This is a genomic window from Paenibacillus pasadenensis (genome assembly GCF_023715725.1).
In the GTDB taxonomy this organism is placed as follows: Bacteria; Bacillota; Bacilli; order Paenibacillales; family Paenibacillaceae; genus Paenibacillus_O; species Paenibacillus_O pasadenensis_A.
In genome coordinates this window covers 1-97,654 of sequence record NZ_JAMBOT010000016.1, presented here as the reverse complement: position 1 = coordinate 97,654, position 97,654 = coordinate 1, and the positions used below count along the sequence as shown (strand labels likewise).

The 97,654-nt window shown below is 55.0% G+C and carries 91 protein-coding genes, 2 rRNA genes and 1 riboswitch; of the genes, 6 read left to right on the top strand and 87 right to left on the bottom strand.

Annotation, left to right across the window (positions count from 1 at the left end; translation table 11 throughout):
• Positions 1-339: 339 nt before the first annotated feature.
• From lysS to M3223_RS22135, 40 genes are all read right to left on the bottom strand, one after another.
• Positions 340-1,851, bottom strand: coding sequence for a lysine--tRNA ligase (gene lysS / locus M3223_RS22330; protein WP_251565768.1), 1,512 nt, complete (start codon positions 1,849-1,851; stop codon positions 340-342).
• 184 nt (positions 1,852-2,035) lie between these two features.
• Positions 2,036-2,512: a transcription elongation factor GreA gene (gene greA / locus M3223_RS22325; protein WP_251565766.1), complete on the bottom strand. Its 477-nt coding sequence runs from the start codon at positions 2,510-2,512 to the stop codon at positions 2,036-2,038.
• A 280-nt stretch (positions 2,513-2,792) separates the two neighbouring features.
• On the bottom strand, positions 2,793-3,788 hold the full coding sequence (gene dusB / locus M3223_RS22320) for a tRNA dihydrouridine synthase DusB (protein ID WP_251565764.1): 996 nt from the start codon (positions 3,786-3,788) through the stop codon (positions 2,793-2,795).
• 18 nt (positions 3,789-3,806) lie between these two features.
• A complete protein-coding gene (locus M3223_RS22315; protein ID WP_251565762.1) occupies positions 3,807-4,028 on the bottom strand; it encodes a helix-turn-helix domain-containing protein in 222 nt (73 codons plus the stop codon).
• On the bottom strand, positions 3,980-4,558 hold the full coding sequence (gene folK / locus M3223_RS22310) for a 2-amino-4-hydroxy-6-hydroxymethyldihydropteridine diphosphokinase (RefSeq protein WP_353057727.1): 579 nt from the start codon (positions 4,556-4,558) through the stop codon (positions 3,980-3,982). The genes M3223_RS22315 and folK overlap by 49 nt, the downstream gene beginning before the upstream one ends.
• Complete coding sequence (gene folB / locus M3223_RS22305; RefSeq protein ID WP_251565760.1) at positions 4,530-4,916, bottom strand: dihydroneopterin aldolase; 387 nt, start codon at positions 4,914-4,916, stop codon at positions 4,530-4,532. The genes folK and folB overlap by 29 nt, the downstream gene beginning before the upstream one ends.
• Complete coding sequence (gene folP, locus M3223_RS22300; RefSeq protein ID WP_251565759.1) at positions 4,904-5,788, bottom strand: dihydropteroate synthase; 885 nt, start codon at positions 5,786-5,788, stop codon at positions 4,904-4,906. Before folP ends, folB begins: the two co-directional genes overlap by 13 nt.
• A 36-nt stretch (positions 5,789-5,824) precedes the next feature.
• On the bottom strand, positions 5,825-6,715 hold the full coding sequence (locus M3223_RS22295) for an aminotransferase class IV (RefSeq protein WP_251565757.1): 891 nt from the start codon (positions 6,713-6,715) through the stop codon (positions 5,825-5,827).
• A complete protein-coding gene (gene pabA / locus M3223_RS22290) occupies positions 6,712-7,293 on the bottom strand; it encodes an aminodeoxychorismate/anthranilate synthase component II (protein ID WP_251565755.1) in 582 nt (193 codons plus the stop codon). The genes M3223_RS22295 and pabA overlap by 4 nt, the downstream gene beginning before the upstream one ends.
• The gene (locus tag M3223_RS22285) at positions 7,290-8,903 is read right to left on the bottom strand and encodes an anthranilate synthase component I family protein (protein WP_251565753.1); all 1,614 of its coding nucleotides are present in this window, start codon (positions 8,901-8,903) and stop codon (positions 7,290-7,292) included. The genes pabA and M3223_RS22285 overlap by 4 nt, the downstream gene beginning before the upstream one ends.
• Positions 8,904-9,140: 237 nt before the next feature.
• Positions 9,141-10,082, bottom strand: coding sequence for a cysteine synthase A (gene cysK, locus M3223_RS22280; protein WP_251565751.1), 942 nt, complete (start codon positions 10,080-10,082; stop codon positions 9,141-9,143).
• 139 nt (positions 10,083-10,221) lie between these two features.
• The gene (locus M3223_RS22275) at positions 10,222-11,199 is read right to left on the bottom strand and encodes a peptidylprolyl isomerase (protein WP_251565749.1); all 978 of its coding nucleotides are present in this window, start codon (positions 11,197-11,199) and stop codon (positions 10,222-10,224) included.
• A gap of 12 nt (positions 11,200-11,211) precedes the next feature.
• Complete coding sequence (gene hslO, locus M3223_RS22270) at positions 11,212-12,114, bottom strand: Hsp33 family molecular chaperone HslO (protein ID WP_251565747.1); 903 nt, start codon at positions 12,112-12,114, stop codon at positions 11,212-11,214.
• Between the two features lie 248 nt (positions 12,115-12,362).
• Positions 12,363-13,136 carry a type III pantothenate kinase gene (locus M3223_RS22265; protein WP_251565745.1) on the bottom strand — a complete coding sequence of 258 codons (774 nt, stop codon included), beginning with the start codon at positions 13,134-13,136 and terminating at the stop codon, positions 12,363-12,365.
• A gap of 3 nt (positions 13,137-13,139) precedes the next feature.
• Positions 13,140-14,033 (bottom strand): carboxylating nicotinate-nucleotide diphosphorylase, encoded by an 894-nt coding sequence (nadC, locus tag M3223_RS22260; RefSeq protein WP_251565742.1) that lies wholly within the window; start codon positions 14,031-14,033, stop codon positions 13,140-13,142.
• Entirely contained in the window at positions 14,017-15,642 is a 1,626-nt protein-coding gene (gene nadB / locus M3223_RS22255; protein ID WP_251565740.1) for an L-aspartate oxidase, read from the bottom strand. The genes nadC and nadB overlap by 17 nt, the downstream gene beginning before the upstream one ends.
• 35 nt (positions 15,643-15,677) lie before the next feature.
• On the bottom strand, positions 15,678-16,616 hold the full coding sequence (nadA, locus tag M3223_RS22250; RefSeq protein ID WP_251565738.1) for a quinolinate synthase NadA: 939 nt from the start codon (positions 16,614-16,616) through the stop codon (positions 15,678-15,680).
• Positions 16,617-17,019: 403 nt separating this feature from the next.
• Positions 17,020-17,976, bottom strand: coding sequence for an ABC transporter permease (locus tag M3223_RS22245; RefSeq protein WP_251565736.1), 957 nt, complete (start codon positions 17,974-17,976; stop codon positions 17,020-17,022).
• Positions 17,977-19,059 (bottom strand): ABC transporter permease, encoded by a 1,083-nt coding sequence (locus M3223_RS22240; RefSeq protein ID WP_251565734.1) that lies wholly within the window; start codon positions 19,057-19,059, stop codon positions 17,977-17,979. It abuts the gene before it with no gap.
• 16 nt (positions 19,060-19,075) lie between these two features.
• Entirely contained in the window at positions 19,076-20,617 is a 1,542-nt protein-coding gene (locus M3223_RS22235) for an ABC transporter ATP-binding protein (protein ID WP_251565732.1), read from the bottom strand.
• 77 nt (positions 20,618-20,694) lie between these two features.
• Positions 20,695-21,753, bottom strand: a complete 1,059-nt coding sequence (locus M3223_RS22230; protein ID WP_251565730.1) for a BMP family lipoprotein — start codon at positions 21,751-21,753, stop codon at positions 20,695-20,697.
• A 397-nt stretch (positions 21,754-22,150) separates the two neighbouring features.
• The gene (ftsH, locus tag M3223_RS22225) at positions 22,151-24,193 is read right to left on the bottom strand and encodes an ATP-dependent zinc metalloprotease FtsH (protein ID WP_251565728.1); all 2,043 of its coding nucleotides are present in this window, start codon (positions 24,191-24,193) and stop codon (positions 22,151-22,153) included.
• Between the two features lie 189 nt (positions 24,194-24,382).
• On the bottom strand, positions 24,383-24,922 hold the full coding sequence (gene hpt, locus M3223_RS22220; RefSeq protein WP_251565726.1) for a hypoxanthine phosphoribosyltransferase: 540 nt from the start codon (positions 24,920-24,922) through the stop codon (positions 24,383-24,385).
• Between the two features lie 68 nt (positions 24,923-24,990).
• Positions 24,991-26,478, bottom strand: a complete 1,488-nt coding sequence (gene tilS / locus M3223_RS22215) for a tRNA lysidine(34) synthetase TilS (protein WP_251565724.1) — start codon at positions 26,476-26,478, stop codon at positions 24,991-24,993.
• Positions 26,479-26,554: 76 nt separating this feature from the next.
• Positions 26,555-27,481 carry a protein kinase domain-containing protein gene (locus M3223_RS22210; protein ID WP_251565722.1) on the bottom strand — a complete coding sequence of 309 codons (927 nt, stop codon included), beginning with the start codon at positions 27,479-27,481 and terminating at the stop codon, positions 26,555-26,557.
• Positions 27,465-28,193: a VWA domain-containing protein gene (locus tag M3223_RS22205; protein WP_251565720.1), complete on the bottom strand. Its 729-nt coding sequence runs from the start codon at positions 28,191-28,193 to the stop codon at positions 27,465-27,467. Before M3223_RS22205 ends, M3223_RS22210 begins: the two co-directional genes overlap by 17 nt.
• Before the next feature lie 148 nt (positions 28,194-28,341).
• Positions 28,342-29,376 (bottom strand): NADH:flavin oxidoreductase/NADH oxidase, encoded by a 1,035-nt coding sequence (locus M3223_RS22200; RefSeq protein ID WP_251565719.1) that lies wholly within the window; start codon positions 29,374-29,376, stop codon positions 28,342-28,344.
• Positions 29,377-29,534: 158 nt separating this feature from the next.
• On the bottom strand, positions 29,535-30,227 hold the full coding sequence (locus M3223_RS22195; protein WP_251565717.1) for a hypothetical protein: 693 nt from the start codon (positions 30,225-30,227) through the stop codon (positions 29,535-29,537).
• Positions 30,224-31,129 carry an ABC transporter ATP-binding protein gene (locus tag M3223_RS22190; RefSeq protein WP_251565715.1) on the bottom strand — a complete coding sequence of 302 codons (906 nt, stop codon included), beginning with the start codon at positions 31,127-31,129 and terminating at the stop codon, positions 30,224-30,226. Before M3223_RS22190 ends, M3223_RS22195 begins: the two co-directional genes overlap by 4 nt.
• A gap of 44 nt (positions 31,130-31,173) precedes the next feature.
• Positions 31,174-31,542 carry a GntR family transcriptional regulator gene (locus M3223_RS22185; protein WP_251565713.1) on the bottom strand — a complete coding sequence of 123 codons (369 nt, stop codon included), beginning with the start codon at positions 31,540-31,542 and terminating at the stop codon, positions 31,174-31,176.
• A 583-nt stretch (positions 31,543-32,125) separates the two neighbouring features.
• Entirely contained in the window at positions 32,126-32,455 is a 330-nt protein-coding gene (locus tag M3223_RS22180) for a DUF2500 family protein (RefSeq protein WP_251565711.1), read from the bottom strand.
• Positions 32,456-32,710: 255 nt separating this feature from the next.
• Positions 32,711-33,532, bottom strand: a complete 822-nt coding sequence (locus M3223_RS22175) for a hypothetical protein (protein WP_251565709.1) — start codon at positions 33,530-33,532, stop codon at positions 32,711-32,713.
• 536 nt (positions 33,533-34,068) lie between these two features.
• Complete coding sequence (gene spoIIE, locus M3223_RS22170) at positions 34,069-36,564, bottom strand: stage II sporulation protein E (protein WP_251565707.1); 2,496 nt, start codon at positions 36,562-36,564, stop codon at positions 34,069-34,071.
• Between the two features lie 513 nt (positions 36,565-37,077).
• Entirely contained in the window at positions 37,078-37,833 is a 756-nt protein-coding gene (gene pilO, locus M3223_RS22165) for a type 4a pilus biogenesis protein PilO (protein WP_251565705.1), read from the bottom strand.
• Positions 37,817-39,328 carry a pilus assembly protein PilM gene (gene pilM / locus M3223_RS22160; protein ID WP_251565703.1) on the bottom strand — a complete coding sequence of 504 codons (1,512 nt, stop codon included), beginning with the start codon at positions 39,326-39,328 and terminating at the stop codon, positions 37,817-37,819. Before pilM ends, pilO begins: the two co-directional genes overlap by 17 nt.
• A 16-nt stretch (positions 39,329-39,344) precedes the next feature.
• A complete protein-coding gene (locus M3223_RS22155; protein WP_251565701.1) occupies positions 39,345-40,103 on the bottom strand; it encodes a prepilin peptidase in 759 nt (252 codons plus the stop codon).
• A 10-nt stretch (positions 40,104-40,113) separates the two neighbouring features.
• Positions 40,114-40,581, bottom strand: coding sequence for a prepilin-type N-terminal cleavage/methylation domain-containing protein (locus M3223_RS24370; RefSeq protein WP_285891409.1), 468 nt, complete (start codon positions 40,579-40,581; stop codon positions 40,114-40,116).
• Positions 40,582-41,238: 657 nt separating this feature from the next.
• On the bottom strand, positions 41,239-42,447 hold the full coding sequence (locus M3223_RS22145; RefSeq protein ID WP_251565699.1) for a type II secretion system F family protein: 1,209 nt from the start codon (positions 42,445-42,447) through the stop codon (positions 41,239-41,241).
• Between the two features lie 3 nt (positions 42,448-42,450).
• Entirely contained in the window at positions 42,451-43,494 is a 1,044-nt protein-coding gene (locus M3223_RS22140; RefSeq protein ID WP_251565697.1) for a type IV pilus twitching motility protein PilT, read from the bottom strand.
• 101 nt (positions 43,495-43,595) lie between these two features.
• Entirely contained in the window at positions 43,596-45,260 is a 1,665-nt protein-coding gene (locus tag M3223_RS22135) for a GspE/PulE family protein (protein ID WP_251565695.1), read from the bottom strand.
• 320 nt (positions 45,261-45,580) lie between these two features.
• Between M3223_RS22135 and M3223_RS22130 the strand changes: the two genes are divergently transcribed.
• On the top strand, positions 45,581-49,801 hold the full coding sequence (locus M3223_RS22130) for a DUF5057 domain-containing protein (RefSeq protein ID WP_251565693.1): 4,221 nt from the start codon (positions 45,581-45,583) through the stop codon (positions 49,799-49,801).
• An 87-nt stretch (positions 49,802-49,888) separates the two neighbouring features.
• Here M3223_RS22130 and M3223_RS22125 read toward each other — a convergent pair whose 3' ends face one another.
• The 11 genes from M3223_RS22125 to M3223_RS22075 all read right to left on the bottom strand — a co-directional run bounded on the left by M3223_RS22125 (position 49,889) and on the right by M3223_RS22075 (position 60,546).
• Positions 49,889-51,964 carry a hypothetical protein gene (locus M3223_RS22125; protein ID WP_251565691.1) on the bottom strand — a complete coding sequence of 692 codons (2,076 nt, stop codon included), beginning with the start codon at positions 51,962-51,964 and terminating at the stop codon, positions 49,889-49,891.
• Positions 51,939-52,487 (bottom strand): PulJ/GspJ family protein, encoded by a 549-nt coding sequence (locus M3223_RS22120; RefSeq protein ID WP_251565689.1) that lies wholly within the window; start codon positions 52,485-52,487, stop codon positions 51,939-51,941. The genes M3223_RS22125 and M3223_RS22120 overlap by 26 nt, the downstream gene beginning before the upstream one ends.
• Entirely contained in the window at positions 52,471-53,088 is a 618-nt protein-coding gene (locus M3223_RS22115) for a type IV pilus modification PilV family protein (RefSeq protein ID WP_251565687.1), read from the bottom strand. The genes M3223_RS22120 and M3223_RS22115 overlap by 17 nt, the downstream gene beginning before the upstream one ends.
• 221 nt (positions 53,089-53,309) lie before the next feature.
• The gene (locus M3223_RS22110; protein ID WP_251565685.1) at positions 53,310-53,885 is read right to left on the bottom strand and encodes a S1 domain-containing RNA-binding protein; all 576 of its coding nucleotides are present in this window, start codon (positions 53,883-53,885) and stop codon (positions 53,310-53,312) included.
• 155 nt (positions 53,886-54,040) lie between these two features.
• Entirely contained in the window at positions 54,041-54,334 is a 294-nt protein-coding gene (locus M3223_RS22105; RefSeq protein WP_251565683.1) for an FtsB family cell division protein, read from the bottom strand.
• Positions 54,335-54,393: 59 nt separating this feature from the next.
• On the bottom strand, positions 54,394-55,002 hold the full coding sequence (yabQ, locus tag M3223_RS22100; protein WP_251565681.1) for a spore cortex biosynthesis protein YabQ: 609 nt from the start codon (positions 55,000-55,002) through the stop codon (positions 54,394-54,396).
• Positions 54,999-55,283: a sporulation protein YabP gene (gene yabP / locus M3223_RS22095; protein WP_251565679.1), complete on the bottom strand. Its 285-nt coding sequence runs from the start codon at positions 55,281-55,283 to the stop codon at positions 54,999-55,001. Before yabP ends, yabQ begins: the two co-directional genes overlap by 4 nt.
• A 213-nt stretch (positions 55,284-55,496) precedes the next feature.
• Complete coding sequence (locus M3223_RS22090; protein ID WP_251565677.1) at positions 55,497-55,778, bottom strand: RNA-binding S4 domain-containing protein; 282 nt, start codon at positions 55,776-55,778, stop codon at positions 55,497-55,499.
• Positions 55,779-56,051, bottom strand: a complete 273-nt coding sequence (locus tag M3223_RS22085) for an HU family DNA-binding protein (RefSeq protein WP_251565675.1) — start codon at positions 56,049-56,051, stop codon at positions 55,779-55,781.
• Between the two features lie 427 nt (positions 56,052-56,478).
• A complete protein-coding gene (gene mazG / locus M3223_RS22080) occupies positions 56,479-58,014 on the bottom strand; it encodes a nucleoside triphosphate pyrophosphohydrolase (protein WP_251565673.1) in 1,536 nt (511 codons plus the stop codon).
• Positions 58,015-58,725: 711 nt separating this feature from the next.
• Complete coding sequence (locus M3223_RS22075; protein WP_251565671.1) at positions 58,726-60,546, bottom strand: oligosaccharide flippase family protein; 1,821 nt, start codon at positions 60,544-60,546, stop codon at positions 58,726-58,728.
• A gap of 212 nt (positions 60,547-60,758) precedes the next feature.
• Here M3223_RS22075 and M3223_RS22070 point away from each other — a divergent pair, with 212 nt between their 5' ends.
• Positions 60,759-62,084: a DUF4397 domain-containing protein gene (locus M3223_RS22070; RefSeq protein WP_251565669.1), complete on the top strand. Its 1,326-nt coding sequence runs from the start codon at positions 60,759-60,761 to the stop codon at positions 62,082-62,084.
• A 93-nt stretch (positions 62,085-62,177) separates the two neighbouring features.
• On the opposite strand, the gene spoVT is transcribed toward M3223_RS22070, so the two are convergent.
• From spoVT to pth, 10 genes are all read right to left on the bottom strand, one after another.
• Positions 62,178-62,714, bottom strand: coding sequence for a stage V sporulation protein T (gene spoVT, locus M3223_RS22065; RefSeq protein WP_285891413.1), 537 nt, complete (start codon positions 62,712-62,714; stop codon positions 62,178-62,180).
• 297 nt (positions 62,715-63,011) lie between these two features.
• Complete coding sequence (gene urtE, locus M3223_RS22060; protein ID WP_251565664.1) at positions 63,012-63,710, bottom strand: urea ABC transporter ATP-binding subunit UrtE; 699 nt, start codon at positions 63,708-63,710, stop codon at positions 63,012-63,014.
• Positions 63,704-64,465, bottom strand: coding sequence for an urea ABC transporter ATP-binding protein UrtD (gene urtD, locus M3223_RS22055; RefSeq protein ID WP_251565662.1), 762 nt, complete (start codon positions 64,463-64,465; stop codon positions 63,704-63,706). The genes urtE and urtD overlap by 7 nt, the downstream gene beginning before the upstream one ends.
• Positions 64,437-65,537 carry an urea ABC transporter permease subunit UrtC gene (gene urtC / locus M3223_RS22050; protein WP_251565781.1) on the bottom strand — a complete coding sequence of 367 codons (1,101 nt, stop codon included), beginning with the start codon at positions 65,535-65,537 and terminating at the stop codon, positions 64,437-64,439. The genes urtD and urtC overlap by 29 nt, the downstream gene beginning before the upstream one ends.
• A gap of 22 nt (positions 65,538-65,559) precedes the next feature.
• Entirely contained in the window at positions 65,560-66,465 is a 906-nt protein-coding gene (urtB, locus tag M3223_RS22045; RefSeq protein WP_251565660.1) for an urea ABC transporter permease subunit UrtB, read from the bottom strand.
• 184 nt (positions 66,466-66,649) lie between these two features.
• The gene (gene urtA, locus M3223_RS22040; RefSeq protein WP_251565658.1) at positions 66,650-67,927 is read right to left on the bottom strand and encodes an urea ABC transporter substrate-binding protein; all 1,278 of its coding nucleotides are present in this window, start codon (positions 67,925-67,927) and stop codon (positions 66,650-66,652) included.
• A gap of 455 nt (positions 67,928-68,382) precedes the next feature.
• Positions 68,383-69,426, bottom strand: coding sequence for a peptidylprolyl isomerase (locus tag M3223_RS22035; RefSeq protein ID WP_251565657.1), 1,044 nt, complete (start codon positions 69,424-69,426; stop codon positions 68,383-68,385).
• A gap of 100 nt (positions 69,427-69,526) precedes the next feature.
• Complete coding sequence (gene mfd, locus M3223_RS22030) at positions 69,527-73,069, bottom strand: transcription-repair coupling factor (RefSeq protein ID WP_251565654.1); 3,543 nt, start codon at positions 73,067-73,069, stop codon at positions 69,527-69,529.
• Positions 73,070-73,280: 211 nt separating this feature from the next.
• Entirely contained in the window at positions 73,281-73,514 is a 234-nt protein-coding gene (locus M3223_RS22025) for an anti-sigma-F factor Fin family protein (protein WP_251565652.1), read from the bottom strand.
• A 69-nt stretch (positions 73,515-73,583) separates the two neighbouring features.
• Positions 73,584-74,144: an aminoacyl-tRNA hydrolase gene (gene pth / locus M3223_RS22020; protein ID WP_251565650.1), complete on the bottom strand. Its 561-nt coding sequence runs from the start codon at positions 74,142-74,144 to the stop codon at positions 73,584-73,586.
• Between the two features lie 248 nt (positions 74,145-74,392).
• On the opposite strand from pth, the gene M3223_RS22015 reads away from it, so the two are divergent.
• The gene (locus M3223_RS22015; protein ID WP_251565648.1) at positions 74,393-74,833 is read left to right on the top strand and encodes a hypothetical protein; all 441 of its coding nucleotides are present in this window, start codon (positions 74,393-74,395) and stop codon (positions 74,831-74,833) included.
• A gap of 159 nt (positions 74,834-74,992) precedes the next feature.
• Here M3223_RS22015 and M3223_RS22010 read toward each other — a convergent pair whose 3' ends face one another.
• Positions 74,993-75,637 (bottom strand): 50S ribosomal protein L25/general stress protein Ctc, encoded by a 645-nt coding sequence (locus M3223_RS22010; RefSeq protein WP_251565646.1) that lies wholly within the window; start codon positions 75,635-75,637, stop codon positions 74,993-74,995.
• A 153-nt stretch (positions 75,638-75,790) separates the two neighbouring features.
• On the opposite strand from M3223_RS22010, the gene M3223_RS22005 reads away from it, so the two are divergent.
• Positions 75,791-76,696 (top strand): helix-turn-helix domain-containing protein, encoded by a 906-nt coding sequence (locus M3223_RS22005; RefSeq protein WP_435368035.1) that lies wholly within the window; start codon positions 75,791-75,793, stop codon positions 76,694-76,696.
• A 67-nt stretch (positions 76,697-76,763) separates the two neighbouring features.
• Here M3223_RS22005 and glmU read toward each other — a convergent pair whose 3' ends face one another.
• The 13 genes from glmU to M3223_RS21940 form a co-directional block, all read right to left on the bottom strand.
• Entirely contained in the window at positions 76,764-78,161 is a 1,398-nt protein-coding gene (gene glmU, locus M3223_RS22000; RefSeq protein ID WP_285891408.1) for a bifunctional UDP-N-acetylglucosamine diphosphorylase/glucosamine-1-phosphate N-acetyltransferase GlmU, read from the bottom strand.
• A gap of 141 nt (positions 78,162-78,302) precedes the next feature.
• The gene (gene spoVG, locus M3223_RS21995) at positions 78,303-78,590 is read right to left on the bottom strand and encodes a septation regulator SpoVG (RefSeq protein WP_020620824.1); all 288 of its coding nucleotides are present in this window, start codon (positions 78,588-78,590) and stop codon (positions 78,303-78,305) included.
• A 126-nt stretch (positions 78,591-78,716) separates the two neighbouring features.
• Entirely contained in the window at positions 78,717-79,109 is a 393-nt protein-coding gene (locus M3223_RS21990) for a RidA family protein (protein ID WP_251565644.1), read from the bottom strand.
• A 16-nt stretch (positions 79,110-79,125) separates the two neighbouring features.
• Entirely contained in the window at positions 79,126-79,953 is an 828-nt protein-coding gene (purR, locus tag M3223_RS21985) for a pur operon repressor (RefSeq protein WP_251565642.1), read from the bottom strand.
• Positions 79,954-80,036: 83 nt separating this feature from the next.
• A complete protein-coding gene (ispE, locus tag M3223_RS21980) occupies positions 80,037-80,891 on the bottom strand; it encodes a 4-(cytidine 5'-diphospho)-2-C-methyl-D-erythritol kinase (RefSeq protein ID WP_251565640.1) in 855 nt (284 codons plus the stop codon).
• Between the two features lie 110 nt (positions 80,892-81,001).
• Positions 81,002-81,184 (bottom strand): small, acid-soluble spore protein, alpha/beta type, encoded by a 183-nt coding sequence (locus M3223_RS21975; protein ID WP_251565639.1) that lies wholly within the window; start codon positions 81,182-81,184, stop codon positions 81,002-81,004.
• A 196-nt stretch (positions 81,185-81,380) separates the two neighbouring features.
• On the bottom strand, positions 81,381-81,653 hold the full coding sequence (gene veg, locus M3223_RS21970; RefSeq protein WP_251565638.1) for a biofilm formation stimulator Veg: 273 nt from the start codon (positions 81,651-81,653) through the stop codon (positions 81,381-81,383).
• A 136-nt stretch (positions 81,654-81,789) separates the two neighbouring features.
• A complete protein-coding gene (gene yabG, locus M3223_RS21965) occupies positions 81,790-82,689 on the bottom strand; it encodes a sporulation peptidase YabG (protein ID WP_251565637.1) in 900 nt (299 codons plus the stop codon).
• Positions 82,690-82,800: 111 nt separating this feature from the next.
• Entirely contained in the window at positions 82,801-83,676 is an 876-nt protein-coding gene (gene rsmA, locus M3223_RS21960) for a 16S rRNA (adenine(1518)-N(6)/adenine(1519)-N(6))-dimethyltransferase RsmA (protein WP_251565636.1), read from the bottom strand.
• Positions 83,673-84,221 carry a ribonuclease M5 gene (rnmV, locus tag M3223_RS21955; RefSeq protein ID WP_251565634.1) on the bottom strand — a complete coding sequence of 183 codons (549 nt, stop codon included), beginning with the start codon at positions 84,219-84,221 and terminating at the stop codon, positions 83,673-83,675. Before rnmV ends, rsmA begins: the two co-directional genes overlap by 4 nt.
• Positions 84,222-84,361: 140 nt before the next feature.
• Positions 84,362-85,504 (bottom strand): G5 domain-containing protein, encoded by a 1,143-nt coding sequence (locus tag M3223_RS21950; RefSeq protein WP_251565632.1) that lies wholly within the window; start codon positions 85,502-85,504, stop codon positions 84,362-84,364.
• 235 nt (positions 85,505-85,739) lie between these two features.
• Positions 85,740-85,960, bottom strand: a riboswitch (cyclic di-AMP (ydaO/yuaA leader).
• A gap of 179 nt (positions 85,961-86,139) precedes the next feature.
• Complete coding sequence (locus M3223_RS21945) at positions 86,140-86,913, bottom strand: TatD family hydrolase (RefSeq protein ID WP_251565630.1); 774 nt, start codon at positions 86,911-86,913, stop codon at positions 86,140-86,142.
• A gap of 19 nt (positions 86,914-86,932) precedes the next feature.
• Positions 86,933-88,237, bottom strand: a complete 1,305-nt coding sequence (locus tag M3223_RS21940) for an HD domain-containing protein (protein ID WP_251565628.1) — start codon at positions 88,235-88,237, stop codon at positions 86,933-86,935.
• Positions 88,238-88,504: 267 nt separating this feature from the next.
• Between M3223_RS21940 and M3223_RS21935 the strand changes: the two genes are divergently transcribed.
• Positions 88,505-88,759: an AbrB/MazE/SpoVT family DNA-binding domain-containing protein gene (locus M3223_RS21935; RefSeq protein WP_028598273.1), complete on the top strand. Its 255-nt coding sequence runs from the start codon at positions 88,505-88,507 to the stop codon at positions 88,757-88,759.
• Between the two features lie 123 nt (positions 88,760-88,882).
• On the opposite strand, the gene rsmI is transcribed toward M3223_RS21935, so the two are convergent.
• From rsmI to M3223_RS21885, 10 genes are all read right to left on the bottom strand, one after another.
• The gene (gene rsmI / locus M3223_RS21930; RefSeq protein WP_251565627.1) at positions 88,883-89,752 is read right to left on the bottom strand and encodes a 16S rRNA (cytidine(1402)-2'-O)-methyltransferase; all 870 of its coding nucleotides are present in this window, start codon (positions 89,750-89,752) and stop codon (positions 88,883-88,885) included.
• Positions 89,721-90,503, bottom strand: coding sequence for a tRNA1(Val) (adenine(37)-N6)-methyltransferase (locus tag M3223_RS21925; protein ID WP_251565772.1), 783 nt, complete (start codon positions 90,501-90,503; stop codon positions 89,721-89,723). Before M3223_RS21925 ends, rsmI begins: the two co-directional genes overlap by 32 nt.
• Positions 90,504-90,708: 205 nt before the next feature.
• Complete coding sequence (locus tag M3223_RS21920) at positions 90,709-91,107, bottom strand: initiation-control protein YabA (RefSeq protein WP_251565625.1); 399 nt, start codon at positions 91,105-91,107, stop codon at positions 90,709-90,711.
• Between the two features lie 55 nt (positions 91,108-91,162).
• A complete protein-coding gene (locus M3223_RS21915; protein WP_251565623.1) occupies positions 91,163-91,966 on the bottom strand; it encodes a PSP1 domain-containing protein in 804 nt (267 codons plus the stop codon).
• Positions 91,967-91,970: 4 nt separating this feature from the next.
• Positions 91,971-92,951, bottom strand: a complete 981-nt coding sequence (gene holB, locus M3223_RS21910; RefSeq protein ID WP_251565621.1) for a DNA polymerase III subunit delta' — start codon at positions 92,949-92,951, stop codon at positions 91,971-91,973.
• A gap of 11 nt (positions 92,952-92,962) precedes the next feature.
• The gene (locus tag M3223_RS21905; protein WP_251565620.1) at positions 92,963-93,406 is read right to left on the bottom strand and encodes a YaaR family protein; all 444 of its coding nucleotides are present in this window, start codon (positions 93,404-93,406) and stop codon (positions 92,963-92,965) included.
• A 16-nt stretch (positions 93,407-93,422) separates the two neighbouring features.
• On the bottom strand, positions 93,423-93,752 hold the full coding sequence (locus M3223_RS21900) for a cyclic-di-AMP receptor (RefSeq protein ID WP_089525346.1): 330 nt from the start codon (positions 93,750-93,752) through the stop codon (positions 93,423-93,425).
• Positions 93,753-93,857: 105 nt separating this feature from the next.
• Positions 93,858-94,490 (bottom strand): dTMP kinase, encoded by a 633-nt coding sequence (gene tmk / locus M3223_RS21895; protein ID WP_251565618.1) that lies wholly within the window; start codon positions 94,488-94,490, stop codon positions 93,858-93,860.
• Between the two features lie 78 nt (positions 94,491-94,568).
• Positions 94,569-96,158, bottom strand: a complete 1,590-nt coding sequence (locus tag M3223_RS21890; protein ID WP_435368036.1) for an aminotransferase class I/II-fold pyridoxal phosphate-dependent enzyme — start codon at positions 96,156-96,158, stop codon at positions 94,569-94,571.
• A gap of 121 nt (positions 96,159-96,279) precedes the next feature.
• Positions 96,280-96,471: a sigma factor G inhibitor Gin gene (locus M3223_RS21885; RefSeq protein WP_251565616.1), complete on the bottom strand. Its 192-nt coding sequence runs from the start codon at positions 96,469-96,471 to the stop codon at positions 96,280-96,282.
• A gap of 209 nt (positions 96,472-96,680) precedes the next feature.
• On the opposite strand from M3223_RS21885, the gene M3223_RS21880 reads away from it, so the two are divergent.
• Positions 96,681-97,223 carry a hypothetical protein gene (locus M3223_RS21880; RefSeq protein ID WP_251565614.1) on the top strand — a complete coding sequence of 181 codons (543 nt, stop codon included), beginning with the start codon at positions 96,681-96,683 and terminating at the stop codon, positions 97,221-97,223.
• Positions 97,224-97,327: 104 nt separating this feature from the next.
• Here the strand turns inward: M3223_RS21880 and rrf are convergent.
• Together rrf and M3223_RS21870 are read right to left on the bottom strand one after the other, a co-directional pair.
• Positions 97,328-97,444, bottom strand: a 5S ribosomal RNA gene (rrf, locus tag M3223_RS21875).
• 88 nt (positions 97,445-97,532) lie between these two features.
• Positions 97,533-97,654 (bottom strand): 23S ribosomal RNA (locus M3223_RS21870); the annotation flags it as partial.

The following is a 97,654-nucleotide window of genomic DNA, read 5'->3' as shown; positions in this document are numbered from 1 at the left end:
GGCACGCCGCCAGCGTTCGTCCTGAGCCAGGATCAAACTCTCCATAAAGGGTTGTTCGACTTGCTCATTTATAACGTTGACTTGCTTCACTCGTTGTTCAGTTTTCAAAGAACAAATTCGCTTTATTGCTTCACATCGTCGTGCCTCTCAGCGGCGACTTAGATAATATATCACGCCCGCCTATACAGATGCAAGTCTTTTTTTAAATTAATTTCACCTTTTTTATTTGATCTTTCTGGAGTGCATTTATTGTATAAACACGGCGCTCACGAACTGCCTTTTCATATCGTCCGATAAAACTAAAACCGCGCCAGCTCTAATGCTGGCGCGGTCATCAATCTATTCGTTTCTCATATGAGGGAAAAGCAGCACGTCGCGGATCGACGGCGAATCGGTCAGCAGCATGACAAGACGGTCGATACCGATGCCAAGTCCGCCGGTAGGCGGCATACCGTACTCCAGCGCGCGAATGAAATCTTCGTCCATTTCATGCGCTTCGTCGTTGCCCGCTTCTTTTTCTACGAGCTGAGCTTCAAAGCGTTGACGCTGGTCAATCGGATCATTGAGCTCCGTAAACGCATTGGCATGCTCACGAGATACGATGAACAGCTCAAAACGGTCCGTGAACCTTGGGTCCAGATCGTTCTTTTTTGCCAGCGGCGAGATGTCGACCGGATGTCCCGTTACAAATGTAGGCTGAACAAGCGTATGCTCGACGAACTGCTCAAAGAATGCATTGACGATATGTCCATAGGTCATGTGCGGCTCTACCGGCACTTTATGCTCTTTGGCGAGACGCTGCGCATCCTCCAAGGTAAGCTGTTCCGTAAAGTCGACTCCTGTTGCATCCTTAATAAGCTCCATCATAGAAACACGGCGCCAAGGAACAGTCAGATTGACCTCCTGGCCTTGGTATTGAACGACCGTGCTGCCGTGAACCTCTTGCGCGATATGAGCAATCAGATTCTCGGTGAGCGACATAATGTCCTTGTAGTCCGCATAAGCCTCGTACAGCTCGATCATCGTAAACTCAGGATTATGGCGCGTGCTCATTCCCTCATTGCGGTAAACGCGTCCAATCTCGTATACCTTCTCAAGGCCGCCTACTATTAGACGTTTCAAATGCAGCTCGATTGCGATCCGCATGTACAGCTGCATGTCCAGCGCATTATGATGCGTAATGAACGGACGAGCCGCCGCGCCGCCTGCAATCGCATGCAGTGTCGGCGTTTCTACTTCCAGGTAGCCGAGTGAATCCAGATAACGGCGCATCGATTGAATGATGCGGGAACGGAGAATGAACGTTTGCTGCACATCGGGATTCGTAATCAGGTCGACATAACGCTGGCGGTAGCGCTGCTCCACGTCCTTGAGGCCATGGAACTTGTCCGGCAGCGGTAGCAGAGACTTGCTAAGCACAGTTACTTCTTTGGCTTTTACGGAGATTTCGCCGGTTTTTGTCTTGAACACGGTGCCGGATACGCCGACGATATCGCCGATATCAAGCAAATCAAACGCCTGATATTGCGATGTTTCCACCGTGTCCTGGCGAACGTAGATCTGAATGCGGCCGGTAAGGTCCTGGATATGAGCGAAGGACGCCTTACCCATACCGCGCTTTTGCATAATGCGGCCCGCAATGCGCACCTCTGCGCTTTTCTCTTCCAGCTCTTCTTTACTGAATTCTCCGAACTCCGTAGAAATTGCGCCTGCCGTCGTACTGCGCTCGAACTTGGAGCCAAACGGATCAACGCCGAGATCGCGAAGCTCGTCGAGCTTAGCCCTTCTAATGCGCAGCAGTTCGCTTAAGTCTTGTTCCTGTGCTTCCAATGTGCCGTTTTCCTGATTCAATTCCCATTCATCTCCTTATTCGTTGCCCTTAGCCGCAAGGTGAAACGGCTGCTGCCGTCCTTACTGGCGCAGCACGTTTCATTCCGTGAATATAAGCTAAGCATGATACCCGCTTATATTTTAAAAAAGCTCCCTATAAAAGGAAGCTTCAAACTCGCCGTTTGGTTGTCGCGTTGCCTGTGCCCTACTTCTTAATGTCGACGATTCTGTATTGGATTGCTCCGGCAGGAACGCTGACTTCCACTGTCGTTCCTTTTTTCTTGCCAAGAATGGCTCGGCCGAGAGGGCTTTCGTTGGAGATTTTATTCTGCAGCGGATCGGACTCCGCGGTGCCGACGATGGTGTACTCCATCGTATCTCCAAGCTCAAGATCTTCTACCGTTACAATGGAGCCGACACTTACGGTGTCGACAGCGATATCGTCGTTATTAATAATGCGGGCGTTGCGAAGCATTTTTTCCAGGGTGATGATGCGCCCTTCAATGAAAGCCTGCTCATTTTTGGCATCCTCATACTCGGAGTTCTCACTGATGTCGCCATAACCGATGGCAACTTTAATCCGCTCGGCCACTTCACGGCGTTTGACCGATTTGAGATTCTCCAGTTCCTCTTCAAGCTTCTTGAGTCCGTCCTGAGTCAGAATCACTTCTTTGTCACTCATAGCCGATGTCTCCTGTCGTGGCATATTTGCTTGTACCCTGCTGAAGGATATTTCAGAAAATAAAGGGGTTGCCCGGCAGAAAGGCTCGGTAAGGCCGACCCCAGGAACAGTCGGTGCAGGATTATATTGCAAGATTATATGCAATTGAACCCGGTGTGTCAATGCGAGCCCATCGCTGCCCGTCCGACCGAAAAGAAAAGCGCCCGCCGTCCTCTTCACGGAAGAGGCTTGCGCGCGGGCGCCCTTGTTCTGACCGGTACTAGGATAGGAGCGGCGGCGTTTAAACGGCGGCTGTATGCTCGCCGCGGTTGAGGGAGTCGATGTAGTCGTTCAAAATATGAACCATAACATCGCGGCTTGTCTCTTCCATAATGTTGTCCTTAATCCGGGCGGCTCCAGGCAAACCCTTCAGATACCAGGCCAAATGTTTGCGCATCTCACGCACCGCTACGGCTTCGCCCTTAAGTGCAATCAGCCGGTCCATGTGGAGAATAGCGATTTCCATCTTCTCTTGGGCAGTTGGATCAGGCAGCAGCTCATCATGCGTCAAGTAGTGAATAGTACGGTACAGCATCCACGGATTGCCAAGTGCGGCTCGGCCAATCATCACACCGTCACACCCCGTTTCCGCCAGCATGCGCTTAGCATCCTCAGGAGACGATATATCGCCGTTGCCGATGACCGGGATTCCGACGGCTTCCTTTACTTGACGGATATAGTTCCAATCGGCGCGGCCCGTGTAAAGCTGCTCGCGGGTGCGGCCGTGCACGCTGACCGCTTTACCGCCGGCGCGTTCTACGGCAAGCGCGTTTTCTACAACAAAAATATGCTCGCTGTCCCAGCCGATCCGCATTTTCACCGTGACAGGCTTCTCTACCGCGTCAACGACGGAGCTGACCATGTCATAAATTTTGTTGGGGTCTAGCAGCCAGCGGGCGCCGGCGTCGCATTTTGTCACTTTTGGAACAGGGCAGCCCATGTTGATATCAATGATGTCGGCGTTAGTTTCTTTGTCGACAACTTTCGCCGCTTGCACGAGCGATTCCCGGTCACCGCCGAAAATCTGCAGGCTGAGCGGCTTTTCGCGCTCATCGACAAACAGCATTTCGCGCGTGCGCTTATTGCCGTGTACAATTGCTTTGTCGCTGACCATCTCGGCGCAGACGAGTCCGGTTCCGAACTCTTTGGCGATCAGGCGGAATGCCGGATTGCAAACGCCGGCCATCGGGGCGAGAACGACATTATTTTTCATTTCGATATTGCCGATCTTAAGCATACAAATGTTACCTCATTTCTATCGGAGACCGCCGCTGGCAGCGGCAGTCAATTCTTCGTAGTCAATGCCAAGCGTCTTGGCGATTCTCTCCAACAACTTCGACTCCGGTTTGCGCGTGCCTCTTTCCAGGGAGCCCAGCACGGCGACGGAAACCTCCAGCTTATCCGCCAGCTCCTGCTGCGTGTAACCCTTTAGCTTCCGAAAGGCGCGGACGCGCTGCGCCAATTGATCGTATTCCATAAAACAATGCCTTCCTTTCCATCCCGTAATGCGGCCCCGGCCATGGCCTTGGCTTGTTCGAGAAGAGGATGGCCCTTCTCCAGCACCTCGGACAGAGGCACCATGACAAATGCCCGGTCCAGCATTCTCGGATGAGGAAGCTCCAGCTCGGGCAAGCTCAGCGATACATCATCAACTAACAGCAGATCCAGATCGATGACCCGCGGACCGTTGCGAAACTCTCTGACGCGGCCAAGCTCCAGCTCCAGCTTCAGCAACAGCCGAAGCAGCTCAAGCGGTTCCAATGCGGTCGAAAGAGCAGCCGTCATGTTCAAAAAGGCCGGTTGGTCGGCGTAACCGACCGGGTCCGTCTCATAAACGGACGATACTTGCATCACTTCTACACCTTCAGCCCCATCCAATAGCTGCAAGGCGCTGGCCAGCATCATGCTTCGGTCTCCAATATTAGAGCCTAAAGCGATATAGGCAGTTGCAGTCTTCCGAACCGGCACAGCCGATTGTTCAGGCTGGAACGATTTGTCCATGCTCATCCCGCTTTCGCACCAATTCGACGACAACGCCGTCGAAAAACACTTCGAACGGAGGACTCGGCTTCGTCACACGAACGGTCAATTCATTAATGCCAGTATAAGTCTCAAGCAGAACGGTTGCAATACGGCCTGCCAGCGCCTCGATAAGCTTGAAGGGCGGCCCTTCCACGATTTGCTTGGTGAGCGCATGCAGCTCAGCATAGTTAATGGAATACTCCAGCTCGTCCGTGCGGGCGGCCTGTTCCAGATCCAGCCTGAGGCTAAGGTCGATCCGGAACTGCTGGCCGAGCTTGTTTTCCTCCGGAAATACGCCATGGTATCCAAAAAAGCGCATGCCATTAAGTGTCATTTTGTCCATCGGGAGTCTGTTCCATCCTTTCCATATATCATCGCATCCATCATCGTTGCCGTCCGTTTGATCTCAGCAACATCATGCACGCGGACAATTTGGCAGCCTTGGGCGATGCCAAGCGCAACGGTCGCTGCCGTCCCTTCCTTGAGCTGCTCGACGGGAAGGCCGAGCGTATCGCGAATGAACCGCTTGCGCGAGGTGCCGAGCAACACCGGATACCCAAGAGCGGAAAGCTCGGAAAGACGGGCCATCAGCTCCAGATTGTCGTCGTACGTTTTGGCAAAACCAATTCCCGGGTCGAGCCAAATGTTGTGGTCACGCACCCCTGCGGCAGCTGCGATCTCGATGCTGCGTTCCAGATCGGACAGCACATCCGGTACAAAATCTCCGTAATCCCGCTGCTCCCGATTGTGGCTGATAATAACCGGACAGCCGAATTCAGCCGCTACCCGAGCCATCTCGGGGTCATGCTTCAGCCCCCAAATATCATTGATGATGTGAGCTCCCGCCTCCAGAGCGGCGCGCGCTGTAGCAGGCTTGTACGTATCGATGGAAAGCGGTATGCCGGGCAGCTCCTCGCGCAGCCGGGCGATCAGCGGCACAACCCGCCGAATCTCTTCCTCCAGCGGCACTGGCGTGAAGCCGGGCCGGGTCGATTCTCCGCCGACGTCGATCAAATCAGCGCCATCGACCGCCATCTGACGGGCGTGTTCTGCAGCCGCATCCCCTTCATTGTGCCGGCCTCCGTCAGAAAAGGAATCCGGCGTTGCATTGAGGATGCCCATAATAAGCGTCCGACTGCCAAGCTCAAGCCTCACTCCGCCGGACAGCTCATAGCTGCGCGCCGGGACTTCCCAGCTCAGATTTCTCGTATACATAGCAGCCTCCTATTTCTCTTTCCCGAAAAAAAGCGGCTAAAAGCCCTGATTCCGTCCAGTTCCCGCACGATATAGCTGCAGCAGTTTCCGAAGCATCGGCCCTGCCGTGAAGCCTGCGGCCGGATGCTTTCCTCTGCCGGCCGCATCGGTCAACAGTGTTGCAGGCACAAGCTCTTGAATGGAGTTGGTCGTCCATACCTCATCGGCTTGGAGCAGCTGCTCCCAGGTATATAGCCCCTCCTGAACGCTAAAGCCAGCTTCTTGCGCCAGCTGCAGCACATGCTCCCGTGTAATGCCCGGCAAAATGCCCGTATCGAGCGACGGCGTATACACTACTTTGCCAGAGGCAAAAAACAGATTGCTGACGATGCCTTCGGCCAGCCAGCCTTCCTTTGTCAGCATGAACCCTTCAGCGCCGGGTGACGCCCCGCTGTCCGCCAATTCACGTTTGGCGGCGATGCTGTTCATATAATGGAGCGACTTCATGCGCAACCCGAGCTCCGGCGTATTGCGAGGCGTGGCGAGCAGACGCAGCTCGCGGCCATGCTCGTAGAGGCCCGGCGCCGGTTCGGGAAGCGCCTTTACGAGCACAATCTCCTGCGGCTCCTCGTAATCGCCGGCCGGAAGACCGAGGCCTCCTTCTCCGGCGGATACGGTAAGCCGCACGTACACATCGTCCGGCAATCCGTTTGCCTCGGCCGTCTGCCGAATCAGCTCCGTTAGGCGCTCCGCGTCCGGCTCATAACGGATATGGAGCCTGCGGCATCCTTCCGCAAGCCGCTCCAGATGCCGCTCCAGCAAAAAAGGCTGGTCGCCGTAGGTGCGGAACGTTTCAAACAAACCCATCCCATACAAAAAACCGTGGTCAAACACGGAGATGCGAACATCTCCGGCGCTCGCCACGGTTCCGTTATAACCAATCTTCATCTGACCGCCGGCGCCTTCTCCGCCAAGAAGTTGCGGAGCATGCTGAGGCCGTTCTCGGTAATGATGGATTCCGGATGGAATTGAACCCCTTCCACCTGATATTCCTTATGCCGAAGGCCCATAATTTCACCCTCGGCCGTTTCTGCCGTAATTTCCAGTTCATCCGGCAATGTCTCGCGGCGGACGATGAGGGAATGGTAACGCGTCGCCGTAAACGGAGAAGGCAATCCTTTGAACACGCCTTTGCCGGTATGATGGATAGGCGAAGTTTTGCCGTGCATTAAACGCTCCGCCCGGACGACCTCGCCGCCGAAAGCCTGTCCGATCGACTGGTGGCCAAGACAAACGCCAAGAATCGGGATGACGCCTTTAAAACGCTCTATCAGCGCCAGGCTGATGCCGGCTTCGTTCGGCGAGCACGGCCCTGGCGAGATCAGAATATGATCCGGAGCCAGCTCGGCAATTTCATCCAAGGTGATCTCGTCATTGCGCTTCACGATAATTTCTTCCTTCAGCTCGCCCAGATACTGAACCAGGTTGTACGTAAAGGAATCATAGTTGTCGATGACCAGAATCATAGAATTGGCCCCCTGTCGATTGATGTCGCACCGTGTGTGCGATGCAATTCAGCATATTGAAAAGCGCGCCATAACGCTCTCGCCTTGTTCAGCGACTCCCGGTATTCCCGCTCCGGTTCGGAATCGATGACGATTCCCGCTCCGGCCTGGATATGGACGGTGCGATTCCGTACCGCCATCGTGCGGATAATAATATTAAATTCCATATCCCCGCTATAGTCAATCCAGCCCATCGAACCCGTATAAGGCCCTCTGCGCACCGGCTCCAGCTCCTCGATGATTTCCATCGTCCGGATTTTCGGCGCTCCGGTAATCGTCCCGCCCGGAAAAACAGCGCGGATAACGTCATAAGCATCAAGTCCGTCCGCCAGCTCGCCGTTTACCTGCGACACCAGATGCATGACATGCGAGTATCGTTCCACGACCATCAGCTCTTCCACGCGCACGCTGCCGAAACGGGATACCCGGCCCAAATCGTTGCGCTCCAGATCGACGAGCATAATATGCTCGGCCGTCTCCTTCTCGTTCTGGCGCAGCTCATTCTCGAGAGCGGCATCCTCCTCCGGCGTGCGGCCCCGGCGCCGCGTCCCCGCAATAGGACGGGTATACAGACGGCCCTCTGACAATTCCACCAGCAGCTCCGGGGATGCCGACACGAGCTGAAAATCCGGCGCACGCAGCAGCCCCATATAAGGAGAGGGATTAATCAGCCTGAGCCATTCGTACAGCTCCTCCGGCGAGCTGTCCGTTTCCTTCTGCTGGCGCAGCGACAGATTCACCTGAAACACGTCTCCAGCTGCGATATAATCGCGAATGGCCGCTACTGCCGCCTGATACCGCTCCTGCAGAAACGGACTTGAAGCTCCCTCGGGCACATCAGGAAAAGGCAGCTCTCCCGCCGCTTCGCTCTGCTCCAGCAATGCCCGCCGCGAAGCCGTACGCTCGGCAGCAGCAGCCGTCTCCAGCCATTCGGTCCATTCCCGGAGCATGTCCCCGGCGCGTACAGCCGCTTTGTCGTACTGAGCCTGCATAGCCGGCTCTGCTCGCAGCTGCGAATCCAGCTCACAGTGAACCGCTGCGTACACACAACTCTCCTGCCGGTCGTATATCCATAGCTCGTCCAGCTTCAGGAACAAATAATCCGGCAGCTGCAGATCGTCCTCGGCCTGCTCAGGCAGCCGCTCAATAGAGCGGGCAACATCATAACTCCAAAAACCCGCGATGCCTCCCGTCCACTTCGGACCGCCGGCAATTCTCGGGCCCCGCCGGCCTTCCATCCAGTGGCGAACCGCCTCAAGCGGAGGCGCATCCAACCGGGATTCAAGCGAATAACCTCCCGCTGCATTCCGCTTCATCAGCTCGGCGATATTTCCTTTGCCCCGCAGCACGGCCGACGGACGACGGCCAAGGTACGTATACCGTCCGGTTTTGCCGCTTTCCATCAACATGGAATACGGCTCCTCCGCTTGCCATGCCGTCTCCCAGCTAATCGGAAGCCCCTGCCCTTCCGTGAGCTTTAATCGTGCAAGCACGGGCAAAGTTGTATACGCCTTTTCATCCTCCAGCCATTCCCGCCATTGCGCCCAAGAGGTGCAGACCGTTCCTATCATCGTTGCCGTACCGCCTTCCGTGCTCATCTGTTTCAGGCTGATGGAAAAGCTTCACCAGCTGCCGTACCGCTTCTGCGGGTCAGCTCGAGGCTCCGTTCCTTTTTCACCGCTCTTCTATCGCCTGATCGTATCTTTTCTTTGGCCTAAAATCAAGGTTGTTCATTCCGTTCTGCATTCAAAAAAAAAGACCGTCCCCCTCGCCAGGAGGGAAACGGCCGGTTGAACGTTAAGGCAGAATTAGTTCTCGAAGTTAAACAGCGCCGTGCTCAGGTAGCGCTCGCCGTTGCTTGGGACAACTGCGATGACGCGTTTGCCAGCGCCAAGCTTTTTGGCTACTTGCAGAGCAGCGGAGATAGCGGCACCGGAGCTGATGCCCACGAGCAATCCTTCTTCTTTAGCCGCGCGGCGGGCAAATTCGAACGCTTCCTCGTTCTCAATCGTGATTACTTCGTCGTAAATATCACGATTCAGAATTTCTGGAATGAAGTTGGCGCCGATGCCTTGAATCTTGTGGCCGCCCGGCTTGCCGCCAGACAGCAGCGGGGAAGCAGCAGGCTCAACCGCAACGATCTTGATGTCCGGGAAGCTGCTGCGCAGAACTTCACCGGTACCGCTGATCGTGCCGCCCGTGCCGATGCCGGCTACAAAAGCATCCAGCTTGCCGTCAAGCGAGTTGATCGCTTCAACGATTTCAGGTCCGGTCGTTTCACGGTGAACTTTCACATTCGCTTGGTTTTTGAACTGCTGAGGAATGAAATAGTTCTCGTTCTCTTCCGCAAGCTGTTCCGCTTTTTTAACCGCTCCGTTCATGCCTTCCGCTCCCGGCGTGAGCACCAGCTCAGCACCGTAAGCGCGCAGCAGGTTGCGGCGCTCCAAGCTCATCGTCTCCGGCATAACCAGGATGGCGCGGTATCCTTTGGCCGCTGCGACCATGGCCAGGCCGATACCCGTGTTGCCGCTGGTAGGTTCGACAATCGTCGACACGCCCGGCTTGATCAGACCTTGCTCTTCGGCTACGTTGATCATGCTAATCGCAATACGGTCTTTAACGCTGGAGCCCGGGTTTTGGTACTCCAGTTTCACATAAACCTCTGCACTGCCCTCTGGCACCAAACGGTTCAAACGGACAAGCGGCGTATCTCCGATCAGTTCTGTTACATTCTGCACAATTCTGGCCATGGTCCAACTGCCTCCTCATCTATATTCCGACTAAAATAGTAGGTTATAAGCTGGTTCTATCTTATCAAGGGCTTTCTGCCCTTGTCAATAGGCGTATGCGTGAACAAATACCGGATTGTCAGCGGCTATCGCCATCACATTAACCGCTCGCGGATGGAGAAGGAGCGGCTGGGGTTTTAACGGATCCGGAAGACACTCCATATTGCCTTAGCAAGCGTTGTTCGCCTTCCTTCAGCGAGCCCGCTTCATCCAGCGCCAGCATGCGCCGGACTTCGCTTCGCAGCAGCTCTTCATCAAGCCATTGCGGCTGCTCGCGCGAGAGCAGCTGCACAATCGCAAATCCGACCTCGATCTCCACTGGCTCCGAGATCGCTCCGGGCTCAAGAGCTGCTGCTGCCTCTGCCGCTTCCGGAGCAAGGAACGGATCGCCCTCTTCCATGACGCCGAGATCTCCGCCAAGTTCAGCCGTGGCCTCGTCCATTGAGTGCTGCCGGGCCAGCTCGCCAAAATCCTCACCAGCTTCAATCTTCTGCAATAGCTGTTCCGCTTGCTGGCGGCTTTCGTTCACAATCCAGCGCAAATGAACCTGAGGAGCGGGATACAGCTCTTCTGAATTCTCTTCCATATAAGCATCGATGGCGGCTTCGGAAACGGCAATGTCTTTGGTCATCCATTTTTCAAGGAGCAGCCGGTACATAGCCTCTTCATAAACATCGTCTTGGCTTAATCCAAACTGAGACTTCATTTCCTTATAAAAGCTTTCCTTATCGCTGTAACCTGCCATCTGAACCATGAGCTCCGCCTCGACCTCAGCCTCGGTCACTTGCAGAGCTCCTTTGGCGCTTTCCTGATCAAGAGCCGCCCGGACCATCATCGTCTGCAGCAGGCTGTCGCCATACTGCTCTCTCAGCTGCTTCATCAGCTCTGCTTCGCTAATCTGTACGCCGCCTACTGTCGCAGCGATCCCGTTCCCCTGCGCCGATTCATCCAGCTGCGCATTAACGGGCAAAATGGCCGGCTCATCCGAAAGACGGTTCGTTATAATCAATACGGCAAGCACGACCATACACGCCGCCTGGATGCCGATGATCGTTTTTAATGCTTTATCTCTGCCCATGAGCAAGCTTCCTTACTTCGTCCGGCCCGACTTCGCTTCTTGCAGAAGCTTCTCCAGCCTCGGTTTATTAAATGTATATTTCTCGTTGCAGAAATGGCATTGAACCTCAGCTTGACCATCTTCGTCGATCAGGCTTTGCAGCTCCGCTTCTCCAATGCTGATGAGCGACTGCTCGACGCGCTCCTCGGTGCATGGACATGCAAAACCGACCGGCAGCGTCTCGTGCACGGTAAGGTCGTCGCCGACAACCCAGCGCAAAATTTCTTCAGGGGTCTCTCCTTGATCGAGCAGCGCCGTTACATGCGGCAATCCGCCAAGCGCCGTTTCAAGCCGCGTAATCTCCTCGTCGCTCAGTCCCGGCAGCAGCTGGATAATGAAGCCTCCGGCATGCAGCACGCTTCCGTCTACATCGACAAGAACGCCGACGCCGACTGCGGAAGGCGTTTGCTCCGAGGACGCGAAGTAATACGTGAAGTCCTCGCCAAGCTCACCCGAAATGATCGGCACGCTGCCGCGGTAGGGCTCCTTCAAGCCCAAATCCTTCGTTACATGCACATAACCGGTTGTGCCAACAACACCGGCCACGTCCAGCTTGCCCTGTGCGTTCGAAGGCAAATGCGCTTCCGGGTTGTCCACGTACCCGCGAACCTCGCCTTTGGCATTGGCGTCAACGACAATTGAACCGATTGGGCCGTCGCCCTTAACCTGGAGCGTCAGCCTTTCCTCGCCCTTCAGCATAATGCCCATCATGGCGCCAACCGTTGCCGTTCGTCCCAGCGCCGCAGATGCGGTTGGATAGGTGCCGTGCCGCTGCTGCAGCTCTCGTACCAGCTCGGTTGTACGCGCCGCGAACACGCGGATTTTTCCTCCCCATGCCGTACCTCTTACCAGATAATCTTTTTGCTGATCGCTCATTGTGTACCTCCTTTGTTCCTATCGTCTAAAAGTTTAAAATCGCCGGTCCATTGAAACGAGCGATAGATCTAATTTCTTTTTTTGAAAGCTTAAAAAAGAGAGCGGAGTCAAAGCTTGAGCCCGGAGAAGCGCCAGCGCTCGCCTTTGATGTCGGATTTCAACCGCTATAGCGGTATTATTCAAGAAATCTGAGATCAACAGCGATCGGAGGGACAAGCTTTGGCGCAGCGGGAACTTTTATTAAGCTTTCAGTGCTGCTCCTGGTTGCGCTCATAAATCAAACGAAGTCCTTCCAGCGTCAGCAGATGGTCGACCTCTTCAATTGTCTCCGATTCCGCCGCGATCAAATCCGCCAGACCGCCGGTTGCCACAACGCGCGGCTGCACGCCGAATTCCTTGCGAATACGCCGGACGATGCCGTCCACCTGGCCCGCATAACCGAAAATAATACCGGCCTGCATAGAAGTGACGGGATTGCGGCCGATGACGCTGCGCGGTTTGACAAGCTCGATCCGCGGCAGCTTGGCCGCTTTTTGATAAAGCGCCTCCGTTGAAATGCCAATGCCCGGCACAATTGCACCGCCCAAATAAGCGCCGGTTTCGTCAATATAGTCAAAGGTAGTCGCCGTGCCGAAATCAACGACGATCAGCGGCGTGCCGTATTTGTCAATGCCAGCTACGGAGTTGACGATCCGGTCCGCACCAACCTCGCGCGGATTCTCGTACCGGATGTTAAGACCGGTTTTGATGCCGGGCCCGATAACAAGCGGCGTTTGACGCAAATACGTTTTCGACAGCAGCTCCAGCGTGCGCATAAGCGGCGGCACAACGGAAGAGATGACGACCCCGCGAATTTCATCCAAAGAAATCCCCGCATAATGGAACAGGTTGTATACCATCATGCCGTACTCGTCGCTCGTTGCGGAGCGGTTCGTGCTCATCCGCCAATGATACAGCAGCTCGCTGCCGCGATAGATGCCGAGCACAATATTTGTGTTGCCAACGTCGATGACGACAATCACCGGTCAAGCCCTCCCCTTTTTGCCGCCGAGGTCGAGACTGATGTCCAGTGAACGGAACGAATACGTCAAGCCGCCTACCGAAATAACGTCCACGCCGGATTCGGCGATGCTCCGTACCGTTTCCAGCGTTACGCCGCCCGAAGCCTCCGTTACGACATGAGGAGCTCGGCTGCGGATCAGCTCCACCGCTTCTTTCATTCGCTCCGGCGTCATGTTGTCGAGCATGATAATATCTGTGCCGCAGTGGAGCGCCTCGTTGACCTGCTCCAGCGACTCCGTCTCGACTTCGATTTTCATCGTGTGCGGAATAGCCGAGCGCGCCGCGTTAACCGCCGCCGTGATGCCGCCGGCCCCTTTAATGTGATTGTCCTTAATCATGACCGCATCGTACAGGCCGAAACGATGATTAGAACCGCCGCCGACACGCACCGCATATTTCTCCAGCAGTCGGTGCCCCGGAGTCGTCTTGCGCGTATCGACAAGGCGTACCGGCAGCCCTTCCAGCGCGTCCACGAACTGTTTGGTTTTAGTCGCAATGCCGGACAGACGCTGCATAAGATTAAGCGCAAGTCTCTCCCCGGTCAAAATGCTATGGGTGCTGCCTTCCACCTCGGCGATAACGGTGCCCTTGGTCACGGCGTCTCCGTCCTGTACAAACGCCTTGAAAGAGAGCGCCGGGTCAACGACGGAAAACACCGTTTCGGCAACCGGCAGACCGGCGATGATGCCGTCTTCCTTCACATGTATGACCGCTTTCATCACGCTGTCCGCCGCAATCGTCGTGCGCGTTGTGACATCGCCCGTGCCGATATCCTCAGCCAGCCAGCTCCTGATGTTATCCCGCAATTGTGTATCGTAACCGCCAATGCCCAACCCCTGTTTAGCGAACAGCTGCATAGTGAACCGCCTCCTCCGTCATGCCCTGCACCCTGTGCAGCACCGTATGTTTTCGCCATTGAATATCGTCCCGCTGCGGGAAATCAACGCGATAATGCGCGCCGCGGCTTTCCTCGCGGACTGCGGCGGACTCCGCCGTCAGCATGGCGTTTGTCAGCAGATTGGCGAACTCAAAATCTTCCCGTTTGCTCATTACGGTAGAGAAAAATGGCAGCTGCCGTTTCAGCTCCGCAAGACCTTTAGCCAGACTGTCGGAGCTGCGGCGAAGGCCGATGTAACGAACCATGACCTTTTGCAGCTTAAGCCGCTTCTCCACAACTGCTTGACGGGAAATAGCCGAATGCGAATCCAGCTCCTCGCGCACATGCACGTCCCCTTCCAGCGGCGGAAGCTCGCTGATGCGGTGAATAATGCGGCGGCCGAATACAATCGCTTCCGAAAGCGAGTTGCTCGCAAGCCGGTTCGCGCCATGCACGCCGGTGGACGATACTTCGCCGCAGGCAAACAGCCGGCGAATGTTCGTTTCTCCGTTCAGATCGGTCCGCACCCCGCCCATCGTGTAATGAGCAGCCGGAGCAACCGGAATCCAGTCCGTTGTCAGATCCAGGCCGTACTGCAGGCAAGTTTCATAAATAGTAGGGAAGCGGTGGCGAACCATTTCCTCGGATTCATGCGTGACATCCAGATAAACAAACGTTGCTCCCGTCATTTCCAGCTCGCTGACGATTGCATTTGCCACTACGTCGCGCGGAGCCAGCTCCAGCTGCGGATGATACCGTTCCATGAAACGCTCGCCGTGAATGTTGCGCAGAACTGCGCCTTCGCCGCGAACCGCTTCGGAGATGAGGAACCGTGGAGCACCCGGATAACAAAGCGTTGTCGGATGGAATTGAATGAATTCCATATCCCTTATGTAGGCGCCCGCCCGGTAAGCCATGGCGACTCCATCACCTGTTGCGACTTCAGGGTTGGTCGTGTAACGATACATCTGCCCTGTGCCGCCTGTGCACAGAATCGTCGCTTTGCCGCGCACAAACACGCGGGAGCCGTCCGGCTTCTGAACGAGCGCGCCGCAGCATTCGCCATCGCGTGTGATCAGATCAATCGCAAAATGATCGTCCCACACCTCAATGCCTTCGGTTGCGACCGCTTTTTCTGAAAGCGCGCGCACAATTTCATAACCCGTTGCATCGCCATTTGCATGAAGGATGCGGCGCTGGCTGTGCGCGCCTTCTTTCGTCAGCGCAAACTCGCCATTTTCCAGGTCGAATTGCGTCCCCATTCCAATGAGGCTGCGGACACCTTTCGGTCCTTCATGTACAAGCACGCCGACGGCGTCCTCATCGCAAAGCCCCGCTCCGGCAATAAGCGTATCCTGCAAATGGAATTCCGGTTTGTCCTCGTCGGAAATAACCGCTGCAATGCCGCCCTGGGCATAACGGGTATTGCTGTCCATAAGCGATTTTTTGGTTACCATCAGCACCGAGCCGCGCTCGCTTGCCCTTATAGCGGTAAAAAGACCGGCAATGCCGGCCCCGATTACAATGACGTCTTTCTCCACAACAGGGATATCGTCGAGATTCATATCCACCAAGTATCTAGGTATCATCACTGCAGCTCCTCCAGACATGGGAGTAGCGCATGCTACTTCACCAGCAGCATGCGCTCCAGGGACAGGCGAGCTTGGTCAGCTACCTGCGGCGGTACGTAAATTTGCGGAGACATGTTCTCCAGACAGCGCACCAGTTTTTTGAGGTTGTTTACCTTCATGTTCGGGCAGACCAGATATTTCGTCGCAAAGTGGAACGTTTTGTCCGGGCTGTCCAGGCGCAGCTGATAACCTGTACCGTCCTCTGTGCCAACGATGAATTCCTTGTTTGGCGATTCCTTGCAGTATTTAAGAATCGCGGTTGTGCTGCCGACAAAATCGCCGAGCGCAACAACCTCAGGACGGCATTCCGGATGCACGACAAATTCCGCGTTAGGATATTTAGCCTTCATCTCTTCCACGTCTTTAACGGTCAGCATATCATGCGTATTGCAGTAGCCTTCCCAAATAATCATCTTTTTGTCGGTTTTTTGCTGGACGTAATGACCGAGGTTTTTGTCCGGAACCCAGATGACTTCGTCGCCTTCAACAGAGTTAACGACCTTCACCGCGTTAGCCGACGTACAGCAAATATCGGTTTCCGCCTTGATCTCCGCAGAAGAGTTAATGTAGGTGACTACCTTCGCATTGGGATGCTGAGCTTTCAGCTTGCGCAGACCTTCCACGTTAACCATGTCGGCCATCGGGCAGCCGGCGCGCTCATCGGGAATGATGACCGTTTTGTTCGGTGCCAAAATTTTTGCGCTTTCTCCCATAAAATGCACACCGCAAAACACAATCGTATCCGCATCGGTTTCGGCTGCCTTCTGGGCCAGCAGGAACGAATCCCCGCGGAAATCGGCCACTTCCTGAATTTCATCGCGTTGATAGTAGTGGGCAAGAATGATGGCGTTGCGTTCCTTTTTGAGCTGCATCAACCGCTCACGCAGTTCACGATTTTGTTCCGCCTTGCGCTCCATTGCCAGAGCTTCCACGGCTTTCCTCTCCTTTGGCGTCCTGTTAGGCTAACCGTCATGCTGGCATGCGGTCCGGACCCGTATAGTATGCGGCAATAGAGCGTGAAATCATGCCCTAACGCCGCTCTTGAATAAGTGAAATGATTCACATTGTTACAAAGCAGTGACGATTCAGTAACACCTAATTTACACCCCTGCACAAGGACTGTCAACCAACGGATGAGGCCTATTTTGCAGGCATTTCCCAGGAAATTCAAGCTATCCGCCGGTCGCTCTAAGGAGAGCCCTTTAAAGCAGCTGGCTGGCTCCATATGAACAAAAATGACGAGTTGAAAATGCGCTTCTATGTGATATAGATATAAAAAAGCCTCCTGCCTGTTAAGCAGGAGGCTGAATATTGAATAAGCTGCTTCGGCGTTAGCTACCGTTTGCCCGGATCGTACGGTTCCCCGAGAGCAGACGGAGCACGGCTTTTGCCGGCGGCAACAGCCAGCAGAAGCAAGGTCAGAATGTACGGCAGCATATAAAGGAACTCGTTCGGAATCGATTGCGACCATGCAAACAGATCCGCCTGGAAGCGAAGCGCCTGTGCAAAGCCGAAAAAGAGTGCCGCGCCAGCTGCGCCAATCGGATGCCAGCGTCCAAAAATGATCGCGGCAATGGCGATAAAGCCCTGTCCGCTTACGGTGGTATGAGAGAAGTCATACGTTGTCGTAAGCGAAATCGTCGCGCCGCCCAGACCGGCCAAAGCTCCGCTGAGGAGAACGCCGATGTAACGGTATTTGATGACGTTGATGCCCACTGTGTCCGCAGAGCCTGGATGCTCACCAACCGAGCGGAGGCGAAGGCCGAAGCGGGTGCGGTACAGCACGTACCAGGCAACAAATACAAGCACATAACAGAGGTAAGTCGTCGGATAAGCCTTGAACAGCGCGTCGCCGATCACCGGAATGTCCGACAGGAATGGAACATTGTATTTCGTAAAGGCAATACCGGACAGATTTTCTGTTTGGCCGGAGCCGTCGAACAGGCTCTTGACGAGGTAAACCGTCAGACCGAGCGCCAGGATGTTGATAACAACCCCGATAATAACCTGATCGGCTTTAAACGTAATCGTTGCAAAAGCGTGCAGCAAGGAAAATGCCGCGCCAATCGCCACTGCCATCAGCAGGCCGAACCAAGGCGAGCCTCCGCCAAAGCCCCACTCCGAGGAGAAGTACGTAAACACGGCGGCGCTGAACGCCCCGATAATCATCAGGCCTTCCAGCCCGATGTTAGTAACGCCGGAACGCTCGGAGAAAATGCCTCCAAGTGCAACAAGAATGAGCGCGGTTGAGAAAACCAGCGTTGTATTAAGCAATAAGCCGATTGTTTCCATCTAAGCCGCCCCCTTCTTCTCTTCCCGGCGTTTGCGGAAAAATGGTTTCAGGAAAAACTTGACGATGCCGTGGCTGGCTACAAAGAAAATAACCGCGCCGATGACGATCCGGATAATTTCATTTGGCACATCGGCTTCAAAGCTCATGCCCGAGGAGCCATAGCTCAGGAAGCCGAACAAAAGGCCGCCGAAAATAATTCCAAACGGATTGTTGCCGCCGAGCAGCGACACCGCGATGCCGTCGAAGCCGTAACCTGGCAGCGCGTTCATGACGGCCATCGATTTGAATACGCCAAGCGATTCAAAGGCGCCGCCCAGACCGGCCAGCGTACCGGAAATCATCATCGCTTTTACAACGCTGCCTTTAACGTTGATGCCGGCATAATGAGCCGCGTCAGGGTTGAAGCCGCTGGCGCGCAGCTCATAGCCTTGGCGGGTTTTCCAAAGAATATAATAGAACACAAACGAACAGAGTACAGCAACGAGCGTGCCCCAGTGAATCCTGGCGCTATCCGTAAGAGTAACCAGCCAATCGATAGATGCGGAAGCCGACTCTTGGATATCGCGGGAGCGGTTCTGGCCTGGCTCTACCATAACGACACGAACCATGAAGTTCGCGAGGTAGTAGGCGATCCAGTTCAGCATGATCGTCGAAATAACCTCGTTCACGCCGCGGGAAGCCTTCAGCCAGCCGGCAATGCCGGCCCACATAGCTCCGGCGAGGCCGCCGACTAGAACGGCAAGCGGCATATGAATGAACCAAGGAAGTTCAAGATTGATGCCGATCCAGGTTGCAGCCGTCATGCCGGTAATGAACTGGCCCTCGGCACCGATGTTAAACAGACCGGCGCGGAAGGCAAATGCGACCGCCAAACCAGTAAAGATAAGCGGCGTAACTTGGCGAATCGCTTCGCCAAAATCGTACGTCGATCCGAATATTTTGTTCAGCATAGCTGCATATGCATCAATCGGATTGTATCCGCCCATCAGCATGACGATGGCGCCGACGAGAAGTCCGAGCACAATCGCAATCAGTGGCACATAGGTGCCTTGCTTGGTGAATATCTTGTTCAAGACTTGCATTGGAGTTCCTCCTGTCTCAGACGGTATGGCGCTGGGCGTCTCCCATGACGTTGCCTGCCATCATGAGACCAATCTGCTCTTCGTTCTTTTCGTCGGCTTCCATTTGTCCCATAATACGACCTTCATAAATGACAGCAAGTCGGTCGGACAAGCCGTACAGTTCTTCCAGCTCAAACGATACGAGCAGTACCGCTTTACCGGCATTACGGGCAGCAATGAGTTGTTTGTGCACAAATTCAATTGCGCCTACGTCCAAGCCGCGAGTCGGTTGAACCGCGATAATAAGCTCAGGATCACGCTTCAGCTCACGGGCGATAATGGCTTTCTGCTGATTGCCCCCCGACAGCGAACGTGCTGCCGTATGAATGCTCGACATGCGTACGTCGAATTCCTCAGCAAGCTTAGTTGCGTTAACATCCATCGCTTTATAGCTAAGAATTCCGTTACGGCTGTAAGGCTCTTTATAATAATTGTTAAGCACCATATTTTCGCTGACGGAAAAATCAAGCACAAGTCCGTGTTTGTGACGGTCTTCAGGAATATGAGATACGCCTGCCTCGGTAATATTCCGTACCGATGCGTTAAGCAGTTCCTTGCCAAGCACTTTGACGGAGCCGCCGCTTGCTTTGCGCATCCCTGTAATCGCTTCCACCAATTGAGTTTGTCCGTTTCCATCCACTCCGGCAATACCGAAAATCTCACCGCCGCGAATCTGGAACGTAACTTCATCAACTACTGCTTTACCATGCTCTCCTTGAACCGTCAGCCCGTTGACTTCTAAAACCGGCTTGCCCGGCTTGGACTTATCTTTGACGACTTGGAAGTTAACCGAACGGCCGACCATCATCTCGGCCAGCTGGCGCTCGCTAGATTCTTTAACCGCTACGGAACCAACCACTTTACCACGGCGGATAACGGTACAAGTATCGGCAATGGCCATAATTTCTTTCAGCTTGTGCGTAATAATAATAATTGATTTGCCTTCACGGGCCAAAGCTCGCAAAATATCAAGCAGCTCATCGATTTCTTGCACGGTCAGTACAGCCGAAGGCTCGTCAAAAATTAAAATGTCGGCACCGCGGTACAATGTTTTGAGAATTTCGACCCGCTGCTGCATGCCTACAGTAATATTTTCAACTCGGACACGCGGATCAACCTTCAAGCCGTATTGATCAGAGAGCTTGCGCACTCGATCATTGGCGCTTTTAATGTCGACGGAAATGCCTTTTACCGGCTCATTGCCAAGGATGATATTTTCCGCAACGGTAAAAGGTTTTACTAGCTTAAAATGCTGATGCACCATTCCGATCCGAAGCTCGATTGCCTTGCCCGCTCCGTCAATTACGACCGGCTGCCCGTTAATTTCAATATGGCCTTCATCCGGCTGGTACAAGCCGAACAGAATGTTCATCAGCGTTGATTTGCCTGCGCCATTCTCGCCCAAAAGAGCGTGAATTTCGCCTTTGCGCAGCTGAAAGCTGATGTTGTCATTGGCTACGATGCCAGGAAAACGTTTTGTAATCCCTTTCAATTCAGCGACGATTGGCTGCTGCTGCATAAAACCTCTCCTTTCTGTCAAAAAAGAACAAGGCCGGCAGCGGCTGGCCTTGTCATATTCATTATGAGGTTACTTCATTATTTGAAAGGTACAGTAATTTCTCCGCTAGTGATCTTGCCTTCGTATTCTTTTACTTTGGCCATTACATCCTCAGGGATGTTCGGGTTGTTCTCAGGCAGGCCTACCGCTTTGTCTTTCAGCGTCAGCAAACGCGTTTTGCCGCCTTCGAATTTACCAGCAATAACTTCTTTCGATACGATAACAACCGCTTCGTCAACACGTTTTACCATGGAGGTCAGCGTGATGTCGTTGCCAAATTCGATCGATTGATCTTTGTCTACGCCGATAACCCATACCTTTTCGCCTTTGGACACACGGTCTTTGGCTTCGGTGAAAATACCGTTGCCGCTGCCGCCAGCAGCATGGTAGATAATATCTGCGCCGTCGTTGTACAGCGTAGCTGCTGCCGCTTTGCCAAGGTCAGGTTTCGTGAAATCGCCGACATAGCTGATCTCTACCTTAACATTCGGGTTAGCCGCTTTAACGCCTTCTACAAAGCCGGTTTCAAAACGTTTAATCAGATCGCCTTCAACGCCGCCAACAAACGCAACTTTGTTCGTTTTTGTCATCATTGCAGCAACGACGCCGACAAGGAAGGAGCCTTCATTTTCCGCGAACATTACGGAAGCAACGTTCGGAGCATCAACTTCGCTATCGATGGAGGCCAATTTGGCTTCCGGGTTTTGCTTAGCAACAGTTGTAATAGCTTTGTTCATCATGAAGCCGATGCCCCAAGTGAGATTGTAGCCGGCTTTCACCATTTGATTCAGGTTCGGTTCGAAGTCGCTTTCGCCCTTGCTTTCAAGAGGTTTAACGTCAGCGCCGGTTTCTTTCTTCAGACGCTGCAGTCCTTCCCAAGCGCTTTCGTTGAAGGACTTGTCGTTTACGCCGCCGCCATCCGTTACCATGCCGATTTTAAAATCTTTGCCGCTGTTGTCGCTTGGTGCGCCAGCATTCTCTTTGTTCGCCGCGCCGCCGTTTTCAGCGTTGTTTTTGGCTCCGCAGCCAGTTACGACGAGCATCAGCGCGAGAGCGGAAACGCTGAGTGCATGGAACGGTTTGCTTGTCCATTTCATCTTTGTATTTCTCCCCTGTTCTTGACCATAGTTTTTGTGGATAAAGTTATTATAGCCGATAATGATGAAGAGTCAATGAGAAAGCGCAATCATATGTGACATCTTGAAAGCATTTTCATATAAAATAAAGCTTCATTAATAAAATAATAGCTGAATAATTGGATGATCTTGGGAGTTAAGCGAATTTAAATACATAAAACGGTATATAACTAACAATACTCGTTAATCTTCTTGAATCCCCCTATCCCCCTTAGAATTCCCTTGCCATGGCCTATTATACCTGATTATTCTGAACATAAGCAACAGCCCCGATGCACAAATGTTCACAGCAAAACAAATGCATACACAAAAAAATCGGGCCGGCTTAGCCGACCCGATTCATGGAAAATATTAAGGTTTAAGCTTTGTCGCCTGGCTCTTTGTCCGAGTCAATCGGACCTGAGTTTTCAGGCTGATCGTTAATGCCTTCGCCAGCCGGTGTTTCTCCAGGCTCGCGGGTTTGGATACGGACTTTAACGCCGCCAATCTCGTCGATGATTGGCTCAGCGCCGGATTCGGAGTCTCCGCCCTCGCCGCTGCTGCCATCCCCGCCCTTGCCGTCAACGGAACCTGTCTCCATCAGATTGCGGATCTGCTCCAGATCCAGCGTCTCTAAACGAAGCAGCGTTTGGGCAATAAGGTGAACCTCTTTGCTCTTCTCGGTCAGGAGATTTTTAGCGCGCTCATACGAATCCGTAATAAACGACTGCATCTCTTGATCGATTTCATAAGCAATTTTGTCGGAGTAGTTCTGCTCGTGACCGATATCCCGTCCAAGGAATACCTGTCCTTGCGTGCTGCCGAACTGCATTGGGCCGAGCTTGTCGCTCATGCCGTATTCCATGACCATGCTGCGGGCAATACCGGTCGCTTGTTTGAAGTCGCTGTATGCGCCGGTGCCAATCTCACCGATGAACAGCTCCTCAGCAACACGGCCGCCAAGCAGGCCGGTAATTTTGTCGAGCATTTCCTGCTTCGTAACGAGCATGCGGTCTTCTTTAGGAAGCATGATGACATAACCGCCAGCGCGTCCGCGCGGGATAATTGTCACCTTGTGCACCATGTCGGCATTTTCCAGGAAATAGCCGATAATCGTGTGGCCCGCCTCATGGTAAGCCACAATGCGCTTCTCGCGGTCACTGATGACACGGCTCTTCTTCTCGGTACCGACAATGACGCGGTCGATAGCTTCATCCACCTCAATCATGCCGATATCCTTTTTGTTGCGGCGTGCTGCAAGGAGGGCCGCTTCGTTAAGCAGGTTCTCCAAATCCGCACCGGTGAAGCCGGTCGTGCGCTTGGCGATAATGTCAAGCTTAACGTCCTTGTTCAGCGGTTTGTTGCGCGCATGGACCTTCAGGACAGCCTCGCGGCCTTTTACATCTGGACGGTCAACCGTAATTTGACGGTCAAAACGTCCCGGACGCAGAAGCGCAGGGTCGAGAATGTCCGGGCGGTTCGTTGCAGCAACGATAATAATGCCCTCGTTCGCTCCGAAACCGTCCATTTCAACGAGCAACTGGTTGAGCGTCTGCTCGCGCTCGTCGTGACCGCCGCCCAGACCGGCGCCGCGCTGGCGTCCGACTGCGTCGATCTCATCGATAAAGATAATACAAGGCGCGTTCTTCTTGGCGTTCTCAAACAGGTCGCGGACACGGGATGCGCCTACGCCGACGAACATTTCCACGAAGTCGGAACCCGAGATGCTGAAGAACGGCACTCCCGCTTCGCCTGCAACAGCACGGGCAAGGAGCGTTTTACCGGTACCCGGAGGTCCGACAAGCAGGACGCCTTTTGGAATGCGGGCGCCGACTGCAGCGAACTTACGAGGGTCCTTGAGGAATTCAACAACCTCGACAAGCTCTTGTTTCTCTTCGTCCGCGCCGGCAACGTCCTCAAACGTCACCCGCTTTTTCTCTTCATTATACAAACGGGCACGGCTTTTGCCGAAGTTCATGACTTTGCCGCCGCCGCCTTGTGCCTGATTAATCAGGAAGAAGAACAGGATGAAGATGATCACGAACGGAATGATGGAGGTCAGGAATGTAAGCCAAATGCTCTGGCCCTTCATCCGCTTATAATCCAATTCAAAGTCGTTTGTCTTACTCAAACTGTCGAGTTCTTTGGTAAGAAATTCATCGGCATTTGTGTAGGCATAAAACTTTTTAGATTCGTTCTTGGCCCCCGCAGGCGCATTTCTGTATTCACCGGTCACCAGATAAGTATAACTGTCGAATTGCACGATCAGCTTGCTGATGTTGTTGGCCTCAAGCTCCTGGCGGAACTCGCTGTAAGGAATCTTTTGCGTGTTATCGTCCTGACCGCTGATAAATTGCACAATTCCGACGGTTACCAGGAAAATAAGCAGGTAAAATCCAGTGTTCCGGATGATTCGATTCATCTCCTACCTCCTCTCAAGACGCTTAAAATATTTTACCATAGCCGGTCTGGCTATCTCAACAGAACCCCCGGCGCATCAGCCTGCGGTCATGCCCGGCTCAAAATAGCCCGGTGAATCCGGCCGCAAGGCCGATGCGCATATGCTCCCGAAGAAGAGGAGAATGCTGTTGGACAGCTGCCCGAAAAGCTTCTATTTGCTGTAGACTTCCGGCTTGAGAATACCGATGTAGGGCAGGTTGCGGTAGTATTCGGCGTAATCAAGGCCATATCCTACGACAAAAGCATGGGGAAGCGTAAAGCCGGTGTAATCGGCATCCAGGTCGACCGAACGGCCGGACGGCTTGTCGAACAGCGTAACGACCGTCACCGACTTCGCGTTGCGGCGCTCCAGCACATCGATGAGATAGCTGAGCGTCAAACCGCTGTCAATTATGTCTTCGACAATAAGCACGTCCCGTCCTTCGACGGAAGCATCCAGATCCTTAATAATTTTGACGACTCCGGAGGATTTCGTTTGATCGCCGTAGCTCGACACCGCCATGAAGTCCATCTCCAGCGGTACGCGTATCTCTTTAACCAGATCAGCCATGAAAATAAACGCACCCTTGAGCACGCAAATAACGAGCGGATTGCGACCCTCGAAGTCGCGGGTCAAAATCTCGCCCAGCTCCTTGACCTTGTCCTTGATCTCTTGCTCGCTATGCAGAATTTCTTGAATGTCGTTATGCAAGTGAAGTTCCTCCCGAATCATCTAATGCTATTCTTATGAGCTTACTAAGGCCTGATATTCACAGTCCCTTAACTTAAAGGGGGCGGCCCGGTCTCCCGGGCTTCAATGCGCAGCAGCCGTTTCGTTCCTGCCGAAGCCAATGCATGCGCCGATCTGCGGATTCCCGGAATCCATAACATGCGGCCGCCCGCTTCGCATACCAAAGGCATGAAAGGCCGCCTGGAAGGCGGCACCTTGGCGTCAACGAACATATCTTGCACCTTTTTGCTGCCGTTTAGTCCCAGCGGATTCATCCGGTCGCCTTCCCGGCGGGTACGAACAAGAAGCGGGAACAGCAGCTCGTCCAAATCAAAAAAAGCGGTCAGCGGTCCCGCTTCTGCTGCAGCAGAACCGGCGCCGTTTTCTCCCAGAATCGCTTCCCGGCTGAATTCCAGCCGCAGGCCTGCTTCGGACAACAACAGGCTGCCCTGAGGTTCGGCCACTAAAATCTCGTATCCGTCCTGCGGCTCCTCGCTTCGCCGGGTCCAGGAGAGCCGGCTGTATTCCCTCCGAAAACGGAGTCCCCGCGACAGATCGATCCGCCAGCTCGCCGGTGATGCCGACAGTGCGCCAATACGTATATGCTCCACCTCATCAAAGCCGGTGGGTTCGTTTTCCAAAGCAAGATAATCTAATATTAGTTTAATCAATCTCCTTTGTAAAGCGACGTGGAGACCCGCCAAATCCGCGCCGGACATGCTTAAACCGCCCTTTTCAGGGCGCATGAGCGAGGCGAAAAGCTCCTCTGTCCGTGCGTTTAAATAATCCGACTCCGCCGAAGCGGATTCAGCCAACCGGCATAAAGAAGCGGAAAGACGTCCGTTAAACGATTCCAAATAAGGAAGCGCCTCCAGCCGGACCGCATTGCGGAAATAATCCGTCGAAAGGTTGCTGCTGTCGGTATGATAAGAAATATTCCAATGAGTGCAATAGGCGGCAAGGTCCATTTTGTTTATACGCAGCAGTGGGCGAATCAGTTCCACATTTCCTTCTTTGCGACGCAAGGGAATACCCGCCAAGCCGCCCGGAGCCGTTCCGCGCAGCACGCGCATGAGCACCGTCTCCGCCTGATCGTCGGCATGATGGGCAAACGCGATGCGGGAAGCCCCCGCTTTTGCCGCCGCCTCGTGCAGGAACCGGTAGCGCAGCTCGCGCGCCGCCGCCTGCTTGTTGCCTCCATGCTCTCTTAAATAGCCTGGAACATCAAGCTCGGCCAATTCCAGCGGTATGCCCAGATTAGCGCAAAAGCGGCGTACGCTCTCCGCCTCCTGCGGCGACTCATCCGGCCGGAAGCCGTGATTGGCATGAGCCGCCATTACCTTAATGCTCAGCCGATCCGCATTCATGTGCAGCGCATGGAGCAGCGCCATGGAATCTGGCCCGCCGCTGACGGCGATCAGAACCGTATCGCCCGGCAGCATAAGCTGCTCCTCCCGCTGCATCCGGAGCAATTCTGCCCGTACCTTTTCAGGCGCTCCGCCGGCTGCTGTTAAATGGCTATGTTCATGTTCATTCATGCTGCCGATCTCTCCCGCACTATAGATGTAAGAACGCGATGAGCAGCTGTCCGGCTGCAGCTCCCGGGCCTCCGAATTAGCCGAGACCTCCGGCCAGCCAGAAGACCGAGGCCGCCAATCCGGCTGCCGATACGAGAAAAAGCGCCTTTGTCCACCAGGGAACCGGCTTGGACGGACGGCCGATGCGGTGCATGACGGCGTTCCAGGCGTCTGCCGCTTCCGCCGCATCCCCAAAACCGCCGGCAAAAGCCCGCGCCAGCCAGCCCGCGAACGGCTTCAGCTGCGTCACTTGCTGAGCCAGCTTCAGCAAATCGCCCGGACTCCGGTTTTGCGGCAACGTTCCGGAGGTCAGGCGGTAGAGCTCTTTTTCGGCAAACAGCTGCACGCAAAGCACCGCAAACGAGAACAGATCGTAGGGGGCGTCCGAGGTGCGGGTTCCGGCATTCCAGTAACCGCGGTCGTAAATCTCGGTGAATTGGCGGATGCTTTTGCCAAAGGCGGTGACGCCGCCAAAATCAACAAGCTCCACGCGCCCGTAATCCGCAACGAGCACATTGTCCACCTTGAGATCTCCGAACGCCCATCCTGAGCCGTGAAGCTCGGACAGCTTCAGCAGCAAATTATAACCCGCAATAGGAAACCATTCCGCACCGCTTGCCACCAGAAAAGCGGGCAGCTTCGTGCCGCGCACATAACGCATGACGTAAAAAGGATATTCCTTACCCGACCTCAGCTGCAGGTCGTCGACGTCGTAAAGGAACGGATTGCCTCCGCTCCTTCGCTTCTGCTGCTTTTCAAGCGCCTGCAGCACGTTAATTTCCGACTGCAAATCCGCTGTGTCCAATCCGACTTTCAATGCCATTAGACGGCTGTCCTGCTGCACCAAATAAACTTTGCCGTTCGCTCCCTCGCCGAGCAGACGCTCCACGCGATAGCGGCGGCGCCTCCACTTGCCGGTAATGACCATGCCCCGGTCAAGGTCAAGCTTATCCGACGTAGCCACTCCTCATTTCGTCCTCCTCGCTGTCCCGGCGCCGCTCCTCCATGCCTTGGCGGTAGTACTGCACAACCTGCTGGAGCGCTGGCCCCGTCGGCGTTGTACCCCGCATCTGCAGCTTGGGAAAGAGCGACTGCACACCGCTCAGATTCGTCGTCCAGTCCAGATCCAGCGTCGCATCATCGCCATGACGGTCTGCCGGAAAATGAAACACCGACAGCTCACTGACGCCCTGCCGCGACTGAAGGCTCAGCATCAGATCGCGGATCGCCTCCTCAACGGCGGCCATCTTGGACTTCATGCTGGCGCTGGCGTCGATTAGCAGCGCCACGCGCAGCTTGCTCGTCTCCCCAAGCTCGTCGATGACGCGCACAACCTCGCTGCGCTTTTCGGGCGGCAGCTCCTCTAGCGTGCCGGAGCCGCCAAGCACGGACTTCAGCTCCTTTTGCACCGCCTGCTGAATCGTCTGCACGACCGTTTTGCGGGTCATCATCTGTACCGTCTGCGACAGCTGCCGGGTGCTGACCGTGCGGCTCATACCGCCGCCGGCTTCGGAAATCTCCTGAATTTCCTTGGCTCCGTATTCTCCCAGATCGCCGCCGTCCAGCACGCCGACCACATTGACCGTAATTCCTTCCGAATAAGCCTGCGACGCCGCAACAACCGGGCTCAGGCCGACATTGGAGCAGCCGTCCGTAATGAGCAAAATTTGCTTCATTCCATATCCCTCCAGCAGATAGATTCCGATTCTATCTATCAGTGTTGCCGCAATGGAAGGGATTCATAACCTTGCGCCGCAAGGTGAAGCGGCTTCGGCCTGATTTGGAAGAAGCACACTTCATTCCGAGAAAGCACAGATAAGAAGCTTAACCGGCCGGGTAGCCTCGTTTATAGGCGGGCTGTTCGGCGCGGATGCCGTCGATCTTGCGCAGCGCGTCGACCGCCCAGTAAGGATTGCGCAGCATCGCGCGTCCGACTGCCGCCAGTTCGGCATCGCCGCCCGCCACGACGGACTGCGCCAGCTCCGGCTCGTCCAGCATGCCGACCGCAATAACCGGTATGCCCGTTGCTTCGCGCACCGCTCGGGCATACGGCACCTGGTAGCCGGGATAGTTGCCCGGCTGGCGGCTGCCGTTCGGCGGCGCCTCACCTCCGCTCGACACATGGAGAATGTCGACTCCGGCCTCCTTGTATCGCCGCGCCAGCTCCAGACCGTAGTCCAGTTCGTAGCCGCCTTCTATGTATTCTACCGCGGAAAAACGCAGGATGAGCGGCATATCCGCCGGCATCACTTCCCGCACAGCCCGGATCACCTCGCAGCCAAAGCGCATCCGGTCCTCCCCGTATTCATCCGCGCGTTTGTTCAATGACGGGGAGTGGAACTGGTGAATCAGATACCCGTGCGCGCCATGCAGCTCAATCGTATCAAATCCAGCCGCAACGGCGCGCCGGGCTGCATCGCGGAACAGTCCGACCTTTTCGCGCACCTCGGCTGTCGTCAGCTCACGCGGCGTTTTCCAGCCGGTCGGCTCAACCGGGAACGGCGATGAGCTGACCGGAACGGCGGCGTCCGTCGCCTTGCGTCCGGCGTGGGCGATCTGGATGCCTATTCGGGCTCCATAACGCTGAGATTCCCGTACAATCCGGGCGTACGCCGGAATTTGCGCATCGTCCCATAAGCCCAGGCAGCGATTCGAGATGCGGCCGTCCGGCTCCACGTTCGTCATTTCCATCATAATGAGGCCCGTGCCGCCAACGGCGCGGGAAACATAATGGACATAGTGCCACTCGTTCGGCGTTCCGTCCTCCGCATCTACGGAATATTGGCACATTGGCGCCATAACAATCCGGTTGTTCAGCTCTAGTCCTTTCAAGCGAAATGGCTCGGACAGCCTGGTCATGCTCCACACTCCTCTATGAATGAGCGCGTTTGAGCCGCTCTTTTTTCTTTTCCTCTATTATAAGTCATCCTTTGCGCAAATGAAAAAAACGCCCTCCCGTTAGAGGGAAGGCGTTTAAACAGGATGAGGCATTAGTATAAGTTGAAGGGAATGTGATGTCATGCGCGAACGGCGGAGCGGCGCAGCATGAGCCACGAGAGCAGGGCAAGGACCGCTGAGAATACGAGCAATACCGACATAATTCCTGCCAAGGTGGGCTGCAGATCAATGAACCACTCGTACATCGGAGTCCACCAGCCGCGCAGTGAAGCGATTGTCGTCAGCCCGCCGCCCAACACGAAGGCTCCGCCGTACAGAATGAAGTTGCCCTTTTTGCCGAAACGGCGGGACAGGCTGGAGGAAGCGAAGCCAATGAAGAACATAAGCAGCAATGCAATGAAAAAGACGAAGAATGTTTGCCACGCCGGGCCGTCGCTTGTATCCGGGAGGACAAAAAAATTCATGCCTCCCCAGCTGCCGACCGCTTTTTCAATTGAAGCAACGATTGTCATCAGCAAGGCATGGAAGAGAGCGATGACCACAATGGCAAGGCTGCTTCCCGCAAAGTAATCCCGCCTGCTTATACAGAGACTTAGCGCAAAAGAGAACGTCTGGTTAACCGTTACCAGACCCACAATATAGATATAAATGAAAATGGACAGCAGACCGCCAGTCGTAAATTCCTCCTGCATGCTGGTGGCGATGATCAGATTAACGACAAAGCTGGAGAGCATAATCATCCAGGGCAGATAAATCCAGCTGAACAGGTCCCTGCGGTACATCATAATGACGCTTTTCAGTCCGCGATTCATGCCAATCCCTCCCTGTCGGATTCTTTTTGTCCTGTCAAATAAACGATAAGCTGCTGCAGCGGCAGCGGCGCCGTGTCCAGTCCGGCAGCTTTAGCCTCGGCTTGCTCCGTTGGAGATGAGGCCAGCAATGCGGCTTGGGCAGAGCCGCCAAGCGCTTCGCACTTCAGCGAACGGCGGCTGGCGATGAAGGCATTCACTTTGGCGGTTGGGCCCGTTACTGTATACGCGCGCTGCCGCAGTGAATCCGTATCCTCGTGAAGCAGCAGGCGTCCTCCGTCGATGAGGTGAATTTCCTCCAGCAATCGGCTAACCTCGTCGATCAAATGCGTGGACAGCACAATGGTCCGGGGATGCTCCGCATAATCCTCAATGAGCCGGTCATAGAACAGGCCGCGGGCAACGGCGTCCAATCCGAGATAAGGCTCGTCGAACAGCGTCAGCTCCGCGCGGCTCGCCAGTCCGATAATGATGCCGACCGAGGACAGCATTCCGCGTGAGAAACCTTTGATCTTTTTGCGGCGCGGCAGACGGAACTCTTCCACCAAACGGTCGGCAAACGCCGCGTCCCAGTTCGGATAAAGCGTAGAAGCGACCGCCAGCATGTCGTTGACGTTGAATACCTCCGGGTAACGCTGGCTTTCTTTAATGAAACAGATGCGGCTTAACGCTTCGCGGTTTTCATAGGGATTTTGACCGAAAATTCGGACTTCTCCAGATGTCGCAAACAGCTGTGCTGTCGCGATGCTCATTAGCGTCGTTTTGCCTGCGCCGTTGCGGCCGAGCAGGCCGTGAATGCGGTTCGCCTCCAGACGCATCGAAACCCCGTCCAGCGCCTGCTGATCCGCATAGGTTTTGGTCAGACGGATCGTTTCCATCGCCGCCGCATGTTGATTTTGACTCATCACACCGGCTCCTTTATTGTTGGAAGACATGTTCACGCTCATCTTCAGCCCCGCCCCTTCTCTTGGATTAATACCGCCAGCTGTTTACTGTCAATGCCCAGCTTCTCCGCCTCGCGCAGCAGCGGTACAACGTACATTTCGTAAAACTGCTCCTGACGCTTGATAATTAGGCGCTCTCTTGACCCTTGCGCTACAAACATGCCGATCCCCCTCTTCTTATATAAAATGCCTTGGTCCACCAGCACATTCACGCCCTTGGCCGCTGTTGCCGGATTGATGCCGTAGAACTGGGCAAAATGCGTCGTCGACGGCGCCTGCCCTTCCTCTGGAAGCGTCCCGTCTACGATGTCATCCTCGATTCTCTCCGCGATCTGCTGGAAAATCGGCCTTCCGTCATCCATTGGAAAGCTCATTAGCCTCACCACCACATTGGTTAATTACTCATGTAACTAACCATATAACCTATACAAATATTTGTCAACGGGTTCCAGAGAAAAAAGAAAAGGGCCGTCCGTAAAGGACTGCCCTTGGGGGAGGGGGAAGGAGGAGGAAACCGGATAGCGGTTTCATCTTATTCGTATTTCAAAGGATAGTAAGGGCAACAGAGGCATATTGTTTCCATTTCATCTCGGTTCATGTTCAGGGTCATTTTGATCCCTTTCATGAGATCTTCTTTTATAATGTTGGTCAGTTCATAATTAATATCCAGACACTTCCCGGACGATATTTCGTTTTTGATTAATAGACAATAGTATTTGCCTGAGACATTTTCGTGATTAGAAATAGGAAATGGTAAAATATTGCTCATTCAATACCTCCCAGCCTTCTTGATTTGGGTCAAGGATACCTACATCTGGTTTTTCAGAATCGATTCAATATGCTTCTACTGGATAGCTGCTTTAATATGTATTGGACACTACTATATCTGAAGAATTACTGCGCCAATAATAGCGAGCAATGGGCTGAGCACTGTTGATTCACTGCCGGTTAAACTATTTAAGCATGCTCATCAAAACGAACAAAAAGTTTATACAGTCTATTTATTTGGTAAGACAGAACTCCAGAGCTGCCGGTTTCTAATCGTTCATAATCGCTGCGTTTGAGGACTTTTAACTCGATCTTTTCTCCCTGAATATCAAACTCAACATAATATTCTTTAATAATGGGGGAGTTGGTACCGCCCTTCCATTCGTCAATTCTCTTTTTTATCACCACGGCATCCACGCTTGAGAGGGGAAGGTTTTTATTGTACCGACTCATTCTCCACAAAAAAATAAACCCTAAATAGATGATAAAAGTTACCGTTAAAGCAATGGCTAACTCCAATACCGGCACCCCTTTGTATGTCTGCTGCAACAATTTTACTATAATTATGGAGTGCCATTAAAAAGAGTTTTCATGTAAAAAACCGGCGGCCCGAATGGGGGCTGCCGGTTTATCTATATGGTCCGCCTGCTTCCGGATGAGGAAGGGCGATTATGGTGACGCCGGGCCGCGACCGGCGGGCTGCCTGCTGACAGCTCCTGCCCCGGTGGCGGATGGGCGATCTCGTCATTGCTTATTCAATTGTGCCAAGCCGGATTAAGAAATGTCGCCGCTTCCGGCCTCCTTCCGTGTTGCGGATGGCCCGGGCAAAAGCCTCAGGCGGAACTCGCTAACGCCGCATGGGCTGCGCACTGCCCCGCGCCGCCTTCGGCGCGCCTCCGCGGCGGTCGATCGTCGCCGCCCGCCCGGGGCCGCCGCAAGCACCGCGGCGGCGAGCCGCTGCAGCTGGCCGGCTGTCGCCCGGCCCAGCGGCAAAGCTCCCGGCGCAGCTTCCGCCTGCGCCGAATCCCTTGCGCCGCCCTCACCCGGCGGCGCTGCTCCCTTGGCGGCGCGGCTATGCGCGCTGCCTAGAGCGCCTTGCGGCGGCACCAGCTCCAGCTGCGCTCTGGAGCCGGTGCGTTCCGCCGCTGCGGCATGGCGCGCGCCGCCAGCTCCGCCGGAGCGGCGCCCGCCTGCTGCGGCTGCCGCGGGCATCCAGCCCTCGGCATAGCCGGAGCGCTCGGCCTCCTGCTCCGCTGCGGAGGCCGACGCCGTTTCCAGCAGCGCCGCAACGAAGGCGCGCTGCGCCATTCGCTCCTCGGCGGTCCACAGCCGCTTGCCGCGTTTGCGGTCCGCCGTCATCCGCATGCGCTCCATTTCGCGCATCAGCATTTCCTCCAGCCTCAGCTCCTCCATCCGGGCCTCGGCCTCGCGTCTTTTGGCGCGTTCCTCCTCGCGGCGCTTACGGGCCTCCTCCAGCTGCTTCGCCTCTTCCTGGCGCAGCTGTTCTACCAGTCGCTGCTGCTGCTTTGCCTGCAGGCTTTCGCGTTTTTTACGGGAACGGACACTACCTGGGTTTTTGCGGGTCATCATCGTCATAATTAAAATTCCTCCTCGAATTTGAATGAATTGTTTTTGAATGATTGCGATATCTCGATCTTGTCCCCTTTTGACCTTTATCCGCCGCTCTGCCGCGGCTCTCTCTGGACCTTTTATAGAAGGATCTGTTCGTTTAGTCTTGTTTCATGTTCTTTTTTTAGAGCTCAGCCATGTCTAACGGCTTGTCACCAGCCTCCCGCTGCTCTCTCGACTCCTTCTCCACCTCCGTTAGCGTCCGCCTTGTTGCCTTGCCGGTCCGTCTCTCCTCCCATCCTTATCGCTTTAATAGCCACCGGGCACTTTTCCATCGTCACCGCTTTTACCGCTCACCACTCTTCCATGTTCAGCTGTCATTTATGCTCAAGCAGATCCGGCATGTTCACGGATTGCGATATCGCAATGTACTGCGGGCGGCCGTTCATCCCGGTCTGTTCCGAAGCCGCTTTTACTTTCGCGGCAATTCTAGCGCTGCTTTCCGCAGTCAGCCATTCCCTTTTAACCGAGTTGACCCATTCCTTCTTGCCCTCAGGTTTCCGTCAGCTGACCGTTCTCGGCCGCTCAATCTTGTTCAGGCCCGGCCAGCGGAACGTTGCCCATTCCGGCCTGTGCTTGTCCACCTGAGCAACGACGACGGTCATGTCGTCGACGATCTCGCCTTTGTACTGGCGCACGACGCGCTCCAGCAGCATATCAGCGATTTCCTGCGGCTCGTCGGTGCCCATCTCCTGAATGATGCGCTTCATCCACAGCTCCTTGTTGACCGCATGGCCGGGAGCGTCGTAGATGCCGTCGGTCATCATAATGAGCGTGTCGCCGGGCTGCAGCTGCATGCGGACCAGGTCAACGTCGATGTCCTGCAAAATGCCGATCGGCAAGTTGTTGGCCGCCACCGGAATAACCTCGCTTCCCCTTTTAATGAAGCTTGGCGTTGAGCCGATCTTCATAAACGTCGTTTGCGCCGTGTACAGATCGATCAAGGCGACGTCCACCGTCGCGTACATCTCATCCGGCGAGCGAAGCATCAGCACCGAGTTGACCGACTTGATCGCCAGCTGCTCGTCCATCCCGGACTGAAGCAGCTGCTGCAAAATGTTAAGCGCCGTACTGCTTTCCAGCCGGGCTCTTTCGCCGTTGCCCATGCCGTCGCTTATTGCGACCGCGAATTTACCGTTGCCAAGCTCTACCGTGCTAAAGCTGTCTCCCGACAGCAATCCGCCGCCTTTGGCTGCCCCGGCAATGCCGGTCGCCACCTCGAATTCCTTCGCCGATCCGAAGCGGATGAGTCTGGGCTCTCCATTTTTCGAAGGGTCCCGCTCCGCCTTCACCGCCACATGCTCGCCCAAAATGTCACTGAGCAGCGGCGCAATAATTTTGCGGCCCTCGTCGTGTCCCTGCGGGAAAGTATGATAAACCTCAATTTCCACATTCCCTTCCTCAAGACTGATAATATCGATGCCGTGGATGGACAGTCCAAGCGACTCCAGCGCGTCGCGGATCTGCTCCTCCTGCAAATGCAGCTGCTGGCCCTCCCGCTGAATTTCTCTCGCCAAATCCTCCATGATCTGCGACACCCCGGCCAGCTGATCCGCTACAAGCTGCCGCGATTCGAATATTTGCCTTTTCCAGTGCATATCATGCTTGTACCGTTCATGCTGCTGCTGCAGCGCTCCCATCACCGCATGCGTTTTGCTGCAATGGCCCGTCCATGCTCTCGGCATGTCCTTCCGTCCGGCAATTTCTCCCTCGTCTATTGCCGACATCATCTCGGTCATCATCTTATAGGTGTCGTAAAACTTCGCGTTCCAGCACATATCTTTGCGATGGCAGCCCGCGCATACCTTTTCGGAGGCCATATTCATAAAATGCTGCATTTCCTCTTCGGCCGGCTTCTGCGGAGCCGCCGTATTGAGCTGTCCAAAGCTCGTCGCCAGCTGGCGGAACACCTCGGAGAACTGCGTGACCCGCTGGGCCGTTACCTCGCGAACCCGCTTGGCGTATTCATGCTGCGACTTCACATGCTCCGTCGTCCCCGGCACGTAGCGGGAAATCGTTTTGACGACCAGCTTTGGCGTGAGCAGGAACATCGCCGCTGCGGCGACCGACTCCCAGGTGCTCGCCATCACATCCGTTCCTCCGCCTACATATAAGGAAAGAATTGAAGTGCCAAGCAGCATGCCGAACGCAACCGCCATCCGTCCGCCTTCCCTGAGCAGCCCGGCCAGCAGGCCGGAAAAGGCGAGCACACTCATTTGCACGACCGCATTCAGATTAGCCAGGCTCAAAATCAGCCCTGCAATGACGCCGACGGATGCTCCGAGCGGCGCGCCGCCTGCCAGTGCAAACAGCAGCAGCATGTACCGGGACATGATGTGCTCCAGCGAGAGCCCTTGAATCGTCCAGCCGACCGCCCCCGTCATGACCGACGCCATGAGAATCATCAGGCAGATGATTTCCTCGTTTTTCAGCGTGTTGCTTTTGCGGGTCATCGTCAGCACCGGAATCGCCTGTACAAACACCAGCGTCAGCACAAACGCAAGCGCCGATTCCACGCCGACCATCATCAGGTCGTACCAGCCAAGCGTGCCGTGCACAAACACCCCGAACAGCTTCACAATGAGCGTTGCCAGAAAAACAAGAATCGGGGCCTGCGACAGTTCCGCCTTTTCGTACACCTCCAGTCCTTTAATGAGCAGGAACAGCACGGCGATCTCCATCGCAATCGGGATGGCGCTTGGCGTCACCGCTAGCAGGCTGCCGGCCACAAGCGAGAGGGCGGCTACCTTGTAGGAATCCTTTCTTAGGAAATAGATGACTGCAAAGTAAGCTGGCGCGAACGGCATCAGGTTTTCCAGGATGACCGCCCGTCCGAGCAGGAATCCCACGACGGCTAGCAAAATCGTCCAGCGCTTCGCTGCGATCAACTGAAACACTCTCAGCTGCGCCGCCTTTTCCTTCCCCTTGCGCAGCGCCTCTGCCGCACGGCTTGTCCGAGGCTGGCCGGGGAACAGAACAACGTTGGCCTTTTCCTTCATTACGGCACCACCATTTCCGCCTTAGTGTAGGTCTGATTATAGGGGCCGGATTTTATAAAGTTTGTCAGAACAAGGCTTATGCCAAAAAGTTTTTTCCGACATCCCTCTCGCTCTCCGCGCGCGCCGCGCGGCGATTTGTCGGCAAAGCCGCGAAGCCTTGCGCAGCAAGCGTTTCCAGCTGTCGGCAAGGCGTCCGCAACCCCCTCCTTTTACAGGCTCCGGCGCGGATGCTGCGGTTGTTAGCCTCGTTTACTTTCCGTATGAACGCGTCGAATGGGGGTTGGTTTCTGTCGGGATGTAAGGATACCGGGGGAAAAGTTTTTGGCATACGCGGGTATAAGGCGAATCGGGGAGCCGGAGCGTCGAAGCTTCGGGGGCGGATGCTGTCCGCATGAGGCGTCCGGATATTGAATTTGTGCCTTCCATCTCCGCCATCCCGCTTCCCCACGGCAAAAAGACCTCCGCTGCGCATCATCGCGCCTCAAAGGTCTTCGTGTCTGTTTTATAAGCAGGTTAGGAACGCGGCGGCGTTTGGACCGAGGACTCGGCATAGGGAAGCAGCGGAGTCTCGATCTGTTTCCGGTACGACGGTTGAAAATACGCCGTAAACGTAAGCGGCACCGTCAGCTCTTGAGAGGCGTCCGTCCCCCGGTTAAGCTCCAGCGATTCCAGCGTCGTAATCCGTTCCAGCTTGTGCAGCCGTTCGACATAAGCAAGCACGTCGTCATAATTTCCTTTTACAACGGCCGATACCTGCAAACGAAGCGGCTCCACGGTTGACTGAGATTGACTCCCGTCCGCAGACTGTGAGTCTGTCGTTGTCTCTGCAAACTCCGCCATGTCGGCATCGTCGCCCAGCTCCAGCTGCTGTCCGCTTTGTTCACTACGATCCATAGAGCTGGCAGCGGCTTTTTCCGTTTCATCCGCAAGCGGCCTGGAATGAACCAAATCTCCGTTAAAAGCTAGCGACATATGCGTAACGCCCGCTTCCTCCCCTGCCTTTTCCAAATCGAGCAGCAGCTGCTCCGTGTTGTCCCAATAAGGGAGCTCGGCCTGAACGCCGTCCGCCGGACGTCCATTCGTCTCCTCCGTCCGCTCCTGAAGCTTGCTGCTCAACGCTTCATTAAGCTTCTCCTGCGCATCCATTCTTCCTTGCAGCTGCGCCGTGCGCTCTTCCGCCGGACTTAGTATATATAGAAAGAACAGCAGCAGGACCAGAAACAGGACGGACGCGCCGAGCAAAAGCAGCGGGTTACGGCGTTGCGTCATCGCTGTCTCCCTCCTTTTTAGACGATAGCTTTTTAAGTGTAATGGAATAGGATGCGGAAAATGCCGCCAGGTCCGTGGAACCGCTTGCTCCTTCCACCCCGCCTGTCAGCTCCTGCTTGAGAGAAACGAGCGTTCCTTGCTCCAGCCAGTCGATGCGCCGAATGTCGAACAGATACCGGGAAGCGTTTTTCATCGTTTGGACACGCACCGTCAGCTCGATCTGGCCGCCGCTCGAATAGGTCAGGCTTTGCAGCTCGGACCCAGTCGGCAAATAAAATTCCAGATCGCGGATATAACCGACCGTGTCACGCTGGGATTGTTTTAACCTTTCCGCTTGCTCCAGCGGATTGGCCGCCGTTTGGCCCTCTTTGCTGTTCAAGTCGTTCAGCTGCCGCTGCAGCGACAGCTCCCGCTGAGTTTCCGCCAACAGGCGTTCCTCCATTTGCCCGGCTATGCCCCGCTCTCCGATGTAGCTATACAATAGAAGAGCGCAGCAGGCCACCCAGGCAACAGCCAGCAGCGAAGCGGCAAGCGGCGCAAAGCGCTGCTCCCGGTCGGAGCGGGGCAAAAGATTGAGACTCCGGATTTTGCCGTTGCGAACAAGCAGCCCGGCTGGAACGAGAAACGATTCTTCCGCATGGCTTAAGGCAATCGCGTTAGGACCGGCTGCGTGAAACTCTACCTCCGGCAGAGCAGCCGTCAGCGATTGTTGAAGCGTTAACGCCTGCTGGCCATCTCCGGTAATGACGGCTTTATGAATACGGGACTGCCCTTCTTGAAGGCCGAATTGGTAAAAGCTCAGCATCCGGACGATTTCCGCCGTCAGCTCGCCGATTCGCAGCCCGTTCTGGCTTTCCTTGGCCGCGTCCTCCTCAATTGCTCTTACAAAAACCGGACTTCCCTCATGAAACATCGCAATTTCCGCCGCAGCTCCATGGAGGTTAATATACATCTGCTCCGTCGGCGTCTCCTCGCCAGCGGGATCATTGGCGCCTTGCAGCGCGGTCGCCACCATGCCGGTGCCGACAACACGGATGCGCGCTTCGCGGAGCATCCCGACAAGAGGCTCAATCCAGCTGCGCGGAGCGGCGTACACGAGCACTTTTGTATTTTCGCCGTCGCGGCTGAGCACGGTGTAGTCGTACACGGGATGCTCAAACGGCAGATGCATCACCGTTTCGACCTCCAGATGAATCAGTTGCCGCAGCTCCTTGTCGTTCACAGCGGGCAGCGACATTTTGCGGACGATGATTTGGGAAGTCGGCACCGCAAGCACCGCTCTGGCTCCGTGCAGCCGATTGTCCTTGGCCCATTGCCGGATTGCGAGACGGAGGCTTTCCTCGTTGACGATAGCGTCCTGTTCAATAAGCCCTTGGGGAAAAGCGAAAAATCCGGCTCTCTCCAGCACGCGCCCCTTCTTTTTGCCCAATGCGGCGAACCGGATTCCAGAGGCGTCGATGGCAATTCCGATTCGTTTGCTGTTACGTGCGAGCATCCTTCATCACATCCTGCTACTTAAATAAATTCAGATAACCGTCGATGATGGCGTCGCCATAACCGTAAGCAATAAGTGCGCCAAGCGACAAATAAGGCCCAAAAGGAATCGGCTCCTTCGCTTTGCCCTTTCGTATTAGTACGAGCAGCAGGCCTCCGATCGTCCCGGCCAGGCTGCCCAGCATAAGCGCAAGCAGCACGCCTTTCCAGCCGAGCACTAGTCCGAAGAGAGCGAGCAGCTTCACATCGCCCATACCGACTCCGCCCCGGCTCAGGAGCGAGATGGCGAGCAGCACGCCCCCTCCGATCGCAGCTCCGGCGAAGTATTCGATATAGGAGCGGCCGTCGGGATTTAATAACCGAAGCGCCAGCAGCATCGGTAAAAAGGCAAGTAAAACGGCGTTCGGAATTCGCATATAGCGAATATCCGACACAGTGATGATGACGGTCAGGCTGGCGAGCAGCAGGCCGATCCAGGCTTGAACCGTCAGGCCGAACCGCAGGTACGCCCAGACGAACAGCAGCGCAGCCGCCAGCTCGCCCGCTGGATACAGCGGTGATACGCCTGCGGCGCAGCTGCGGCAGCGCCCCCGGCTCAGCGCATAGCTGAGCACGGGGATGAGCTCCCGCGCCCGCAGCCGATGCCCGCAATGCGGGCAGGCGGACGGCGGCCGCAGGATGGATTGTCCGGCCGGCACACGTAGGCCGACGACGTTGAAGAACGAGCCGCAGGCCAGGCCGAGGGCGAAGAGGTAGAGGGAAATGAGGATGGTCATGGGTTAGTGGTTAAGTAGATGGAGATGGTGTTGGTCCAGGTGAAGTTGTGACGGAAGCGCCTTCTCCCTTCATAATATCTGGCCCTGCATAATATTTTGTGGTTTCAGCTATGATTTGAACATACTGAAGCGCACCGTCAGCTTGAAACCTAACTTTCCCATCTGTAATAGCAGCCTTGGTACTCGGCAGATTAATGGAATCTAGGTACCCTGTATCTTTTAAATCGTCAATGCTAATATCCAAACCACCTGTCTCTTGGAAATCACCATTCTTCTCATTCGTCACATACAGCCTCGCCGCATCATAAATCTGCCGAGCCGTTTGGAAATCCGACTTCTCCCGGCTTTTGCTCATAACATTACCAATCAGCGGAATCGCAATCGCCGCAATAATTCCAAGAATAACGATGACGGCAAGAAGCTCGATTAGTGTGAAGCCCTTTTCATCCTTTTTTAACTTCTTCCATACTGCTGTCATGTCGCTCACTCCTACGTTATTAGATATGTAAATTGCTTGAATTTTCAGGGCATTCAGGGTACACTGCCTGCCCTGCTGCATTTCTAACACTCTGATTCAGACTGCTATCCCAGCTAGCACATCAAATGCTGATGAGCTAACGCAACTGAGCGCGCTTATTTGCCTCAAAATCTACCTTTTAGAAACGTAACGCAACTGAGACGCCTTATTAGGCCTCAAAACCACCATTTCCCCCAAAAAAGACCAAATAACGTCTCTCAGTTGCGTTAGAAATCAATAGGGCGCTAAATCGACCATTTAACGCTTCTCAGTTGCGTTAGAATTTCTCCGCCGCATAAGCTGTTGGTCTATATCCGCAGTGACTGGGCTAGGAACAGCTAAGCTACCTGGACTTCGGCCGGGTTTGAATCAACTAGGTTACTTGGGCTTTATCCGGACTCGGAGCAGCTAGCATACTTGAACTCTCTTGGTCGCAAGTGATTATGCTAGGAGCGGCTGCTACTTGGGCTTCGTCTGGGTTTGAAATGCTTAGGCTACTTTGGCTTTGTCTCGGTTTGGAGTAGCTAGTCTACTTGTGCCTCGTCTGTTTGGAGCGGCTATATCTAGGCTGAGCAGGCTCAATCCAGTCCCCGGCTACCCACTCACCCACTCGCCTCATCACCCCATCTGCCCGTACAAGCTGAACATCGGCAGCATAATCGCAGCCACGATCAGCCCGACGACTCCGGCCAGGAACACGATCAGCAGCGGCTCGATCAGCGATTTCAGCCGGTCGACGGTGTTGTCGACGTCCATTTCGTAGAAATCGGCTACTTTGGCCAGCATCTCGTCCAGCGCTCCCGTTTCCTCGCCGACGGCGATCATGTGCGTGACGAGGGGGGGGAACACCCACGCCTGCTTCAGCGGCTCGGAGAGCGGATTGCCCCGGCGGAGCGAGTCCGCCGAGCTGCGCAAATACCCTGCGATGACGCGGTTTCCAACCGCTTCCTCGACAATTTGCAGCGCCTGCAGCATCGGAACTGCGCTGGCATACAGCGAGGACAGCGTGCGCGACACCTGGGCAATCGCCCCTTTTTGCTGCAGCTTGCCAAACACCGGCAGTTTGAGCTTCACATAATCCAGCGCATACGCGCCGCGTTCCGTTTTTCCCGCACCGTAATACGCGGCCGCCAAAAGCGCCACGCCGCCCAGCCACAGGTACCACTCATCCTCAAAGCTGGCGCTGACCGCCATGACGAGCTTCGTGATCGCCGGCAGCTCGGCGTTCATCGACTCGAACATGCCGACGAATTGAGGCACAATCGCCTTGAGCAAGTAGACAACCGCCGCAACGGCCAGCAAACCGACGATAACGGGATAGGTCAGGGCGGATTTGATCTTTTCGCGTGTCATATGAGCCTTCTCGAAAAAGGTTGCCAGCCGGTCCAGCGTCCCTTCCAGGTCGCCTGACTCCTCGCCAGCCCGGATCATGCTCGTAAACATAACGGGGAATATCCGCTTATGCTCCTGGGCCGCCTGCGAAAAAGAGCTGCCGCGCAGCAGCGAAGCATGCACATCTCGCAATGCTTTGCGAAGCGCCTTGCTTTCCGTCTGCTGAGAGAGGATATCCGTAGCATGCACAAGCGGCACGCCAGCCCGGATGAGTGTGGCGAATTGCCGGCAGTAAACGATGAAATGCGCCATTTTGACGGGATTGCCGATGTAAATATCCATGTTGAGCAGCGTGCTCCGATGCTCCTCCAGCGAGAGGACGACGAGCCCGCGCCGCCGCAGCTCCTCAACCGCAGACGACTTGTCCATCGAGGTGAGCATACCCTTCAGCTGTTTGCCGCTCCCGCTTTTGACATGGTAGTGGAATTGCGCCATCGCTTACTCTCCTCTCTCCTTCAGGTAGGCCATGGCTTCTGCGGCGTCGGCCGCTCCCGTTCCAAGCAGCTCCCGCACGCTGTTCTCCAGCGTTGTCATCCCCTGCTGACGGCCGGTTTGCATGATGCTGCGCAGCTGATGCCCCTTCTCCGTACGGATCAGATTCGCGACGGCAGGCGTGTTAACCAAAACCTCGGCTGCGAGAACGCGCCCTCCCCCTCCGGCTCTCCGCAGAAGTCTCTGCGAATGCACGGCCAGCAGCAACGAAGCAAGCTGCGTACGAATCTGGGCCTGCCGCTCGGCCGGGAAAACATCGATAATCCGGTCAATCGTCTGCGGCGCATCCGCCGTATGAAGAGTCGACAAGACTAAATGCCCCGTTTCGGCTGCGGTCAGTGCGGCGGCAATTGTGTCCGGGTCGCGCATTTCGCCGACCATAATGACATCCGGCGCCTGCCGCAGCGCCGCTCTCAAGCCGCTTGCAAAGCTGAGCGTATCCCGCCCTATCTCCCGTTGATCCACAATGGAACGATCGTGAGCGTGCAGAAACTCTATGGGATCCTCCAGTGTCACGATATGGCGGCTCCCCGTACGGTTCAAATGCCCAATCAGCGCAGCCAAAGTGGATGATTTGCCGCTGCCGGTTGGTCCGGTAACGAGCAGCAGTCCTTGGCGGCGTTCCGCCCATTCCCGCAGCTGCGGCTGCAGGCCAAGCGATTCCGGCGTTGGAATTACCGCATGAATCGGCCGGGCCGCCAGACTGACGCCCCCCTGCTGGCGAAAAATATTCAGCCGGAACCGCTGACCGCCCGTCTCCCAGGCCAGATCCGCCTCTCCTTCAGCCTCAAAACGCTCTTTCATTTTGCCGAGCAGCGGAACAATCAGCTCCGCGCATTCCTCGCCCGTCAGTGGAACGTCGTCCGCCGCTTCCAGCCAGCCGTCGATGCGCAGCATCGGCGGAGCCCCAGGCGATAAATGCAGATCTGAAGCGCCTTTAGCTGCAGTGTCATGGAGAAGGCGAAGCATTTTATCCAATGGCTGAGTCATTCTCTGTTCCCTCCTGCTGCGCTTCCGCTGGCAATGGTTGGTTGGACGCAACGTCTCGCTGCCGGTCCAACGCACATAACGTTTCCTTGCAGCGGATGCGATTAACGCATTGCCGCCTCGCGCATAACCTCGTGCAGCGTCGTCTGGCCCTGAACCGTTTTGCTCAGGCCATCCGCCAGCAGTCCCGTCATGCCTGCCCGTTCCGCAGCCGCCTTCAGCTCCAGCAGCGAAGCGTCCTCGCCGATCAGCCTGCGCAGCTCGTCTGTTACGGCAAGCACCTCGTGAATCGCGATCCGGCCGCGATAGCCGGTTTTGCTGCAGCTCCCGCATCCGCTGCCCCGGTACAAAATATCCGTCTCCACACCGTAGCTGCGCAGCAAAATCTTCTCCTGCTCCACCGGAGCGTAAGAGATGCGGCAGTCGGGACAGATGCGTCGGACAAGCCGCTGCGCAACTACGCCAACGAGGGAGCTTGCGATTAAATAACTTTTAATCCCCATGTCGCGGAAACGGGTTACCGTGCTGACGGCATCGTTTGTATGCAGCGTAGACAGCACCAGATGGCCGGTCAGTGAAGCCCGGATGGCGATTTCAGCCGTTTCCGAGTCGCGGATTTCGCCCACCATGACGATGTTGGGATCCTGGCGCAAAATGGAGCGGAGGCCCGCGGCAAAGGTTAGTCCGATAGCAGGATTCACATGCACCTGATTGATTCCCTCAAGCTGATACTCCACCGGATCTTCAACGGTAATGATATTCTGGCTGTCCCGGTTGAGATGCTGGAGCGCGGAATACAACGTTGTCGTTTTGCCGCTTCCGGTCGGCCCGGTCAGCAGCACAATGCCGTAGGGCGAATCCACCATGCCTCTGAACAACCGGTCATTGCCGAAGCTGAAGCCAAGCTGGTCGATTCCTTTGACGCCGACGCTGAGATCCAGAATCCGCAGCACCAGCTTTTCACCGTGAATCGTCGGTAAGGTCGACATCCGAATGTCGACGGTGCGGTAGTCCACTTGCAGCTTGATGCGCCCGTCCTGGGGCAAACGCCGCTCAGCAATGTTGAGGCGGGCCATAATTTTCAATCTTGCGGTAATGTAACCCTGCATCTGCTTTGGAATAACCCGCTCCGTGCGCAGCTCCCCGTCGATCCGGTAACGGATCATAAGCTGGCTTTCGCCGGGATCGACGTGAATATCCGACACCTGCAGCTGAACCGCCTGCTGGATCATGCCGTTCACCAGACGGACGACAGGTGAGTCCTCATCGGTAATTTCAAGCTCGCCAATCTCATCCTGTGCGGGCAGCTCTCCCATAATCTGGCTCATGGAGTCCTGCAGCCCGTAGAAACGGGCGATAGCCCGCTGCAGCTCCTCTTTGGTGGAAATCGCCGGCTCAATGCGGAACCCCGTGCTCATCCGCAGCTCTTCAATCGCGAAGTAGTCCAGCGGATCAGCCATCGCAACCATCAGCTTGTTGCCGTCCTTATGGAGCGGAATGACCTGGTAACGGCGCGCCAGGCTTTCCGGGATAATTTGGGCAATAGAGGGGTCGATCTGATATTTAAATAAGCTGACATGCGGAATTCCGAGCTGAAATTCCAGCACTTCAATGAGCTGCTGCTCGGTCATATAACCTTGGGCAATGAGCAAATCGCCTAGCTTTTGCTTTGTGCGTCCCTGCTCCTGCAGCGCTTCCTGCAGCTCCGCTTCCGTGATGACCCCGCTTTCGACCAGCAAATCGCCCAGCCTTTTACGCACCCTATTCATCCCGATCTCCGCCTTTCCTGAGCCGCCGATGGAGCTTTCCCCTGTTCGATAACCTATTTATCGCCCGCCACTCCTCCAAAGTTTAGGTCTTTAGTCTCGAAATATTTAAAAATAAAAAACCGATCTTTAATTTATCGAGTTTACCTCATTCATATAAAGCATTAATGTACTATTATATCGATATTAATTACATATAGCGGATAATTATTTTCCTGATTCTGTTTTTTATTTGTCGAATGCATTATAATCAAAGAATCACCAATTAGTCTATAGGTCCTATTTTTATCCTACTTATTTCCCTGCTGGAGGTAGATGTCCCAATGGCCGTCCGATCCCGTTCCGTGCTAAGCGTCGTCATGGCGTTCATGCTGCTTTTTATCTCGCTGCTGCTTCCTTGGCCGCATCAAGGGAATGCGGCTGCCGCCTCCCCGTCCATTCGAATTCTTGAAATTACCGACAGCGGCGTTTCCGATTTGTCCCCTCTGCTTAGTCAATCCGGCTACGCTGTCGAAACGATGAGCATGAAGAGGTTCGTCGCTTCGCGGACGGAGCTGGACGGCCTTTATGACGCCGTCTACATCGGTAAGGGCAAATACAATCCGGAGACGCTCCCGCTGCTGGACGACAGCAACAGGGAGAACAGCCAGAACACCAAAACCAAGCTGAACGACATCACCCGCCTCAAGGCGCAGGAGCTGATCGACGGTTATGTGAACAAGGGCCTGCTCGTCATTTTGTACAGCGATAGCACAGCGGCCGACGGTTTGCTGTATCAGCCAGCCGCGGCAGGCGGCAAATCCGGCGTACTCAAAGCGAGATTCGGCGTATACAACGAGTCCGGCAAGCGCAGGGACAACGTGCTTTTTGTAGATCAGGCCGGGTTGAACCGCTTGCCTAATACACTGGCCGAGGCTAAATACAACACCATGCTTCGCCTGCGGCCTGAGCTGCAGCTGACGGAATCGCCAGCAGACTATTTGGCGTCACCATCTGTCGTCTACCGGGCGGGAGACAAGCTTTCCTTCCGCTATTCCAAGCCGGACCGCTCCGGGCTGCGCGCTAATCTGTACGTTAGCCTTGATTCATCGCTGCGTTTTCAGCCGGATCAGCTCGTTGCCTCTTCGGAAGCGCCGGGCGCTTCAGGAGAGCTCAGCTACCGCATGCCAAAAGGCTTTTCAGGGCTCTACTACTGGAAGCTCGAGCTGACGGACACTGCAACTGGCATTAAATCGTACCGCTCCGGCGTCATTCGCTACCGTGACCAACAGACCGTCATCCGCGTGCTGCAGATTATGCCCGGCAAGGATGTCAACAGCTCCCTCAAAAACAACGATGTGCTGAGCCAAAGCTACCTGTCGAGCGAAGATTACCGGATCGAGCTCTCAACCACGGGTACGGATGCCTTTAATACCAAGGGAGGCGCGTACGGCTACGATTCCATCGGCAGCAAATACGACATGCTCCTCTTCGGCTTTAGAGATTCTTACAATAACGCCGCGTCAATGAGCGAAGCGGCTGCCGGGGCTGTCAACGCCTTCATCGCCACCGGACAAAGCGTCATGTTTACGCATGATACGGTGTTTATCGCAAGCGGCACGACGGACAACGTGTGGACGCGCAATTTTAAGGGAGTTACGGGACAGACCGGCGTTATGACCAACATCGGCCTGAAGGCGCCGAAGCCATCCACCTTAGTGGGCAAAATCAACGACGGTTTGCTGACGCGCTTCCCGTTTAATTTGGATGCCGGGACACCTTCCGTCGCCAGCACGCACAGTCAATATTTCATGCTGGATCTCGAAGATCCGGCTGTCATTCCGTGGTACAACATCAAGGGCGGCACGCGTGACGACAACGACAGCTGGAACCATTACTACACTTATTCCAAAGGAAACGTTACTTACTCCGGCACCGGACATGTGTTCACCGGAGGCAGCGCCGGATTCCCGGATTGGGAGGAAAGGCTTTTTGTCAATACGATGTACCGCGCCTATATGGGCTCCAACCATAAACCGGAGCTGACCGTATACTCGCCTGCAGCTTATTCGGAGGCGGCCGGCAACGATATTCCTTCCTATCAAAAGATCCCGGTCAGCTTTACCGCTCAGGACGCCGATTACAAGGACCGGAAGCTGAACGCCAAGGTTGAATTTTTGTATAAAGATTCAGACGGCAGATCCGTCGTTCGCACGATGTACAATTCGGCTGATTTGCAAACGGGAGCGCTGGTGGCGGAAGCTTATGAAAATCCGCTTCCCGGCGGCGGCAATTTGACCATCCGTTTTACGGCCAGCGATAAACAAGGAGCGTCCGTCACCGAAAGCGTAGAGGTGCGCGTGAAGGCCGTCGCTGCCCAATTGCAGGTTGAAAGGAGCGCCAGCGGCACGCTCAAAGGCGTTTATGTGGAGAAGGACAAAGAGTTCCAACTGAACTACGCCGTCCGGCCTCAGCCGATTTCCGGACTGAACGCCCAGACCGGCGGCATGACGATCGCCTCCCCGTCCTTTTCGGAAAAGCTGCCGCCAAATGTGGATATCGTCACCTTGCCGGAGGGCTTTACGAAGTCCGGCTCTCTGTCCGGCGGCTACACGATTAGCGGCATTCTGCCGGATATCCGCTATACTTCGGAATCAGGGGACTCCATTTACCGCGCTGAGCCGGTGAACTTCAGCCTGATAGCCAAGGCAGCCGAGCTCGGCAAGCTTCAGCTGGACGCTGCGGCACTTTCCTTCCGCAATTTGGGACTGTCCGCCGTGACTAAAATGAACTTTAATCCGCTGACGCTGGAGGCCGTTATTAAACCTGCTCTCCTGTCGCTTCCGCCAGAGGTGGAAATCGCGTTTGGTGAAAGCTATAAGCTGCTCCTTCATAAAGAGCCTGCAGAAGCAACCGATATCGGCCTGGAGTGGAGCTCCAGCAATACAACCGGTGTAGCCCTTCAAGAGCCTGTCAAAGACGGGATTATGATTCGGGGGCTGCAGCAGGGAGCCAGCTCAACCGTCACCGTTACCGACAAGCTTAGCGGGCTCAGTGCCAGCACGCTCGTCCGGGTCATTCAGCCGGGGCTGTCCATTGATACCGCCGATAAAAAACGAAGTTATACGCTGGGAAGCCGGATCGGACTTAACGGACTGCTCGTTAAACCGTCCAGCGAAAGTTTGCCGTCCAATGCCCAGCCGGTCTGGTCAGTCTCTCCGCAGCGCACCGGCGAGGAAGGAATTGTGGAGCTGCAGCGGACAGCGGGGCAGACGGAATGGTCAGCCGGATTTTATCCGGTGCAGCCCGGCACCTATACAATTAAAGCAAGCGTGAACGTACAAGCTGTGTCCAGCTCTACCGGACTGGCCGAAATCAAAACCTATGTTTCATCCGAGCTGACGCTTGAGGTTGTCCAGCCTAATTTGCAGCTGAACGGCCCCTCTGTCATTGTAGCCGGGGATGATAAAGCGGCATGGACGCGCGGATGGGGAGCGCCGCAGCCGGTAGAAACGCTCTCGAGGCCCCCGACTTATACATGGAGCTGGGAGCCAAAAAGCGGAGATACCTCCCGTTTGCGCCCCCTGTCCGACAACCAGATGACCGCCTTGAACACGGAAAAGCCCGGCCAGGGAACTGTGGCCATTACCGCCGCGCAGCCGTTAAAAGCCGGAGGTACTGCGGTCACCATTGCCAAAACGGGCAAGGAAGTTTCCATCATTGCCAAGCCGCAGCTAACAGCCGGCCGCACTGAACCGCTGCTTCCGGGAGAAAGTACAACGCTGAGCCTGCAATGGGGCGCTGCCGTTCCGCCCGGGCATTCGGTGCAATGGTCCGTTTCCGGCTCTGGCTCGCTTTCCGGCGATGCGCAGAGCTCCCGCCAGCTGACAGCTTCCAAACCGAACGGCAGCGGCGGAACGGCGACTGTATCGGCGACTGTGACAATGAAGGATACGGGATATACGTTCACCATCCAACATTCAGCAGCCGTTATTGTCCCGGCTCTAGCCCTTCACGGACTGCCGGAACTTGCCGTTCCCGGCCAGCCTGTTCCTGTAACAGCAGTCTGGAAGGACGGCTATAACAAAGGGCTGGGAGCATTAACTTGGGGGACAGCCGGAACGCCGGCGTCCCGGGCTTCCATCGCTGCACTTGCGGGCCAGCCGGGAAAAGCTGTGTTTACGGCTTTGGAAACTGGAGCCGCCAAAGCTTCCGCCTCCTTAAAGCTGACGGATAGTTATACCGCTGTCGTTTCCAGCCCGATAACGATTGTTGATTTTACCCTTCCCGCCGCGCTGGAAATGAGGCAGGGAGATCAGCTCAAGCTTACCGAAAGCGGGCTGCGCATCTCACCTTCCGCCCTCGCGGGAGACGTTCTTCCGCACATCAGCTGGAGCAGCGGCAATCCGTCCATCGCCGCGGTCGATGCAGACGGAAAGCTGACGGCCAAAAAGCAGGGCACGGCGATTATAACCGCCTCATACCGAGCGAATTCCCTCGCCGGCGGCACGCTGAAACGGACGATTCGCGTCACTGTAAAAGCTCCGGAGGGCGACCGGTATTAGGCTCAGGAATAAACCCGTATATACGCCAGCATGCCAAAGAGTCCCTAAGTCAGCGTTCTGACTTAGGGACTCTTTGGCATGCTGCTGTTAATCTACTAGCTTAAGCGGGCCTGTCGTCAATCTGACCCGGTTCACCCGGGGCAGCGCCACATTCTGGCTTCCGAACACGGAGTTGTTAAACTCGATAATAAAACGGGCTTTTTCCTTATCGATGCTTCCCTGATCTTCAAATCCCAGCCTGGCCCCCTGCTGAGAGGTCGGCTCAAGCTCCGTTGTGGTGCCCATTGTAGCATTAAGGGTGAGATTGCCTCGGGAGAAAAATCCTCCTCTCATCCAGAAGGCGCTGCCTACGCCATAAAGATTGGCAGAGCTATCGGTGTAAAGAAAAGCGTCCAGTACCGGACTGTCCGCCGCAGTGCCGGTGCCGTAGCCGGATTCCACCCGCTGGAAGGAATCGACCCGATACATATCAATGGGGCCGCTGCCGATGAGCACAATCTCCTTGCGGACGGCGCTCCCTTCAGCTCGCAAGCCGCGCAGAGCGGCGTCGCGAATATCCGTGCGGCCGAGAACGTACATCGTCGCGTCGACATCAACCTGCCCGGACAGCGTTACATTGCCGGTTACAAGAATATTGCCCCGCAGCTTTACCGGTCCAGCCGCCCTTGTATCCTGCTCTTCTTCTCCGTCCGCCGGCTTCGCTCCAATCGGCGCACCATACAGCTCCAGATCGCCGTTGACGATGAGCCAGTTATGCTTGCCTTTCACGGCAAAATCAATCGCCGGTAAATCGCCGTTCAGAATGAGCGGCCCATCAACAAGCGCCGACCCTTTCCGCCCAGCAGCTCCAATTGAGCGAAGGTTAACGCCGAAGTCCGCAACGGCCAGATTATAAACTGCCTTTGCCTCCTCGTAAGCCTGCAGCTCCCGCTCATAGTTGAACTTTGCCAGCTCATATTCAGACGGCGAGCTTGGCGGAACGGTTCCATCTCCCGCATTTTCTTCCGGCAGCGGAGTGTTCAGCAAAATATCCGGCAGCACCGGCTCTTCCACCGTAAGCGCGGGCGGACTGCCAAGCTGCTCATACGAGGCCCCGTACTGATTTTTCAGCTTGGCAACTAGCCCCGCAGCGCCTTCAGCGGAATAGACGGATTCAACGATCGTGCGTTCGTTTTTGCCCGCGAGAGCGCCCATAGAGTCCCGGACTTTATCCAAAAAGCTGGATCTTACGTCAATGGATACGAACTTTTGCGGAGGCTCCACGCGAATCCGGCTTCCCAGGCCATGCGTGCGGTCCGCATCAATGCCGCTTGCCGCAGCAAGACTGCGGTCATATACAGCCGTATATCCCGAGGCATCGTCCGGATAAGTCGTCCCGTTTCCATACAGCATGTTGGAGCCGTCTCCTGTAATGAGCAAGCCGCTGCCCTCTTGAGCGGCACTTCCGGTGCCGGCATAAGGATCCAAATACATGAACTGCGTCTTCTGCGTCCTCAGCTTGCCCAAGTACACATACTCCGCCGTATCGCTTAGCAGCAACCCTTCTCCCGCGTACAGATTGCCTCTGAAATACGGCGCGCCGTGCACGGTGACCATGCCTTCGGAGCCAAACGCATACTTGAGAAAATCAGGGTAGGTATCCAGCACAATTTCCTGCTGCAGCCGTCTGAGCGCTCCGTCTACCTGGGCCTCCGCCGTCACAATCAGAGCAAACTGGTACGCTCCGCTGCCCGTCCCAACCGGCGAACCGCATTCGCCCTCATCCGCACAAAGCACGCTGACTACTTGGTAAAAGGGCCGGGACGCCGCATCCAAACCGCTGCTTCCGGTATTCATGTCCCGGTTCAGCTGCTCGTTGAATCGGATTGTAAAGTTCTTCAGCTCGTCCCCGAGCGACTCTGGATCAATGGATCGGTTGTTGAACCGGTCGTAAATTGCGGCCACCGCCTCATCCAGCCCTTTTTGGGCCAGATGCAGGCTTTGGACATTTTCCTCGCTTCGCTCGGTTCGCAGCGCTCCGCCCAGACTTGCGCCAAGCACCGCGACCCCAAGCAGCGACAGCAGCAAAATGAGGAATACGACCAGCAGCAAGGAGGAGCCTTTATCCCCCTTCACGTCCACGCTCTCGGAAAAACGGCTAAAACCCGAATTTGCTTTCCACATCGAGTGTATACTCCTGTCCTCCGAAAGTTTGCAGCAGCCGGAGCCGGATGCTCAGCAAGCCGCTCGTGCATTCCTGTCCGCCTTGAGCGCATGTCAACCGGATCGCGGAGCCATCCGCTCCGTCTAACACAAGCGAGGAGTCCAGCTCCAGTCTCTGTCCGCCGGACTCCAAGTAGCCGGTCCCGGATTCATCGGTCCGCAAGGCAAGCTCCTCCGACTGTTCCGCCGAACGGCCAGGCTGCTTGAAAAACAGCCGAATGCCCTGATCAAAATCTGCTCCCTCAGGAACAGCCTCAATCCGGCTCGGACCAACCGTATACAGCCTAGCCATAATTGCGCTCATGACCATATCTCCATCCTCGCGAAGCTCGTTTTGCACCTGAACACGCTCGTACGCATTCATACCGAACGACACTGTGGCATAGATTACTCCCATTACAACCGACAACAAGCTGAGCGCCGCGATCAGCTCAATGAGCGTATAGCCCTCTTCCCGGCGGAGACGGTTAACGAATCGTTTCATCGGTTAAATACCCCTCCACACGCACCGATTCGGAGCGGCGGCCGCCCGTATCCGAGCTTACTTCGACCTGGACCGCCATCAAATAAGCCGAAAGCGCCGAGGAACCCGCCGCCCCGCCTGAAGCTGGCGCGATGGAACCAGCAGTTGGACTTGCCGCTAACGCTGATGCTTCCTTTTCCTCCGGGTCAAGCTCCAAATAAGGGGCCAGCTCCGGCTGGTACGTGATTTTGACCGCATAGGCCACACCGTTAATTTCAGGATTCAGCACATGAGCCAGCGTCGCCGTGTCGGCAACAAACTCTGAGTACCGCTCGCAGCCGCCGGATGGCCGGCATTGCGCTGCTTCCAGCGCCGGATAACCTCCACCTGCGTCGGCCACAGTGAAATAATCATGCAGCGGAGCATAAGCTTCCTTCTGGATATAAGCCAGAGCGTTGCGGGCCAGATGAACGGCAATGGTTTTGTTCTGGTTCTGCTTGCTGTAGGACATCGCCTGCACAAAAAAACCGCTCAGCGTCAACGCAACAATGGATAAAATGACGATAGAAGCCATTATTTCCAGCAGCGTAAACCCCTGCTCGCCCTCTCCTGTCTGCTGCATTTCCGCTCTTCCCTTCTTGTTGCTTGCCTATTCTGTATATCGACCAAAACTTGGAGTTTTATTAGGTCTTTAGACATAAACAAACTCGAAAAACCAAGGTCTATAGACCTTGGTTAAGGCGATATGCCGATAGTTTTCTATGAAAAGGGCTGCGATTAGAATCCCGTAAAATGCAAAAAGCAGAGTCCGTTAGGACTCTGCTGCATTACCGCCGATCGGAATTACACGCGCTTCGCGCCGCGTCCGCCGCGCTTGCCTTCCGTGTTCTTCTTCAGAGACGAGATCCGTTCTTCGCTATCTTTTAGGAATCGGGACATCTTATCCTCGAAAGAGGGCTTGCCGAATGCAGGGCGACCGCCGCCGCCACCCTTGTTGAACGGACGGCCACCACCGCCGCCGCCACCTGGGCCGCGTCCGCCGCCGCCGAAGCCGCCGCCACCCGGACCGCGCGGTGGGCCTCCACCTGGACCGCCTGGGCCGCGTCCACCGCCGCCAAAGCCGCCGCCGCTTCCGCCTTCACGGTTGAAGCGCTCACGCGCTGGAGGCGCGCTGCCTTCAGGGCGGTCAATTGCTTGCTTGATGGACAAACCGATCTTGCCGCCTTGATCGATGTTGATGACTTTAACCGTCACGACATCTTCCAGCTTCAGATGGTCCTTGACGTCCTTCACATAATTGTCGGCAATCTCGGAAATGTGTACGAGGCCAGTGACACCCCCCGACAGATCGACGAATGCCCCAAAATGTGTAATGCCTGTCACTTTGCCCTGTAATTTGGCGCCCACTTCTATTGCCATAAAATAAAATGTTCCTCCCTAAAAGTTGTGCGAAGCATGTTAACTGCCGCTACCATGCCAATCCCTGCATTGAGGGCACGCTTAATCTTAATTATACCGTATCGTTAAAAGCAAGGTCAACAGACGGATGCCCGGCCTGCTAAGCCTTCCGAGCCTTACTCCGACGGAGTAATCAGCTCTTCGCCGGGTTTGACGAGCCCCTGCTTTTTGGAGGCGAGCTGGGAAATGTATTCGGGGTCGTTGAGCTGCTTCATTTGCGCTTTGAGCTCTTCGCTCTTCTTTTGCATTCCATCCAGCCGTTCCTTAGCGACAGAAAGCCTCTGCTCCGTCTCGGCTTGCCGTTCCATTTGAGAGAACAAGGTGTACCCCGCCCACGCTAGAATGACTGTCATCGCCACTAGCCACAGCTTAAATCTTCTGCGTGCACCCGTCGTTGTCGGACTTATCATCTACGTGAATCCTCCTGTCTCTTTCAAGGTAGGGCTTGAAGGACCGGAGTTATATCCAATCACTTGCGTTTAAGCCGCTTCCAAGCCTGGATTAACCCATTCGACAAACGCATCCACTTCTCCTGCACCTTCCAGCGGATGAACATCTGACGAAGCCGCCTGCCTAACGGCCGGAGCAGCGGGCCTAACATCCAGCGTAACAAAATCCAAATTGGACGAACCAATTGTAACACAATTCGGACGATGAAAATAGAAAAGGCAACTAGAAAACCTGTCAAAACGCGAACGATTCGGTATAAAGCGATCAAGGGCCGAATAATAAGCATGTCCGTCAGTCGAATCAAAAATCCGATAAGCGCCCGCACCGCTCCAATCAGCCATCGGAACAGAGCGATTGCCGCCCCGCTAAAAGCCAGATAATGCAGGCAAATCCCAATCAGCAAACCCAGGAACACATACGCCCGCACCTCGCCGTCGTTGCTGGCGTACAGAACCCGGAAAACAGCTAGCGCCGCGACGACCCAGTACGCGATATCCAGCACCGGCAAAATCCACCGGGGGAACCGCAGCTCGTGGGACACAACGCGGTAGCCGTCAAACACTGTACCCATCATCAGGCCGGACAGCAGCAGCATTGCCATCGTCCAGCCTTGAGTTTCCAGCGTCACTTGAATATCTTCCCGAACAGGCCTTTGGATTTAACGGTTTGCGAGCCGTCCAAATAGGCGAGGGAATGGACAAGCCCTTCAATCGCAACAAGTCCCTGTTCCAGGCTCAGATGTTTCATATGCAGGTTCTGGCCTCGAATCGCCAGAAACCCAAGCTCGGTTTCGAGCAGAAACTCTTCATTATCAAAGCTTTCTACATTCAGCACCCCGGTTATCTCCAGAAGCTTGCGGTTCAGCATTTTGACTTCCTGCCGCTTCTGCCCCTTCGTAGCTTCATTCATGCCTCGTCCCCTCCTTATAAGCCAAGCTTATTAGGAGGGGACGAGGTTTAGAACCTATAGGAGTGGGGGGTAATCCTCATTAACCATAGCTTGCGCCGCTCAAACACCTTGAAGCAAAATTTTTAAAAAAATCTGCAGCGATCCATTTTTACAGAGCAAAAAAGGCAAGGTCCGCAGACCTTGCCTTAACATTCTATTCATCCGGCGGGCCGGCTAGAAGCCAAGCCCGTCGTCTTCGCGTTCCCGCGCTTCTTCCTTAATCAACGTATAGAGCGTTGCTGCCTCATCTTTGCGGGTCGTTTCCGCCGTGCGCTCGATGCGTACGGTGATGTACTTCTGCCCGTATTGGATACGCAGCTCGTCGCCGGCTTTGACGGAGCTGCTCGGCTTGGCCTCGCGGCCGTTGATCCATACGCGTCCCTGCTCCGACACATCTTTGGCGACGGTGCGCCGCTTGATGAGCCGGGAGACTTTAAGGAACTTATCGAGCCTCAATTACTTGATGGCTTCTTTCAGCTTGTTGCCGGCTTTGAATGCAGGAACTTTGGATTCCGGAATGCTGATTTCTTTGCCCGTTTGCGGGTTGCGGCCCGTGCGGCTGGAACGGGTGCGGGTTTCGAATGTGCCGAAGCCGATCAGTTGAACTTTGTCGCCGGAAGCAAGCGCATCGGTAACTTCGCCCAGGAAACCGTTAAGTACGGATTCCACGTCGCGTTTAGTCAGGCCGCTCTTCGTTGCAATGTTGTTAATCAGGTCATTTTTGTTCATCGTAAATTCCTCCCGAAAGATAAAGTTCTCAAGTGAATTGCAGTGGTGGTTGCTGCCATGGCAGCAGGTACGGACGAAACAAGACCGGTATGCCTCAGGTCCCGTTAACTGCCCCGGCGGTCATGCCGCCTAAGGACGTTCAGGCGCCGTTCTTCTTCCCCCCGGTTTTCCGAAACTGGTGCGGCAAGCGGCGGTGCTGCCGGGATAACCGGGAGAAATTTTTCGAGGGTTACGTATTCGTTCCTCTCATGAAAAAATCCTGCTGCATCCTGAAATTTTTTTGCGAAAATCCGTCGAGAATGAGCGAAAGGTGACGAACAGATCGACATTGGCGGCCGGTGCGGAAGCGATTGAATGCGAGAAACTGCGTTAGGAATGATAGATTCATAGCCGGCAGCTCTCTCCTTACAGCAAGGCTTACGCCTCCCTATAATCCTTTCAATTTGGCCTCTTCCCACCAACGGTCCATCTCTTGTAAGTCAGTCTGGTCAAAAGATTTGCCGTTTATACGAAGTTGTTCCTCGACATAGAGAAAGCGTCTCTTAAATTTGGCATTGGTGCGGGCGAGAGACTCCTCCGGGTCGGCATCCAGGAACCGGGCGGCGTTGACGACAGCGAACAGCAAATCGCCCAACTCGCCTGCGCTTGCCTCACGGTCTCCCTCAGCCGCCGCTTCACGAACCTCGCCCAGCTCTTCCTCGATCTTCTCCAGCACGGGCTGGAGCTCGTCCCAATCAAAGCCGACCTTGGAGGCTTTCTTTTGCAGCTTATAGGCAGTCAGCAGCGCAGGCAAATCCTTCGGTATTCCGTCCAGCTGGGAGCTGCGGTCCGCATTCCGGCCCTTGAGCTGCTTCTCCTCCGCCTTCATCCTTTCCCAGTTGGCCAGCGCTTCGCCGGAGTCCGACGCATCTGTCGTGCCAAACACATGGGGATGGCGGAAAATAAGCTTTTCATTCAGCTCCTGAATGACGTCGTACACGGTGAAAGCGCCTGTTTCCTCTTCCATCTGGCTATGCAGCATCACCTGCAAAATGACGTCGCCGAACTCCTCCCGCATGCCGTCGGGATCGTCCTCGTCAATTGCCTCCAGCGCTTCGTACAGCTCCTCGATGAAGTTTTTGCGGATGGATTGATGCGTCTGCTCACGGTCCCACGGGCATCCTTCCGGGCTGCGCAAAATCGAGACGATCTCATGCAGCCGGTCAAAGCTGCGGTTCCTTAAGCTCTCGTCGGCGCTCGCCGGAACGTAGACGAGGCTGAGATTGCCATAGTTCTGGCCGCGATCCAGCTCGTAGAGCGGCACCGTGACGATGCGCTCTTCCCCGGCAACGCCTAGCGCGTGGCCGATCGTAACGGGATGCTCCTCGGGGTAACGCTCCATCAGCGTCAGCTTGACATCGGAAGCGGTAAAGTCGTCGTACACCTGACCGATGAGCGTATGCAGCTGAGGCTGAAGCAGATGCGGCTGCAGGCCGGAGGCGTCGAGCAGCTGGAACCCTTCGATAGGATCAAAGCCGAGACGCGTAAAAGCGATGTCCAGAAAGCTTTCGCCGCCCAAAATATGCAGCTGTACGCCTTCCTCCGGACAGCGCTCCCGCAGCAGCTGAACCGTACGCTCCGCCACCATGGGATGGCCGGGGACGGCATAAAGAATACCGTCCGGCGATTGCTTGGCTAAAGCCAGCAGCTCGCGGGTTATGTCCTCGTACACCTGCGGAAACGAATCCGCTTCCTCGTACAGGCGGTCGAAAGAACGGACCGGTACGCCCGTTTCGCGAAGCATGTCCATCATAGGATGCTTTTCGGTGCGGACGTAGATGACGGAAGACTGCTTCAGCCTGCGCCAAATACCAAGCGTGAGCTGATCCGGATCTCCGGTTCCAAGTCCGGCTATCGTAATGGACGGCGCGGAAGCGCCGGCTCCATCCTCCGGATGGCGGTTGGTGCTCGATGGGGCTTTCATGACGCTGCTGCGCCTCCTTCTCGTTACGGTCGCGGCTTCCTTTCCGCCGAAGCGGACGGCTAAGCCTCCCTTAGACTTTACTTGGCTTGAAGCCAGGAATCAAGCGGCCTCGCTCTCGGTATGGAAAAATAAGTCATACAATTCCTGAATCAAGTAGAATATGCGGTTGGTGAAGGCTTTCGAGCGTGAAATGAAAGTTTGTTAGTAAGGTCGCTCAAAGCGGGCAATTAGGCTTGTTTCGGCGGGATTAGGGCGTTTAGTGAGTGCGGTTCTTCGCAGACCGGCATGTTTAAGGGCGTTTGACGACCTTTTTATTTGATCAAAGTTAGAAGGTGTCTACTTTTGATTCTAAGTCCACTTTTGGGCTTATTTCGGTATTTATGTGCTGATTAGGCTCATTTAAGGCCATTTTTGGGCTTATTTTGGTGTTTATGTGCTGATTAGACTCATTTAAGTCCAATTTCGGGCTTAATTTGGCGTTTATGTGCTGATTAGGCTCATTTAAGTCCAATTTCGGGCTTAATTTGGCGATTTCGCATCTATCAGGCGAGTTTAAGGCCACTTTTGGCCTTATTTCAATGTTTTTGCACGGATTATGCGGGTTTAAGGGCGTTTGATGCCCTTAGTGAGTGCCGTTCGGCGCACATCGGCGGGTTTAAGGGCGTTTCAGGCGCCGTAGTAAGGCAGAGCCAACTGCGGCTCTCACGCCCGCTACCTGCTGCGGCGAGGCAGCAGCCGCCAGCGAGCCAGCCGCGCGGCAAGCCCGGCACCGCCGGGCAGCAGGCGCAGCTCTGCCGCGGAGACGGCGCCGAGCCGCAGCAGCGCGGCACCGTACACGGCGGCGCCGAGCGCAACGCCGGCGAGCGTCTGCGCGGCGGCGCTCAGGCGCGGCGGCAGCGCCGGCGCAAGCGCCGCGAGCAAAGCTGCGGCGCGCACAGCCGCGCCCGCAGCGGCGCTCATCGCCGCCAGCGCAAGCGCAGCTGCCGCGAGCCGGCGCAGCGCAGCGCGTGCGGGCTGCGCCGGCGGCGCAGCGAGCGCAGCGGCTGCGCGTGCCGTCGCGAGCGCGCCGAGCAGCGCGGCAAGCGCCGTGGCGGCGATGCCCGCCCAGGCGGCGCCAGCGATGCCTAGCGGCGGCACAAGCGCCGCGTTGAGCGCAGCTTTGGCCAGCGCCGCGAGCAGCAACAGCGCCGCAGGCGTGCGCAGCGCGCCGAGGCTCTGCAGCAGCGGGGCGCATACTGCGCTGAGCGCTGCGGCGAGCGCTGTGCTGCCGACGAGCGCCAGCGTGCCGGTCGCCTGCGCGTCCGTGTAAAACATTACATTGAGCGGCTTCGCCAGCACGATGAGCCCCGCTGCCGCAGCGGCTCCCGCAAGCGCAGCTGCACGCAGCGCCAGCCGCGCGGCTGCAGCCGCCTCATGCGGCGCGGCGCGCCGCGAGCGTACCAGCTGCGGAACGACTGCGCCCGCAGCGGCTCCCGCAACCATCGCCACAAGCTGAATAAGCGGCTGGCCCCGGCTATAAAGGCCAAACGCAATCATCGCTTCCGCTCCGCTCAACCCGCCCTCGCTCAGCAGACGCGGCACGGTGAACGCATCAATTACTCCCAGCACTGGGGAAACAATGGCGCCGAGCGCTACCGGCAGCGCGATAACACCAAGCCGGCGCATCTCCGCCGTCAGCCCTTTCATCAGCGGCAGCGTTCCCGAGCGCTTTTCCGCTTGTTCGCGCCTCTCAGCTTCCAGCTCCCAATAAATTCCGCTCCGGCCGGCCGCCGAAGTCAGCATGCCGCCGTTCGCAACGGCCGCGCTATCCTTGCAGCCGCTACGCTCCTTGGCCCCTTCCTCCGTCGCTTCGGCAGCTGCGGAAGACGCTTTCGGCCTGCGCATCAGCCAAACGAGCAGCAGCAGTCCTGCCGCTCCGCCAAAAAACGATCCAGACATCGCTCCGGCCGCTAAGCCTTCCTCGCTCCAGCCCGCTTCCCAGCCTAAACGCAGCAGAAGCAGCATCGCGGCGACGCGGACGCACTGCTCCGCCAGCTGCGACCAGGCTGTCGGCCTTAAATCTCCGCTGCCTTGCGTATAACCCCGCAGCGCGGCAAGCGCTGGAGCGAACCACAGCGAGGCCGCAACGGCGCGGACCGACCGCGCCGCCGCCGGATCGCCGACAAGCCGGGCGAACGCCTCCGCTTCGGCCCAGAGCAGCGCAAAACCAGCCGCCCCGAAAAGCGACAGCAGCACAACGCCCGCTGCTGCGGCTTGGCGGGCTCCGACGCGGTCTTCCGCTTCCAGCAGCGTCGCGGTGCGGATTGCGACTGCAACCGGCAATCCTGCCGTAGCCAGCACAAGAATGAGCTGATAAAACGGGTAAACCGCGTTGTAAATGCCGAACACGCGGTCGCCAGCCACATTTTGCAGCGGAATTTTCTGGAGCGTGCCAATCAGCTTTGACAGCAGCGCCGCCCCGGCAAGCATTGCCGCTCCGCCCAGCATTCCCTTTTTGCCGCCGCCGATCCCTTTCCCCGCTTGCTCTCCCATAGTTCGCTTCCGGTCCCTTCACTCGTCCTTTCCCACCATTATAACGGATTGTCCTGCAGTCTTGTCCCGTCCGAGCTTTTTTCCGACCCGATTCGCGCTTCCCGTTTGACGAATCCTCTTCCTTTCTGTCGTATGGGCCGAGTTTTAGCTGCATATGCTGGAGTAGCGGCGTTTTTCAGCTGTTTCCGGCAGGAACGGCAAGGAGGTAGGGTATGGATTATTACATGGATTACATGATATGGAACGAACGGCAAAAAGCCAGCCAATACGAATGGCTGGCAGATTATTATCGGAACCTTGATTCAGAGCTAAGCTCTTCTTACGCTGTCATGAGCCGGGAGATTCTGGACAAAATTCTGGCAAGCGAATACGGTCTGTACGACCCTCTGGCGACCCCAATTTCTCCTTTGGACAGTTTTAACGCAGCGTCGGCGTTAAGCCCGTCGCAGGCCGCAGCTTATTTTCCGCACGCCCTGCCTGGCTTGGAGGGTGGCCAGCCTGCGCATTCGAGCACCGGGATGTTTGCCGAGACATTCCCTATCGGGCGAATCCCCGGCCAATTCGCTCATCCGTACGGGCAGCAGCATCTACCCTTTCCCGGGCTCGCTGCTTCCATTCCGCCGGGATACGCTGTTACTTCCAATTGGGTCAACTATTCCGCAGCTAATGCGGGCGATGCGTATGGTTCTGCCGAGCTCGCCCCGTCCATTCGGCCTGGATACGCTGCTGCCTCCGCTTGGGCCAACACTTCCGCAGCAGGCGCTCACGCCGCATTCGGATCATCCGCGCCGCTGTCAGCTTCTGATGCCAACCCGCCTGGCGAGCTCTTCCAAGCGGTTGCCAACAGCGAACAGGCACCTTCCGTACAAAACAGCGTTTCCTTCTATCCTGCCCCGATGGGCCGTGCAAAAAAAGAAGCTTCGCCCGATTCCGATCCCGAATCTTCCGCTTATGCGCTTGTGCGTCTCCTGCATGCCGCGCCGGGCCAGCCGCAGCTGGCGCTCACGCTGGAAGGTGCTCCCGCAGCTTTGGAAGCCGATTATCTCACCGCTTCTCCCTACGCAGCGGTGCTGAGGGGAAAACATACGATTCGGCTGGTCTCGTTCAAGGATGACGAGGAGAAGGCGGATCGGAAGGATCGGGAGCCGTTCGAATTTGAGCTGAAATTCAAGGGAGGCGGACGGTACACCGTCGCAGCTGCTCCATCGGAAAAAGACGCCGGGACACAGCTGCTGGTATTCGACGACGAAGAGGAGAATCGCGAAGACCGCACAAAGGTCCGGCTTCTTAACCTTGCGCGCGAAGGCCCCGTCGATGTCATGATGCGAGACGGGGGAACGCTTTTTCGCAAAGTAGCTGCGGGCTCCTCGTCGCCTTACATTACGCTTTCCCCCGTTGAACTGCGGCTGGAGCTGACGGAGGCCGGCTCTCTTCGCCTGCTGCATGCAAGCGAGCCTCTGCTGTTCCCGGCCGCCAGTTCTTTAACGCTCGTTTACGCCGGATCGCCGCCCACGCTGATGCTTCTGTCCGACCGCTGAGCTTTGACGAACGAAAATCCAGGTTAACGTCAACAAGCTTCCGCTCTCGATTATCCAATCGAAAATGGAAGCTTGCCGGGGGCAGAAGCTATTCTACTGTTCCATTTGCTTGGCGAGGAAGCCAGCTGCTGTTTCCGCCATTTTGATCTCGAGTTGAGCCATTTTGACCGAATCTTCCTTGCTCATGAGCACAACCGTGCCGATGGGATCGCCGCCGGCGATGATTGGAGCAGCTACGAAGGAAGAATAGGTCTCGGGAGCGTTTTTCACAATTTCGTGCTCGCCGCTTTCCAACGCCGTCTTGCGGCTGTCCATCGCTTGCTCCAGCAGCGAACCGACCGGCTTGTCCATGTAATCCTTTTTGGAAGCCCCGGCAACGGCAATAACCGTGTCGCGGTCGGAAATAAGCGTAATATGCCCGGTGCTTTCACTGAGCGATTCCGCGTACTCCTTGGCAAAATCGCCAAGCTCGCCGATTGGGGAATACTTCTTGAGAATGACCTCGCCGTCGCGGTCCACGAAAATCTCAAGCGGGTCGCCTTCGCGAATCCGAAGCGTACGGCGGATTTCTTTCGGGATAACGACGCGGCCGAGATCATCGATTCGACGCACAATTCCAGTTGCTTTCATTGTCATGTTGCCCCACTTTCCTCGAAGAGTTGTCAGTCGACTGGATGCTCGCTGGTACTGATGTATGCGGGATAGGAGTTGATCTGTCAGGTGTTGACCCTCGAATCTGACCATAGTATTCATCCGCTCCCATTTTCTTATGCACTGTCCCAGCTGACGTTGTCCTCTTCTGGAAAATAGCCCGTCGATCGCCATTCCATCCGCCTTTTCGAATCGGAGCCAATGCTTTCCTCGAATGCCAAACAGCCTGCTGGAATCAAATTCCGGCAGGCTTTTCGATGCCCGATCACTCCATTTCTAAACCGTCAGATATCGCCGAACAACCTCGTCGTTCATCTGTTCCATCTCTCCCTGCCAAGCGACAGAGCCTTTTTCCAAAATATACACATAGTCGCCGACGCTGCGCACAAATTCCAGGCTTTGCTCCACTAGCAGAATGGCCGTGCGTCCATCGGACTTAATGGAACGGATGACATCGCGGATGTCGTCAACAATTGAAGGCTGAATGCCCTCGCACGGCTCATCCAGAATGAGCAGCTCCGGCTCCGCCGCCAGAACACGGGCAAAAGCAAGCTGCTGCTGCTGGCCGCCGCTCAGATCGCCGCCGCGCCGCTCATACATCGTCGGCAGGACAGGGAACCGCTCAATTGCCGCTGGCGGAATCTCGTCGCCGCTGCGCCGGCGGGAAGCCTCCAGGCCGATCAAAATATTTTCGCGGACAGTGAGCTGCCCGAATATTTCCCTTCCTTGCGGCACGTACCCGAGCCCGCTTCGCGCGCGCTCGCCGGGAGGCTTGCGCGTCAGCACGCTGCCGTCGTAGCTGATTTTTCCGGCTTTTGCCTTCAGCACGCCCATAATGCTTTTGACGAGCGTGGACTTGCCGGTGCCGTTGCGCCCCAGCAAACAGACTACCTGGCCGGGCCGCACCTCCAGCGTCACGCCGCGCAGCACGAGGCTTTCCCCGTAGCCGGATTCCAGCTGTTCCACCGTCAGCATGCCGCTTCCCTCCTTTTGCCCAAGTACACTTCAGCGACCCGCTCGTCGGCCTGCACCTGATCCATCGTGCCTTCCATTAACAGCCGGCCCTCGTGCATGACGGTGACAATGCTGGCAAAATTGCGCACAAACTCCATGTCATGCTCCACAACAACAACTGCCCGGTCACGTGCGATTTCCTGCAGCAGCACGCCCGTTTTTTCGGTTTCACGGTCGGTCATGCCCGCAGCCGGCTCGTCGAGCAGCAGCAGCGAAGGCTCCTGCAGCAGCATCATGCCGATCTCCAGCCACTGCTTCTCTCCGTGCGAAAGGCTGCCCGCGCGCAGCTTCTGCTTGCCGCCCAAGCCGATGCTCTCCAGCCGCGCGCCAATCAACTTCCGATCCGCCGCTCTGAGCTTTGCCCGCAGCGTCGCTGTAATGCCGCGGTCTTGCCGCATCGCCAGCTCCAGATTTTCTTCTACCGACAAACTTGGAAAAATCGAAGGGGCTTGGAATTTGCGCCCGACGCCAAGCTCTGCAATCTGATGCTCCTTACGCTTTGCAAGATCGATCTCTTCCCGGTACAAAATGCTTCCGCCGGAAGGTTTCACTTTGCCGCAGATGGCGTCAAGCATCGTTGTTTTGCCTGCGCCGTTTGGGCCGATCAGAAATCTGAGGCCGCTTTTGCCCAGCACAAGGTTCATTCCCTGCACCGCCTTAAACCCGTCAAAAGAGACGGTCACATCCTCACACCGCAGAATAACGGGATCGCTCATGATCCGGCTCCTCCTTCCGTTTGCCTCTGAGCAGCAGCCTCAGCTTGCGCCAGCCGTCCACGGCCAGCCCGGCGATGCCGCGCGGCAGGAATACGGTCGTGACGATGAACAGAGCTCCCATAAAGAACAGCCAAATGTCAGGATACGTCTCGCTAAACGTGCTTTTCGCCCCGTTCAGCAGCAGCGCGCCCAGCGCGGCTCCAATCAGCGTGCCCCGGCCGCCGATCGCTACCCACAGCACCATCTCAATCGATGGCACGATGCCCATCATGGAAGGCGAGATGATGCCGACATGAAGCACGAACAGCATCCCGGCAATGCCGGAAAAAGCAGCGGAAAGAACGAATACCGCCATCTGATATTTGGCCGGATTATAGCCGAGGAAGCGCACCCGGTTCTCTCCGTCGCGAATCGCACGCAGCACCTTGCCGAACCGGCTTTTGACAATAATCCTCGCCAGCAGAAATACAAGCACTAACACGGCGGCCGTAACGTAGTAAAGCGCCGTTTTAGTTTCCGGGGACGCAAGCGAGTAGCCAAACAGCTCGCCATACCCGGTAATACCGTTCGTTCCCCCCGTATAAGCCTGCTGTCCGGTAATCAGCGTGACGCTAATAATGACGAGCGCCTGCGTCAAAATCGTAAAATAAACGCCGCGAATCCGGTTGCGGAACGTGAAATAGCCTAAAAATAACGCCACTACAGCCGGTATAGCAATACCGAGTATTACCGCCAACCAGAAGTTGCCGAAGGGCGCCCAAAACCATGGCAGCTTTGTCAGGCCGCTCCAATCCATAAAGTCAGGCAATCGGCCGCCGCTTGCCTGCAGCTTGAGATGCATCGCCATGGCGTAGCCCCCAAGCCCGAAAAATACGCCATGCCCCAAACTGAGAATGCCGGTATAACCCCATAGCAAATCCAGTCCAACTGCCGCGATGGCAAACGCCAGAAACTTAGCCAGTAGATTAAGCCGGAAATCGCTTGTGAACATCGGCGCCAGCATGAGCAGCGCGGCCGCCAGCAAATAAATTCCCGCCAGTCCGTACCGGGAAGCGCTCATTTTTTGCATCATTGCTTTCATGCTTCCGCCTCCTTCAGTCCAGCGACCGGGTGCGCAGGGCTACAAATCCTTTTGGCTTCCATTGCAGAAAAGCCACGATGCACAGGAATACGAGCACCTTGCCGAGCGATGCGGTCGTCCAGAATTCAAACAATGTGTTCGTCATGCCGATGCCAAGCGCTCCAACAACTGTGCCAATCAGCTTGCCGACGCCTCCCAGCACAACGACCATAAACGCGTCCACGATGTAGTAAGTGCCAATGGAAGGTCCGATCGGGCCGATCAGCGTCAGCGCACAGCCTGCTATGCCGGCAAGGCCTGAGCCAATCGCAAACGTCATGCTGTCCACCCGCCGGGTTGATATGCCAAGACACGCCGCCATATCCCGGTTTTGCATGACCGCTCTCATCCGGCGGCCGGCTGCGGTGCGGTAAATGTACAGAAACATCGCCAGCAGGCAAAGCGCCACCAGCCCGAGAATAAACAGCCGTTTGTAGGGAAATACCAGTCCGTCCGTGACGGCAAGCCCTCCTTCAAGCCAGGAAGGACTTTTGACGCCGACGTTGGGAGCTCCGAAAATGGAGCGGGCCAGCTGCTGCAGCGCCAGCCCTACGCCCCAAGTCGCCAGCAGGCTGTCGAGCGGTCTTCCGTACAAAAAGCGGATCAGCACCTTTTCGAGCAAAAGTCCTATCAGGAACGCCGCTGCGAAGCTGGCTAAAATCGACAGCAGGAAATACTGGTCAAACCATGATGAGGGCAAATATGCCTGAAACAGCTGTTGAGTCAAATATGTTGCATATGCGCCTACCATAATCAGCTCGCCGTGAGCCATGTTAATGACGTTCATTTGGCCAAACGTCACCGCCAGCCCCAGCGCAATCAGCAGCAAAATGGAGCTGACGCTGATTCCGTTGAACAATTGAAGCCACACTACCTCCATGCTTGAACCCTCCCTGCCGTAAAAGACCCGTGACAAAATGCGGCGCCAGTTCCCCTCCATTAGGCTGAATCCGGCGTTTCAAGCTGCGGCTCCGGTTTTTATGCTCCTTCAAAACGCAGCCCCTTTGCGTCAAAGGCGAACGCTGGAAGGTTCCAGGCTCGCCTTGTCTGCAACGATTTTGATTTTATTTGCCGGAGCTCAGTCCGGAAGCCCAGTCGTACGACTCCAGATGCGGGTCAGGTTTAACCGGTTCTCCGGAGTTCCACAGCTCCTTGAACTGGCCGTCCGCCTGAACTTCGCCGATACGGGCCATTTTGTACAAATGCTGCGTTTCCCCGTCGATTTTGACCTTGCCCTCCGGCGCGTCCCACTCCAGCTCCTTGGCCGCTTCCTTCACCTTGGCTACATCCGTTGAGCCCGCTTTCTCGACGGCAGCCGCCCACAGGTACACCGCAGCATATCCGGCTTCGATTGGATCGGCTGTCACGCGGTCAGCGCCATACTTGGCCTTGTACGCTTCGACGAATGTTTTATTCGCTGGCGTATCGGTCGTCTGGAAGTAATTCCAGGCGGCAAGATGTCCTGCGAGCACATCCGCGCCGATACCGCGAATTTCTTCCTCCGCTACCGATACCGACAGCGTCGTCATGTCAGCTGCGCCGATGCCTGCATCCTTCAGCTGTTTGAAGAAGGCAACATTGCTGTCCCCGTTCAGCGTATTAAACACGATGTCGGGATCGGCGGCTTTGATTTTGCTGATAATCGTGGTGTAGTCGGTATGGCCAAGCGGCGTATATTCCTCGCCCGCCAGCTCGCCGCCCTTTGCTTCCAGCTGCGCCTTGATGATTTTGTTCGCCGTTCTCGGGAAGACGTAGTCGGAGCCGAGCAGATACACCTTTTTGCCGCGGTTCTCCAGCAGCCAGTCAACCGCCGGGATGATTTGTTGGTTCGTCGTCGCTCCTGTGTAAAAAATGTTCGGCGAAGCCTCAAGCCCCTCGTACTGAACCGGATACCAAAGCAGTCCGTTCAGCTCCTCGAATACCGGCAGCATCGCTTTACGGCTTGCGGACGTCCATCCGCCAAACACTGTCGCCACCTTATCTTCCGACAGCAGCTTGCGCGCCTTCTCCGCGAAGGTCGGCCAGTCAGAGGCGCCGTCCTCGGTGACCGGAACGATCTTTTTGCCAAGCACGCCTCCTTTTGCGTTAATTTCTTCAATCGCCATCATTTCCGCGTCCTTAACCGATACCTCGCTGATGGCCATCGTTCCGCTGAGTGAATGAAGGATTCCGACCTTGATTTCGCTGCCGCTTTCACTTGGTGAAGAGCTTGCCCCTGGCGAAGCCGACGGGGACGATCCCGACGCCGGTTCGTTCTGACCGCATCCGGCCAGCATAACCGCCAGTGATAATGCCGCCAATCCCAGTGCCTGCCGTTTAAATTTGCTCTTTTTCTCTCTCATTCCCTCTCCACTCCCCTCAATAATCCGAACATTATGTAGGCGGGTACTGCTTCTCTGTTCGTGATTTGTATTATAGAGGGAGGACAAAACTTATGTCAACATATCTAACATTAAAATATTGAATCCAGGTCTTTGTACCTTATTTCGATTAAATCCGAACTCTTAAATGTAAGATTTTAGTCCATTTATCCTGATTTCAGTTTGGTTTTAAGTCTTTTCACTATCCGAATCACTCTTATATGTAATTTAAACTAACATTAAATCCGACTATATGAATAGGATTTAACACGCCACTCCCTCTTGTCTCTCTCTGAATGCTCGATTTTTATTATTCGTGTTTTCATAAATATGATCGCAACAGTCACTTCTTTTGTTTTTTCAATCAAAATAAAAAGTACAGACAAAAAAACGTCCCTCGGGCAACTGTCGCTGCGAGGGACGTTTGTGTTCATTAATTAGCTTGCCGGACTTGGCGACGGGCTCGTTGACGGACTCGGAGAGGAGCTCGGCGACGGGCTTGTCGACGGGTTCGAAGACGCGCCTGGCGAAGGAGACGGGTCAGTAAACTTCTCTTTGCTCTTAACGAGCTTTGGCACTTCTTTTTCCATGTATTCGTTCAGCTTATTCTGAGCCAGCGTTTGTTTGACGCCTTCTTTGGACTGGTCAAAAGTCGGCAGCTCACGCTTCTCGACCTTAATGACATGGTAGCCATATTCCGTTTCGACAGGCTCGCCGATTACGCCGATTTCCTGCTCAAGCGCAGCTTTTTTGAAGGCTTCCACCCAGCCGCCAGCAGCTTGATCGGCATACTGGCCGCCGGCATCTTTCGAGCCCGGATCTTCGGAATATTCTTTGGCCAGCGCGTTCCAATCCGCATTAGCCGCTTCCAGCTTTTTCTTCGCTTCTTTGGCGCGGGCCAGCGCGTCTTCCTTTTTGCGCTCCTTGCCCTCGGCGTCTGTGAAGCCAACGAGAATATGGCGCAGCGTAACCTTGGTCAGCCCTTCTTTATTCTCATCGTAGTATTTTTTTGCTTCATCGTCAGTCACTTTGGCGGCCATCGTTTCCGTCACGCCAAGCGACAGCGTGATAAAGTTTTTCACGTCGTCTGCTTCAATCTTGTTGTCCTTGAGGCTTTTATCAAGCGCTTCTTTGCCCAAGGCAGCCTCGATCTGCTTGTACTGCTCGTCCGCATCTTTAGCAGCCTTGTCTTTAACTTCCTTCGTTGCATCCTTGTATACGAGCTGGTAGCCGATATATTGGTCAAGCACCATGTTTTTGTAGTCGGCCATTTCCAGGTAAAGAGCTACTTCCGGATTAATCACGCGCAGTACGTTCGTAAACGTGTCGAACTGCTCCTTCGTGACCGTTCCCCCTTCGTACTCGGCAATTGTATCCTTGCTTTCCTTCTGGCCGCATGCGGCCAAGGCAAACGCAAGCACGCCAGTCAGCACAATCATTAGCGTGCGCCGCACTGCCGGGCGCTTCGTGGATAGTAACATACTCGTCTCCTCTCGATCTGTTCAGGCATGTTAATAGTGTAGCAGAAGTTGTACTGCGGCGCATTAAAGGAACCTTAGCGCCGCAGGTCTGCCGCAGGATTTATTTACCTGCGGCTTTCTCGAGCTGAGCTGCAGCAGGCAGAGCGGCCTCGCCAAATCTTTTCAGCAGCTTCAGCGTCATTTCCAGCCGCTCGTCGCTGCTGAGCCCTTTGCCCCGGAGCGTGAGCTCCATTGGCTCTCCCTTGGCGCCGCCGCCAATGCGGCGGTAACGGTTCTCGAACTCCAGGCAAAGCCCGTCGATTGCCCGCGTATCGGCTTGCTTCGCAGCGGAGACGCTAAATTTCAGCGACCATTCGTCGTTTTTGCCGGCGCTGATCGACTCGATGCCGTAACGCGAGCCGTATACCTTGAGCCTGCCGACATCCAGCAGCGTGCTTACCGCCTGCGGCAGATCGCCGAACCGGTCCGTCAGCTCGTCATGCAGATCGTCAGTATCCTCCAGCGAGGAAAGCGCGGCGACCTTTTTGTAAATCTCGATTTTCTGAATGCTGTCGTAGATGTAGTCGGAAGGCAGATAAGCATCCAAGCTCAGATCGATGACGGTGTGAACCGGCTTCTCGACCTCCTGCTCCTCGCCGTACATTTCCTTTTTGCGGCTGGCAATCTCGTCCGCAAGCATCTGCGAATACAGATCAAAACCGACCGATGCGATGAAGCCGTGCTGCTCCGCTCCGAGCAGATTGCCCGCGCCGCGAATAGCAAGGTCGCGCATAGCGATTTTGAAGCCGGATCCCAGCTCCGTGAACTCCTTAATTGACTGGAGCCGCTTCTCGGCGACCTCCGTCAACACCTTGTCTCGCTGGTACGTAAAATACGCGTAAGCAATCCGGTTCGACCGGCCTACGCGCCCGCGCAGCTGGTACAGCTGCGAGAGGCCCATTTTGTCCGCATCATGCACGATTAAAGTGTTCACATTCGGAATGTCTACGCCGGTCTCGATAATGCTCGTGCTCACAAGCACATCGGACTCGCGGTCGAGGAAATCCAGAATGGTCTTCTCCAGCTCCTGCTCCGACATCTGCCCGTGGCCGACCGACACCCGCGCCTCCGGCACGAGCGAGCCGAGCAGCTCCGCCATCTGGTAGATGCCCTGCACGCGGTTGTACAGGTAATACACCTGGCCGCCGCGCGCCAGCTCCCGTTCAATCGCCTCGCGCACAAGCGCTGTGTTGTACTCCACCACATAGGTTTGCACCGGGAAACGGTTCTCCGGCGGGGTCTCGATAACGGACAGATCGCGCACGCCGAGCATCGACATATGCAGCGTTCTTGGAATCGGCGTCGCCGTCAGCGTCAGCACGTCTACATTCGTTTTGAGCCGCTTCAGCTTCTCCTTATGGGATACGCCGAAGCGCTGCTCCTCGTCGACGATTAGCAGGCCTAGATCCTTGAACACGATATCCTGCGACAGCAGGCGATGCGTGCCGATAACAACATCGACCGTGCCGCTCTTGAGACCTTTCATCGTCTCCGTCTGCTCCTTGCGCGAGCGGAAACGGCTCAGCACCTGCACCTTGAACGGAAAATCGGCAAAGCGCTCGCGGAACGTCTCATAATGCTGCTGCGCGAGAATCGTCGTTGGCACCAGCACCGCGACCTGTTTGCCCTCGATTGCCGCCTTGAACGCCGCCCGCACAGCAACCTCTGTTTTGCCGTAGCCAACGTCGCCGCACAGCAGCCGGTCCATCGGACGCTGCGTCTCCATATCCTTTTTGATCTCGCGAATCGCCCTCAGCTGATCCGGAGTTTCATCATAGGGGAACATCGCCTCGAACTCGTTCTGATAGGCGGTGTCCGTCCCGAAGCCGAAACCTTTCGCCTCCTGGCGCTGCGCATACAGCTTGACGAGATCGTCCGCGATGTCCTTGACGGAGCTGCGCACTTTGTTCTTGACACGCGTCCATTCGCTGCCGCCCAGCTTGTAAACCTTAGGCTCCTTCTCCTCCGAGCCGACGTACTTCTGGATCAGATCAATCTGATCGATCGGCACGGACAGCTTGTCGCCGCCGGCATACAGGATATGCATATAGTCCTTGTGAATGCCGCCGATCTCCAGCGTTCCGATGCCCATATACTTGCCGATGCCGTGGTTCTGATGGACGACGTAGTCGCCGACCTTCAGCTCCGTGTAGCTCTTGATGCGCTCAGCATTGTCCATGTTTTTATCGACGCGGCGTGTCTTGCGCTGCTTCTGTGAAAACAGCTCGCCCTCGGTAATAATGACCAGATGAGAGCCGGGCAGCTCAAAGCCGCTGCCAAGCCCGCCCTCCAGCAGCATCGGCGGCTCGATATCGTAATCGCCGAGCACGCGGCGCAGCCGGTCCATCCGCTCGCCTGTACCGGCCAGCATCATCACTTGCGCGCCGGCTTTTTTCCAGCGCTCCATCTCCGACTTCAGCACGTTCATCTGCCCGTGGAAATTCTGCATGCCCCGGCACATGAAGTTTAAAATATTTTGCGGCTGCGTATGCGGCACCTGGCGCAGGAACAGCGACAGGAACAGCGACGGGAACGGCCGGCGGTACAAAACGTCGTCGCTTTCGCGAGCCAGCTTGAAGCTTGGCAGCGACTTGCCGTTGCTCAGCAGATGCGCCTGCCATTCAGCCTCATCCCGTTCCAGCTGGCGGGCCGTCTCAATCAGGCGAGTCGGCTCGTCGAGCACAAGCAGCGTATCCTCCGGCATGTAATCATAGATGGTCTGGCGTTCAGGGTAGAGCAGCGCAATGTATTTATAAAGTTCGGGAAAATAAATATGCTGCCGCAGCCGTTCCATCTCTGCGCCAAGCTCGGAGCGAAGCCGGTCCTTGGCGGTGCGGTCGGTCATCCGGTCCAGCTGCTGCTCCAGCAGCTCGGACGCGTGCTGGGCGGCGGCGGCAAAACGCCGCTCGTCCGCAATCAGCTCCTGGCAGGGTGGAACGATATAGCTATCCAGTTTGTCGATGGAGCGCTGCCCTTCGGGATCGAACGTACGGATGGAGTCAACTTCGTCGTCGAACCATTCCATTCGAACCGCCGAATCCGCCGTTAGCGGATAAAAGTCGACGATCCCGCCGCGCACGCTCATCTCACCGCGATTCTCGACGCGGTCTGCGCGCACATAACCGAGCGCATTCATGCGCTGCAGGAATGAATCCATCGGAAGATTGGCTCCGACCGCCACCTCGATTTTGGCCTCGGCCATCACTTCCTTGAGCGGCAAATAACGCCGGACCCCGGAAAAAGGCACAACAACAATCCCGCGGTAGCCGCGGGACAGGCGAATCAGCACATCCATGCGCTGTGCGAGCATTTCGGGGCTGGATACAGCCGCCTCGGCCGCGACCAGCTCATTGGCCGGATACAGCAGCACCTCTTCGCCGCCGAGCAGCTCCTGCAAATCCTCGGCGATTTTTTGGGCGGCGAACATATTGTGCGTCACGACCAGCAGCGGCTGCTGGAATTCCTGGCGCAGGCCGGCCATTAACACTTGCCGGGACGAGCCTGCGAGGCCGGACACCATCTGTTCCTTCATGCCCTTTCGGAATCCGGCAACGATCGATTGAAAATCCCGATCGGCGGCAAAAGCCTCTAGTAACGCTTTCAAGTTAGGGCACCCCTTTTCAGTTCAAGAAGCTTGCGCGCCGTCTGTCCGTCCTGCCATCCCCCTCCGCAGCGCTTGCGGGAGCGGACGTCAACAAAGGCCTCCTGATGAACGGGGCCTTGGACAGACGGCGAATCATAACACGCAAAGGAGCCTCGGCTGCCGCCAAGGCTCTTGCCTATGTGTTTATCCTGGAATGTACGCCTTGCTTATGTCACTGCAGCGGGTTGGATACCAGCAGCAGCTCCGGGTTGCGTGCGACGGCCTCGCTGCAGTATTCGCATACGAGCTTCACGATCATATCGCCTTCCGGATTATAGGCTATTATATCGCTGCGCTCTTCGAGGGTCAAGAAATGCAAACCGAGCCTGTTCTCCGTAATGCCCTGCAGGCTCGAGATGGTGCCAAGCGGAATCCGGCAATGCCGGCACTCATAATGAATCGCCATCATGTGACCTCCTGTCCAACGTTTCGTTGGTAACAGCATGCCCACATTATGGCTTTTTTAACGATCGGCTCAGCTGTTGAACTTGCCCATCGTGTCGTCGAACGGATGCTGCAGCGCATGCTCGGCGGCATCGCAGGCTTTGTCGATCATTGTCTGCACCGCATCGCGCTCGCTTTTCGGAAAATTCGACAACACATAGTCGGCAATAATCATGCCGTTTGTCGGACGGGAAACACCCATGCGAATCCGGTTAAAATTCTGTGTGCCCATATGCTGAATGATTGACTTAATGCCGTTATGGCCGCCCGGCCCGCCCTGATAACGCAGGCGGATTCGGCCCGTCTCCGTATCCATATCGTCGTAAACGACGATGACGTCCTCCAGCTTCGCGTTAAAATAATTCATAAACGCCCGCATCGACTCGCCGGACAAATTCATAAACGTCATTGGCTTAATCAAATATATTTTTTCGTTGCCGACACGGCCTTCGCCGATGAGCGCGCGGCACTTGCTCTGCGTCACCCTGATGTCCCAGCGCTCCGCCAGCGCGTCGACAACTTTAAATCCGATATTATGGCGGGTTTCCGTATACTGCGGCCCGGGATTGCCGAGCCCAACGATCCATTTCATGCTTGCTGCCGCACCCCTCTGTAACAGTTTGCTACCAATCACTGTACCACAAAGAGCGCGGTTTCGCCCACTTCCCGCTTTCTTAAGGCCACCCACTCGCCTCACCCGAAACTATCTTTCTCTCTATTGGATATAAGCCTCAGTCACGAAGTTAGCCTGGCGAATAGAATAGAGGTATGAAGATCGATTTGATCAGCTTAAATGAGACTGAAAACGTCCAATAGAAAACAAAGTATGGAGGAATTCAAATGAATAAGGACGCAGCAATCAGCCGCTATGGCGGTGGCGACCTCGGAACGGTTCTGGTTTTATTTATTCTGCTTGTCATCGTAATGAGCGTATTCTGCGCCGGAATGAAGGAATGTGATCCGCCGGATGCGACGGCAGCGTCGCGCTTCCAAATTAATAATGCTACAACGGCGTATAATTTTTTTCTTTCATCGCCTACGAATGTTCCGGCTTTGCCGACACGCATCGATTATACAAGATCGCCTGATTTTGTAATAAGCGGTACGGTAACGGCTGAATACAACATTCGCGACCTTTACAACCGGGATGCGGGCAGCTTCAGCTTAACCATGCAAAGCGGAACCGGCATAACAAACAGCCGCAAAACGGGGAATTTTGTGTTGATTGTTGATAACAATAATTTTTACGCCTATAAGCTTTCCGTTTATCGTTATGCCTAGGAAGGCAAGGCTACCTCCGTCCTTTTCGGTGCAGAGCAAGAAGAGAACAGGAGGGGAGATTGGAATACTTATTCATTCCTACAGTTGGAAAAAGGCTGTCCCCTCCAATTCGGATGGGAACAGCCTTTTTCCTATGCCGCTACGCCGCAGTACGGCGCTTTATTCCTCGTCCACCGCGTTGGCGTCCTCGGAACGGGCCGCCGCCTTTTCGTCCTCTTTGGCCGCCTCTTCGGCTTCCTCCTCGGACACTTCCTTCTGCGGCGCCAGTACGCCTACGACAATTTGCTCGGGATCGGTAACCAGCTGAACCTTTCCAGGCAGCTTCAGATCGCCTGCAGCTAAGTTTTCGCCGACGCCAAGAGCGGAAATATCCGCTTCAATGGACTCCGGTATATCGTTCGGCAAACACTGCACCTCTACCTCATGCAGCGTCACAGACAGTACGCCGCCTTCACGAACGCCTGTTGAATCGCCGGTAATGTCGATGCGAACCGAGGCTTTGATTTCCTCGTTCATGTTAATTTGATGCAGATCCACATGCACCAGCTTGCGGGAAAGCGCGTCGCGCTGCACATCCGTAATCATGACCGGCTGTTTGCCGGCATCCGGAATAGTCAGCTCGATAATGGCATTCGGCTGGGAGCGAAGCAGATGAAGCACTTCCTTCTCTTCCAGGGAGATAACCGATGAAGATTCCAGCTTCTTGCCGTATACCACGGCAGGCACCTTGCCTTCTTGGCGAAGCTTGCGAAGGCTTCCTTTGGACGCATTGCTGCGTGCTTCAGCTTGCATGGTAATAGCCATGATACAATTCCTCCTCTAAAGGTCCTCACACCTGTCAATCGTTGGACAGTGTATACTAACCTAACTTACCCATTCCCCGTCCCAATTAAACGCAAAAATGATCAAAAACCGGATCCGGCATTCTGATATTCTGCTGGTAGAGGAGGTGAGAGCTTGGAAAGGCAAGTGAGCGTCCAAAGCGCAATTGCCTATATGGAAGCGCATCTGGAAGAGAATCTGACGCTGGAGCGTATTGCCGCTGAAGCCGGTTTTTCCGCTTATCATTTTCACCGCGTGTTTCGCCGCCATACCGGATTGAGCATAGGAGATTATTTAAGAGCCAGGCGACTTTCACTCGCCTCCCGCCTGCTTCTGGAAAGCGACCGCAGCATTCTGGATCTGGCTCTGGACTGCCGCTTCGAGAGTCAGGAGGCGTTCACCCGGGCATTCAAAAAACAATACGGATTGCCGCCAGGACGCTATCGCAAACTGTTTCGAATTCATAATCGGATGAGAGAAAGGATGATGGAGCGAATGAGTGCACAACAGCAAGCTTCCATGGAAAGTCCCCTTAAAGGATGGTTTTTGAGAGGAAGCCAGCCGCAGCATTACCGGATTGACCTGGACCGCAGCATCATCCATCAGGGTGAAGCCTCCGGGCTGCTGAAGTCCAAATCCCATCCCGAAGCGGGCGGCTTTGGCACCCTGATGCAGCAGTTCAAGGCGGATGCTTACCGAGGTAAACGCATGCGTTTTTCCGGATTTCTGCGCACCCGCGGCGTAACCGAATTTTGCGGCCTTTGGATGCGCGTGGACAACGCCGAAGAGGAAATGCTCCAGTTCGATAACATGAGCGACCGGCCGCTGTCCGGCGATACGGAATGGAACCACTACCCTGTCGTGCTGGATGTGCCCTTGGAGAGCGCCGTCATTAGCTTCGGCGTGCTGCTAAGCGGTGAAGGAGAGGTGTGGATCGACAGCCTGCGCTTCGAGAAAGTGGACCTCAGCGTTCCAGTAACTAGCCTGGACACGACTGTTCAGCTGCCCGACCACCCGATGAACTTGCAGTTCGAAGAATAAGCTCAACTCAAAAAAGGCCAAGCAGGATCGATTCCTGCTTGGCCTTTTATCGTTTAACGGCTTCGGCTTAGCCTTGACCGCGTTCTTTTTTGGCTTTGGCGCGTGCGCGGATTTTATCTGCGTAACCAGGCTTGTTTACCTGCCGCTCCCGGGCAATCGCCAGATCGCCGCCCGGCACGTCATGGGTGACCGTGGAGCCCGCCACGACATAAGCTCCGTCTCCAATGTTCACTGGTGCAATCAAATTGACGTTGCTGCCGATAAACGCATCGTTGCCGATGACCGTTTTAGCTTTGTTGAAGCCGTCATAGTTGACCGTAATTGCGCCGCAGCCGATGTTAACGCCGCTGCCAACTTCGGCATCGCCGACGTAGCTCAGATGCGACACTTTGCTCTCATCTCCAATCACAGCGTTTTTGAGCTCAACAAAATCGCCGATTTTGCAGTCCTTGCCAAGCTTGGAGCCCGGGCGCAGGTTGGCGTAAGGCCCGATGGAAGTGCCTTCACCCGCCTCGGATTTGTCGATCGTGCTGTAACGCACCGCGACGCCGTTTCCGATAACGGAGTCCTTAATATCGGCTTGCGGCCCGATGACACAATCCTCGCCGATGACTGTAGCTCCCCGCAGCACCGTACCGGGATAAATGACCGTATCGGCCCCAATCTCCACCTCAGCTTCAATATAAGCGGCTGTCGTATCGATGAACGTCACGCCGTTAATCTGATGGCGGCGCACGATGCGCTCGCGCATAAGGCGTTCCGCCTCGCCAAGCGCAATGCGGTCATTCACGCCGATTGCTTCCGCCAAATCCGATGTGCAGTAAGCCTGTACGGATTCTCCTGCGGATACAAAGATGCCGATGACATCGGTCAAATAATATTCGCCCTGAGCATTGTCGTTGGTTACGCGGGCCAGCGCTTCAAACAGCTTGCGGTTGTCGAAGCAGTACGTTCCGGTATTAATCTCCTGTACGGCAGCCTCGGCCGGCGAGCAGTCCTTCTGCTCCACGATGCGCTCAACCGCTCCCTCTGCACCGCGAACGACACGCCCGTACCCGGTCGGATCGGTGAACTCAGCTGTCAGCACAGTCGCTGCTGCGCCGCTGCTCTCATGCAGCTCCAGCATGGACTCGATCGTCTCCGCCGTGACGAGCGGCGTATCGCCGCAGATGACGATGGTTGTGCCTTCCTTGCCGCTAAGCAAAGCTTCCGCCTGCTGCACCGCATGGCCTGTTCCAAGCTGCTGCTCCTGCAGCACAAACTTGGCGCGTCCTTCAAGAAAACTTTGCACCTGTGCGGCGCCATGTCCCGTTACGACGACGATTTCCTCGCAGGCCGCCTTTTCCACGGTATCCATGACATGCCCAACCATCGGTTTGCCGCATACGGGATGAAGTACTTTGTACAGCTTCGATTTCATTCGCTTGCCCTGACCGGCTGCAAGCACGACCGCCATCCGTTTCAATGCTTTCATTCCTCCCTGTTGTCCGTTGCTTTCCTATAACCCATATCCCTATATATATCCCAATCCGGCATTCTAGTCAAAAAAGAAAGGGAGCCATAGGGCTCCCCATCGGTAAATGAATTGTTCCGCACCTCGTACGAATCAGGCGCCTTCTTCGATTGCAACTTCCTCTTCCGTAGCTGCGCGCTCGTATTCGGCGAGCACGGCTGCTTGAATCTTTTCCCGTGTAGTGGAAGAGATCGGGTGGGCAATATCCCGGAATTCCCCGTCGGGCGTACGCTTGCTCGGCATTGCAACAAACATCCCATTGTTCCCGTCAATGACGCGAATATCATGAACGACAAATTCATTATCAATGGTGATGGATGCGATAGCCTTCATACGTCCCTCGGAATTAACACGGCGGAGTCTGACATCAGTAATCTGCACTTGTGTTCACCACCTTTGCCTCTAGAAGACTTGGTGTATTATTCCACATTTCTGCACAGATTCCTTCTTATTTCTGCCAATTTACAGGGCCTTTATAAAATAAATTTTGGAAATTAAGATTATTCGTTACCTTTCGACAGATGTCGAGGCGATAACTTCAATTTCGACAAGAACGTCCTTCGGCAGGCGCGCAACCTCAACAGCAGAGCGGGCTGGTTTATGCTCTCCGAAGAAGGATGCATACACTTCATTGACGTCGGCGAACTGGTTCATGTCCTTCAAAAATACGGTTGCTTTAACAACCTGGGACAGCGAGGAGCCTCCTGCAGCGAGCACAGCTTCCAGATTGCGGAACACCTGCGCCGCCTGTTCGCGGATGCCGCCCTCGATGAGAGAGCCGTCCGCCTGCAGCGGAATTTGACCCGACGTATACAGCATATCGCCTAGCTTCACCGCGTGGGAATAGGGACCAATTGCCGCAGGCGCACCCTCGGCGTTAATCATTTGCAGCTTGGACATTATAATGCCTCCTATTTTACGATTGAAAATAATTGCCTGGCACAACCGTTGTCTGTTTCGTCTTCAAATCCACCGCCGTCAGCTTCGCCAGCGACACGTAGTCCTCCAGCAGACGATCCTCCGTGCCAACTTCGCCGGATTCAACGAATACGCCGACGCCGGCAACCGTCGCATTGAACTCGCTCAGCAAATCGATCATGCCCTGTACCGTGCCGCCGGCTTTCATAAAGTCATCGATAATCAGCACGCGCGACTGCTCCTTGAGCGCTCTGCGGGCAAGCGACATCGTCTGGATGCGCTTGTTCGAACCCGACACATAGTTGATGCTGACCGCCGAGCCTTCCGTCACCTTGTTGTCGCGCCTGACGATTACAACTGGTAAATTGAGGCAAGCCGCTGTTGCATAGGCAAGCGGGATCCCCTTCGTCTCCACCGTCATAATGACGTCAATCTGGCGGTCGGCAAATGCGGTCGCAAAAATACGGCCGACATCGCCCAGCAAATGCGGCATGCCGAGCATATCGGTCATATAAAGATAACCGCCGGGAAGCACCCGTTCCGGCTGCTCCAGCTCCCGGCAGACGCGCTCAATGATTTCCAGAGCGGTCTCCGCCGGCATTTTGGGAATAAACTTCACCCCTCCGGCAGCTCCGGCAAGCGTCTGAAGCTGGCCGATGCCCTCTTCCTCAAATACTTCTTTAATAATGGCCAAATCTTCGCTTATGGACGATTTGGCAGACTGGTATCGGTCCGCAAAAGCGGTTAGAGAAATTAACGTATGGGGACGATTAAGCAAATATTGGGTCATCTCGACCAACCGGGCACTGCGTTTAAGCTTCTTCACCATGAGATCCCCCTGGCTAAATCCGAATATTGTATTGACAATATACCATCTTTATACGGATTTAATCAAGGATTCATAGCATTTCATGTAAGCATTCTTACCACATACACTTCTTTGCAGAAGCCGCGCAATCCGTTGTAGATCCGGGCCAGCTTGGCCTCCTTAGACACCAGGCCAAATACGGTAGGGCCGCTTCCCGACATAAGTACTCCGTCCGCTCCAAGCCGCAGCATGCTTTCCTTGAGCATTCGCACCTCTGGATACAGCTTCAGCGTTACATCCTCCAGCACATTGCCAAGCCCTTCGCATACGTCATTAAAGGAGCCGCTGCTTAGCGCGCCCATCATATCGCTTAGGGAAGGATGCTGCTTCACCTGGTCCACGCGGAAGCGGCCGTAAACGTCGGCGGTCGATACGTTAATCGGCGGCTTAGCCAGCACAACCCAGCAGGACGGCGGATTGTCGATCATTTGCAGCTTTTCGCCGCGCCCGGTCGCCAGAGCTGTTCCGCCCGTTACGCAGAACGGAACGTCTGAGCCAAGCTCCGCGCCGAGAACGCATAGCTCATCCTCCGGGATGTCCAGCTTCCATAGCCGGTTCAGCCCGCGCAGCGCTGCCGCAGCGTCGCTGCTTCCGCCGGCAAGTCCAGCGGCTACCGGAATTTTTTTATCCAGATGAATATAAACGCCCTTTTTGACATCGTAGCGCTCTTTAATCAGGCGTGCTGCTTGAAAGGCGAGGTTTTTCTCATCCAGCGGTATGTAGCCGGCCTGACTGGAAATAATGATGGCGTCCCGCTGAAGTTCTTCCATCTCCAGCCGGTCAGATAAATCCACCATCGTCATAATCATTTCAACCTCGTGGAAGCCGTCTTCGCGCTTGCGAAGCACGTCCAATAAAAGATTGATTTTGGCCGGCGCTTTCTCGTAGATTTTCATCAGTCTCTCGTCACCCGTCCGTAGAATAAACTTCATCTATTATAGCATCGGTCCGGGAGAAAAGCGAAAGCGGCTCCTTCGCGCTTGGCGCTAGGAACCGCTCTGTCTGTTTAACGCTGTTGGCGTGAAGCGGCCTGCTCGGCCATCTGAATGGCCCGCTTGACCATATTGCCAGCGTCTTTTGCTTTAATCCCGCCCCAGCCTTCTTGCTGGACCGTGTCATAAAAGCCCAAGTCCTTCGCCAGCTCCACCTTCAGCTGCTCTGACATTACGCTGCGTCTTCTGCGGCTCATGGAGATGCCTCCTCTGCTCGTCTCTGACGGTGCGGGATGCCGCTGCGGACACCCGCCCTCATGTAGTATGAGGGTCATTCGCCAAGGATATGCGGCATAATCATTAGAGACCGTTAAATCAGCCCTTATAAAAAAACACGCGCCAGCCTAAGCCGGCGGCGCTTGAAGGTTCCCCAGTGAAAACCTGATCTATATGTCAGTGCAGCGGATTGATCCGGACCTGACCTTCGTCATTGCAGACGGTGACTTCCACCGAATCCGTAAGGATGTCCGCATAACTATAGGAGACACGCTTAAACGCGTTCTGATCCTGATCCAGCTTAACGATGAAAACAGATGGGTAGGTTTCTTCCAAAACACCGGAACGCTCAACCGTCTTGCGCCGGCCTCCATTAGCCCGCAGCATAATTTTGGCACCGATATGAGCTTCCATGCTGCGCTTGATCTCAGACAAAGCATTTCTAGCCATTGGTCACTACCACCTCTTTCCTTGTCCATTATAGCCCAAGGAAGGAGGAAATGTCAAATAAACAAAAAATTATATCACTGACCTTTAAAAAGTGTCAATAAAAATTTTTCGACTTTAGGTTTAACATGAATAATGCCTACTGACCGTACGCATAATACGGGTTTGGATTCACTTTTTTGACCTCAATCGGCTTGGGAAGACCTACGCGGTAGCGGCCCATCGTTTCAATTCCGCCCACACCTTCGATGCCTGATATCGTGCCGTGAATTATATCGGGCAGGTTAACGCATTCCCTAATGGACGTATAACTTGCCTTAATCGCAATATAAACCGGGTCTAACGCATGGATGAGAATCCGGCCCGGAGAGCTGGCAAAATTGGACCCGGCCTGCAGCAGCGCCTCGTAATAAGACTGGCAGGCTCCGGCGACGACAACGAGGTTGTCGCGGTTTTTATCGTAATCGCGGGCGATCTGCACCGCATTGACGAAGTTCTGGGAGTTTTTGTAGCTGCCGATGCTGTACAGCTCGCTGCGGCGTGTTTTCAGCAGGCCGTCATGGCCGGTAATGACGACGATATCCGGCCGGACCTGAGGCAGCAGATGGTAGAGCAGGTCCGCCATCTGATTTTCCGCTACATGCAGTCCTTGGGCCGGCACCTTCATTTGATTGTACAGCTGCATGCTCTTACGCATGTAATTGGCATCTCCGTCGAGATGCAGCACCTTACCCGGCAAATCAAAATAGGAATGAGAAGAGTTCGATTCCTCCGGCCGGTACTCCAGCTCATTCAAAAAAGAGTGATCGCTCAGCTCTGCGCTTATCCGCTGTGTGGAGGCCTTCACCTTGCTCCGCACGGATTGGGTCACGCTCAGCTCCTCCGGGTTAGACACCTTCTCCAGATCGCCTAGAGGCGCGTCTGCAAGCAGGCGGTAATCCGACCCTTTCAGTATGGCTATATCTCCATGGATAGCTTCCACGCGGAATACGACGTCTCTGCCGTAAGAACGCCGAACGACATAATCCCCTTGTTTCATTTGGCCCATCACCTCTGCATTTAAGGTATGGGCCTTAGCCGATTATGGTGACACAATCGACAAAGAAGCCGCCCTCTAAAAGGCCGGCCCAATCATCGTGTTGACTTCGTTTTAATTCTTCAGCCCTTCGCGCTCCAGAGCCGCGGCAAGATTGGCATATTCCTGCAGCGAAAGCGTTTCTCCGCGGCGCACAGGATCAATGCCCGTCTCCTGTAAAATGCGGGTCAGCTCCTCGCGCCGGTTTTTGCCGAGCCAGGAAGACAGGTTATTGTGGATCGTCTTGCGCCTCTGCGCAAAACAAGCCTGCACCATCCGGAAAAAGAAATCCTCGTCCGATACCTCAACCGCAGGCTTATCTCGCATCGCCAGCTTGATTACGGCAGAATCGACGTTCGGCTGCGGAATGAACACCGTATGCGGCACGATGCAGACCAGCTCCGGCACCGTGTAATATTGCACCGCCACGCTTAGACTGCCGTAAGCCTTCGTTCCCGGCTTGGCTGCCATGCGCTCGGCCACTTCCTTCTGAATCATGACAACGATGTTCTCCAGCGGAAGACGCAGCTCCAGCAGCTTCATCAAAATCGGAGTGGTCACATAATAAGGTAGGTTGGCGACAACACTGACCGCGCTGACATCATGGAACTTGTCCCTGAAAAGCGCCTGCAGGTCAAGCTCCAGCACATCGCCATGGACGACCGAAACATGCGGCTCGGCACCTAATACCTCCTGCAAAATCGGAATCAGCCGCTGGTCGATTTCTACCGCAGCAACCGCCTTGGCTTGGCGGGCGAGCTGTTCCGTCAGCGCGCCAATTCCCGGTCCGATCTCCAGCGCGCCCTTTGTTTTGTCCAAGCCAGCCGCCGATACAATTTTGTTCAGAATGTTGGGATCGATTAGAAAGTTCTGCCCCAAGCTTTTTTTGAAGGAGAATCCGTGCCGTTCAATAATTTCTTTTGTCCTTCTCGGTGTAGCTACATCCGTCATGAGCCGATCTCCTCCTCCATATGCGCCAGAGCCTGGCGGAACTCTTCCCTTGATATCTGAAAGCTGGCGCAGCGCTTCATGAACTGTTTGCCGTTGCAATAGCCGATGCCAAGCCTGTTGCCCATAATCAGCCGGCGCCGGGCGGCGTCGGCATGCACGAGCAGCCCCGCCTCCATCATATCGCTATGAGTGATTTCGGCATGCTCCGGCGAGCCCTCGGTCCGAACGGACGCAAGCGCACGGCGAACAGCTTCCGGCGAAGCGTTCTCCACGCCGATGTCCCCGCGGTAGAGCGCGTCCTCCTGCGGCAGGAAGGCATGTTTGCAGCCTGGTACGCGCTGCGAGACGATTTTACGGATTCTTTCCCCCGCATGGTCCGGATCGGTGAAAATAATTACGCCTCTGCGTTCCATAGCCAGCTCGATCCGGCGCAGCACGTCCTCTCCGATTGCGGAGCCGTTTGTTTCAATCGTGTCCGCCTCGACAGCGCGTTTGATGGCTGCTGTATCGTCCTTGCCTTCCACCACGATAATTTCCTTGATCACATGCCTATCTCCTTTTGTTTCCAGTTCGTGCCTAATGGGTATATTTAGCTTGTACCCGATCGACGCGGACTAACCGCAATAATCCCTATAAACGCCCAAAAACGGGCCGCTGAAATACAGCGTGCCCGCTCGCAAAAGGATCAGCTCAGCTTCGGCTTAGTCGGTCCAAGAACATAGACCGTGTAACCGCGCTTCTTGCCGAATTTCTTCACGTAGGATTCACTTTCATAAAACACATCAATTTTCTTACCTTTAATGGCGCCGCCAGTGTCTTCGGCACGACGGAAGCCTATTCCTTCTATATATACCCACCATCCCATAGGAATGATATCAGGGTCAACTGCAATGGTGCGGCCTTCCGAGACTTTGGCTCCGGAAGCGGTTATTCCATAACCGGGATCGCCTTTAGATTTGCCCGTGGATGCAAATCCGGCCGTGTAAGCCGTCAATGTGACGTTGGTCAATATTTGTTTCGCTTTGAGATTGAGACCTGATTTTGTGACAGACGAAGAGGAACTTAACACGGAAGCTTTAGGTTTGGGTTTCTCCTTGGTTCCGACCGCAACAATTTTGTTGACAGCAGGCTTATCCATGGATTTGGCGAGCAGCGTGGTCTGAACCAGTTTGCCATCCTGGTACAGCTTTTCGAAGGTTTTTACAAGCTGGCCGTTTTGGCCGTGTGTAACCGTTTTTTGCTTCCCCTTTTCCAGGGTAGCGTCTTGTTTACGAACCACCGTAAACGGAATTTCGTGTTTCGTCGTCAACTGCTGCTTATCAATTCTCATGACGCGGATCGTCATATTGGACTGAAGCTGAGTTCCCGCCTCCGGGAATACTTTGTCTTGCTGACGCACTTCAATATTGGATTCTCCAATTGCCGCTTTCACGGTCTTTTGGGTCGTGTAAATCTTCTTGGACTTGCCGTCAGCCAGTATCGTAACCGGAACCGCTTGTTCGATTACGATGCGGTCGCCTTCCTTCAGCGCCGCGCTCAGCGGTATGGACAGCTGATCATGCGGTCCTACAGCTATCGCTTGCTCATCCAGCAATTGCTCCAGGGAGGAGTGATTCGTGCTTACGAGTTTCTCCTGACCATTGAGCACTAGGGAGACATTTTTCTCTGACGCCCCATTTAGCAACACCAAAAACATGAAAGTCATAGCGATTGAGATTGTTAGGCTCAGTAAAATCAAACGCAGGTTGTCATGCTTCCATCGCCATTGGAAAGACTTGCTGGATGATCGTTGTACATGGGTAGTTTCCTTTAAGGGAATAGCGCCCACTTCTTCGGTCCTCCTTACATAGCCCCGCCGCCTCGTTGTTACGCATGATAATTCAAGACGCGACTATTGGTTTTGTACGTGCCGAGCAGCACGCCATGCAACCTCGCCTCTCACCTCCACCGTTAACCCTATGTCGACGTATATTGCAATATTCAAACAAAAAGAAGCCGTCGACAGAGGATCTGTTTCGTGGCTTCCCGGTTGAACACGAATCATGGAAGTGGAGCACGAGGTTGATCTCTCTTATTTACGCTGACGAGGTTAGCTGACGGGTTCGGGCAAGAGAGCTGCCCTATCGCCTGCGGACCCTGCTCATGGTCCCGGCAAATTCACCCCTGGAAAAGTACGGCCTGTCCCGAGATCGCCACTCCAAAATCGGTGCGGTTAACTCGTTCAATCGGCTGTATTGGTTCCCCCGCTCTCCCCGAAACCGAGGAGATTAAGCGAATGATAAAACTTGCATCACTCAAAGCTCTGTGATGAATCATACCGTTTCCTTCAAGCGATTGTAAAGACGGGATAAAATCCTCAATTAGCCAAAATGAAGGTTAAATCAGCTAAATTCCGCTTTTTGGCCAAGGAAAGATCAATATTTCTCGCTCGGACCCACTTTTTTCATGCTATATCGTTGAATTTTAAGAAATGTGGAAACATTTTCTTGCATTTGCGGACGTAATGGAAACGATATCATCGACAGATTTGCCTTTTATTTCCGCTGCCGTCTCCGCTACCAAACCTACAAAAGAGGACTCATTCCGCTTTCCTCGATGGGGGTGAGGCGCCAAATAAGGGGAGTCTGTTTCCAACAGCAAACGGTCCATTGGAACGTTCGCCAGAACCTCTTTTGGCACCCTTGCGTTTTTGAAGGTGACCGGTCCGCCAAACGAAATATAGAAGTTCATATCGAGGCATTGTTTTGCCGTTTCCCAGCTGCCGGAGAAGCAGTGCATGACACCGCCGACCTCAGACGCTTTTTCCTCGCGCAGAATTCGAACGACATCCTCATGCGCATCGCGGTTATGGATGACGATTGGTTTTCCAGTGCGCTTCGCGACCGCGATCTGCTCCCGGAATACCCGCTGCTGAACCTCTTTTGGAGAAGTGTCCCAATAGTAATCAAGACCGATCTCCCCAAGGGCAACAACCTTTGGATGGGCCATCAGCGATTCAATCCAATCGAGGTCCCCTTCCTTCATGTCGATGGCGTCTGTCGGATGCCAGCCAACGATGCCGTAAATAAAAGGATACGTTTCGGCAAGCTTCATCGTTGTCGGAATTGTCTCCCGGTTGAAGCCAACATTAAAAAGCAGCTCCACGCCTGCGTCTCTGGCGCGCTGTATAACCTCTTCGCGGTCGTTGTCGAATTTCGCTGAGTCCAAATGGGTATGTGTGTCGATTAATCCGTTCATATTTCGACTCCTTTCTTCATTAACAAGCAAGCCCGAGTCTGGACCTGACACCAGGTGAAATACGGTCCGCCAGCCGCCGGGCTGCGGCCTCGTCGTAATAAAGCCGGTATTGTCCGCGATGCATGCCGGTTATGGATTGCACCACATCCGAGCGAAGCGATATCTCCGTAACGGCTCCGCTCGGCTCCAGAAGCAGAATCGGCGGTTTCCCTCGTCCGCCCTCGCTGTTTTCCTGTGCGGCGGAACGATACACATGATAGGGGAGATCGTACGGAAAATCAATTTCCAGCTCATAGTTACGGTTCATGCCAGCGGCAACCAGCTCTTCAAGGCAAAGCTGCGCCTCTGATTCATGCTCACGGTCAAAGGTTATATACTTGTACAATTTGCGGTTCAGGAACCCGGAGCATAATTCCGACAGCAGCTTGTCCTCTTCTTCGGTCCATGCGGCAAACGCTGTTTGCACCAGCGCTTCATCCAGCTTCAAATAAGATGAAACGTCAAGCTCCTGCCGAAACAACCGGACGAGCGGATCTGGTATCCAGCGGAAGGGATATCCGGTACGGCATAACTCTTGGGCTCGAAGCAAGATTTTGCGAAGCATAATTTCAGAACTGCGCGTAACGGGGTGGAAGTACACCTGCCAATACATCTGATAACGGCTCATCAAGTAATCCTCGACCGCATGCATGCCGCTTTCCTTCACGACGATTCGTCCTTGATGCGGCCTTAACACCCGCAAAATGCGGTCCAGATCAAAGGTGCCGTAATTGGCTCCTGTAAAATAAGCATCCCGCAGCAGATAGTCCATCCGGTCTGCATCCATCTGGCTCGATACCAGATTGACGACAATTGGCTTTTCATACCTTTTGCGGATGATGGAGGCGACTTTTCGCGGAAAATCAGGCTCCACGGCGCTTAGCAGCCGATTCACCTCTGTCGTTCCTTCTATAATATGGCAGCTCCATTCCTCATGGTCGAACTCCATCACCTCTTCAATGGAATGGGAAAACGGACCATGACCCAAATCATGCAGCAGCGCCGCACAGAGGCACACGAGTTTTTCCTCACGCGGCCAGTCCGGATACTCGCTCCGTTCGAATTGGGATATAATGCGGCGCGTAATTTCATATACGCCAAGGGAATGGCTAAAGCGGCTATGCTCCGCGCCATGAAAGGTCAAGTATGTTGTACCGAGCTGCCGGATTCTTCTAAGCCGTTGGAATTCCGGCGTATTGATTAAGTCCCAGATTAACTGGTCCTGCACATAGATATATTTGTGGACAGGATCTTTGAATACTTTTTCCTCTTCTAGCCTAGTCATCCCGATACACCTGTCTTTCTGTTCATATTTTCGACATAAAACTTAGGTTCGTGTCGAATGATGTCGTATTATCGTTTCCAATTCTATAAGCGTTGTAGTAATATTAACTAGGATGCTACACCCTTACATGGCTTGTAAACCTGCATTTTATGCGATTCGCGCAAGAAAAGGCAGGTTGACTGTTTTGGGAATCGTTGGTATCATAAATATCATAAAAAGTAGTATTATGTCGAATGATGACGATATAGGAAAGGGGTTAGGCTGCTAATGATGAAATCTACCGGTATTGTTCGTAAAGTAGACGAGCTTGGTCGTGTTGTAATTCCAATTGAACTGCGCCGTACCTTAGGTATTGGAGAAAAAGACGCGCTGGAGATCTACGTTGATGGAGAGCGCATCATGCTGAAGAAATATGAGCCGGCTTGCATTTTCTGCGGCAACGCAGAGAACGTCGCTTACTTCAAAGGCAAAATTGTTTGTAATTCTTGTCTTTCTGAGATGCCTTCCCCTGTGACAAAATAGAAAAAATCAGTTATACTAGTTTTTAGCAACTTAACCCAAGGTATTTCTAACCTTTTTATACTCCTTACTTGCCTTCCTGAGTCCGTTTGCGGATCAGGAAGGTCTTTTTTTATTTCCTATCGATTATTTACGCATCACTTCATTATATACATCCCGCTTTGAAAGCCCGCGGTCGGCTGCCGCCTGTTTAATCGCTTCCTTACGATCACTGCCCAGCCGCTCGTAATGCTCCACATGCTCCTCTAGACGAAGCAATTCCCACCACCCGGAGCCAGGCTCCGTCTCGGCCGCTTCCCCCGCACCGATAACGAGGCAGTATTCCCCCAGCGGCTCATGCTCTTCCAAATGAGCCATGCATTCCGAAATTCGGCCGCGCACCGCCTCTTCGTGGCGTTTGGTCAGCTCGCGAACCATCGCAATCTCTCTGTCACCGAGCACATTCAGCAAAATCGGCAATGTTTTGTTAATCCGATGAGGCGACTCGTAAAGCAACAGTGTGCCGGGGAGCGATTTTAGTTCCTGCAGCCACTTGTCGAAATGCTTTTTATCGCGGGGCGGAAAACCGGCAAAGGTGAAACGGTCGGTTGGAAGGCCGGACATAATGAGCGCAGACAACGCCGCATTGGCGCCCGGCACCGGTACAACCGGAATTCCGCGCTCCGCCGCCTCGCGCACAAGATCGGCTCCGGGATCCGATATAGCCGGCATGCCGGCGTCGCTCACAAGCGCAATACTGCTGCCTTCCTCCATTAAACGAAGCAGCTCCGGGCCGCTGGCTGCTTTATTGTGCTCATGATAGCTGACAAGGCGGTTCTCGATCTCGAAGCGGCTCAGCAGCTTGCGGGTTTGACGGGTGTCCTCCGCCGCAATCATCGATACCTCCTTCAAAATACGGATCGCGCGCATCGTCATATCCTCCAGATTGCCAATCGGCGTTGCAACGAGGTATAACATGCCTTTATCATGATCCGCGAAGCTCTTCTGCACCTGCATTTGTATCTCCCCTTTCCCCGCCATAATAAATCTGCATAATTTCATCGCTGTACTGCTGGCCATCCTTATATACAATCAGCGGAGGAAGCAGCTTCACGGAAGGCCTGGCATCGCGTGTTGCTTCAATTAACACCATATTTGCTTCCGATCCCGCATGCGGATGTACAAAGCGAATTCGCTTCGGCTCCAGCTTCCACCGTGTCATGGAGCTAATTATTTCGACGAGTCTGCCCGGACGGTGAACCATAGCCGCTTTTCCTCCGGTTCGGAGCAGGCGGGAGCAATGCTGGACTATTTCGTCCAGTGTGCCGTTTAGCTCATGTCTTGCCGCTGCATAATGAGCATTGTCGTTGCGGTCTCCGCTTGCCGGAGGCAGATAGGGCGGATTCACGGTGACATAGTCGTATTTGCCGTAACCAAGCTGTTTCGCCTTTTCCCGCAGATCGCCCTCCACAACCGAAATTCGGCTTTGCAGCCCGTTCAGCTCCACGCTTCTGCGCGCCATATCGGCCAGCCGGGGCTGAATTTCTACCGCATCGATGGTCGCCTGCGTCCGGGTCGATAGCAGCAGCGGGATGACGCCGTTGCCGGAGCATAAATCAGCGATTTTCCCGCGTTTTGGAACGGCGGCAAACCGCGCCAGCAGCACCGCATCCATAGAAAAGCTGAACACCTCCCGGCTTTGAATGATGTGTAAATGATGAGTCAGCAGATCGTCCAGTCTTTCACTGGGCAGCAGATCATGCTCCATTCGTTTCTTTCCCCTTCCTGCGGCATGCAGTGTATCCGTATCATTCCCAACCTTACTCAAATGAGCAAAATCTCCCCTTTACGACAAAGAGGACCCGCGAGCGGGTCCTTGTTCTCGTACGAAGATGCTTGCCTTGTTAGCGCAGCCTTCTCCACTTGTCATTGCCGTGCATCCTCTGCCTGTAGAACGGCAGATCAATGCCGGATTATTTGTTGAGAAACGACAGGCAAAACAGACAGTCGCCTTCCGTTCTCAGATGTCCGTAATTCACGTTGCAAATGTGAAACCCTTCGTAATAAAGCCGGGCCAAATTGTCATGCCCTTCTCCAACAGCCGAAACCTCGTTGGATTTGGACGGGTCCTCTGGCAGAGCGGCAGGCGCGGCTGCGCCGCTTCCCGCCTTGACCGGCTTCCGAGCTAGTTCGGCATGGGGATTGGTTTCCTTTTTGAGCACTTTGCGAAGCTGCCGGTTCTCCATGGAAAGCTGTTTGTTCGCTTCCACCAGTTGTTTAACGTTCAGCTTCAGCTCGCCCAGTTCTTTATGGAATCCCCCCAGCTTTGCTTCAAGCTCATCCAAATGCAGGAAAAGATCTTTATTGTCCAAGAACTCACACCCCAGAGCTTTGTTGCATGGCGTCCAACCCCGGCCTATGCCGGTATTATTTGACTACAACTTCATCAAGCGGCATTTCCTTCGGACGCCCGCCCAGATCGAACAGCTGGACATAAACGGTCTTGGACGAGGCATTAATGCCTGTAACGCGTCCTTCCCCGAGCGAGGTAACAACCGTTTTGCCGACGGAAGGCAGCTCCTCCCGTATGCTCTCGTAGTTATCATGCTCAAACTTAAGGCAGCACATAAGTCTGCCGCATAAGCCGGAAATCTTTGTAGGGTTAAGGGAAAGACTCTGGTCTTTGGCCATCTTGATCGACACAGGATCAAAATCGCCCAGCCATGAGGAACAGCAGAGCACCCGCCCGCAAGGGCCGATTCCCCCCAGCATCTTAGCCTCATCCCGTACGCCGATTTGTCTCAGCTCTATCCGGGTACGGAACACGCTGGCCAAATCCTTGACCAGTTCGCGAAAGTCAATTCGACCTTCAGCCGTGAAGTAGAAAATAATTTTGTTGCGGTCAAACGTAAACTCGACATCAACCAGCTTCATCTTGAGGCCATGCGCGCGGATCTTGTCCAGGCATGTCCCAAACGCATTTTGCGCGGCGCTGCGGTTCTCTTCCACAACCTTGGCGTCCTGATCACTGGCGATGCGAATGACTTTTTTGAGAGGGAGAACTACATCCGATTCGTCTACCTGTTTCTGCCCGACTACAACCTTGCCGTATTCCACACCCCGGGCGGTTTCCACAATAACATGATGGTCCGTTCCTACCGGATGCTCGACGGGATCAAAGTAATAGATCTTGCCCGCCTTTTTGAAGCGGACACCGACGACATTATACAAGGATTTAACCCTCCTGTAGACGTACCATTAATTGCTCTATTGCCAGCTGGGGAGCGACATTCGCCTTAATCATCCCCGCTGCTTGCAGCGTGTGCTCCATGCAGGAAACCCAGTAGCTTGCGGGCTTCGTGAACGCATGAGCGCTAATCCATTCCAACTGATCTATAAAAACCATCTTCTCAGACCGACCGGCCTGATAATGAATCATGTCTCTGAACCATAACACCAATAAGGACAAAAGTAGCTGCGAGTCTGCGCCCAGGTCTGTCTTCGACAGGCGCTGCTGGACGGTAACCAGAGCCGCAGTGAATCGAGACAAGCTCTCCTTGCCTAATTGTATCACTACATTTCGGATTTCTGCAAACCCATTCTGCTCGATAATAGCGCGGCTTCCTTCGATTCCAGAGGCTAAATGGACTGCCGCGCGGGCGAGCAGCGGGGGCTGATTTTCCGCAATCAGCGCCTCAAGCATCTGCTCCGTGGAATAAGGAAGGAAGGGCACCGGCTGCGATCGGGAGGCAATGGTCGGCAGTACGGCTCCCGTATGCGTCGCCAGCAATATCGCCACCGTCGGCGACACCGGCTCCTCCAAAAACTTGAGCAGGCTGTTCGCCGCTTGCGGCGTCATCGCATCCGCCTTTTCCATAATATATACTTTACGGCTGCTGCTGTCAGACGTCCGGTATGCCATTTCGCGCTGCAGCTCCTGAATCTGGCCCAGCTTGACCGACTGTCCATCCGGCGAGATACGGTGCAAATCCGGCTGGTTGCCATGCTCGAACTTGCGGCATTCCAGGCATTCGCCGCAGGCGTCATCCCCGCCTGACGTACAAAAAAGCGCCTGCGCAAAAGCAAGCGCCGTCTGAAGCTTGCCTGTACCGACCGGACCGGCAAACAAGTAAGCATGGGACACCCTGCCGCTGCGAAGCGCATGCTGCAAAATCTGTTTGGCCTTCTCCTGGCCGGGAATACCTGCAAGTTTCATTGATGTTCCTTTCAAAATAACAAATTAATGAGGAGGCCGCGAATATCTCCAACGCTTTGCAGCAGCTGCATTCTGCCCTGCTCGTTCTTTAGCAGCTCCTCCGCCATCGCCAGCAGGCTCTCGTCAATCTCATCGAGCAGCTTATGCCGCTTGATCCGGCCTCTGCGGTCCATCGTGCGGACATCTTTAATACCGACGCCTCTGCGGACGGTCAGCTCAAGAAACTGCTTCACCATCGCTTTGTAGGTTTGCAGCTCGCGCACCGTCATCGAACGGGCCAGCCGTTCTCCTTGGGCCTGGATATCCTGCAGCTTTTGCTGCAGCTCCTCCCTTGTCCGGTTGCCGTTCTGCTGATGCATCACATCGGCGAACGACTTTGCCTGAACCGGACGGCCCGCTCCATTGTCGCGCAGCCGGTCCTGACCGACCGGGCGGTATCCGGGATCGATTTTCATCGTTTATCGGCTCCTGTCAAAAGTGTTCGAATCGCTCAACCGGAAGCACAAACACAGCCGCGCCGCCCACTTGAACCTCTACCGGAAAAGGAATATAGGAATCGGTCGTTCCGCCCATAGGCGACACTGGTGTAACAAGCTGATCGCGCACCTTACAGTTGGACCGGATGCAATGCAGCACTTCATGAACCCGCTCATCTTCAATACCAATCATGAATGTGGTGTTGCCTGCCTTGAGGAAGCCCCCTGTGCTGGCAAGCTTCGTAGCCCGAAAGCCTTCGCGCACCAGCGCGTTCGAGAGCCGATTGCTGTCCTTGTCTTGTACTACGGCGATGACGAGCTTCATCCTTATCCCTCCTAATGCGTATAGGATACAAATTTGACATTTTCTGCGCAAATTCCTGCTTTCGGCTTATTTAAGAGCCTCAACGACAGAAATCCGCTGGCAAATTTACCGGGCATTTAGAATCACACGGCATGCTTCTTTTAAAATTTCTTCCGGCTCTCCGCTGGCATCCAGCATCACGATCCGCTCCGGCTCCTGCTCCAGCAGCAGCAGATAACCTTGCCGCACCTTGCGGTGGAACGATTCCTTTTCCAAATCGAGCCGGTTCACTTCCCGCTGGCTTGAGGCCGCAATACGCGCCAATCCGAGCTCGGGGGGAATATCCAGGTAGAGCGTTATATCCGGCATCCAGCTTTCAATAGCATACCGGTTAATTTCCCGTACCGTTTCCATGCCAAGCCCCCGCGCATAACCTTGATAGGCCAGGCTGCTGTCGATGAACCGGTCGCAAATGACCCATTGGCCGGCATCCAGCGCTGGCACAACCTTTTCGACCAGATGCTGACGGCGGGCCGCAGCGTAAAGCAGCGCTTCCGTGCGTCCGTCCATGCTCGTATGGCTAGTATCCAAAATGACTTCGCGGATCTTTTCGGCAATCGGGATGCCTCCCGGCTCCCTTGTTGTCATAACAGGAAGTCCCTGGGCTTCTAACTCTGCTGCAAGCAGGCGGATGAGAGTCGTTTTTCCGGCTCCTTCTCCACCCTCTATCGTAATAAACATTCCTTTGCTCACATTCATGCTCCCTGCGTGATTGTTTTTCTTATCATACCATGAGAGCGGGCTCGACTATAGCAGGTGCTGCGGGAAATCGATGATTTATACGCTAGTTACCCGAATGAGCCCCTTTTCAGACAGCTTCATGCCTTGAAAACGCGCTCCGCTCTCCAATAGCCGGATCATCAGCTCGGCCGTCTCCTGCCGGATTTCCTCCCCTTCAATAACAATCGGAATTCCGGGCGGATAAGGAATGATCGTCTCGGCGCTTTTTCTGCCTATGGCCTGTAAAATCGGAATCTGCTCCAGCGTATGCGGCATAGGCGGAAACCGCTCCAGGACGACCGGCTCCGGCAGCTCTCTGTTCATCGTGAGGTTCGCTACAGAATCAGACTGTTTTCTGGATCTTTGTTCCGATTCTGGAGTCTTGTCCCACTTCGTCTGTCGGAGAGTCGCCTGGCGCCACTCTGAACGATTCGTATCCTCTGCGGTTTCCGGCGCCATGCCTTCCACGCTGCTCAGGGAACCTTCCTTATTTTCCGCCCCGATGTCGCCCAGCGCCTCCAGAAGCCTGTGCGCCTCTTCGCTAGAACATCTGGCTCCGACCAGCAGCACCACATATCGATCATCCGCCATTTCTGCCACACAACCGCGCTGCTCCAGCTCCTTTTGCAATCTCATTCCTGAACAAGCTCCTCGCCGGTCATAGAGCACGAGCCGCAGCGGATCAATTCGAATCCCCTCATGAATAGGTATATCTTCAGCCAGTCCAAACCAGCTTTCTTCCCTTCTTACCCATGACCTGACCGTATTGGCCGCATCTAAACCTGGCTCGAACCACTGCGGGCCATACTGATCCAGCATTCCCCTGGCAAGATCGAGCGATGCCATTAGCGGATAAGATGGAGACGAGCTTTGCACCGTTGCAAGCATTTGTTTAATCCGCTCGCGATGCAGCCGCTCCCCTTGCACATGCAGCATCGCTCCCATCGTCATCGCGGAAAGCGTTTTATGCGTGGATTGCACAACAGCATCCGCCCCAGCCTGGAGAGCGCCTGACGGGAATTGGGGATGTTGGCCGTAATGTGCTCCATGAGCTTCGTCAACGAGCAGCGGCATGTTGAATGCATGGACGAGCTCTGCATACGGCGTCAGCTCCCTAGACCAGCCGTAATAGCTGGGATTACTAAGGAATACCGCCTTTGCTTGAGGCCAGCGCTGAAGGGCCCTCTTCACTCTTTCCAAAGACGGCAGCTCCGCAAAACCGCTTCCCGAATCATATTCCGGGTCCAGAAACACAACGGATGCGCCGGACAGCTTTAGCCCGTTGAGGACAGACTTATGTACGTTCCGCTGCACAAGCATGATATCTCCAGGTTGGCTGCAGCCGAGCACAAGCGCCAAATTTCCTGCCGTACTGCCGCCTACAAGGAAAAGGGTTTCTTCCGCACCAAAACATGATGCTGCCAACCGCTGGGCTTCCGCTATCGCTCCGGAAGGATCATGCAAATCATCCGTATCGCTCAGTTCGGTTACATCCAGAGGCAGAATGGATTGAAACAGAGACCACGTCTCTGTCTGTATGTTATTTTGCTGAGCTTCACCATTCTCTTTTTTCATGAACGGCATTCTTCCTTTATGTCCTGGGACATGAAAAGAAACCGGCCCGTTTTTTATGTGATTCCGCAGCATATCCACAATCGGCATCGTTGGGATCTTCATACGTTTAGCATCCTCTCTTGGCTTATCCTATTGTTCTATTGTAAAGAGCCGCAAACGCAAAAAAAAGCCTCCACCGGCGCCCGGAGAAGGCTTACGCATTTTTATGGATCCAGATCTGTTTCATCTGGTGAACGTAAAAGGGGTATTTTTCATCCATAACGTCGGTTTGAACCATTTCATTCTCGCAGCTTCCGCAAATAAATTCCGTTACGATCCGAATGCCTTGATCCCGCGGCTTCAGTTCGTCGCATACGATGCACTTGCATAAACTCTCCTCATGCATCATCCATCCGCCTTTCTTTCACGTAAAATGATATTATCATGATGTCCGTAATTCTAGCAATTTATACCTGCCCTTCGCTATAATAAGCAAGAGTCTGCTTAAAGCCCACGTTCCATACAGCTTATGCGGCTAATGGATTGTGGTGAATAATTGCCTTGCAACCAAACGCGGCGCTTACGTTTCATTTACATACCGCCAAGGAGGAGCCCATGTTCCAGCCTCTTTCCGAACAAAAGGAAGCTACCATCTACCAATATCGTCTAGTGCGAAAAATCCCGTTTTCCACGAGCTTTTCGCGCTATTATTTTGGCTCTGGACTAGTGCTAGCCCTCGCATTAATCATAGCTGATCCATGGCCGGCTGCTCTCAGCTTGGTCACTGGCATTATTTTGTTTCCGCTTCTGCATGCGGCTATAATTCGCATGGCGCTGCTGCGGCGCAAATCGCTGGAATCCACCTCTCGCCGCTGGCAATGGCGGAAGAACTGGCCGCTCCCGGGTTACATGCCCGTCCTGCCGATGGAGCTGTCCGTCTTTCAAAGGCTGCAGCTGCACACCCTTTGGATCGGAACTTGCCTAGTCGCTGCCTTATACCCCTGGCTGGACGCGACCATGCTCATCGGATATCTGATCATTCATCTATGGCTGCAAGCGCCTCTGCTCTACGCCGTTATCCGCCTGCATAATGAAAAAAGAGATGGTGTCCTCAAGCTGCCCTTCGACGAGCCTTATTTCTCTTATTACCACCGCTAAACCAGATAATCCCTATTAACCTTGCCTTTAGCAATGGTAAACGGGGGTTTTTCTACAACAAAAAACCCACCGTATCCGAAGATACGACGGGTTTTCATACATGAGCTTGGCGACGTCCTACTCTCCCAGGACCCTGCGGTCCAAGTACCATCGGCGCTGGAAGGCTTAACGGTCGTGTTCGGGATGGGTACGCGTGGTTCCCTTCCGCCATCGCCACCAAACGTCATGCGCTGCTCAAGGCGTAGGCTTGCGCCCTGAAAACTGGATCGAACGGTATGCCGTGCTGACCGGCTGTTGTCTTGCGTGGATAAGGATAAGCCCTCGACCGATTAGTATTCGTCAGCTGCACGCATTGCTGCGCTTCCACCTCGAACCTATCAACCTAGTCGTCTTCTAGGGGTCTTACATACTGGGAAATCTCATCTTGAGGG

Excerpts from the sequence above, each read along its gene's own strand:
- greA (WP_251565766.1), bottom strand. The coding sequence starts at position 2,512 with ATGAGTGACAAAGAAGTGATTCTGACTCAGGACGGACTCAAGAAGCTT.
- dusB (WP_251565764.1), bottom strand. The coding sequence starts at position 3,788 with ATGCTTAAGATCGGCAATATCGAAATGAAAAATAATGTCGTTCTCGCC.
- M3223_RS22315 (WP_251565762.1), bottom strand. The coding sequence starts at position 4,028 with ATGGAATACGATCAATTGGCGCAGCGCGTCCGCGCCTTTCGGAAGCTA.
- folK (WP_353057727.1), bottom strand. The coding sequence starts at position 4,558 with ATGAGCATGGACAAATCGTTCCAGCCTGAACAATCGGCTGTGCCGGTT.
- folB (WP_251565760.1), bottom strand. The coding sequence starts at position 4,916 with ATGGACAAAATGACACTTAATGGCATGCGCTTTTTTGGATACCATGGC.
- folP (WP_251565759.1), bottom strand. The coding sequence starts at position 5,788 with ATGTATACGAGAAATCTGAGCTGGGAAGTCCCGGCGCGCAGCTATGAG.
- M3223_RS22295 (WP_251565757.1), bottom strand. The coding sequence starts at position 6,715 with ATGAAGATTGGTTATAACGGAACCGTGGCGAGCGCCGGAGATGTTCGC.
- pabA (WP_251565755.1), bottom strand. The coding sequence starts at position 7,293 with ATGATTCTGGTCATCGACAACTATGATTCCTTTACGTACAACCTGGTT.
- M3223_RS22285 (WP_251565753.1), bottom strand. The coding sequence starts at position 8,903 with ATGATAGGAACGGTCTGCACCTCTTGGGCGCAATGGCGGGAATGGCTG.
- cysK (WP_251565751.1), bottom strand. The coding sequence starts at position 10,082 with ATGGCCAGAATTGTGCAGAATGTAACAGAACTGATCGGAGATACGCCG.
- M3223_RS22275 (WP_251565749.1), bottom strand. The coding sequence starts at position 11,199 with ATGGGCAGAGATAAAGCATTAAAAACGATCATCGGCATCCAGGCGGCG.
- hslO (WP_251565747.1), bottom strand. The coding sequence starts at position 12,114 with ATGAGCGATCAGCAAAAAGATTATCTGGTAAGAGGTACGGCATGGGGA.
- nadC (WP_251565742.1), bottom strand. The coding sequence starts at position 14,033 with ATGCAGCTGTTCGCTAAACAGGGGTTGGGCATTGGCGGTTACGATACA.
- nadB (WP_251565740.1), bottom strand. The coding sequence starts at position 15,642 with ATGATACCTAGATACTTGGTGGATATGAATCTCGACGATATCCCTGTT.
- M3223_RS22245 (WP_251565736.1), bottom strand. The coding sequence starts at position 17,976 with ATGGAAACAATCGGCTTATTGCTTAATACAACGCTGGTTTTCTCAACC.
- M3223_RS22240 (WP_251565734.1), bottom strand. The coding sequence starts at position 19,059 with ATGCAAGTCTTGAACAAGATATTCACCAAGCAAGGCACCTATGTGCCA.
- M3223_RS22235 (WP_251565732.1), bottom strand. The coding sequence starts at position 20,617 with ATGCAGCAGCAGCCAATCGTCGCTGAATTGAAAGGGATTACAAAACGT.
- M3223_RS22230 (WP_251565730.1), bottom strand. The coding sequence starts at position 21,753 with ATGAAATGGACAAGCAAACCGTTCCATGCACTCAGCGTTTCCGCTCTC.
- ftsH (WP_251565728.1), bottom strand. The coding sequence starts at position 24,193 with ATGAATCGAATCATCCGGAACACTGGATTTTACCTGCTTATTTTCCTG.
- tilS (WP_251565724.1), bottom strand. The coding sequence starts at position 26,478 with ATGAATGAACATGAACATAGCCATTTAACAGCAGCCGGCGGAGCGCCT.
- M3223_RS22205 (WP_251565720.1), bottom strand. The coding sequence starts at position 28,193 with ATGAAGCAAATTTTGCTCATTACGGACGGCTGCTCCAATGTCGGCCTG.
- M3223_RS22200 (WP_251565719.1), bottom strand. The coding sequence starts at position 29,376 with ATGACCAGGCTGTCCGAGCCATTTCGCTTGAAAGGACTAGAGCTGAAC.
- M3223_RS22195 (WP_251565717.1), bottom strand. The coding sequence starts at position 30,227 with ATGAATCGCGGACTGAAAAGCGTCATTATGATGTACCGCAGGGACCTG.
- M3223_RS22190 (WP_251565715.1), bottom strand. The coding sequence starts at position 31,129 with ATGAGTCAAAATCAACATGCGGCGGCGATGGAAACGATCCGTCTGACC.
- M3223_RS22185 (WP_251565713.1), bottom strand. The coding sequence starts at position 31,542 with ATGAGCTTTCCAATGGATGACGGAAGGCCGATTTTCCAGCAGATCGCG.
- M3223_RS22175 (WP_251565709.1), bottom strand. The coding sequence starts at position 33,532 with ATGACGATGATGACCCGCAAAAACCCAGGTAGTGTCCGTTCCCGTAAA.
- spoIIE (WP_251565707.1), bottom strand. The coding sequence starts at position 36,564 with ATGAAGGAAAAGGCCAACGTTGTTCTGTTCCCCGGCCAGCCTCGGACA.
- pilO (WP_251565705.1), bottom strand. The coding sequence starts at position 37,833 with ATGACGCAACGCCGTAACCCGCTGCTTTTGCTCGGCGCGTCCGTCCTG.
- pilM (WP_251565703.1), bottom strand. The coding sequence starts at position 39,328 with ATGCTCGCACGTAACAGCAAACGAATCGGAATTGCCATCGACGCCTCT.
- M3223_RS22155 (WP_251565701.1), bottom strand. The coding sequence starts at position 40,103 with ATGACCATCCTCATTTCCCTCTACCTCTTCGCCCTCGGCCTGGCCTGC.
- M3223_RS24370 (WP_285891409.1), bottom strand. The coding sequence starts at position 40,581 with ATGACAGCAGTATGGAAGAAGTTAAAAAAGGATGAAAAGGGCTTCACA.
- M3223_RS22145 (WP_251565699.1), bottom strand. The coding sequence starts at position 42,447 with ATGGCGCAATTCCACTACCATGTCAAAAGCGGGAGCGGCAAACAGCTG.
- M3223_RS22140 (WP_251565697.1), bottom strand. The coding sequence starts at position 43,494 with ATGACTCAGCCATTGGATAAAATGCTTCGCCTTCTCCATGACACTGCA.
- M3223_RS22135 (WP_251565695.1), bottom strand. The coding sequence starts at position 45,260 with ATGAATAGGGTGCGTAAAAGGCTGGGCGATTTGCTGGTCGAAAGCGGG.
- M3223_RS22130 (WP_251565693.1), top strand. The coding sequence starts at position 45,581 with ATGGCCGTCCGATCCCGTTCCGTGCTAAGCGTCGTCATGGCGTTCATG.
- M3223_RS22125 (WP_251565691.1), bottom strand. The coding sequence starts at position 51,964 with ATGTGGAAAGCAAATTCGGGTTTTAGCCGTTTTTCCGAGAGCGTGGAC.
- M3223_RS22120 (WP_251565689.1), bottom strand. The coding sequence starts at position 52,487 with ATGAAACGATTCGTTAACCGTCTCCGCCGGGAAGAGGGCTATACGCTC.
- M3223_RS22115 (WP_251565687.1), bottom strand. The coding sequence starts at position 53,088 with ATGCAGCAGACAGGAGAGGGCGAGCAGGGGTTTACGCTGCTGGAAATA.
- M3223_RS22110 (WP_251565685.1), bottom strand. The coding sequence starts at position 53,885 with ATGGCAATAGAAGTGGGCGCCAAATTACAGGGCAAAGTGACAGGCATT.
- M3223_RS22105 (WP_251565683.1), bottom strand. The coding sequence starts at position 54,334 with ATGATAAGTCCGACAACGACGGGTGCACGCAGAAGATTTAAGCTGTGG.
- yabP (WP_251565679.1), bottom strand. The coding sequence starts at position 55,283 with ATGAATGAAGCTACGAAGGGGCAGAAGCGGCAGGAAGTCAAAATGCTG.
- M3223_RS22085 (WP_251565675.1), bottom strand. The coding sequence starts at position 56,051 with ATGAACAAAAATGACCTGATTAACAACATTGCAACGAAGAGCGGCCTG.
- mazG (WP_251565673.1), bottom strand. The coding sequence starts at position 58,014 with ATGAAAGCCCCATCGAGCACCAACCGCCATCCGGAGGATGGAGCCGGC.
- M3223_RS22075 (WP_251565671.1), bottom strand. The coding sequence starts at position 60,546 with ATGGGAGAGCAAGCGGGGAAAGGGATCGGCGGCGGCAAAAAGGGAATG.
- M3223_RS22070 (WP_251565669.1), top strand. The coding sequence starts at position 60,759 with ATGGATTATTACATGGATTACATGATATGGAACGAACGGCAAAAAGCC.
- spoVT (WP_285891413.1), bottom strand. The coding sequence starts at position 62,714 with ATGAAAGCAACTGGAATTGTGCGTCGAATCGATGATCTCGGCCGCGTC.
- urtE (WP_251565664.1), bottom strand. The coding sequence starts at position 63,710 with ATGCTGACGGTGGAACAGCTGGAATCCGGCTACGGGGAAAGCCTCGTG.
- urtD (WP_251565662.1), bottom strand. The coding sequence starts at position 64,465 with ATGAGCGATCCCGTTATTCTGCGGTGTGAGGATGTGACCGTCTCTTTT.
- urtC (WP_251565781.1), bottom strand. The coding sequence starts at position 65,537 with ATGATGCAAAAAATGAGCGCTTCCCGGTACGGACTGGCGGGAATTTAT.
- urtB (WP_251565660.1), bottom strand. The coding sequence starts at position 66,465 with ATGGAGGTAGTGTGGCTTCAATTGTTCAACGGAATCAGCGTCAGCTCC.
- urtA (WP_251565658.1), bottom strand. The coding sequence starts at position 67,927 with ATGAGAGAGAAAAAGAGCAAATTTAAACGGCAGGCACTGGGATTGGCG.
- M3223_RS22035 (WP_251565657.1), bottom strand. The coding sequence starts at position 69,426 with ATGTTACTATCCACGAAGCGCCCGGCAGTGCGGCGCACGCTAATGATT.
- M3223_RS22025 (WP_251565652.1), bottom strand. The coding sequence starts at position 73,514 with ATGGCGATTCATTATGAGTGCCGGCATTGCCGGATTCCGCTTGGCACC.
- pth (WP_251565650.1), bottom strand. The coding sequence starts at position 74,144 with ATGAAATGGATCGTTGGGCTCGGCAATCCCGGGCCGCAGTATACGGAA.
- M3223_RS22015 (WP_251565648.1), top strand. The coding sequence starts at position 74,393 with ATGAATAAGGACGCAGCAATCAGCCGCTATGGCGGTGGCGACCTCGGA.
- M3223_RS22010 (WP_251565646.1), bottom strand. The coding sequence starts at position 75,637 with ATGGCTATTACCATGCAAGCTGAAGCACGCAGCAATGCGTCCAAAGGA.
- M3223_RS21990 (WP_251565644.1), bottom strand. The coding sequence starts at position 79,109 with ATGTCCAAGCTGCAAATGATTAACGCCGAGGGTGCGCCTGCGGCAATT.
- ispE (WP_251565640.1), bottom strand. The coding sequence starts at position 80,891 with ATGAAAATCTACGAGAAAGCGCCGGCCAAAATCAATCTTTTATTGGAC.
- M3223_RS21975 (WP_251565639.1), bottom strand. The coding sequence starts at position 81,184 with ATGAGCCGCAGAAGACGCAGCGTAATGTCAGAGCAGCTGAAGGTGGAG.
- veg (WP_251565638.1), bottom strand. The coding sequence starts at position 81,653 with ATGGCTAGAAATGCTTTGTCTGAGATCAAGCGCAGCATGGAAGCTCAT.
- yabG (WP_251565637.1), bottom strand. The coding sequence starts at position 82,689 with ATGAAACAAGGGGATTATGTCGTTCGGCGTTCTTACGGCAGAGACGTC.
- rsmA (WP_251565636.1), bottom strand. The coding sequence starts at position 83,676 with ATGACGGATGTAGCTACACCGAGAAGGACAAAAGAAATTATTGAACGG.
- M3223_RS21945 (WP_251565630.1), bottom strand. The coding sequence starts at position 86,913 with ATGAACGGATTAATCGACACACATACCCATTTGGACTCAGCGAAATTC.
- M3223_RS21940 (WP_251565628.1), bottom strand. The coding sequence starts at position 88,237 with ATGACTAGGCTAGAAGAGGAAAAAGTATTCAAAGATCCTGTCCACAAA.
- M3223_RS21935 (WP_028598273.1), top strand. The coding sequence starts at position 88,505 with ATGATGAAATCTACCGGTATTGTTCGTAAAGTAGACGAGCTTGGTCGT.
- rsmI (WP_251565627.1), bottom strand. The coding sequence starts at position 89,752 with ATGCAGGTGCAGAAGAGCTTCGCGGATCATGATAAAGGCATGTTATAC.
- M3223_RS21925 (WP_251565772.1), bottom strand. The coding sequence starts at position 90,503 with ATGGAGCATGATCTGCTGCCCAGTGAAAGACTGGACGATCTGCTGACT.
- holB (WP_251565621.1), bottom strand. The coding sequence starts at position 92,951 with ATGAAACTTGCAGGTATTCCCGGCCAGGAGAAGGCCAAACAGATTTTG.
- M3223_RS21905 (WP_251565620.1), bottom strand. The coding sequence starts at position 93,406 with ATGAAAATCGATCCCGGATACCGCCCGGTCGGTCAGGACCGGCTGCGC.
- M3223_RS21900 (WP_089525346.1), bottom strand. The coding sequence starts at position 93,752 with ATGAAGCTCGTCATCGCCGTAGTACAAGACAAGGACAGCAATCGGCTC.
- tmk (WP_251565618.1), bottom strand. The coding sequence starts at position 94,490 with ATGAATGTGAGCAAAGGAATGTTTATTACGATAGAGGGTGGAGAAGGA.
- M3223_RS21890 (WP_435368036.1), bottom strand. The coding sequence starts at position 96,158 with ATGCTGCGGAATCACATAAAAAACGGGCCGGTTTCTTTTCATGTCCCA.
- M3223_RS21885 (WP_251565616.1), bottom strand. The coding sequence starts at position 96,471 with ATGCATGAGGAGAGTTTATGCAAGTGCATCGTATGCGACGAACTGAAG.
- M3223_RS21880 (WP_251565614.1), top strand. The coding sequence starts at position 96,681 with ATGTTCCAGCCTCTTTCCGAACAAAAGGAAGCTACCATCTACCAATAT.